The following is a 114,127-nucleotide window of genomic DNA, read 5'->3' on the forward strand; positions in this document are numbered from 1 at the left end:
AGCTTGATGCCGAGCGCAATGTCGCCCTCGGCATGGGCCCTTTCATCGATTGCGATGCGCTGGGCAGCTCCGGCGGCCTCTCGCCAACCGTGCACCTCTACTGCCACGACGGCGGCCGGCCGCATTGGAATGAAGCGAAGCTGGCGTTCGTCGTGCCGGCAACGGGGCGGGCAAAATCCGGCATTTATTGCGTCGGCGCGGTCACGGGCGAATTCGGCTTGCAGGAGCCGCTCGAGCAGACGCAGCAGACAATGCGCGATCTGTTGTCATCATTCGGCAAGACCGCGACCATCGATGCAGTGGATGTGCAGACCGGCGAGCCGCCAGCCATTCTGGCGCGCCGCGTCTTCCGCATTCCCGACGGCAAGCGCGAAGGGCGCGGCAAGAAGGCCTTCGTCGATTTTCAGAACGACGTGTCCGCCGCCGACATCCATCTCGCCGTGCGCGAGAACTATCGATCCATCGAGCACATCAAACGCTACACCGCGCTGGGATTAGGTACGGATCAGGGCAAGCTGTCCAACGTCAACGGCTTTGCCATCGCCGCCGATGCGTTGGGCAAAAGCATCCCGGAAGTCGGCACGACCACGTATCGGCCGGCCTATTCGCCGGTCACGTTCGGCACGCTTGCGGGCGCGCATGCGGACGACACGTTCGAGCCGCGGCGGTATTCGCCGATGCACGAAGCGCACGTTGCGCGCGGCGCGGAGTTCGAGCCGGTCGGCCAATGGCTGCGGCCCTGGTATTTCCCGCAAGCAGGCGAGGACATGCACGCCGCCGTGCGCCGGGAGTGCCTGGCCGCGCGGCGCGGCGTTGCCATCATGGATGCTTCGACGCTGGGCAAGATCGATCTGCGCGGCAAGGACGTCCGCGAATTACTGGAGCGCGTCTACGCCAACGCCTGGAAGAAGCTCGCGCCAGGCAAGTGCCGCTACGGCCTGATGCTCGATGAGAACGGCATGGTGATGGACGACGGCGTCACCGCCTGCATCGCCGACGATCACTTCGTCATGACGACGACGACCGGCGGTGCCGCCCGCGTGCTGACCTGGCTCGAGAAATGGCATCAGACCGAATGGCCCGAACTCGACGTCTACATGACGTCCGTCACCGATCACTGGGCGACGGCTGCCATCGTCGGACCCAAGAGCCGCGACGTGCTGGCGAAGCTGTGTACTGACATCGACCTCTCGCCCTCTGCATTCAAGTTCATGGACTGGCGGGAAGGCGCGGTTGCCGGTGTTCCTGCGCGCGTCTTCCGCATCAGCTTTTCCGGCGAACTCGCCTTCGAGATCAACGTAGATGCCAACTACGGCCATCACGTTTGGGAAGCGCTGATGGACGCCGGCCGCGAATTCGGCATCACGCCCTACGGCACCGAGACGATGCACGTGCTGCGCGCGGAGAAAGGCTTCATTATTGTCGGCCAGGACACGGATGGCTCGATGACACCGTTCGATCTCGATATGGCCTGGGCCGTCAGCATGAAGAAGCCGTTCAGCTTCATCGGCAAGCGTTCGCTGGCGCGGAGCGATACGGCCGGGCCCAACCGCAAGCAGCTCGTCGGATTGTTGACGGACGATCCCGATACCGTTCTCCCCGAAGGCGCGCAGATTATCGAGAGTTCGGATGCCGCACCGCCCGTTCCAATGCTGGGTCATGTCACGTCGAGCTACTACAGCGCCGAACTCGGCCGCTCGATCGCACTCGCCGTGGTTCGCGATGGGATCAAGCGGCGAAGCACAGAAGGCCGCAACAGTCTTTATGCCTACGCTCGCGGCAAAGCGCACAAGGTCAAGCTCGTCTCTCCCGTCTTCGTCGATGCGCAGGGAGAACGGCAGAATGTCTGAGCCCGTCATGCGCTCGCCGCTCTGCGCGCATCACCTGGAAGGCCAAGCGCGCCCGATCGACGGCAGTTGCGGCGTCTGGGCGAACGAGCTCCCGCACCAGGGCTACATCAGCCTGCGCGGAAATTCGAATGACCAAGCTTTCGTCAACGCCGCATCGGCCGCGCTCGGGCTGTCGCTTCCCGTCGAGCCTTGCACCTTCATCGCATCGCATGGCGTGACCGTACTGTGGCTGTCGCCCGACGAATGGATGATCATCGCCTCGCGAGACCAAACATCCCCACTGCTTGCGAGCTTGCGGAACGCTCTGCAAGAGGTCCGCAGTCAAGTCGTCGATAATTCCGGCGGCTATACGCAACTCGTCCTCAAAGGCGCGCATGCGCTCGATGTCCTGCAGCACGTCAGCGTCTATGACTTCGCAAGCCTGCAGCCGGGCCGCGTCGTCGGCACGACCGTTGGCAAATCCTCTGCCTACGCGTTCCGTAAGGGCGACGGCTTCCGGCTCATCGTCAGGCGCAGTTTCGCCGATTACATCTGGCGCTTTCTCGCGCGCGCTGCCGCGCCTTACGGATTGGGCATTGCCGAAACCCGTGAGGCCAGCGAGACAGCCTCCGGCGCCCTCTCAATCAACCTGGCACTGGGCTGAGGAGCAGGCGATGCGCTACCCGCACATCTTCACGCCCCTGAAGCTCAATCAGCTGACGCTGCCCAATCGCATCTACTCCACAGCACACGCCGAAGCGTATGCGGACGCTGGCGGCATGCCGGGCGATCGCTACATCCGCTATTACGAAGAGAAGGCCAAGGGCGGCCTCGGCATGGCGATCTGCGGCGGCTCGAGCCCCGTCTCGATCGACGTTCCGCAAGGTGCGTGGCGTCCGGTCAATCTCACGACAGACCGCGTGATCGAACCGATGGCGCGGCTTGCCGAGACGGTCCATCGCCACGGCATGAAGATCATGATCCAGGCGACGCATATGGGCCGGCGCTCGGCCTATGCCGGCGATCCCTGGCCGCATCTCGTCTCGCCCTCGGGCGTGCGGGAGTTCGTGCACCGCGGCAACGCCAAGGCCATTGAGATCGAGGAGATCCATCGCATCATCGGCGACTTCGCAGCGGCCGCCAAACGGGTGCAAGCCTCGGGCTTCGACGGTATCGAACTCTCCGCCGCGCATCAGCAGTTGATCGATCAGTTCTGGTCGCCGCGCACCAACATGCGCACCGACGAGTGGGGCGGCAGCCTCGAGAACCGCATGCGCTTCGGCCTTGAAGTGCTGAAAGCCGTGCGCGAATCGGTCGGGCGCGACTTCTGCGTCGGGCTGCGCATGTGCGCCGACGAATTCCACGACGACGGTCTCGATCACGAGGTGCTGAAGGACATAGCGCAGCGCATGTCCGAGACTGGCATGCTTGATTTCATCAGCGTGATTGGCTCAGGCGCGGATACGCACAACACGCTCGCGAACTGCATGCCGCCGATGGCATTGCCGCCCGAGCCGTTCGTGCATCTCGCAAGCGGTATCAAGTCCGTCGTCAGCGTGCCGGTACTTCATGCGCAAGGCATCCGCGATATCTCGCAGGCCGAGCGCATCCTCGCGAACGGGCTCGTCGATATGGTCGGCATGACCCGCGCGCACATCGCCGATCCGCACATCATGAACAAGGTGCGCGAGGGCCGCGAAGATCAGATCCGCCAATGCGTCGGCGCGAACTACTGCATCGATCGTATGTATTCGGGCTCCGATACGCTCTGCATCCAGAATGCGGCGACCTCGCGCGAAGCGACGATGCCTCACATCATCACCAAGACGAAAGGCGCAAAGAAGCGTGTCGTTGTCGTCGGCGGAGGCCCCGCAGGTCTCGAAGCCGCGCGCGTATCGCGGTCGCGGGGGCACGATGTCATTTTGTTTGAGCGCAACCCAGGTGTCGGCGGCCAAATCAATCTCGCGGCCAAGGCACCGCAACGCGAGCAGATGGCCGGCATCGTTCGCTGGTTTGACCTTGAGACAAAACGTTTGGGCGTGGATCGCCGGCTGGAAACCGAAGCGACGCCCGATATCGTGCTCAGCGAGGAGCCGGACATCGTCGTGCTCGCAACAGGGGGGCGCAGCTTCACCGATCAAGTCGCGAACTGGGGCGCGAACGAGGGACTTTCCATCAGTTCCTGGGACATCCTCTCTGAGAAGGTCGCGCCGGCCGAGAACGTTCTCGTCTATGACGGCATCAGCGCGCACGCGGGCTTCGGCACCGCGGATTTCCTGGCGAGCCGCGGCTGCACCGTCGAGATCGTCACGCCCGATACGAAAGTCTCCGAAGATGTCGGCGGCACGACGTTCCCGATTTTCTATCGCCGCCTTTATGCGCAAGGCATCATTCCGACACCGAACCATTGGCTGGATCGCGTCTACGCTGAGGGTAACAAGAAGGTCGCCGTGTTGCGCAATGAATATACCGATGAATTAGAAGAGCGCGTCGTCGATCAGGTCATCATCGAAAACGGCATCGCGCCCAACACCGAGCTTTATACCTCGCTGAAGGGGCGCTCGATCAATCGCGGCCAGACGGATCTCAAATCGCTTTTTGCTGCCGAGCCGCAGCCGGCGCTGCAAGAGGCGACGGGCGATGGACGCTTTCTCCTCTTCCGCGTCGGGGATTGCGTGTCGATGCACAACATTCACGCCGCCATCTACGACTCGCTCCGGCTGTGTAAGGATTTTTGATCGTGTCGATCGCGGCAGCCGTGACAGCGCTGTTTTGGGTCTCGATCGCGACACTCGCGATAGGCCTCGCACGGCGCGCGGCTCTATGGCGAGCGGGCAGGGAAGCGCCGATCGAATGGGCCGGGCTCTGGAGCCTGCCGAAACGCTACTTCGTCGATCTGCATCACGTCGTCGCCCGCGATCCCTATATCGCCAATACGCATATCGCGACCGCGGGTGGCGCCTTCGCCGCGCTGCTGCTCGTGGCGATCAACTACGGCTTTGGCCTTTATCTGCCCCTGCTGGATTGGGGTATTCTCTGCGCCGCGGCCGTCATGCTGACGGGTGTCTTCTTCGTTTGGCTCCGGCGGCGCAATCCGCCAGCACGCCTCTCGGGCGGCGCTTGGAATCGGCTGCCCTATACACTCGCGGCCTTCGCCATCGGCCTCGCGCTCGTGTCGATGAGCCCGCCTCAAACGGTGTCGCTCACAATCGCAACAATAGCGCTGCTTCTCCTTCTCGCCGGTTCCGCAGAGCTTGCGCTTGGCATCGGCACCGGCTCGCCGATGAAGCATGCGGTCGCCGGGTTGCTGCATCTGGCTTTCCATCCAAGATCCGAGCGCTTCGCAGGTAAGCGGTCGACCGCGCTGGCGCCATTGGCATTGAGCAATCATGACTACGGCGTGGAGAAGCCGTCGGACTTCCTCTGGACCGAGCTGTTGAGTTTTGATGCGTGTGTCGAATGCGGAAAGTGCGAGCAATCCTGTCCCGCCTTCGCCGCAGGCCAGCCCCTCAATCCGAAGAAGCTCATCCAGGACCTCGTCGCCGGATTCTCGCACCGAAGCGATGCAGCATACGCCGGAAGGTCCTATCCCGGCATTCCAGCAGGTTCGCATCGCGGCGCGCCGGGCGACGCCATCGTACCCCGGCTGATTGAAGCGGAGACCATCTGGTCCTGCACGACGTGCCGCGCGTGCGTCGAAGAATGCCCGATGCTGATCGAGCACGTGGACGCCATCGTCGGCATGCGCCGCAACCTCAACCTCACACAAGGCGACGTGCCGGGAACCGCGCCAGACGTGCTCGCCAACTTGCGCGAAACGCAAACGCAGGGCGGATATATAAAAGCTGTGCGATACAACTGGGCCATCGATCTCGATGTGCCGGTCGCCGAGCCCGGCAAGCCCGTCGATCTGTTGCTCTTCGCAGGCGAGGGCGCATTCGACATGCGCTATCAGCGAACGCTGCGCGCGCTCGTCAAAACCCTGAAGGCCGCGCGCGCGGATTTCGCGATCCTCGGTGATCGGGAAGGCGACACCGGTGACACAGCGCGGCGTCTCGGCGACGAGGCGACGTTCCAGACATTAGCCAAGCAGAACATTGCCAGGTTGGCGGCGCTCGACTTCAAGCGCATCGTGACCGCCGATCCGCATGTGCTGCACAGCTTGCGCAATGAATATCCGGCATTCGGCGGCAACTACACCGTCATCCATCACACGGCGCTCCTGGCGCAACTCGTGTCGCAAGGCAAACTGCAACTCACAACAACATCCGAGAAGCGGCCGCTCACGTACCACGACCCCTGCTATCTCGCGCGCTACAATGGCGAGACGGAAGCACCGCGCAATCTCTTGCGCAGGCTCGGCATCAACGTACGCGAAATGCAGCGCTCCGGCATGCGCGGCAGATGCTGCGGCGGTGGTGGCGGTGCGCCGCTGACGGATGTTCCGGGCAAACAGCGCATTCCCGACATCCGCATGGCTGACGCGCGCGAAGCCGGCGCCGAAGTCATCGCCGTCGCATGCCCGCAATGCACCGCCATGCTCGAAGGCGTCGCAGGCTCGCTCGCGGAAGTCTTGGACATTGCCGAACTGGTCGCGTCATCTCTGGAAGCGCAGCCATGAGCACGGTGAAGCGCGTCGACCCGCGCCGCCCTTATCGCCTTTCGCCGTCGGGGCTGCGCCGCATTGTGCTCGGGGAAAAAGCAGAGAACGGCCAGCCTATCGGTGCATTCGCGCGCACAAATGAAAAGTCCAGGCCACTTCGTACGCAAGAGCCCGCCAAACGCTGGCACATGGCCATCGCCCATTCGAACCGCGGCCGGCTTGACGACCATGCGCGCGACGCGATCGCCGCGGCGGCCATCCTTGCGACGCCCGGTACAGGCGTCGTGGCCGTCATCCTCGGCGAAGTGCATGAGGACTTGGCGGCATTGGGCGCCGATAAGGTCATCGTCCTTCCCGACTTGGACGCGGCGAAATTCCAGCCACACCGAGAAGAGGCCGTTATCTCAGCACTGCTGAATGCCTACCAGCCCGTCCATGTTTTCATGCCCGACAACATGTCGGGCGACGGCGATCTTGGCCGCCGCCTGATCGCCAAACACGAAAGCCCTCATGCCGCGACGAATGTCGTGGAGCTGACTCCTCGCCACGCAGCGATCCGCTGGTCTGGCGGCAGCGCCCTGGCCGATGCGCCACTTCCGCGCTTCGTCCTTCTCGCGCCCGGAGGGGTCGACACCGAGCTTCCGTTCGTTGGAGCCGGGGAGGAGGTACCGCCGCCGCAAGTACCGGATGTCCGCGAGGTGTTCCGCGATCTGGGACTCGAGCAGACCGGGACGTCGGAACTAGCACTCGAAGAAGCAGACATCATCGTCGCCGCCGGTAATGGCGTCCGCAATGTCGAAACCATCGGCGCGCTCGCCGCCGTGCTCGGCGCAGCCGTGGGCGCAAGCCGCGTGGCGGTCGATGAAGGCAAGTTCCCGCGCAACAAGCAGATCGGCGCCTCCGGCAAAACCGTGAGCGCGACGACCTACTTCGCAATCGGAATTTCCGGAGCGGTTCAGCATCTGCAAGGCATCAAGAGTTGCCGCCATGTCATCGCCATCAATCGCGATCCCGGCGCGGCGATCGTCAAGCGCGCGGACCTGACTGTCATCGGCGATGCCGAGGAACTCATGCAGGCGCTGATGACGCGCATCTCGCAGGCGCGCAATCAGGCAGAAGTTTCTGGGGCCGAAGGATGAGCAAACCGTTCACCGTCGCCGCTCTGATTTCATCTGGCCGTCATCCCGTCAGCGGCGCGCCGCGCGCCTGCCGTGGCGATGCCATTGCAATGGCGGTGGGCAGGCAGATTGCGGGTGATGCACTTCGCGTCGTGCACGCAGGCTCGCCGGAAGACGCCGCGCTGCAGGACTATCTGGCGCTTGGCGCCAAAGCGATCGAGGTTCTGCTCGTCGAAGCGGATAGAAATATCATCCCCGCGCTCGCAGAGGCTTTGCAGCACGTAGATATCATTCTAACGGGCAGCAACACCGAGCTGGGTGCGGGAAGCGGGCTCCTGCCATACGTGCTGGCCCACGCACTCGCACGTCCGGTCATCGCAGGCGTGCTCGATGTGCGTGTAACGACCAGAGAAAGTGAAGTCGAGGTCCGCCAGTTTCTGCCGAGGGGACAGCGCCGCCGCATTGCGTGTCCGTTGCCGCTCGTAATGAGCGTTCATCCACGCGCACCGGTTGAACTCAGATATGCCTACGCCCGGCGGCTCTCGGGCAAAATCGCAGCACTGCCGCAAGCGAATGCTGCGGCGCCTGCCGATCCCCAGAACTGGACGGTCGAGCCAGCGCCACGCCCTCCCGTGAAGCTCAAGGCGCAAGATCGCAAATCAGCCCACGCTCGAATGCAATCCGCCGTCGTCTCAGAGGCCAAAGGCGGCATTGTCGCTTTTGAGGGGACAACCGTCGATAAAGCACAAGTGGTGCTGAACTATCTGAGAGAACATCGGCTCGTCGATTTTTAGCCGGCCGCGAAGGGAGTGGTCACATGCAAATTTCCAGCGAATTGCGAGCGATGATCGCACGCCGCCGGCCAGGCTACAGCCTTGAAGCGCCTTTCTACCGGGCGAAGGAAATCTTCGATCTCGATATGGACGTCGTCTTTGGGCGGCACTGGATTTTCGTCGGTGTCGAGCCGGACATTCCCGAGCCCGGAGATTATTTCACCGTGCCGCTCGCGCGTGCTTCGATCGTTGTCGTGCGCGACGACGACATGGCGATCCGCGCCTTTCACAACGTCTGCCGCCATCGCGGTGCACGCCTTTGCGATGGCGACAAGGGGAGTGTCGGCAACGTCGTCTGTCCCTATCATCAGTGGACATACGATCTGACGGGCAAGCTCATCCATACCGAGCATATGGGCGACGAGTTCGATCGCAGCCAATTCGGGTTGAAGATGGTGCACGTCGGCAATATCGCGGGCCTCATCTTTATCTGCCTTGCCGACGAGCCGCCCACGGACTTCGAGCAGATGCGCCAGGAGATGGAGCCCTACATCCTCCCGCATCGCATCAGCGACTGCAAAGTCGCCTACGAGGAAGACCTCATCGAGAACGGCAATTGGAAGTTCACGATGGAGAACAATCGTGAGTGCTATCATTGCAAGGCGAACCATCCGGAGCTCACCGTCTCACTCTACGAATTCGGCTTCGGCTATCAGCCCTCACCCGAGAACGCGGAGGAGGTGCAGGCCTTTCGTGATCTCATCGTTCGCGAGCACGCGAGATGGGAATCCTGCGGCCTGCCGTCTGTCGAGCGCGAATTTCTCGATAGTCGCGTCACGGCCTATCGTACGGAGCGACTGCCGCTCGATAAAGCCGGTGAGTCGCAGACGATGAACAGCAAGGTCGCCTGTCAGAAGCTGCTAGGCGATCTCACGCAGCGAAATCTCGGCGGCCTCTCGTTCTGGACGCAGCCCAATTCCTGGCATCATTTCATGAGCGACCACATCGTCACCTTTAGCGTCCTGCCAATCGATCCCGAGCGCACGCTGCTGAGGACGAAATGGCTCGTGCATAAGGATGCCGTCGAAGGCAAGGACTACGATCCCAAGGAACTGAGCGAAGTCTGGCACGCAACGAACAAGCAGGACGGCGCACTCGTCGAGCGTACGCAGATTGGCTCGCAGAGCGCCGCCTATGAGCCGGGCCCTTACTCACCCTACACGGAGGAGTTGGTGGAAAAATTCATGTCCTGGTACTTCAAGCGGCTGCGCGCGGCGACCGGGCACGAAACCGCGAACGCCAGCTCATTCGCGGCGAGTGCTTGACGCGCCATGAGTGATACAACACGGATGAGTCGTCTGGGCCCGGCACTTTGGGATGTGACGCCGGGCAAGTGGAACGCCGACGAGGACGATACGCTGATCTGCGTGCACGTGCGCGAAGAGACGCACGACGTCAAAAGCTTCCTCTTTCGAACCGAGACGCCGCGGCTTTTCCGCTTCAGGCCGGGACAGTTCATCACCCTCGAGCTGGAGATCAGCGGCCAAGTCGTCAATCGCTGCTACACCATATCTTCGCCGCCGACGCGCCCCGACACGCTGTCGATCACGGTGAAGCGCCACCCGGGCGGCACAGTTTCGCACTGGCTGCACGACAACATGAAGCCCGGCGCCAAGATCAAAGCGCTCGGCCCCGCCGGTGAGTTCAGCTGCACGCTGCACGCTGCACCCAAGTACCTGTTCCTGTCCGGCGGCTCGGGCGTGACGCCGCTGATGTCGATGGCGCGCACGCTTTACGAACTGGGCGAAGATCACGACATCGTCTTCGTGCACAGCGCACGTTCGCCCCGCGATATTATCTTCCGTCACGAACTCGGGATGATGGCGCACGGCGCAAGCAACTTCCGCACGGCATTCGTGTGCGAGAAGACTGGCGACGCCCGCGATTGGGCCGCTCCCACGGGCTACCTCACGCTGCCGCTCCTGAAGGCCATCGTACCGGATCTCGAGAGCCGCGAAATCTTCTGCTGTGGGCCGGAAGCCTACATGGCGTGCGTCCGTGGGATGCTCAAGGAAGCCGCCTTCGACACGGCGCACTATCACGAGGAGAGCTTCTCGTTCGAACGTCAAAGCGTGTCGTTAGCTGAAGCGCACGCTGAGCCCGCTTCGGCCGCTGCCCCGGCAGAAGCTTTCAAGATCGAATTCACGAAATCCAGCCGCACGATCGAGTGCCGACCCGATCAGTCCATTCTGGACGCCGCGCGCACCGCCGGAATGCGGCTTCCGTTCTCGTGCAGCAAGGGCGTGTGCGGAACCTGCAAGAGCAAGAAGCTTTCAGGCGACGTTGAGATGAAACACGGCGGTGGCATCCGTCAGCGCGAGATCGACGCCGGGATGATCCTGATATGCTGCAGCAAGCCGCTCGGGAACGTCGTCATCGAGAAATAACGCGAGCGGCGATCAATCCTTGCGCCGCAGGATCGCCTGCAGCACGTCGCGGATGCCGATCGCGCCGACGAAACGGTCGTCGTCGTCGAAGAGCGCGACCGGCGCGGTGCCGGACTTGTGCATGGCGAGAATGACGGTCTTGAGGCTGGTGCCGGGGCGCGCCCAATAGACGGGTGACGAATCTTCGCCAACGTGCTTCTCGCATTCCCCGCACGTCACCCACGCGGCTTGGCGTCCGTTGCATTCGGCTGCTGCAACCTTACCCGCGCCGTCGATCTGGAATCGCGTCGTGCGGCGGCGGTCGAGCCAGATCCAGTCGTCTTCCGCGCGCTCCAAATCGCGCATGTCGCGCATCACGTTCCACGCCGTCAAAACCGACAGCGGATTGACGTTGGCGATGAAGTCGCGCACGTAATCGTTGGCGGGCTCCAGCACGATCTCCTCCGGCGCGCCCGATTGTACAATGCGGCCGCCCTCCATGATCGTGATGCGATTGCCGATCTTCAGCGCCTCTTCGAGATCATGGCTGACGAAAATGATCGTCTTCTTGATCGACGTCTGCAGCTGCAAAAGCTCGTCTTGAAGTTTCGTCCGAATGAGCGGATCGAGCGCCGAGAACGGCTCGTCCATCAAGAGAATGGGCGCATCCGTTGCGAACGCGCGCGCAAGACCGACGCGCTGCTGCATGCCGCCGGATAGCTCATGCACGTGCTTTTCGGCCCAGGCGTCGAGCCCGACAAGCGTGAGCTGCCGGTCGACGCGCTCTTTCAGTTCTGCGTGTGGAACGCCGGCGAGTTCCAGCCCGAGCCCGACGTTCTCGCGAACCGTGCGCCACGGCAGCAGGGCGAACTGCTGGAAGACCATGGCCACCTGTTTCTGGCGCATATGGCGGAGCGTCGCCGCATCGCACGAAGCGATGTCGACCATGCGGTCGCCGTCCTTCACCAGCACCGCGCCGCGCGACACCTTGTTGAGGCCGTTGACCGCGCGGAGCAGCGTCGATTTTCCCGAGCCGGAAAGTCCCATGAGCACGGAAATCTCGCCTTCGTTGACGGTGAGATTGGCGCCCGCTGCACCAAGAACCGCGCCGGTCTTGGCGAGAATCTGCGCCCGCGTCGCGCCTGCATCGATGAGCGCCAGCGTCTTAGCGATGTCTTTGCCGAAAACGATATCGACGTTCTGGAAATCGACCGCGACCGTCATTTGCGAACTCCCGCCTGCACAGACAGCGCGCGATCGAGAATGATGGCGAGAATGACAAGGGCGAGGCCCGCTTCGATCCCGAGCGGAATGTTGCGGTTGGCGAGCGCCTTATTGACGGGATTGCCAAGGCTCGGCGCGCCGATCAGCGTCGCGAAGACCACCATCGACAACGACAGCATGATGCACTGCGTGAGCCCCGCCATGATCGAGGGAAGCGCCGCCGGCAGTTCCACCTTCCACAACAGTTGCCGCTTCGTCGCGCCGAAACTCTCGCCCGCCTCCAGCATCGGCTTCGGGATGGACGTGAGCCCGAGATAAGTCATGCGCACGGGCGCGGGCATGGCGAAGATGATGGTCACGATCAGAGCGGGCGCCGCGCCGAGACCGAAGAGAATGAGAATGGGAATGAGATAGACGAACGTCGGCATCGTCTGCATCAGATCGAGCAGCGGCTGCGCCACGCGCCAGACGCGGGGCTTATGGGCCGCCCATATGCCGAGGGGAACGCCGATCGACATCGAAAGTGCGGTCGCCGCGAGCACCAGAACCAGCGTCTGCACCGTCTCTTTCCAAAGGCCCTGATTGAGAATGAAAAGGAATCCTATCAGAACGCCAACGGCCAGTGCCTTGGAGCGCCTCAGCCAATAGGCACATCCCGCAAGAACGACCGCAAGAACGATCGGCGGCACCTGCAGGAGTAGAGCCGACGTGCCCTCGACGATCGTTCCAAGCACGTTGGAGATGGCGTCGAATAGCCACTGAAAATAGTCAGTCACGAAATCGAAGACCGATTTGCCGAACTGGCCCACTGGAATTTTCCAGGCGGCTATCAGCTTCGATAGGGGATCCATCTGGCGCGTTCCCTCGCGTGATGCTCGTTTCCGAAGCGGGCGGCCACACGGTTGCGGCCGTCCGCTTGGGAGTAGCGTTGTGGCGAACTACTTCGCGAGGGCAGCGTTGACGGCAGCCGTCGCATCGCCGCCATCGAAGGTCGTCACGCCCTCAAGCCACGGTTTGGCGGCGTCAGGATTGGCTTTGAGCCACGTGAGAGCCGTCGCTTTGGGATCAGCGCCGCTCTTCAAAACGGGCTCCATCATCGCGCCTTCCATGGCGAGATTGAATTTCAGGTTGCTCAGGAACTTGCCGACGTTCGGGCATTCTTGCGTGTAACCGGCGCGAACGTTGGTGCTGACCGTCGCCGCGCCGAAGCCGGAATCGCCCATGCCGTCGAGATAAGCGATCTTCATTTCGCCCATGATCGGATGCGGCGTCCAGCCGAGGAACACGATCCAGTCTTTCTTCTTCATCGCCTTCTCGGCCTGGGTCAGCATGCCCGCTTCCGAACTCTCGACAAGCTCGAAGCCTTCCAGCTTATTCTCGGGCTTCGCGATCATGCTGCTGATGATGCGGTTGCCGTCATTGCCCGCTTCGATGCCATAGATCTTGCCGCCGAATTTGTCCTTATGCGCGCCGAGATCGGTGAGGCTCTTCACGCCCGCATCTGCAACATACTGCGGCACGACGAGGCCATAACCCGCATCGCTCAAGTTGACGCCGATCGTCTCGACCGACTTGTCGTCCGTATAGGGCTTGATGTCGGCCGTCATGCTCGGCATCCAGTTGCCGAGGAACACATCGATGTCCTTATTCTTCAAGGATGCGTAGGTGACAGGAACCGAGAGCGTCTTGATCTCCGGCTCATAGCCGAGCGCTTCGAGAAGGTTCTGCGCGGTCGCGGTTGTGACTTGAATATCGGTCCAGCCGACATCGGCGAAGCGGACCTTCTTGCAGCTCGCACTTTCTGCGTGGGCCGTCGTTGCAGCCAGACAAAGGGCAAGGGCGACCCCCATCGCGATGCGTGTCATGACAACTCCTGTTGTTGGCCGTACCTCGTGTGAGCGACAACAGTCCGCCTGATGAGATGCTCGCATGCGCGATGATCCTGATGTGCCGGCAGTCCCGTTGATGTGTTACCCGGCCGGATAACCCCTTCAGCTAATCACGGCGGTCAGCCGCCGATTTCTCAATTGCGACGCTAATCTGCGTTTACGCGCCGGACACGCGTACTCCTTTCACTTTCCAGGCTGTTTCGAATTTGCGGCTCATCGCGATGCCAGCCCCCCTCGGCCGCTCACGCTAGATTGACGGCAGCCTTTCGCGGCTCGTATCGCGCCGCAGCGAAGGCGATGCGGTGAACACGGGCTCGGCCTCACTAGGCTGGCGCTCGCTGCGTGGCGTCCGCCCGTAAAGCGCGCGATAGGACTTGCTGAAGTGGCACGTCGATTGAAAACCGCAGGAGACTGAAATCTGCGTGATCGACATTTGCGATTGCAAAAGCAGTTCCCGCGCGCGGCGCAGGCGAAGCTGCAGGTAATATTTCGTCGGCGTCGTATTGAGCGTGTCGCGAAACATGCGCTGAACCTGGCGCAACGACAGCCCGGCAAGGTTCGCAAGCTCCACCGCGGTCAGCGGCTCTTCGAAGTTCGCCTCCATCAACGCGGCGATCTCGACGAGCGCACCCTGGCTGAAGCCCAAGCGAGCGGCGAGCGGAATATGCTGCCGGTCATAGCCATCGCGCACGCGCTCGAGAATGAATTGATTGGAGATTTCCGCAACCAACGTCTTGCCGAAGCTGCTGCGCACGAGGGTCAGCATCATGTCGATCGGCGCGATCCCGCCCGTGCACGTCACCCGGTCGCGATCGATCACGAACAGTTCTTCCTGAAACTCCACGCGCCCGTGGAATTCGCGAAGGCCGGCCATGTTTTCCCAATGAATGGTGCACTTATAGCCGTCGAGGAGCCCCGACTTCACAAGCGCATAGGTCCCCGTGCACAGCCCACCGAGCACGACGCCGTCCCGCGCGATGCGGCGCAGAAGATGAATGACCTTTTCACCGACGAAGTTCGCGACGTTGGTGCCGCCGCAGACGAGCACCATGTCGAGATCGCCGGCATCATCGTAGGTCGTCGCGGCCGCATACGACATGCCGTTGCTGGACGGCACCGGCTTTCCGTCAAGCGTCAGAATGGTCCAGGAATAATGGGTTTGGCCGCTCAAGCGGTTGGCCATGCGAAGAACTTCGATCGCGCTCGAAACCGCGATCATCGTGTACTCGTCGAGCGTCAGGAAACCGATCCTGCGGATCCCACTCAGCTTCGTCGCAACTTCGTTCACGCCGCAAAAGCTCCCATAGGGAACGGGAAGGCCAGAAACGCAAGGCTAGAGAGATCGTGATCGGTACTCAGAAATAGTATCACCAAGTCGTATTTTGACAAGTTGAGATTGTGCAAGTCCGGGGCCATTTCGTGGAAGCCGTTGAGTTCGCTTCCACTGTCGTTGCGGACGCCATTTGTGTCGTATCTGGGACAGCCGGAAAAAGGCGACAAAGGCATAGGATGAACGGGCTTGAGTTCGCGACCGCCAGCTTGGAGTGGCGAATGATCCTCGCCCAGCGTGAAGGGCTTCTCTCGCCGCTTTGCTAGGCAATCTGAGTGATCATGGTGCAAGCGTTGCGGATGAGGATTGGGGGATCGGTCCACAGATGAGCACGAGCACTGCGCAGGAGTACGACTACATCATCGTCGGCGCGGGGTCCGCCGGATGCGTGCTCGCCAATCGCCTGACCGAAGACGCGGACACCCGCGTGCTAGTCCTGGAAGCGGGGCCCCAGGACTACAGCATCTTCATCCATATGCCGTCCGCGTTCGCTTATCCGCTCGCCGGCACGAAATACAACTGGTGGTACGAGTCCGAGCCAGAGCCGTTTCTCGATAACCGCAAGATGTACTGTCCGCGTGGCCGCGTGGTCGGCGGATCGTCGTCCATCAACGGCATGATCTACATTCGCGGGCACGCGTTTGATTATGACGCCTGGGCGCGCCAGCAGGGGCTGCAAGGCTGGAGCTACTTCCACTGCCTTCCATATTTCAAGAAGTCTGAAACGCGTCTGAAGGGCGGTGACGCCTACCGGGGCAACTCGGGTCCGCTGCTCGTCACCACGGCGCGCTGCACCAATCCGCTCTACGACACCTTCATCGAGGCGGGCCGCCAAGCCGGCTACCCTGTCACCGAGGACATGAACGGCCACCAGCAGGAAGGCCTAGGCCGCATGGACATGACCGTCTACAAGGGACGGCGATGGAGTGCGGCGCAGGCTTACCTGCGTCCCGCACAAAAGCGGGGAGGGGTGGATCTCAAACCGAAGTCGCTCGTCACGCGCCTCCTGTTCGAAGGCAAGCGTGCCATCGGCGTCGAATACGCGCGTGGTGGCCGCCTGCAATCGGCACGCGCCGCGCGCGAGGTGATCGTCAGCGGCGGCGCGATCAACTCGCCGCAAATCCTCATGCTGTCGGGCATCGGCAACGCTGACGAATTGAAGAAGCTTGGGCTCCCCGTCGTACAGCACCTCCCGGGGGTCGGCGAAAACCTGCAGGACCACATCGAAGCCTACGTGCAGTACGAATGCAAAGAGCCGGTTTCGATCTACAGCGCCAACAATCCGCTCGCGAAATTGAAAATCGGCATCGAGTGGATCCTGACGGGCAAGGGCCTCGGCGCCACCAACCATTTTGAATCGGGCGGCTTCATCCGCAGCGAGGCCGGCGTGCTGCATCCCGACCTGCAGTATCACTTCTTTCCGATGGCCATCAGCTACGACGGCTCATCCGCCGCGAAGGGACATGGCTTTCAGGCGCACATCGGCCCGATGCGGCCGACGAGCCGCGGCTACGTCAAGCTGAAGTCGGCGGACCCGCGACAGTATCCGCGCGTCCTCTTCAACTACATGCAGACGGAGCAGGATCGCAAAGAGATGCGCGCCGGCATCCGGCTGACGCGCGAGATATTCTCGCAGAAGGCTTTTGATCGCTATCGGGGGGCCGAGCTGGCGCCAGGGCCGGCAGACCAGAGAGATGCCGCCATCGATGCGTTCATCCGGGCCAAGGCCGAGAGCGCCTACCACCCATCCTGCTCCTGCCGCATGGGAACGGACGAGATGTCAGTCGTCGACGGGGAGGGGCGGGTGCATGGCGTGGACGGCCTGCGCGTCGTCGATGCCTCGATCATGCCCGATGTCGTCAGCGGCAATCTGAACGTTCCCACCATCATGATGGCCGAGAAGATTGCCGACGCCATCCGCGGGCGGCCACCCCTGCCGCCCGAGCAGGTCCCGGTGTGGGTCAATCCCAACTACACGACGAGCCAGCGCTAAACGGGGCGCATGCTGAACAAAGCCCTGGCAACGCGCCGTTAACTTTCTGGTCTTGGGAGCGAAGCTTGGCCAATCGGTTGCCCCCCGGGAACCCGCCCCTATGGCGGTGCGTTTTCGCAGGTCGCGACGCGTGCCGCACGAACGCTTAGCGTCCGAAATCCTTCGTGCTAATCTACATTCGAGTAATGCGTTCCCGAGGAGCTTGACGATGGCAACTGCGCGGTCCTTCTGGAAAGGGCACCTGCGCCTGGCGCTCGTTACCATTCCCATCCGGCTGGTTAGTGCGACCGCGTCGGAAGACAAGATTGCGCTGCATCAGGTCGACAAGAAATCGAAGCAGCGCATTCGTTATCAGAAGGTAGCTGGCGAAAGCGGCAAGGTCGTGCCGCAGTCGGACATCGTCCAAGGCTATGAGCTCGACAATGGCAACTACGTTCTCTTCGAACCGGACGAGCTGGACAAGCTGAAGCTCACGACGCGGCACACTGTCGAGCTGACGGAATTCGTGGAAGCCTGCTCCATCGATCCGCTCTACTTCGCGAACCCTTACTACGTCCTTCCCGACGGTGATGTCGCCGAGGAAGGCTATCGCATCATCCGCGATGCGCTGCGCGCAACGAAGAAGTACGGCGTCGGCCAGCTGACGATCCGCGGCCGCGAAAACCTCATCGCAATGAAGCCGAGCGGCGACGGGCTGATGATCGAAACGCTGCGCTACGCCAGCGAAGTCCGCGATGCCGACGAGATCTTTGAAGGCATCGGCAATGAGAAGCTGCGGCCCGAACTCGTGGATATGGCGAAGCAGCTCATCGAAGAGCGCACAACGAAATTCAATCCGGCAGACTTCAAAAACCACTACGCTGACGCGCTGCGCAGCCTCGTGAAGGAGAAGGTCGAAGGCGGCCTCTCGACCGAAGTCGCGGGTGGCGACGAGCCGCCGTCGGGTGGCACGGTGATCGACTTCATGGAAGCGCTGCGCCGTTCGACGCAGAAGTCACCGCCGTCGAAATCGGAAACCACCAAAACGAAGACAGCGGCCTCCCGTCAAAAGCGCGAACCTGTGAAGCGCGGCGCCGCGAAGCCGACAAAACGAAAATCGAAGGCGCGCGGATAAAACCGCGTTCGCACCGCGAGACTCGTGCTAGTCTTGCTGCATCGCGAGATTTTATAACGCGCGCTCGTATTTCAAAGCGCTTCGTCACTACCCGTTCGAGCAATGCTCTTGCACGTTTGTAGCCTGATTGCGTTTGGCAATTTCAGGAGAAACTTCATGCACCCAATTTTTGCTCTTTGGATGTGGATGATGATCATTCCACATTTTGCACAGCAGCTATTTCTGCCGTTTTGAACTCTATTCGCCTTCAGGCGCTGATGACTTTCGTGGTGGGGCGACGCACGTCTTTCGCGGGTTTGTCCTCGCGCAATCCCTTGAACGCGGCGTGCCGCAACAGGCCATCGGCTGTCCACGCGCGATATTCGATTTGCGCAACGAGCGTGGGCTCCACCCATGTCACATCGCGGCGCTGGAGATTTGTCAGGCCAGACGCAAGGGCTGGCGTGTCGATGCGCATCGGCTTCAAGGTGCGCATCAAGCTGCTGGCGGTCTTGTTCGTAAATCCAGTCCCGACGCGCCCGGCATAGACGAGCTGCTTTTTATCGTAATAGCCGACGACGAGTGCACCGACGGCATTCGGCGCTGCCTTGCCTTTGAGGTAGCCGAGGATGACGAACTCATCGACCTGCACGCATTTCGATTTCAGCCAGTCATCGTGACGGCCGGAGTGGTAGGGCCGGTCGACGCGCTTTGATATGATGCCTTCAAGCCCGAGGCGGCACGCTTCAGCCAGCATGCGCGCGCCATCCGTTGCGAGATGCGAGCTGTAGCGAATGGGGCCGTCCTTGGGCTTGCCGGCAAACATCGCTTCGAGAGCCGCCTTGCGATCGCCAAGCCGGGCTTCGACGAGGCTCATTCCGTCGAGATAGAGCAGATCGAAGCAATGGAGGACGAAGCGCTCCGCGTGCCCGCTTTTGAGCGCATCGGCCAGCGCCGAAAAGCTTGAATGACCTTCCGCATCGTCGACGACGAGTTCCCCGTCGATGATCGCCGTGCCCTTGTGAAAGGCCGAGAGAAACTGCGGAAGCTTGCCGAAGCGTTCGGTCCAGTCGAGACCATTACGCGTGAGAAGACGGACCACGCCCTTATTGATGTGCGCCTGAATACGGTAGCCGTCGAACTTGATTTCATGCACCCAATCGTCGCTCACGGGCGGCTTGGCAACAAGCGTCGCAAGACACGGTTCGATAAAGGGCGGCATGGGCGCCTTTTCGGCACCCGGAATTTTCAATGGCTTGGTGGCTGAGCGGCGCTTTTCGGCCATGGCTGCGCCCGCGGCATTCGATGCGCTCCGCGCCATGTGAGCTTTTGCCCGCACGCTCAAGAACCCAGCAGCTTCTTGATCGCGCTCTTCAGCGACCGCTCGGAGGCAGCGTATTCCTCCCAGGCCTTCGTCTTCTTCAGAAGGGCAGGGACCGTGTGCACCGTGAAGCGCTGGGGATCGAGCCCCTTTTTGACCTGGGACCACGTCAGCGGCATCGATACGGTGGCGTTGGGCCGTGCCCGCGGCGACAGCGGGGCAACGGCGGTCGCCATGCGGTCGTTTCGGAAGTAGTCCAGGAAGATCCGGCCCGTGCGCAGCTTCTTCGTCATCTTTATAAGATAGTCGTTCGGGCTGTCGGTGGCCATTTGCTGGCACACGGCTCCGGCGAATGACTTGCCCTCATCCCAGCCGATCGTTTCACCGCGCGATGTCTTGATAGGCGTGACAACGTGAAGGCCCTTACCGCCGGTCGTCTTGCAGAAGGCGACCAGGCCAAGCTTCTCAAGCCGTTCACGCAGCTCGTTTGCGGCCTTCACCACGCGGTCGAATTCGACGTCCGGCGCCGGATCGAGATCGAAAATGAGGCGGCCGACCGAATTGGGATCGCGCTCGGCGCAATTCCAGGGATGAAACTCGAGCGAGCCGATCTGCCCAAGCCCGATTAATGCCTCGACCGAGTTGGCCTCGATGTAGGGTTCGCGATCGCCCGAAACACGCACGACGTCGATCTCGGGCGACATACCCTTCATCGCGTGGCGCTGGAAGAACATCTCGCCGTTGATGCCGTCGGGCGCCCGAATGACGGAGCAGGGGCGGCCCGTGACATGCTTCACCATCCAGTCGCCGACGTCTTCGAGATAATGCGCAAGATCGATCTTCGTCACGGCCGCGCGCTCACCGGCGGGCCACATCACCTTATCGGGATGCGAGATGCGAATGCCCATCACGGAAGCCGATGAACCGTTCTGCGCAGCGGGTTTTGATTTCGCAGCCTTGGAAGCCTTGTGCACGAGCGTGCGTTTCATTGGCTTCGCTGGCGCGGCCGCTGGAGCAGGATCCGGGTCGTCCGCATAGCCTTCGGCTTTGTTGGATTGCCAGACGGCGTCGGGTTTTGCGGCTGCGCGGCGCCGCGTGATGAATGGCTCAGGCCCTTTGCCTTGACCCGCCGCAATCTGCGCCATCGTACGTTTGGAAGCGACCGAGCGATCCTTCTCGAGAATGGCGTCGCCATCGTCCGCATGGGCACCTTCGTCCCGATGTTTGATCAAAAGCCAATTGGTGCGCTTGCCCCCGGTTCGGTCATGCTTGAGCTTCACGAGCACCCAGCTGCCCTTGAGCTTGTCGCCCACGAGCATGAATTTCAGCTCGCCCTTACGGAGCTGCTCTTCCGGACTGAGGTTTCCGACCGGCTGCCAGAAGCCGCGGTCCCACAACATCACCGTGCCGCCGCCGTACTGACCTTTGGGAATGGTGCCTTCGAAATCCCCGTAATCGAGGGGATGATCTTCGACTTCGACTGCAAGACGTTTGTCCTTGGGATCGACGGAGGGCCCCTTGGTCACGGCCCACGATTTGAAAACGCCGTCGAGTTCGAGACGCAGATCGTAATGGAGGCGCGTCGCATCGTGTTTCTGTATGACGAACCGCAGATACTTCGCCGGGCGGATCTCCGCAGCTCCGCTGGGCTCGGCCGTCTTCGTAAAATCCCGCTTGGCGCGATACTCGGAGAGCTTCTTCTTCTGTGCCATGCGATGCGTTCCGTCCCCTAGTCAAAGCAAAGCCGCCGGGAGCGCGAAGCTCCCCAGCGGCCTGGGCACCTGATTAAAGGCGCCTGACGCACGCTGGTGCATGCGTCTCACATCAAAAACGGCTCTGGAAACAGTTTTGTTCCGCTTCAACGCTGGCCCACCCCCATCCCGTCGTATCGGCTTCGAGCAAGCGGCTTTTGAGATAACCGGGGTCGAGATCGTCGCTGTGGATCGAGGCCAGAACTTGCTTGGCGAGCCACTCCCGGCAATCGGACCCGTGAGGCCCGCACCTTACCCCGTCGGGAAGTGAGGCCCAGACCTCGTCTAAGACACTCTCAGCCAGCGCGAGATCTTCCGGCCCAAAAACATTGTGAGCAACATACATGGCGAGCAATTCCTGTTCCTGAAAAAAACAGTGTGCGCTTGTTCCGCCTCTTTGTTAATCCCCCAACTGCGGTGAGCGCGGCTCCGCCACGAAGTCACCTACTGATATAATAAACGCTTTATTGGCAGATTGAGTAAGAGCGGGGGACGTTTACCGATCCGCCGGGCCTAGCACTCGTCTGCTGCCGCTGCCAGCACGACAAGGCAACCCGTCACCGCACGCGCGCCGGGCGCACAAGCTGGTTTTTTTTGGATTGCTGCACCACACTCTCCGCACCTTTCTGTTTTAGAATGAGTGCTCCGCAAGCCTTCATTAGCGTTAGCCGGAACTGCAGCATTTAGCTGCCTGTTGTTTCTAATGGGTGCCATCTACGGTTCCCCGTGAGAGAGACCAAGGAGCGTCAAAAAATGAAAACAAGGATTATTACGACGCTGGGAGCGATCGTGCTTCTGGCGACGGGAGGCGCTATCGCCGAAGCAAGACAAGGCGGTGGCGGTCATGGAGGCGGCGGCGCGCATTTCGGGGGTGGCGGTGGTCACGGCGGTGGCGGTGCCCGCTTCGGCGGCGGTGGCGGCGGTCCACGCTTTGGAGGCGGCGGTGGTGGCCCTCGCTTTGGTGGCGGTGGTGGCCGGCACTTCCAAGGCGGTAATTTTGGTTCACGCGGGCCCCGCGGAGGCTTTAACGGCGGCGTCCGCCACGCGGGACGCGGACACGGCCATGGGCATCATCACCATCGCGGTGGACGCCGCTGGGGAGGATACCCCTACTACTACTCCGGCTATTACTACGGCGGTTCGTACGGCTACGACTGCGATTGGCTCTACAGCCGGGCGATTGCTACCGGCAGCCGGTACTGGTGGCGCCGCTATGAGGACTGCGCATTCTGAGGCCTGAAATGAAAATGGCGAAGGTTCTTGGAACCTTCGCCTTTTTCAAATGGTCGTCGCTAGTTGTCTCAGGGGCTAGAGGTTCCCGTGCCCGGGGGCGAGGTCGGGACTCGGGCGCCTGGGTTGGAGCCCGCGGCCGGATCGTTGGGCGTGGAGGTGGAGGGGCCGGGCTGAACGTTCTCGTTCGTGGTCGGATCTGCCGGGATGCCGGCCGGGCTCGAAACACCCGCGTCACCCGCGCTGCTGCCGGTCGACGGAGACGGCGCCAAGGTCTGGGGCCGTGAACCCGGCGTCATCGGCTCGCCGCTGTTCGGGCTCTGGGCCATCGCGCCTGCCGCGCTGGCGGCGAGCAGGCCGAAACTTACAACTGCGCTTGTAAGAACTTTCATCCATATCTCCTTTTCTTGTGGACGTTCCCCATCGCAAACGGCCGCTCGTCGCCGTTGGTTCCGTGCGCTGAGCGGCCGCGCTGCACGCGCGATGGGGTGCATCGACGATCAAAAAAGGAGCTGAACGGACCAATTCGCGGCTTCGCGCAGTCCGTGCCCGTACTACGCGCTCAAACGAGTGACGCGCGCGAAGATTTCTTGCTGCAAGTGTGCTTCGCGCCGCAACTTGGCGATAAGATCGCGGGCCATCGGCAGAGGATTTGCCGCCACTGATGGCAGCCGGGCCGCTTTCTCGCGAAGCATTGGCGCGTGCTGCCGGTAGACCGCTGCGCTGCGATGCGCAACCGCCTTCAACAACAGGATCAACGCTGATGCTGTCGGCTGCGGCTCTGGCTCAGAACCGCTCACGTAATGCAGGATCTCAGCCCGCACGCGATGTTGCCAGTCTTTGAAGTCAGGAACTCGGGATTGCAGGGAACGAATTTGGCGTTGGCAGAATTGCTCGATCAAAGCCATGACTGCGATTTGGTCTCCCCGTGAAAGTCTGCAGATTCCCCGCTGCTAACGGCCTTTCGGCCCGTCTGGTTCCATTTAGTGTTGCATTTTATCACTTCCTGAATCGCGTGATCATTGAGCTAGTCTCTCTTCTCAATGTGTCGTCAACGCGGCGCACAAAATTCGGATGGAAGCTATCGTTCGGATGGAAGCTATCGTGGAGAGGCCTTTCGCCGCCGCGAGGAGCGCATCGCCGAGGTCCCGTGGCTCAATGGATAGAGCGTCGGAATTCGACTCCGAAGTTGCAGGTTCGAGCCCTGCCGGGATCGCCAACTCGCTCCCAGCCGACGCTGGAACAAAATCATGGGCTGTCGAGATTCCAACTTTGATCCGACACCAACGTTTAACTTTGGACCGCATTTCCGAAACGAACTCTAGCGGGAAGTCGAGACTGCATTAGGCTGCGGTCGAGGGAGTGTGGAAAGAGAGTAGAGTGTAGTCTCGATGAACCTGTCTCTCCGTTCCGGCATCCGCTCCGTATACGCAGCGATTGTCATTGGCGTCGGACTCGTGGGCGCGGCGGCCGTGCCGTCCTTTCCGCGCGCTCAGGATGCGCCGCCGTCTAACCCTGATCCATCGTCCCCGCCGCAGGCCCAGATGCCGGATGCCCAGACGGCGCCGGATGGCCAGGCACCGGACGGCCAGAATCCAGACGGAACGCCAAGCGTGGCGCCGAGCGGCACCTCGTCCGAGGCGGCTCCCGCTGTTCCTGCTCCCGAGGCGGCTGCCGAGACACCGCCGCCGGAGTTGACGGGAACGCCGGCGGCCATCTGCGCCAAGCTCGCAGCCAAGGATACGCCCGGCATCGAGGAGCGGGATCGCGAAGCCATTTCGAAGTTCTACCAAGGCCGCGCATGCCGTCCGCTTTGGGTCGACGAGCAGGGCCCCACCCGCGCAGCATCACTCGCCATCAAGGAAATTGCCCAAGCCGCGGATTGGGGCCTCGACGCTTCGGGCTTTGACCTCAAGGCGGCAAAGCAGCCGATAACATCGGGCAGCTGGACGCCCGAAGAGACGGCTGCCGCCGATCTCGAAATCACTGCCGCAGTCCTCCGCTACGCCTACCAGGCCGAGGGGGGCCGGATTCCGGATCCGGATAAACGTCTATCCGCCTACCTCGACCGCACCCCCGCCATCACAGACCCGGTCACTGTTCTGACGCGCGTGTCGGGTGCGCCAGACGCCGGAGACGCGCTGCGCGCCTTTCAGCCCACGCATGATCAGTTCCTGAAGCTGAAGGCCCTGCTCGCGCGCATGCGCGCTGGGCCGCCTCCAGAGCTGAAGCGCTTTGAGATCCCGCGGCGCGGCGAGCTTCTTCTCGTCGGTGTGCGTAACCCCGACGTTGCGATCTTGAAGCAGCGGTTCGGCATTGCCTCAGCTCCGGGATCCGAACAGCTTTTCGATGATGCGCTCGCCGGGGCCATCAAGAAATTCCAGGAGTCGAAATCGCTCCGGCCCGACGGTATCGTCGGCTCTTCGACCCGCGCAAAGCTTTCGGGTGAAGATCTCAAGGCGTCGCCAGAAAAAATTTCAGCTGTCCTCGCCAATATGGAGGAGTGGCGTTGGATGCCGCGTTCGCTCGGAGATCCTCACGTCTTCGTCAATGTCCCATCGTTTTCCATCGTGCTGATGGAAAACAATAAGCCCGTGTTCAACGAACGCGTCATCGTCGGAAAGGCAAGCACGCAGACGCCGATCTTCTCCAAGGAGATGACGAAGATCGTTCTACGCCCGCGGTGGAACCTGCCCGACTCCATTAAGGCGACGACGCTTCGCGCGGGCCGCTCTCTCGAGGGCCAGGGCTACGTGGTCATGCGCAACGGCCGCATCATCAACAGCAGCCGCATCAATTGGGGAAGAGCCAAGCTCAGCGAATATACGGTTTATCAGCCAGCCGGGGACGACAATGCGCTCGGCTCCGTCAAAATGCTTTTTCCGAATAAACATTCGGTCTACCTCCACGACACCCCGTCGCGATCACTTTTCAATAGTTCGGTTCGACTGTTCAGCCACGGCTGTATGCGAGTGCGAAATCCGCAGACGCTTGCGCAATTGGTTTTCAATATCGATCAGAAAAATCAGACGCCGAACGTTGCCCACCTCGTCAACAAAGGCCCGAGGGACAATCAGATTAGCTTAAATAAGCCGATTCCCGTCCACGTCGGATACTTTACTGTGTGGATTGGCGACGATGGCTCGCCGCAGTTCTTCGATGACCATTATGGTCATCAGAAGCGCATCACGCTGGCGCTTGCGGGGAAGTGGAAAGATATCGATTACACGCGCGAGCGCATTACTCCCGAGACGGCCGATATCGCGCCCACGAGAAAATACCGCGTGAGCAGCCGCAGAGGTCGAGATGACGGCGACGACGACGATGATGCCGGCCGCGGCTCTCGCGGTTATGCGGCGAGGCGTGGGGAGGAGGGGCGGTCGCGCGGAGGCATGGGCCTGTCGCGATCCGGCCGCTCCTATTCGGGCGGCAGCACGGTCGGCGATATGGTCCGCCGCTCGCTGGGCTTCTGATTGTGCGCGCAGCGAACGCAAAACTCAGCTCGCCGCTTTGAGGCGCGCGAAACCCTGCGTGAGATCCTCGATCAGATCCTCGACGGCCTCGAGACCAATGTGGAAGCGAAGCGCCGGTCCCGGCCCCTGCCAGCGGGTCGCGGTCCGGTAGGACGTCGGATCGAACGGAATGACGAGGCTTTCATACCCGCCCCAAGAGTAGCCCATGCCGAAGAGCTTCAGCCCGTCGAGAAACGCTGCGAGCGCTTTCTCCGGCACTGGCTTCAACACGGCTCCGAAGAGCCCGCACGCGCCGTTGAAATCCCGCTTCCAGAGCGCATGACCCGGATCGCTGGATAGAGCCGGATGCATGACACGGTCGACCTCCGGGCGGCTCGCGAGCCACTCCGCAACCGCAATGCCTGAGCGCTGATGCCGTTCGAGACGAACCGCAAGGGTCCTGAGGCCACGCAGCGCGAGATAGGTCTCTTCCGAGCCCGGGCACGTGCCGAGCGTCTCCTTCGCGAGGTCGAGATACTTCGCCGCGCGCGCGTTGCCGGTGACGGCGCCCATCATCGCGTCGGCATGTCCTACGATATATTTGGTCGCGGCCTCGATCGAAACGTCCGCGCCAAGCGACAGCGGCTTGCAGTAAAGCGGGGTCGCCCAAGTGTTGTCGGCGAGAACCCAGATGTTCTTTGCGCGCGCAGCCGCAGCGATCGCGGGAATATCCGGCATCTCGAACGTCTGCGATCCTGGGCCCTCGACGAGCACCAGCTTCGTGTTCGGCCGGAAGAGTTCGGCGATGCCGGCGCCGATGAGCGGATCGTAATAGGTCGTCTCGACGCCGAGCTTGCGCAGCATCTTGTCCGCGAACATGCGGCCCGGCTGATAGACGTTGTCGGGGATGAGAATGTGATCGCCGCTTTCGGCAAACGCCAGAATTGCGGTTGAGATCGCCGCGAGGCCCGAGGATGTCAGCACTGTCTGCGCGCCGCCTTCGAGGTGCGCGATGGCCTCTTCGAGAGCCTGCGTCGTCGGTGTCGCGCGGCGGCCGTACGTGAAGGGCTGCTTGCGCTTGTTGATCGCATCGAGCGTGGGATAGAGAACCGTCGACCCGCGATAGACCGGCGTGTTGACGAATCCATGCTGCTCGAACGGCCTGCGCCCAAGGTGCACAACCTCGGTTTCCGGCTGCTCGCTGCGCTCGGAACTCTCGTCTTTTTTCGCCATTATCAACATCTCCGGGGGCGGGTCGCGTCCTGGTGGCGCAAGTTTGCTTCACGGTCAAGGTCTTGACCATTCCGCGCTGGCGCGGGATGTCTGGCAGACGCGCGAGTTCGGGGCGCCCGCGCCGGAGGCCTTGCTTTCGTCTGCCCAGGGAAATGAAGTGACTTCATTGAAGCATTGGCCGGAAATGTGCAGATGAGCAGCGTGTGGAAGTTTTGCGCGGCAGCGCTTTTGCTTCTCGCCTCAAATATAGCAACGTCTTGGGACGCATCGAGCGGCGCCTCGAGCACCCTCGATACCGTTCGCGCGCGCGGCAAGGTCATATGCGGCGTTGCCGACAATGAACCGGGCTTCAGCGACGTCAATTCGCGTGGCACATGGAGCGGACTGGACGTCGAGTTCTGTTCGGCGCTGGCAGCGGCGGTGCTCGGAAACCGGGACGCCGTCAAATATCTGAGCCTAAACCGCGGAGATCGCTTCAAGGCCCTCCAGGATGGCGAGGTCGACGTGTTGCTCGGCGCGACGGCCTGGACGCTCACGCGCGACACTGAGCTTGGCGCGCATTTTGCTGGCGTTCTCTATTATGATGGGCAGGGCTTCATCATCCCTCGCAATCATTCGATCGCAAGCGTGCTGGAGCTTTCCGGCGCCTCGATCTGCGTGCTGTCGGGTTCGAGCGATGAAGCGGCAATCTCCGACTTCTTCGGGGCGCGCAAAATGCGCTACCAGCTCGTCACCTCCGATCGCTGGGACGACCTCGTCAAGACGTACGCTAATGGCGGATGCACGGTCCTGACGGGGGACATGTCGTTGCTCGCTTATGAAAAAGGCCGGCTGCCGAACGCAGCGGAGCAGATGCTCCTGCCGGAAATGATAACCAAGGAGCCATACGGCCCTGCGGTGCGCATGGGCGACGAAAACTGGTTTGCCGTTGTCCGCTGGACGATGATGGCCCTGATCGCGGCCGAAGAGATGAACATCTCCAGCGCTAACGTCGAAGCCTCCAAGGGCTCGCCCACACACGAGTCGCGCCGCTTTCTGGGCCTCGATGCTGATTTGGGAGCGCGGCTCGGCCTCTCCCGCGACTGGGCCTATCAAATCGTGAAGCAGACCGGCAATTACGGCGAGATCTTCGAGCGCACGCTTGGCCAGAACTCGCCGCTGAAGCTCGAGCGCGGCCCCAACAATATCTGGAGCAAGGGCGGCCTGATGTACGCGCCGCCATTCCGCTGATACGGTTCGAGGTGCCAAGACTGCGGCGCGGCTCGTGAGCGGCAAAGGTTAGTCATGGGCGATAGGGCAACGATAGAAACACTCTTGAGCGCCGCCGTTTTCCTGATCCCGGTCGCGGTTCTTCTCACATTGTTCGCACTCTTTTTGCGGCGGAAGCCGAAGCTTCCGCGCGAGACCTCGAGCAAGCAGCAGCCGGCGCCGCCATCGCCAACGCCGTCACCCGCGCCATCGCCGCTGGCCGCGGGGCTGGACGTCGCGCCGCCGCAACCCGAGCCGCCCATCGAAGATGTAGAAACGCTGAACAGGAAAATCGAATTGGCGCTGGGTCGTGGCGACAAGACCGCGCTTTCGGGCCTCTATTACGATCTGGCAGCAAGTCATGAGCGCATGGGCAACACGGATGCGCGCATGGCGGCGCTGCGCTCAGCTGCCGGATACGGCGCGCTGCACGGCCCTGAAACGGCCCACGCAGCAGCCCGCGTCGCGCTCGCAGAAGCCGCGCAACGCGCCGGCGATCTGACGTCCGCCTGCGAACAGTGGCAAATGGCGCGAACGGCATATCTCAAAGCCGGAGACACTGACCGGCACGACAGCATTGAAAAGCGAATGCGCGACAACGGCTGCCCGACAGATTGGGTGCTGACCGACTTCTGAAGAGACAGCGATCAGTTCTGATCGGGCTCGGTCGGCATGATCGTGGTCGCGCCGGGGGCGGAACGTTCGCTACGTTCGTCGCGCGCGGCCGCCATCATCACCTCGACGCTGACGTGGTCCCCGTCCTTGATCTGGAAGTCTTTCTGGAAAATGTGCCCGCCCGACGATGCCCTCACGACATAGTTGCCCGGCGCGAGCACGTGCGTGGGCAGCGCGCCGACGCTTTCCTTGACCATCTCGCCTTCGTCCGTCTGGATCGTCCAGCGCGTGTCAGGCATCGCTTCGCCGCCCGATCGCGTGACAAGCTTGAACGTCGCCTTGCCGCCGGTGTGCGTAACGGTCGTCTCCGTTAGCTTGCCGGCCTCAACCGTTACGTCCGTTTCGATCTTCGCGTTGGCGTCACCGTATTGCGAGACGATCCTATAGATGCCGGAGTTCAGCCGGATGATCAGGTTCGGCTTGGCAGCCGTAATCACGGCCGTCCTGTTCTCGAACTGATCGCGATCGTCCGCGTAAATCGAATAAGTCACGAATCCGGGCGGCGCCGGCTTGCCGTTGATGAGCGCCGAAAGCCGCAGACCTCCGGCGTTGAGAACGAACGCTTCGAACGGCGGGCCGTCCTCCGCCTTGACCGTGATCTTGCGCGTGAGGTTGGCTCGCCCGAATGCGGCGTTGACGGTGTATTCGCCGGGCTGCAGCTTGAGGAACGGGCTCGCCTCGTGCGACTCCATCAAGAGCCTCGATTTCCGGGCCTGCCCGCTCGTCTGGAACACGCGCCACACAAGGCCCTGGTCGATCTGCTGACCATCGCCCGTGAGCAGCGCGACGACCTTGACGCCCGTCCCCTTGTTCTTGCCCCGCTCAACGACCGTGGTGTTCTTGCGCTTCTCGATCGTCGGTCCCCAGGGCCCCGCCGGTGGGCCATCGGGTACGGCATTGCGGTCCTGCGCAAGCGCAACCGTCGCTGCAAAGGCTGAGAGCAGCAGCACGGCGAGCGCTGAAGCGCGCAAACGAGCGAAGGCGCGTGCACGCCGCTCCAAAACGCGAAGCCGATGTCTCACTGCCGTGTCGATCATCCCGGTCCAATCTCGATTTTCTGGCTTTCGCCGGCGCGGACTTCGAAGGACGTCTGCTGGTGACGGCCCCGCGCTTCGCAGCGTACCGTGTAGCGGCCGGGTGCCAGCAGTGCCGTCGCCCGCATGCCAGTCGCCCGCCACCGCGGCATGCCGCTATCGTCTGAAACTTCCCAGAACAAATCGCCCGCGACAGCGGACCCATCGGAAGGTGGTGCGAAGTTCACTTCGCCCGCCGCAATATCGATGACGGCGTTGGCCGGCTTCCCGGCAACGACGTCGAACTCCTTCGTAGCCGATATATGTGAGACGGCGAGGGAAGCCGTGACGCGGTAGCGTCCAGGGGACAGGTCCAGAGAAAGTTCCGGCCCCATGGCACGAACGATTCCGGTCCGGTCGTCGTCGATGCGCTCGACGCGGTAGAAGATGTTCTGCCCCGCCTTCGCCGGTGCGCCCGCCACGAGCGCCGACACCTTGAGCGGCACGAGAACGAGAGTGAGCTTTTCCGAGACCGTTTGTCCTGCGCCAACCGCGATGCGCTTTCGAACGTCGCCGCTGCGCGAGCGGGCGCTGACGTAATACGTGCCCTCCGGCAGCGTGAAGCTCGCCTGCGGACTGCGCGATCGCGCGACCTCGCGGCGGCCGTCCGGACTTTCCGGATCGTCGGCCGACACCGCAAACAGCACGTCCTGGACTTCACCACCATCCGCCGCCACCGCTGAAAGATCGACACGGCCGGTTCCGAGGTAGATGTCGAGTGGCTTGTCGTCTCCGGCGGCGAGCTGCAGGGTCTGCGAAGTTCGCGCTGCTCCGTCGGCGGCGGTCAGCGTGTAGGTCTCGGGCGGGAGGTAAAGATCGACCGCGCCGTTGCTCGCGATCGTCACCGGCTTGTCGCCGCGTGAAACGGTCAAGACAGCCGTTTCAGACCGGGCGCCGCCCTTGCTGGCGCTCACCCTGGCGCGAAGATGCGCGGCGTTGAAAGCCAAAATGATGCTCGGCTTATCGCCGTCCTTGATCGTGATCTCCTCGCGCGCCGTCAGCGCTCCGAGTTCGGCCGTGACCTCATAGCTGCCGGCGGGAAGTTTGGCGGTGATGTCGTGCCCTTCGGCTTTCGCCAGCGGAGCCGCATCGCCGACTTTGGAAATGCGCCACTTGATGAGCGGTCCCGTGAGGAGCGGGCCCGTCTCGGCGAGCGACGCCGATGCCCTGAGCGTAGCTCCCTCCGGCGGCGGCGGCGCAACGGGTTTGCCGTCGGGTCCAATGCCACCGGCGACAGAAGCACCGGGAGACAAGATCGCAAGCTCCGTTGCTTCGTTGATTGCGGCCGCTAGCCCCTCGGGATTGACGACATCATAGAAACGCCCGCCCGTCGATTGCGCGATGCACGCCATCCGCGGCCGCTCCTTGGCGGAAACCCCAATGCCGATCACCTGCACGGCAACGCCAGGAAAGCTCTTTGCGAGATTGCCGGCGACGGCGCAGGTGTCCTGCTGGCAATTGTCGGCGCCATCGCCAATGAATACGACCTGTGCCGGACGCGATTGGCCGATCGCGCCCATCGCGACCTTGAGCGCGGCAGTGAGGGGGCCGGGACCACGGGGATTGAGCTTGGCAATGGGATCGAGAACGGCTTGCCGCGGACTGTCGGGAGGGGCGATCAATTCCACATCGTTGCAGTCGCCGCGGCGGCGATGGCCGAAGGAGACGAGGCCGAGCCGCGTCGAATTCGGTTGAGACAGAAGAGCGCCAAGTCTCTCGCGCACGATGTCGATTTTGGCTCGGTTATCGGGCGGAAGGCGCGCCCACATCGAACCCGATCCGTCGAGCACGATCATGGCCGTTGGCGCATCCCCGCTGAGGGCGGGCTGCACGCCGCCCATCAGAAAAACCGCTACGATCACGGCCGCGACATAATTCATAAAATGCCCGCGCATCTTATCTCCACGCCCGTTTTCCGCTCGATTTACGAATCTGCCACGAACGGCCCGCTTGTAACAGGCGGCACCGTCGTATAGCGAGACGTCACGAATAGTACGGAACATGACATGAATACCGAGATTTTTGAATTTCTTGCGGCGAGACGCTCGGTGAAGCCGGACCGGCTCGCAGAGCCCGGACCGAACGCGGACGAGCTGAACCGCATCCTCACGACGGGTTCGCGCGTTCCTGACCACAAAAAGCTTTCCCCTTGGCGCTTCATCGTTTTCGAGGGTGACGCCCGTAAGGCGGCCGGCGAAATCTTTGTGGAAGCCTGCAAGAAGGAAGACCGCCAGGAGCCCTCGCCGATTAGGCTCGAGACTGAGCGTAACCGCTTCTTGCGCTCGCCGACCGTGGTCGCCGTCGTGTCGTCTGTGAAGGCCCGGCCGGGCGCCCCGGAGTGGGAGCAGGTGCTCTCCGTTGGCGCGCTCTGCTTCAACATGTGCCTCGCGGCCAATGCGCTGGGCTTCGGCACGTCGTGGCTCAGCGAATGGATCGCCTATAGCCCGACCGTGCGCGAAGGGCTGGGGCTCGCCGAGCACGAGAAGATCGCGGGCTTCATCTACATCGGCACGCCGATGGAAAAGCCCGAAGAACGCGAACGCCCCAACATCGACGCGCTCGTTACCCGCTGGCCGGCCTGATCGCGAACCACTCCTGCGGCGTTAACGCTTTGTTAACCATGCGCAGGCAGGCTGTGGCAATGCGTGTTGCACAATGCGATTCGCGGCCGGGCGGTATCAGCATCGCCAGGTCCGGTCCGTAGCGCAGCACAAGACCAAATCATGGCCCTCCGCGCGTGCTCCTGAGCACCTGCAGGAGGGCCAGTCGGTTTTTAATACCTGAACTGCTCGGCGAGGACGCGCTCCTCCAGCCCATGTTCGCGATCGAACATCATGAAGAGTTCGATGGCGCGCGCCTGCTCGATCTCGACCTTCACCACATGCCGGGTCTCGAAGTGATCGGCAACAGCGCTGACCGGCCGCTTCTCTTCTTCCAGAACCGTGATCGTAATATGCACCCGGTTGGGAACGAGGGCGCCGCGCCAGCGCCTTGGCCGAAAGGGGCTGATGGGTGTCACGGCCAGAAGCTGCGATTTGATCGGCAGGATAGGGCCGTGCGCCGACAGGTTATAGGCCGTCGAGCCGGCAGGGGTCGAAACGAGCACGCCATCGCAGATCAGCTCTTCGAGCCGCACTTTGCCGTCGATGGCGATCTGCAACTTGGCGGCTTGGTAGCGCTGGCGGAAGAGAGAGATCTCGTTGATCGCTAAGCTCTTGTGCGCCTTCCCGGCCGCGTCCGTCGCGATCATCGACAGCGGATGGATGCGGCTGATCTCGGCGGCGGCGAGCCGCTCCATCAGGTCCTCTTCCCGGTAGTCGTTCATGAGGAAACCGACCGAGCCTCGGTTCATGCCGTAGATCGGAATCTTGTCGTTGATGAATCGGTGTAGCGTCTGCAACATGAAGCCGTCGCCGCCGAGCGCGACGATGGCATCGGCTTCGTGCGGTTCGGTTTCTCCGTAGCGCTTGATCAAGGAGGCTTGCGCTTCGATCGCTTCGGGAACCTCGCTCGCGACGAAAGCGATGCGTTCGAATTTTTGCTTTTCTTTTGGCATTCAGGCCCTTCGATTCATGAGGGGTCGCAGCAAGCAAGACAGGGAAGCTCGCTCAAGTGTCGATAAACGACAACCCCCCAACGCGGGATAGCGGAGAGCGCGTCACTGCGCCAGCCACCGATGTGGTGATGATTTACGCGACATGCCCCGACCGGCAGACGGCGTTGGCACTGGGGCGCGGCATGGTCGAGGAGGGCATAGCCGGCTGCATCAACGTGCTGCCCTCGATGACGTCCGTCTATGTTTGGGAAGGCGAGACGGAGACCGCCGAAGAAGCCGTTCTGATCGCCAAGCTCGCGCGCGAGGGCGCCGATCGCGCCACGGCTTACATCATCGCCAACCATCCCTACGAGACGCCCGCGGTTCTGGTGCTTCCGGTGGAAGGCGGAAGTGCCGAATATCTGCGCTGGGTCAGGGATGGCACGCGGCGGGCATGAGCCGGTCAATAGATGCCGCCGAGCGAAAGCATGAGGTTATATCGCGCTGTGCCGCGCCGGGGTTCGCCGCGCCGGCCGGAACGGGCGGCATACTTCCGTCTTGGCCGCTCGCCCGAATAACCGCGCCGCGGGGTGCGCTTCGCGGCGCTGCCATAGGGCTCCGCGAGCGGAAGCGGCACGGCGTTGGCTCCCGTGGAGAGATCATCCCAACCGCTGTCTTGGCCAAGCCCCGCAACAACCGTTGAAGACGGGGCGGCATCCGCAGCACGGGCCGCATCAGGAACGATCACTAGGGGCTTCCATTGGGAGGATGCGTTGGCGGGCGCTTCAGCAGGCAGCTCGGCAATCGGCGCGCCGACCGACATGCGCCCGGGAAGCGGCACAGGCGAAGCCTCGGCGCGGGTGGCGGGCGGAGCAGCCTCGACAACCTTCTCGTCCTGCAGCCATGGCAGCTTCTCAGGTTCGGCCGTCACAGCGGACTTGACGGTGCCGGCGTCATGCGCAGCAGCCAATCGGCGCTCATCGAGCCGCCTCATCTTCTTCTGCGTCTGAGCGACGACGGCGCGCGGCACGCAGCGGCCGTTCTCAGCGATTTGGCCCACCGGGCAGTCCGCCGAGCAGGCGACGTCCTGATGGCTCTGCACGAGTGCGAGCAGCACGTAGTCGGGATGGTCGAATGGCAGTGTGGCGTTGGCTCGATCCATGAAGGCGGCCATCGCCCGCCGGCTCGCCGCGTTCCACGTGCCGGTGATTTCGCCGCCGTAGCAGCCCACCCGCCTCAGCTCACGCTGCAGGTCGCTGGCCAACCCGGCACGGGTTTCGGGATCGGCAGGATCGGCAGATCTGAGAGGCGAGGCGATAGACTGATCTGCGGGTACGACACGCGACCAGCTGGCAGGCTTCGGCGACGGTGGCGCAGACAATCGCGCCGCGTCCTCAGAGATCACCTCATGGAACGCAGATGGCTTGGACGAGATCGCGCCAATCCCTGCCACGCCCGGCTGCGGGCGGTCAGGCGCGGCGGAAATACGGATGACTTCGTCGACGTCTGCGGTTTGATCGGCGGCAGGGAAGAGATAGCCATAGGCCACGGCTACGGCCGCAGCCGTCAGCAACAGCACTCCACCCAAGCGCGGCATGGCGCATACTCCACGAACTCAAGGCGCTTCTGGTCCATCTCACTGGAGGATGTGAGGCGCTTACGCATGCAGTCTGGAATGTAGCATCCGCTACAACTTGGTAAACGGCAAAGGTGCGCTTTTAGATCCCGCTTGCCGGTGGATGCCCTGAAATGTGGGGGAACTCGGGCGAAAGTGCCCGGCGGACACACTCAAATCGGACACAATTGCGCCGTGCATAACTCATCAGTCAGCGGTGCAAAACCTCGGGATAACTGGGGTTTTTCAACTGCCCACGGACGAGTGAGCAAAAGCGGCCGAAGGGGCGCGTCGTAAGGACCACGCCATACTACAAATCTGATTCTCCAACGAATTCGGATTCACACCCGAACACGACTCAGTTAGGCCTAAAGGCGAGGGGAGTTTAATTCGCGTAGTTTTCCACCCTCGCGCCGGCCTTGAGGGAAAAAGTTATCAACCTTCGATTTCTTGCGGCGAAATCGTGGCGATACTTTGAGGCGGCGCCGGGAGTGATAGCTCTTGGCTTGCTTGGTTGCGCGGGTGTCCGCGACGCTCGTCTGCCGGTGTCATGGGGATGACACCGGAGCTCACAGCCGATCGAAACAGACACCATGTCAGCCACGCCCGTTCCGCGTTCCGGAGCCTGATCGGCGTCTCCCTCGGGCGCACCGATCACAACGAAATGGCCGGTGTTGTCTCGCGTAACGGAACCGGCCCTCACAGGAGAGGGCACACGATGAGACACGTTTTAGGCGTGTTGGGCATTCTAGCAGCAGGCGTATTGCTCGCCGTATCAGCTGCTATGAACTGGCGTTTTGGCTTCAGTCTCGGAAGAACCGAGCTCGACGGTGAAATCTACGGCGCAGCTTCCGCGGCCGCAGACTGCTTGAAAGCACTGGTACCATTTTATTTCTTTGCCGCAGTTCGCAATAGGGTGTGGTCGCAGGCATCTGCGTCGGCGCTCGTCTGGGTGGTCGTGACGGCCTACTCCATGACGTCTGCGCTCGGCCACGCGGCGCTGAACCGGTTCGATACGGCCGGCCAGCGCGCTCAAGAGGCTCAGTCCTACCAGGATCTGAGAGCTGAACTGAAGCGGGCGGAAGAGCAGGCTGGCTGGATCCCTCAGCATCGTCCCTATGACGCGGTGCAGAGCCAGATCGACGGTCTGAAGATGCAGAAGGCTTGGCAGTGGTCCGACGGCTGTAAGAAGGTGAGCTCGAAAACCGAGCGGACGTTCTGCCAGCAGCTGACGGGTCTCGAGTCTGAACTCGCCTCCGCCAGCTCGGCCAAGGTGGCCGAAGCCCGTATCTCTGAGCTCAGAGCAAAGATCGAAGCAACTGCAGGTTCGCCTGCTCTCTCCGAAGCCGATCCGCAAGCGAAGGTTCTGACCGAGCTTGCGAACACGTTCTTCCCGGGCGTTAAGATGGAAGACGTGCAGATGGCGTTGACGATCTTCGTCGCGCTGCTGCTGGAAATCGGCTCTGGCTTTGGCATGTACATAGCCTTCAGCCAATGGCGGCTCTATGATCGCCAGCCCATGCCCGTCTCGCCGAGAATGGCGCGGACGGAGGAAAGCACCGCTGCGGCAGCGGTGGCGGTTCCGGTGCTCACACCGGTGGCCGTTGAAACTCAAAAGCCGCGTTCAGGCGCCAACGACAACCGGTCGATCGAGATCCCTCTCGAAGCACCCGTTGCCCCGGCGCGAGCAATCGAAGCTCAGCCCGCAGAAGTGCATCAGGCTGAGACGAAGGTTGCTGAAACCCGCAGCACGATGCCGGTCCGGCGTCTTGCCCCCGAGACCAATACCGAACGCTTCTACAAGGAGAACATCGAGGTCCGCGACGGATCGAGCCTCACGGCTACTGAACTCTACGAGGACTATTGTTCATGGTGTGAATCTAAGAACAAGGAGCCCGCAGCACTTCCGAGCTTTGCACGTGAATTTGCCGAGCTTGGCGTGAAGAAGGAAAAGGTAGCCGGCCGGGTGCGCTACATCGGTATCGCACTCAAGTCCGACACGGTTCTCGAGGAGGCTACGAAATCGCCTCTCTTTGGCACGGTCGCAGCCTAGCGCTGCTTCCAAACGTCAGGCCCGCTTCGGCGGGCCTATTTTCTTGCAAGTTTTAAGCTTCAGGCCCGCCTCGTGCGGGCTTTTTTTATGGGCCCCGGGCCATTCACATTTTCGAGTTTTGCCCAATTGTGATGGTGGGCCGCGAGATCCCTCCTGGCGCGAGTGTTGCCAGTGTGGAAATAATGGCAGCACACGCCGCATTTGAACTTGCGACGCGCCCTCTAACACGTGAGAGGTCTGCCATGGCCAAGGGCCAACAGCATTCAAACAAGGAAATCCGCAAGCCGAAGAAGGTCGCCGCCGCTGCCAAGCCGCAGCAGGCCCCAATGAGCGCAGCGGCTGCTCCGACATCTTCAAAGCCGGAAAAGTCCGGCGGTAAACGCTGACGCATCAAATGTCCCCTCATGAAAAGGGCTCGCGGTTCGCGGGCCCTTTTTTGCGTGAAAGAAAGCCCGGAGGGCCGGCGCCTCGGCCCTCCGGGCGCCCGCCAGCGCACTGGGGAAGCGATCTCATTCCACCGAAAAATTCAATCTGCCCAGGCAGTTGCTGCAATCTGCATGGCATTGCGCGCGAAGAGAGGATATCGAGCCACGAGCACGGTTGATGGCAGCCGAGGCAACGGCGGCGTTCGTCGATCGGCATAGTCAGGCAGTGGAGCAAAAAGGCAGCATGCGTGTTCACTCTCCCGAATTGACCGCAAAAGACGGTCTCGTAACATTGAGTGCACGCGTCAGCCTGGATCACGGCGGCCAGCAAGTTCCCGAGAGGCTGTGGTTCACGATCCCGCAGCGCTTCGAACATCTCTTTACGCAAAGCTTTGAGCCGTTCGTCGTCGCGCTGAGTGCGCTCGCCTCCGCCAGGAACGAGGCCGTGCACGTCGAAGGGCCATTCTCCGACCGTCTGAGCCTCGGGCTCGGTGAGTACTGGAAACTCATGACCCTATGGAAGCCAGCGGAGTTCACACACTTTCGCCTGATGGCGGCTCAGCTGATGCCAGAGACCGTCACACCGGGCCTTCCGGCAGCGGCAGCCTTTTCGGGCGGCGTCGATTCATTCTTCACGCAATTCCTGAATAAGGAGCGCCCCGAAAGCTTCCGCACGAAGTACGCAATGTTCGTTCACGGGCTCGATATTCCGCTGCAGGACGAGAAAATTTTTGAAGACGCGGCCGCGCAATACGAGCCGCTGCTGGCCGAAATGGGCGTCGAACTCATCAGGCTCACGAGCAATGTCCGCGCCTTCGTGTCCAAAGGAAAGTGGGAGATGGCCCACGGCAGCGTCTTGATCGGTACTGGGCTCGCGTTGTCGGCGGGCGTCAGTCGCTTCTATGTGCCGTCCTCAGCGAACTATGTCACGCTCAGGCAATGGGGGTCGAACCCTCTGCTCGATGTCCTTCTCTCGACGGACCGCATGCAGATCATCCACGATGGCGCGGCCTATTCCCGCTTCGAGAAACTGCAGGCGATGAAGGACTGGCAGCCTCTGCAGGCGGTGGCGAGAATTTGCTACGAGCACCCGGATGCGTTTCTAAATTGCGGCCATTGCAAGAGCTGCCGCAAGACGATGATGCTGCTGGCGTCGCTCGGCGTTCTGGAGAATTTCCCGACGTTTCCCAAGGTGCGCTCACCGCACCACTTCTTCGCCTGCAATTGGCAGAGCCCGCACCAGCTCTATTGCGCGGCCCAGGCGATCGCCGCGGCTGAGGAGCGCGGAGACAAAGCCCTGGCCTGGGCCGGAAGGGTCTCGCTGCAGACGAGCCGCGTACACAAATCCTTCAAGCGCCTGCGCATGCGCTCCCGGTCGCTCCGGAAGAAATACCTCCGCAACGACCAGCAGCCAGCAGTCTAAACTGGACCCAGAAATTCCTTGATGCGCTCGGTGATCTTCTCAAGTTCCCGTGTTTCACAATCCCAAAGAATGAGCACGCTCCAGCCCATGCTTCCAAGATTCGCCGCGTGGTCCTGATCGCGCTCAACATTGCGTTGCAGCTTTGGGTTCCAATACGCCTGGTTCGATTTAGGACGGCGCGCGTCAAGGCATTTTGACGATGGGTGCAGGTGCCAAAAACAGCCGTGAACAAAGATCACCTTTCGTCGGCGCCGGAACACAAGATCGGGCTTGCCAGGTAAATCTTTGCAATGAAGGCGGTAGCGGTATCCCAATCGATGGACTAGTCGCCGAACGATTAGCTCCGGCTGCGTGTGCGCCGACTTGATGGCAGCCATGTTAGCACTGCGGCGCGAACGCGAAAGCTTATCGGACATCCAGATCAGTAATGTTCAGGGTCAGTAATGTTCAGGTAAGGCAATCCATTCATCTGCGGAAAGTTTGCTGAAACCTTCCTTGGCACGAACGTCAGCCCAGGCGCCGCACCACAGCATGATACCATGTTCAGCCAACAACTCGCGCGCGCCCTTGTAACGGCCGTCGCCGCGCAATCGTCTCATATAATCCAACTGGTCGTGTAGTAGTGCTTGGAGAACTGAGCGATGCACAACGCGATTAAGATTCTCTTGGAAGAATAGTGCTGCCCGCTTATTACCACCGTTCAACCCGCGCAATTCTCTGAAGCGCACCATATCGATCCCCTCCCACCTGCTTTTGGGATAAGGCACACCCTTTACGAGCCACATAATGTGGCGCCTACCTTCTTCACTTACGGATCGCTTACCGTCGCGATTAGGTCGATTGAGGTAAGCGTCTCGCGCGACAAGCAATCCCAACCAACATCGTCCATCGAACTTTGCGGTAGCGATCAAGAGGCAAGGTTCCTCAGCCCGGTAAGTTTCGGGCGGGATCATCCAAGTTGATCCTATCGTGTTCTTGATATCGACTTCTATGCCGTCGATCATCATATCGCGGCGAAGACCGCGAGGTGCGCCGAGCAGGTCTCGAAGATAGTGCTCGATCTTCAACCCGATGAAAGTTTTTTCGACCCGATCGAGATCAGCGAGCTGCGTTCGGCCTGTTCTTACAGGATCGAGCACGAAATCAACTGCGTCTTTGATCAGGCCTGGAAGGGCCACGCCAAGATCTTGTCTGCCCGCAAGCCTGGAGATCACACCATGGCGAATTTGGCTCAGGATGCGATAATCGGGATGGCTTTCGGTTATTCTCGATCCATCAGAGCGCATTCATATTCCCGGTGAAGCTACACTATTAAATCATCGCGGGTTGCCACGACTTCGAACTCCTCCTTACCGCTGGCTTACTGGCGATAGCCTTCGATATTGCTGTTGCTACAGCAGATGCGACAGGTGGCGGAAAAGCGTTGCCGACCTGCCGATAAGACGCTGTCTTTTTACCCCAAAAACCCCAGGTGTCAGGAAAGCCTTGTACCCGGGCGACCATACGAACAGTGAGTCTGGGCATACCAACGAAGTCCTCGCCGGGGGGATGATCGGCGATGCCCAGTCCATCCACTCCGAGTGATGCCCATGCCTTCCGGGCCCGAGTAGGTCCGAGATCAGGCCCGCCGTGTTTCTTAGACCCGCCCACGACAGTCGGTGCGATGCCGTTTGCTCTCTTGCGCCACTCCTGGACTCCGCTCCACCCGCGAGAACCCATGAGATCGGCCAGTAAACGTCCAACGGTCGGAACTCTTCCTTCAGGACGTGGCCACTCAAACTCTGAAGCGTACTGCCGTTTTAGAGCTACAATGATGACTCTTGGCCGAAGTTGGGAAACTCCGTAATCGGCAGCATTCAGGAGCTTCCATTGTGTTATGTAACCCATTTTTGACAAGCGCTCGTCGATATGGGCGCGATAGCTTTCAAACGCAGGGGACAGAATACCCCGGACGTTTTCGATCATCACGGCTCTGGGCCGAATCTCGTCGACTATCCGCAGACCAGCGGGAAATAGATCGCGCTCATCATCAGGACCGAGCTGTTTGCCTGCGATGGAAAAAGGCGGGCATGGGAATCCGCCCGCCAAGAGATCGACACCCCTGTAGAGCCGTCCATCGAAGTGATTGAGGTCTTCTTCGTGAATGGTCCAGCTGGGCCTGTTTAGACGCAAGGTGTTGCACGCATGAGGATCGATCTCCACCAATCCCGCGTGTTCAAATCCCGCGCGTTCTAGGCCCAAGGCCTGCCCGCCAGCTCCTGCGCAGAGCTCGAGTGAATATCCAACCATGGCAGAGATTTCCCCCGATTCGCCGAATTCTCCCAGTGGTATGCGGAGTTTATACACGGCAGAACAAAAAGGGAACTAACTTTTTTGCCCGTCGGCCACCGTGATCGCGAAGGCGTAGTTGAAGGCGGTGTCCTTGAGGCCGTCGAAGCGGCCGGACGCGCCGCCGTGACCTGCGCCCATGTTGGTCTTGAGCAGCACCAGGTTATCGCTCGTGTTGAGCTTCCGGACCTTGGCAATCCACTTCGCCGGCTCCCAGTAGGTCACGCGCGGATCGGTGAGGCCGGCGAGCGCCAGGATGTGCGGGTAATTCTTCGCCTCGACGTTGTCGTAGGGTGAATAGCTGCGGATGTAGTCGAAGTCCTCTTTGCTCGCGAGAGGATTGCCCCACTCGGGCCATTCGGGCGGCGTCAACGGCAAATCCTTGTCGAGCATCGTGTTCAGCACATCGACGAACGGCACGTCCGCGATGATGCCTAGGAAGAGATCGGGCGCCATGTTGGCGATCGCGCCCATGAGCATTCCGCCCGCGGAGCCGCCGTTGGCGACGATGCGGCCGCGCTGCGTGAAGCCTTCCGTAATCAGATGCTCACCCGCGGCGATGAAATCGGTGAAGGTGTTTTTCTTCTTCTTCATCCGGCCGTCGGTGTACCAGCGATAGCCCTTGTCCTTACCGCCGCGAACGTGCGCGATCGCAAAGATGAAGCCGCGATCGACGAGCGACAATCGCCCGGTCGAGAACGACGCCGGCATTGCGATGCCATAGGCGCCGTAGCCGTAGAGAAAGAGCGGCGCCGAACCATTGAGCGGCGTCGTTTTTTTGTAGAGCAGGGTGACGGGCACGAGTTCGCCATCGGGAGCGGGCGCAAAGAGCCGCCGCGTGACGTAGTCGGATGGATTATGCCCGCTCGGGATCTCCTGCCGCTTGCGCAGCATGCGCTCGCGCGTCGCCATATCGTAGTCATAGGTCTCCGCCGGCGTCGTCATCGACGAATAGGTGAAGCGGATGCGGCTCGTGTCGAACTCGTAGCCGGAGCTGAGGCCGAGCGCATACGCCTCTTCGTCGAAGGCGATCGAATGCTCGCCCGCGAAATCGAGGAATTCATCGTCCTCAGGTTTCAGCGGCGTGACGACGATGCGCGGCAGGCTCTCTTCGCGCTCGAGCCGCGCCATGAAGTTCTGGAAGATGCTGACATCGAGGATGAGGCGGCCCGGCTTGTGCGAAATGATTTCGCGCCAGTTCTCCTCGCTAGGGTTTTCGACAGGCGCGGTGACGACGCGGAAATCTTCCGCACCTTGCGAGTTCGTCGCGATGACGAGGCGGTCGCCGTGATGCTCGACGCTGTACTGATGGCCGACGCGGCGCGGCGCGACGAGGCGGGGACCCGCTTCGGTGTTGTCCGCATCAATGAGACGGACTTCGCTCGTCTCGTGATCGTGAATGTCGATGAGGATGAACTTACGCGATTGCGTCGACGACAGGCCGACGAAGAAGCCGCTATCGGGCTCGGCATAGACGAGCTTGTCTTCCGAGACCGGCGTGCCGAGCACGTGGCTGTAGACGAACAGCGGCCGCTGATGTTCATCGACTTTGATGTAGAACAGAGTCCGGTTGTCGCTCGACCATTCGAGACCGCCGTGCGTATCGGGAATTTCGTCGGCAAGCTCGGTGCCGGTCGCCAGATCGCGGATGCGCACCGTGTAAAGCTCTGAGCCCTTGTCGTCCGTCGCATAGGCGAGCAGCTTGTGGTCGCCCGAGTGTGCAGTCGCGCCGAGGTCCCAGTAAGCTTTGCCTTCGGCCTCCTTGTTGCCGTCGAGAAGAACCTCAGCCTCGTCCACCGAGCCGCCGAGCGGGATGCGGCAGAGCTGAGCATACTGGCCGCCTTTGACGTAGCGTGGGAAGTATTCGAAGGGGCCGTGCGGCTGCGGAACTTGCCGGTCGTCTTCCTTGAGGCGGGCCTTCATCTCTGCAAAGAGTTTTTCCTGCAGCTCTTCCGTGCCGGCGAGCATTGCCTTCGTGTAGGCGTTCTCGGCTTCGAGATGGCTGCGGATGTTGGCAGCCAGCGTGTCGGGCTTGCGCATGACCTCCTGCCAGTTCTCAGCGCGCAGCCAGCCATAGTCATCGCGGATTTCTTCGCCGTGATAGACCGCGGCCGCCGGACGCGCCTCTGCCACGGGCGGCTGCGGCCGATCCGCAGCTTCTTTTGCAATCGCAGACGTCTTCGTTTGGCCGGACATGCAGATGCGGAGCCTTCCTGGATGGAGCAAATTCTGGGCTGTTCTCGGCCGCCACGGCGCTGACGTCAACGCGCCACCATGACCGAGTAATGACCAAATGAAGAAGAGGGAGCGCTAAGCATTAGCGATGTCGTAATCTAAACAGGAGGCGAGATTGACAAGGAAGTCGCCTTGTAGTCAAAGCTTTCGCAAGTGAAGTCGAGTTGATCTCCTTGTCTATTACGCAGGTTTTGGGATCCGCGACGAGCCTTGTCGGCAGACTATGCAAGGGCGGGATGTAGATATGGATGTGCGATCGGCGGCGGGCGCGCGCCCGCAAGAGGATGGGGAAGACCGGCGGATGGACACGGCAGCTGCTCCCGAGCTCGTGACGATCACGGCCACGATTGTCGCGGCCTACGTCAGCAACAACTCGATCTCCTCGACCGAACTGCCGGGCTTGATCGCTGACACCCACGCCGCGCTGAGCCGCGCCGCGGGCCGCACCGCGCCGGTGGAGCGGGAGGAGTCGAAGCCCAAGGTCGCGGTGAAGAAATCCGTTATGCCGGATTTCATCATCTGCCTGGAAGACGGCAAGAAGTTCAAGTCGCTGAAGCGCCACTTGCGGACGCACTACAACCTGTCGCCCGAAGAGTATCGCGAGAAGTGGGGTCTGCCGCCGGACTATCCGATGGTCGCGCCGAACTACGCCAACGCGCGCTCGCAGCTGGCGAAGAAAATGGGCCTTGGCACCCGCCGCGAAAAAGAGTGATCGCGGCCGCGCGTTTCACTGAGAAGGTGAGCAGATCTTAACGCGGCCTCCGGCCAGTCCGGCCGAGCGATGCCTTCCGAACAGGGAAAGCTCGAACGCCGTGAGCGACTGCCGTTCCTCTTTCAACAAACGAACGAGCTTGGCGTGCCGCACCAGATCGTAGGCCGCGTGGCCTGCGATGCCGCGCCGCCGCTCCTTTCGAAGCTCCCGCTCGATGATGGCGAGGAGCTTTTTCCTGCCCTCCAAAGTTCGATCGCCAAGTTCGCGGGGCCACAGCGGTAAGAGGTCCAGGCCAGTGCGCGAAGAACTGGCCCCTGAATTGCGACCCGTTCCGCGCCACTCATTCGTGGGCGCTCGGGTGTCTCGTATCGAAACGCGTTTTTGCATGCCGCCGAGACTGCGGCCCGCGTGAGAGACGGGGATATCTTTCGCGCAATCGCACTGCCGTTAGGGTGAATGACACCCGTTCAAAAAAACTTATCCCCGGGGTCTTGAGCGCCCGTATCCTTCATCGGCATGTCACAGAGCCAGTCGTCAGCTTTGACCGAGAATGCCGCTAGCGAAGCCGGCGCCGTCCGTCCGCGCTGCAAGCCAGACCTTCGCCTCGTGGCACGGAGTGAGGCCTCTCCATTAGAGATGCGCCGCCGCAGCGGCCAGCGTTCCGCCGCGCGCGAAGGAATGCACCACTGCCGGGCGCGGCTCGCCATCGACATCGCAATCTCGAATGTGTTCGGCATCGGCTCCGAAGGCCTCTGGCATGGCAAGCGCGGCGTCAGAGACGTGGCGGAAGCCCGGCAGGTGGCGATGTATCTCGCGCACGTGTGCTGCCGCATGACGCTGACGGATGTGGGCCTGATGTTCGGCCGCGACCGCACCACGGTCGCGCACGCCTGCCTCAAAGTCGAATACCGCCGCGACGACCCATCCTTCGATCGCGCGCTCGACGTCTTGGGCTGGGCGCTGCCGACGCTGGTGATGCGCGAGCGGGGCCCGGCCGGCGAGCCAACGTCATCCAACGACACCGGCAATCAGTAACGCATACGGGGATCAGCAATGACAGGAAGACCAGCTCGTACTGCACGGCGCGTGGATGTCGGGGATAGGAACGTGCCGCAGCGCAATCTCGCCGAAAGCCCGCTCGCCTGGCTGGCACGGCGTAAAGACAAGGACGGCCGCCCCATGCTGAGCGAGGAGGAATTCGAAGCCGGCGAAAAGCTGCGCGCCGACTTCTGGTTCGCGCAGATGACGCCGCGCGTCACCGCCAACTGGTCGCTGCTGCTGAGCGGAGGTGGCGGCAGCAGAGGCGCGCCCGACATCGGGCCGGACGTCCGCGACTCCGTCATAGCCGCCCACGAGCGCGTGAAGCGGGCACTCGCAGCGGTCGGTCCCGATCTCGCAGGCGTCCTGATCGACGTGTGCTGCCATCTGAAGGGTCTGGAAGCGAGCGAGAAGGCGTGTGGCTGGCCGCAACGCTCCGGCAAGATCATTCTGCAAATCGCGCTGCGTCAGCTGGCCCGCCATTACGGAATGCTGCCGCAACCCGCGCAGGCCAATGACGCGCGGCCGGTGCGGGTCAGGCATTGGGGCGCGAGCGATTATCGCCCGCACATCGATGCCGGTCAGGTCTGAGAATATTCGGTGAGGATTACGCCGTGAGCATCTCGGCGGCGTCCGAGCGGATGCGCTTCACCATGGAGGCGAGGCCGTTCGAGCGCTGGGGCGTCAGATGCTCTTTGAGACCGAGGCTCGCAAAGATCCCTTCGGCATCCGTCTTCAGGATTTCGTCGAGCGACTTGCCCTCGTAGACGATGAACAGCAACGCGATGAGACCCTGCACGATGTGGGCATCGCTCATGCCCAGCATCTCGAGTCTGTCGCCAGGGCCGGGCGCGCTCGCCGAACTGACCCGTTTCGTTGCCAGCCAAACCTGGCTCGCGCAGCCGCGAACCTTGTTGGCGTCCGTGCGAAGCTGTTCCGGGAAGGGGGGAAGCGCGCGGCCGAGCTCAATCACATAGCGATAGCGGTCCTCCCAATCGTCGAGGAGCTCGAAGTCGGCGCGGATGTCGTCGAGCGTCATGTGAAGGTCCAGCCTCAGGCCCGTTAAATGGAAGTAACCACACCACACACATAGGTGCGAGGGCGGGCCAAGGGCAAGGGCGGAGGCGGCCGTGGGGCCGCCAGTCGCGCAAATGTGCGATCAGATGCCGTTTTTGTCGTGATGTTTGCCGCGCCAGTCAGGCTCTTTGTCGAGCGGCGTCAGAGTGCCGCTCTCGCGTTCGAGGAGCGCAGGCGCAACTTTGCCTTTGCTCTCCTCCACCTTCAGGCTGGACGTCGCGAGGTTCGATCCTTCGTGCTCGCGCATCAGATCATAGGCGAGCTTGGCACCGAACTCGGCCTTGGCGAGAAATTGCGACCACAACTCGGAGCCCTTGGTGCACGTGTAGGCGTTCCGGTCGCAGAAGGTGATGACCCATTCGGCCGTCGCCCCGGCACGCTCATAGAGACGCTGCTGCTGCTCGCGGTCAGACGGAAGCAGCGCGACGGCCACTGCGGCAAACGTAGCAATACGCAACAAACCCATAGTTCAAACCTTGGTCATGCGGCGAGATCCAAAGATCAGCCGTGGAAACGAAGTGGTGCGAGGCATTTCCCTCAAGCAACGGATAACAGCTCCGCTTCAAAGTCACGCTACGTTGTGCAGCGCAATTCGAAGCTCTTTTGTTTCAAGTTTTAGATAAATTGCGCGGAAGTTTTGGGACCGCGCCAGGGGGCAGTAAGCCGACAGTTAAGCAGTGATTAACGGCTGACTCGCCATAGTCCGCATTTGGGGAGCCGAGCAACGGGCGAGAGTATGACCGAGAGGGATATAAAGCTCGCAGCGGTGATTTCACTGCTGGCCACGACGAGCGTGGGGTTGAACATGTTCCTGTTCCAGAACAGGACCGCGGGCAGCGCCATCGAAACCGGCGGCATCGTCACCGATCGGACATCGTGGGTCGATGGTCCGGGCATTACGCTGGGACCCGCGTCGCCCGGCCCGGCAGCCGAAGCCACGGCAGCAGAGGAGGGCGTGTTGCCGCCCGCGCCGCTCAGCCAGATCGATGATGCGACCCGCGCGGAACTCACGAAGGGCATACAACGCGAACTCGCCAACAATAATTACGACCCGGGCCAGGCCGACGGCGTGTTGGGAATGGTCACGCGCGCCTCGATCTTCGCCTACGAGTACGACAACGGCCTGATCTTGACGGGCCAGCCGAGCGAGCAGCTTCTGAGCCAGCTGATCCTGGGCTCGTCCTCCATGACGCCGGCGGCAGCGCGTCCGGGCAAGACGATGACGGCCGATGGCGAAAGCCTCGTGCGCACCGTCAAGCAGCAGCTCGCAGCACTCGGCTATCAGACGGGCGTGCCGGGATCAGCCATGACGCCCGAATTCGCACGCGCCATCCGCGAGTTTGAAACCGACCAGAAGCTGAAGATCTCCGGCCGCATCTCGGGCCCGTTGATGAGCCGGCTCATTCGTCTGCAGGGCGAACCCAAGGCGCGGCGCGAAGCGATTGCCAAAGCAGCCAAGCACTAGCAATTCGCGATTGGCTCGCAGATAACGACGCGGATGCGCCTCAAATCTGAAATCTGGGTCAAAGCATATCTGCGCCGCTGTCAGGTCAACGGCGCATCAGGCGTCGTCGTGCGTCACGGCGACGACGATGCCGGCGCCATCTTCATCAAGATCATTCGCGCCGATCGGATGGCGGCGGTTTTCTCGCCGGCGCCCGCAGGACTCGATGATGCCGATATCGACCGGCGCTGGGTGAGCCGCTTCAAGCAGGGCTTTGTGCCGGAAGCTGACGCCGAAACGCTTTTGAAACGCGAGGCCGAGTTCGACAGCGACATCTGGGTGGTCGAGATCGAAGATCGCGAGGGGCGAAATTTTCTCGGCGACGAATTGATGGATTAGAAACGGAACCGCCGACTCCCGATTTTCGTTTTACTTGCCGTTAAGCACTCCCGGACACTACTTCATCGATTGCGATGATTCTGGCGGCCGCAGCGCATTCACGCCACATAGTCAGTCAGCGTCCCAGTATCGTGGCGGGAGCCTCTAGAGGCGGGAGTGCCGCATGAAGTGGCGGGCAAGTGCCTGCACTTTCGGGGGACCACGCATGGCGAATATCATCGCATTCAAGGCGGCGCCGAAGCCAACGCAGGCGTCCGTGCTCGCATCCTACGGCTCAAAGCCATCGGCTGAGATCGTGTTTTTTCCGGGCGTGCGCTATGAGCGGCAGGCGGACGATCCGCCCGACATGAAGCCGAAAAAACCGCGCCACCGCCGCGACCGGATCGATATCGACGGCAAGAAGACGCGCTAAGTCGTCAGCTGCCCGAGCCGCAGGACGCTTTGGCGAGGACTGCTTTTTCATCGCCGCGATAGGGCTCGCCCTTGTCGGGAGCACGCACGACGACAAGCCCCTTCTGAGCCGCAATCGAGTTCTGATGATCGATCGGCGGCAGCGTGGAGCCCGGGAGCGCAACGGCCTGCGGAAGGCCAAGAAACCGGTCGTCGGCGGGCACAATCGAGAGATCGATGGTTGTCTCGCGCTCGGCGGAAGCGGCGGCGAAATAAAGATTCTGCCCATCGGGCGCGTAGATGCCAATGGTCCAGCCCAGATCAGGAAGCAGCGCCCGCACGCGTATGGGCGTGTCGGTCGTATCGAAAAGGCAGAACGCAAAGCGCGCATCGGGAGCGAGGAATGGCAGCGGCTGGTGATTGGGAGCGATCGGGTCCGTGATCACCATCGTGTTCTGCGGCAAGGAGTGGGCGAGACGCGCGTAAGCCGAGGCCCGCGTATCGTTGACCGTGAGGAACGTTGCGCCAATATGCACAATTCCCGCAACCAGCAGGAAAATCGCGAGCAGCCGGAAGTCGAAGCGCTGCAAGAGCTTCATGAGCATCCCTCGCGCTTGATGATGGGCAGATGTTTGTTGCGTTCGGCGCGCTCTTCGCTGGAAAGCCCTGTCGCCGGATCGAGCACCGTCAGCACGAGCACAAGGCGTCCCGCGCCGCCCGTCGGCAGCCAGTTGCCCGGACGGGCATCGCGTCCGAGGGTGACGACGAAGGACCCGTTGGGGTTGGGAGCAATCGTGTCGGCCGTGAATTCATACCGGTCGGCATCGTTGGAAATGAGCTTGCCGCGCGAGTCGAAGACGGCAAGGCTCCACCACAGGCCGCGCATGTTTGCGCCTTCGACGACGTAATTGCACGACGAGTGCAGCCGCGCGCCCTGGGAGTCGGTGCGGGCTTCGAAGATGCCCGCGCTGGCCGATGAGATCCGCAGCTTGCCCGTCGTGGACACATGCGCCTTCGTGTAAGGATCAGCGCTATCGCGGCCGACGTCGCGCCAGTGCTGCCAGGGCCCGTACATGTCGGTCGACAGCGGCGAGCCGCGCGAAATCATGTAGCGGCTCGACCAGACCCCGACCGTGACCGCGAGCGCGATCGTCAGCAGCAGGCTCAACATGCGAATGAGGCTGCCGAAGATCTCGCGCAAGAGACGGCCGCGCGACGACGGCGGCGTAGCGGGTGATAAGGCGGGCTCGAGTTCGACCGATGCCAAGTGCGAGGCTTCCTGTTTCAACGCGAAAGTTTAAGGCCGCGCCGGGGTGTGTGGGGACGGCACGCCGGGCGCTGCGCCACGCGCAGCGGTCGCCGGCATCGAGAGATCGTCGTGCGACGTGTCGAAGAGCGTTGCGCGCCGGTCGGCCTTCGCCGGCTCCGGCCGGATCGCCGGCTCGGGCGCGGCTTTCGGATCGGCCGGCGACGGAGGCGAAGACGGGCCTGCAGGCGCGGCGGCGGGTGCGGCTTCCGCGTGGCCGTTCGCCTTACGCAGCGCCGAGACGAGAACCTTCAAAGCCTCGCGCGTTTTCGCCGGCATCATGGCGAGTGACTTCGCAGACTCCGTTGCGGGCACGGGTACGAGTCCGGCCGCTACTTGCTGTGCTTTGATCTCGGCGAGACGCAGCTGCTCCATCTTCTGGCGCGGATGCGGCGCAAGGCCCGGAATGGTCGGAATGTTCATGTCGGTATGCGCAACCGTCATCAGATCGCGCCAGATCGGCGCCGCCTGATGGCCGCCGGTGACGCCGGCGCGCATCGGCCGGTTGTCGTCGTTGCCGAGCCAGACGCCGGCGACATACTTGCCGGTGAAGCCCATGAACCACGCGTCCTTGGGGCCCGTCGATGTGCCCGTTTTGCCCGCAGCGTTCGTGAAGTCGAGGTTGGCCATGTTGCCAGTGCCCTCGGTCACGACGCGGTTGAGCATGACGTTCATCTCTTCGGCGACCTTCCGCGAGACGACCTGTGGCGCCGGCGGCTCGTCGCGCTCGCGCGAGTAGAGCAGATCGCCCTTCGATGTCGTGATGTCGAGAATGCCGTAGGGCCGGGCGAGCTTGCCGCCGTTGGCAAAGGTCGCGACGCCGCCGGTATGCTCCAAGACCGTCATGCCGCCATCGCCGAGCGCCATCGAGCAGGTTTTCTTGACGCCCTCGATGCCGAGCCGCTTCGTCATCTCGATGACCTTCTCGCGGCCGACGGCGAACGACAGTTCCGCAGCGACCGTGTTCAGCGATTTCGCGAGCGCCAGCCACAGCGGGATGCGCGCACCCGAGCCGCCGCCGCCGCCATAGTTCGACGGCGACCAGTTTCCGCACGAGCGCGAGGCATCGCGTACGCTTGTCTGCGGTGTGTAGCCGTTTTCAAGCGCCGTCGCGTAGACGTAGATCTTGAACGACGAGCCCGGCTGGCGCCGCGCGTGCGTCGCACGATTGAACTGGCTCTCGCCGTAATCGGGGCCGCCGACGATGGCGCGGACTTTGCCGTCGGTCTCCGTGAGGACGATGGCGCCGGAGGTGAAATGCAGGCCGCGGCCTTCCTTGCGCAGGGCGGCGTTGAGAGCTTCCTCCGCCTGCCGCTGCAACGTGAGATCGACCGTCGTCCGCGCCGTCAGCACGTATTGGTTCCGCCCTTCGGCGAGCCGCTGAACTTCTTCAAAGGCCCAGTCGAGGAACCAGTCGGGGCTCGTCGTCGACCGCGCCTCGACGATCTTGGCCGGGTTCATGCGCGCCGCGTGGACTTGGCCCGCGGTGTAGTAGCCGGCCTCGACGAGGTTATCGAGAACCTGATTGGTGCGCGCGCGCGAAGCGGCAAGATCGACGAGCGGCGAATACTTGGACGGCGCCTTGAAGAGACCGGCGAGGAGCGCCGCTTCCGGCATCGTGATGTCGCGAACGGATTTGCCGAAGTAGTATTGCGACGAGGCTTCCACGCCGAACGTGCCGCCGCCCATGTAGGCGCGGTCGAAGTAGAGCTTCAGGATATCGCGCTTCGAGTAGCGGCTCTCGAGAAGGAACGCGAGAAACAGCTCCTTGATCTTTCGCTGCAGCGAGCGCTCGGACGACAGGAACAGGTTCTTGGCGAGCTGCTGCGTCAGCGTCGAGCCGCCCTGCACGACTTCGTTCGCCTGCACGTTGGTGACGAGCGCGCGCATCGTGCCGAGAACGTCGATGCCGTAATGATCGAAGAAGCGGCGGTCTTCCGTCGCAAGCGTCGCCTTGATGAGGACGTCGGGTATTTCCTCGAGCGGCACGGCGTCATTGTGCAGAATGCCGCGGCGGCCGATCTCATTGCCGTTGACGTCGAGGAAGCGGACGGCGTACCGGCCGGTCAGGAACTTGCTCTCGTCGAACTCTTCGAAGGCGGGAAGGGCAAGCCCATAGAGCACGACGAAGCCGCCGAGCAGCATCGTCAGGCCTTCGGAGGCGAATTCATTGAGAAGCCGGCGCCAGCCCACGAGCTGGAAGCGGGCAAAGTAGCTGGAACCGGCGTTCCAGTAGTCTTTGACGCGCGACCAAGCTTCACCTATCGCGGAATTGATCTGCGAATCGAGCCTCAGCCAGTCGATGAAGCGGTCGCGGCCGCCCTGTCTGTGAAACCAGTCGTTCAAGAAACCGCCATCCTAGCGACGTCGCACTTGTCACGCGTGAGACGGGAGCTTAAGCCCTCACCAGCGAGAGTCTCTCTTGCAACACGAATTGCGACGCCTTCCCATGGGACGCGCCGCTTGAACAGATTAGCCGACGTTACACGGCGCAAGTCGACGAAATTGTGGTTATCGTGACTGACCCGGCAATGGAAGAGCAAGCATTGATGTTGGACGGCAACGATCCACCATTCTGGCAGACCAAAACGCTGGAAGAGATGAGCCGCGAGGAGTGGGAGGCGCTCTGCGACGGCTGCGGCCGCTGCTGCCTCGTCAAGCTCGAGGACGAGGACACGGCGCAGATCTACACGACGCGGCTGTCCTGCGGCATGCTCGACACGCGGACCTGCCGCTGCCGGGACTATCCCAATCGTTTCAGCAAGATGCCTGATTGTCTTGAGATCGACATTGCGCGCGCACGCGAGCTGACGTGGCTGCCGCAGACGTGTGCCTACCGTCTCGTCGGCGAAGGGCGTGGCCTGATGTGGTGGCACCCGCTGGTGTCGGGCTCGCCCGACACGGTGCACGAGGCCGGCATCTCCGTCCGCAGCTTCGCGATGAACGAACGTCGCGTCAAACAAGAGAATTATTGGAAGTACATCATTCCGGACGAGGGACCGGAAGAGCCCGAGCCAACGACTCCCCGGCAGAAGCGCCGCCGCCGCGACGCTGTGCCGGTGCCGTCAGAACCTGCGGAGTAGCGCCGCGAAAGTTTCGCGAGTTCTCTGATCCAATTTGCCATCATCACGCTGAAAGCGCGTAACGCTTTCGGCGCCTGCTGCGCGTTCGGAGCGGACAGCGGCTTTCGTTGTACTGATGCTTGTCGCGGGTGCCGGCCTCCGCCGGCATGACGGAGGTGGGAGAGTTCGGCGCATCTCTCGGACTGTCATCCTCGGGCTTGGCCCGAGGATCCATTGTGCAGCGGGCGCCACCGGCATCATGGGGCCCGGGTCTCGCAAGATGGCTCGCCCGGGATGACAATCATAGAAGCGATTGCCGCCATCATCTTTCGTCCCGGCCGCAGCGAAGCGAAGAGCCGGGCCCATATGCGTACACCGTCAATGCGGACCGATGGATCCTCGGGCCAAGCCCGAGGATGACATTGTGTACTGGCCCGCGCGCCCTCTCCATCCGTCATCCCGGCGAAGGCCGGGATCCACGACAAGCTTCAGCGAGCGTTCTTGCGCGGGCAGCACCAAGTGCGCAGCACATCCCGTCGCCCTAAAAAATGTGGAAGCAAACTTATCCCCGGTCTGCAGGACGGATTTATAATCGGAAAGTTTGCGTGCTAATCGGCGGGAATGCCTTGCAAAATCAGAGACTTATTGAATTTTGTCCGTTGACAGCGTGACGCTTCTCAGGTAGGTTTTCTGTATAACGCGAAAAGTGTGAGAGGCCGCTGAGGCGGCCGGTCCTGCAATATCCGCACGTCGCGCTCCAATCTATATTTCCAAAAGGTCAGTGTGCATGGCAGCGGCTTCGACGGCGCGGCGAACGGCGACGCGTGTCCGCAGCGCGACGAAAGCAGCGAAGCCCAAGCCGAGCAAACCGAGCAAAGCGGCAAATCCGAAGAAGCCGATCAAAACTGAAGCAGACGACGAAGCTCCGAAGTCTGAACACGTGGCGGATCCTGCAGCGAAGCCGACGGCATCGTCGGCGAAGCCCGCAGCCGCATCGCGCGCGCGGGCAACGGCCGCCTCTCCCGCGAAGCGAACGCGCACCAAACCCGATGTGCTCGTGCAGCGCGTCTACAACACGATCGACGGCGAGCTGACGAAGCTCGAGAAGCAAAAGGGGCTGACGTCGCAGGATCGCGAGCGCGCCTCCCGCGCCCTGTCGCAGATGGTCAACGCACTGGAGAAAGCAGTTGAGATGCAACGCGTGATGACGAAGCGGAAGCCGACGGGCGGAGATGCCAAGAGCAAGGAGGCGCTAGCCCATGCGGAAGACCTACGCCGCGAAATTGCGGAACGTCTTGAACGCCTCAATCGCAAGCGGCCGCCTCAGCGAAGTGCTGAATGAGCTGAGCGCGGACGAACTCGCATTCATCGCGCACGACTGGGAGCTGTGGGCCCGCGACGATCAGCTGGCACCTGTATTGATGGGCGCTTCCGACTCGCGTTCCGCGAGCCGGCCGGAAGCGCCGGTCTCGTTGGGCGAGCATATCGCAACATCAAGCGCACCCGGCGGCCGGCTCCCCGCAGGGGGGTCGCCAGGGGCAATCAAAGAATTGTCGGAAGCGCCAATCAAACAATGGCGCGTATGGATGCTGCTCGGCGGCCGCGGATCTGGAAAGACGCGCGCGGGCGCTGAGTGGGTGCGGTCGCTTGCACTATCTGACCCGACGGAAGAATCAACAAACCCGCGCCCGGCGGCCGGCTCCCCGCAGGGGAGTCGCCGGGCGCAAACAGAAGAACCAGCGCGCATAGCGCTGGTCGGCAAGACTCTAGGCGATGTCCGCAACGTGATGATCGAAGGCCAGTCAGGTTTGCTCGCGATTCATCCCACACATGAGCGGCCAGAGTTCGAGCCATCGAAACGGCGGCTTACATGGCCGAACGGCGCAATCGCGGAACTGTTCTCGGCCGACGAAGCCGAGGCGCTGCGCGGTCCGCAGTTCACGGCCGCCTGGTGCGATGAACTCGCGAAGTGGCGCGGCGCGGAACGCGCATGGGACATGCTGCAGTTCGCGTTGCGTCTCGGCAAAGCGCCGCGCGTGTGCGTGACGACGACGCCGCGCGCGACGAAGCTGTTGAAACAGATCATTGCGGATGAAGCGACCGTGACCGTCAACCTCGCGACCGCCGACAACGCGACGAACCTCGCGCCGACGTTCCTTGCCGAGATGACGCGCCGCTACGCCGGCTCCGCCATCGGCCGGCAGGAGTTGCTGGGCGAGATCGTGGAAGACGCGAGCGACGGCCTGTGGCGGCGGCATTGGATCGAAGAGGCGCGCGTCGAAAACGCGCCAGAGATGCAGCGCATCGTCGTGGCACTCGATCCCCCGGTGACGGCGACGGCATCGTCGGATGCGTGCGGGATCGTGGTCGCGGGTTTGGGCGTCGACAAACGCGCGTATGTCTTGGCGGATCGCACCGTACAGGGACGAACGCCGGAACTCTGGGCGCGCGCCGCACTCGGCGCTTACGATGATTTTGAAGCTGATCGCATGGTGGCGGAAGTCAACCAGGGCGGCGACCTCGTGATCTCGGTCCTGCAGCAGTTTCGCGAGAATTTCCCCGTCGTCAAAGTCAGAGCGACGCGGGGGAAATGGGTTCGTGCCGAGCCGGTCGCCGCGCTCTATGCGGAGGGCCGGGTCGCGCATGTGGGGCGCTTCGATGCGCTGGAAGATCAGATGTGCGTGTTCGGATCCGACGGCACGGTCAAAGGCCGCAGCCCCGACCGCGCCGACGCGCTCGTCTGGGCGATCACGGATTTGCTCCTGAGCGACACGGCGAAGCCGTCGGTCAGGATGCTTTGACGCCCGACGCCTCGCAAGTTGTCCGCAAGCCACATACTACAGGATGGGCATGGGGGTTGTGGGTAGCAAGGATCAGTTGCATTATCTGCAACAACAAATGTGAGTCGGAAGAATCCGACCTGCTAAGGAGGAGGCGATGGTCGGCCATAACGGCGGGATTAACCGCTCTTAAAGCAAATCAGTTCGATTGTGGCTTGAGCATAGCAGTCCAATAAGAGACAGAGATTTCAACGGAGGGTGATGGGCAGCAGCGGCAATGCCGCGTTGTCAGCGTAACGCTCTGTGCAAATAAGAAAATGGCGACCGGTGCGGTAACACCAGTCGCCGCTAGGTGAAGCCTTACGGTTCAACCTAGTTAGAGGACAAGGAGAAGAACGGTCACAGCGGCAACATAAGTTGCTGTGGCCAGCGCCTCCAGTGAGAGCAGACACTCTCGTGTCGCCCAAGCCTGAAGCGCGTATAGGCCCGCACGTGAACAGTCTTATCCCTCTTCCAGGGTACTGCGATCTTCATAGTGATTTTCCTTCTGCAAACGACGCCCCTTTGGCGTCGCCGTAACCCGCCAAGGTGGTCGCGTCAGAAGGTCACTTTGAATGCAGTAACCCGGACAGCACGCTAGGGCGATTCGAGCCGATCGTCATACAGAATCTGCCGTCTTTCCGCCAAAATCTGGCAGTGCTCACGGTCGACTGCCAGGACGAAGCAGCGCGCCGACGCTCTCGTCTGGGCCATCACCGATCTGCTCTTGAATGACACGGCGAAGCCGTCGGTGCGGATGCTCTGACGGACACCGTCATCCCGGCGAAGGCCGGGATCCACGACAAGCTTCAACGAGTCTTCTGAACGCGTCGGGTTCGGAACGTTCCGCCTAGATCCGATGCGCTGCGCTTCGGCCGGGATGACAAGGGACGACGGCACATTTGTCGTCCTCGGGCTTGGCCCGAGGATCCATCGTGCAGCCGCGTCGTGGCTGACGGCAATAAACATCCGCTAAATCACAAGGACAGTTCATGTCGCTGATCTCGGAAGCGCTGACGCGCTGGCTGCCGGTGCACGGTCGTGTGCGCAACAACCCCGCGCCCGGCGGCCGGCTCCCCGGAGGGGAGTCGCCGGGCGCAAACAAAAAAGGCACCTCAACAGGCCCGCTCATCGCCTACCAGAATCTCGGGCAACCCGTCTGGGCGCCGCGCGACTATGCAGCGTTCGCGCGCGAAGGCTTCATGCAGAACGCCATCGTCTATCGCTCCGTGCGCATGATCGCGGAAGCGGCCGCCTCGATCCCGCTGCTGCTCTATGAGGGCGCAAACGAGATCGAGGATCATCCGCTGCTCGATCTCATCCGGCGGCCGAGCCTCGATCACACAGGCACGGATTTCCTCGAAGCCTGGTACGGCTTCCTGCTCGTCGCGGGCAATGCGTACGTGGAGGCGGTCGCGCTCGACGGCGAAATCCGCGAACTGCACGTCCTGCGCCCCGACCGCATGAAGGTCATCCCCGGGCTCGACGGCTGGCCCGAAGGCTACGAGTACACCGTCTCCGGACGTTCCGTGCGCTTCATCGATGATGTGGCGCCACGCGTGCGGCCGATCCTGCACGTGCGGCTCTTCCATCCCGCGAACGACCACTACGGCATGAGCCCGATCGAAGCGGCGGCCAGCGCGATCGACATTCACAATACCGCATCGGCCTGGAACAAAGCGCTGCTCGACAACTCCGCCAGGCCCTCGGGCGCGCTCGTCTACGCGGCGGCGAATGGCCAGATGACGGAGGAGCAGTTCACGCGCCTCAAAAGCGAACTCGAGACGAACTTCCAAGGCGCGCGCGCAGCCGGACGTCCGCTGCTGCTCGAAGGCGGCCTCGATTGGAAGCCGCTGTCGCTATCGCCGAAGGACATGGACTTCATCGAGGCGAAGAACGCCGCGGCGCGCGAAATTGCACTCGCCATCGGCGTGCCGCCGATGCTGCTTGGCATTCCGGGCGACAATACGTACGCGAACTATCAGGAAGCGCAGCGCGCCTTCTGGCGTCAGACCGTGCTGCCGCTGGTGAACCGCACGGCGCGCGCTCTCTCGAGCTGGCTGACACCGGCGTTTGCAACAGGGTCTTTGTTTGTGCCCGACGACTCCGCTGCGCGGAGCCGGCCGCGTGGCACGGGCGTGATGCTAGAACTTCGTCCTGATCTCGATCAGATCGAGGCGCTGTCATCCGAACGCGATGCACTGTGGAGGCGCCTCGAAGGCGTCTCGTTCCTCACCGGCGACGAAAAGCGCGCCGCGGCTGGCTATGGGGTGAAGCCCGAAAGCGAGAGAGCGCTCAAATACAATCCTGATCAGCCCCGCGTCCCGGCAGGAAATGGCGACATCAGCGGGGAGTGGACGAATGGAAGCGGAGGCGGAGGTCGCACGGACGACGGCCGCGTGCGTGTCGCGCAGGCTCGCGGCGGCCGAGGAAGATCGCCGATCTCCGGCCGCTTTCCTGAAGCAACCCCTGCGCAGCAGACGCGCTTGGACCAATCTGAATTGTTGGCGCAACGGGCAATCCAACGCGTTCGCAAGCTCGAGCCGAATTGGCGGCCCCAGGAGCAGGCGTATGAAACTATTGAAGGTCAAATCAGTGCAAATGCAGCTATGGCTCGCCAGGCTGAGGCAAGGCTCAGCGAACTTAGCCGTGTACCGAACACAAACCCGGAATGGGGGCTTAATAGACTACGGAAGGAACTGAACGGGAAGGGTTTTCGCTTTTCCAAGCCAACAGACGCAGAAGGCTATCTCTACCGCAACGATTCAAATGCCGAAGTTAGAATTATGCGGCGCCCCGAAAATCGTTACCGGGATGACCCACTTCAGAAACATGAGAACGAATATTATTATAGGTATAAGCCAAGCCCCGGCAAGGGTTGGGGTCAACACATCACAATCCCGGATAAACCGCTCATCAAGAAAGATCTCGAGGAAATTTTCGATGAATGAACTTACCGAATTGGCCTCGAGAATTCTTGCTCAACTCGAGGAGGCTCACGCCGAGGAGATTACATCGACGATCAACACGGTGACCCCCATGTCGGGCGCCGCGGAAGAGGTCACCCAAGCTCAGTCTGCCCTTATTGAGCTTATTAATTTCGAATACGTACGTATCGCGCGAGATAACGAAAGCGGAAGGCTGGTCCCACTCTCGAAAGATCAATCCATCCTTGCGGTAGGCACAATTGTCCATCGGCTACATTTCAGTCCTTCCGAAGACGCCTGGGAATGGAACCGAAACTTCCCCATGATGGAAATTCTTGCCACGTCTGCGGGATTGGCCAAGGCGCGTGAGCTTCTGAATGAACGCGGATATGAATGGTGGTGGCGTCAGAACTAAGCTCCCCCCACTGTTGAGGCGCCGCTTCCTTTATGGAGGTGAGCGACCCTTCCTTTGCCGAGCCGGCCGCTCGCCGCCTCGAAGGCGGCCTCGATTGGAGGCGCCTCGAAGGCGTCTCGTTCCTCACCGGCGACGAAAAGCGCGCTGCAGCTGGATATGGGGTGAAGCAAGATGCGGGTGATACCAAGTTCAATTCATATCACGATGAGCTTGGTCTTTTCACGACACCGGATCGTGCCCGGAAGCCGCGGTGAAGGCGGAGGCCGCAGCACCGACGACGAGCTCATCCGCATTGCGCAAGCTCGCGGCGGCCGAGGAAGATCGCCGATCTCCGGCCGCTTTCCTGAAGCAACCCTGAGCAGGAGGCACGCTGGGCAGTTTTGAACCAATGGGCGAGAGACGCAATTGCGCGAGTTCGTCAGCTGGATCCGAATTGGCCCGACGCCACAGTATTCTGAAAGCATCGAAGGCCAGATTGGCGCTAGATCAAGGCTGGGGGCAGCATACCACTATCCCAGATAAGTTGAACGAGCGCAAAGCCGTCGCGGAGGAATAAAATGATACAACTTTCAGAGCTGGCATCGAGAATTCTGGCCCACCTTGAAGAGGCGCACGCGGAGAACGTCTCGTCAACGATAAACACTGTCGAATCTGTTCGTGGGAACATCGAAGAGATATCGCATGCGCAATCGGCTTTACTTCAGCTGACGAATTTAGATCTCGTGAGAATCGCTTACGAAGATGCAAAAACGGGTAAGTTCATTCCTATATCGAAGGATCAGTCAATCGTCGACATCAGTACGATCAATGATCGACTTCGGTTTAGCGACGCCGAGCGCATCTGGCGGTGGGATCAAAACTTTCCCATGATGGAAATCCTGGCGACGCCCGCGGGGTTGGCGAAGTCGCGCGAGATTCTCGCGAAGCGTGGCTATGAGTGGTGGCGGCACCAAGAATAAGCTTTTAATCGCCTCGAAGGCGTCTCGTTTCTCACTGTGAACAATGCCGCCAGCAGGCTTCGTGACGCTGTGCGGGACATCGCATCAGTAAAAGATAAGTGATGCTGACTATGCTGGTGCTGGCAGAAGGCCCGACAGGGAGACTGAGACAGCTATCGGGAGTTGAATGATCGATCCCCTTTGCCCAGGCGGCGTGAAATGCACGAAATAGCGATCCCGGTCGAATTCAAGCATATGGTTCGGCAGGTAGATTACGATACTTTCGTACGAGTGAGGTCGCTGGATGAACTCGTTCCCTGTGCCTTGATTGGAGTTGATCATCGGCAGGCTGCAGCCGTGCGCCCGTTCCTTAGATCCTTGCTGGCAATGAGCCTATCGGATGAGGAAATGGCCGATTTCTGGTCCTCGACGCCGTCGGGAATTTATTTCACGGAAGGCGAACGTGTGCGGACGTTTCTTTCTGCACTGCTCAGAAGACTGGAGGAGGAGCCGTATCTCACTGGCCTAGTCGATATTCCCGAGTTCGTTATCAGCATTTACTGCAATGGTTTGGTTGGAGGTTTTCCATGCCGCGGCCAACAAGCATATCTCGAAGACCGGGACTTTCTCGATAAATTGACGGGCCGAGAGTATCAGAATGATGAGAGACCCGTGCCTGATCCTAGCCAGGATACGTACGTGTTAGACGATCAGCAGTATGACGCTTACTTGGATTTTCGGAAGAGGAGGAGAGAGCGAGATCAGACGAAACACTGATCCGCTCGGCCGCTGAGTTCGGCGCCTCGGCCTGCAACACGGCATTCGAAGTAAGAGGGCGGCGGCTTCAATTGGAGAACAGTCGATTGGCTGATGGAAATCGAGCCAAGTTTCATTTCTATAACGACACAACCGGTGTCCAACTAACGCTGAAGGTGGAAGGCAAAGATCGTATAGTGGCGGTCGAAAGCTTCTTGGGAAAGTGGCGCGTCTCGGTGTCCAATTCCGGTCGCCGGCGTCCGGACATCCGCTTTTATGTCATGACCGATGAACAGCTTGAAGAGTTCAGCAAGTTTATGAAGCAGATCGACGCTAAGGCCGCAGAAAACTAAGGCCCTCGATCCCGCGAAATTCCGCAAACGAATTGTCAAAACCGACGGAGTGCAAATGCACGCGACCGAACGATTTTTGCTGCCCGCTTCGTTCTCGAAACGGAGCCGCCCGTTGCCGCTCGGGGCGAAGTCTCTCGGTGACGGCGTGTTCGAAGGCTATGCCAGCCTCTTCAACCGCGAGGATTTGGGCCACGACGTCATCGCGCCGGGCGCATTCCGCGAAAGCCTGCGCAATCGCGGCGCGGCGCGCATCAAGATGCTGTTCCAGCACGATCCGGCCGAGCCGATCGGCGTGTGGGATGAAATTCGCGAGGATGCGCGCGGCCTGTTCGTACGCGGACGCTTGATGACGGCCGTTTCTAAGGCGCGCGAAGTTTTGGAGCTGATGCGGGCCGGCGCGCTCGATGGCCTGTCGATTGGCTTCAAGGCGGTGAAGGCGAGACGCGATGCCGCGACGGGCGTACGCCGCCTCGAGAAGATCGATCTTTGGGAAATTTCGGTGGTCACGTTTCCGATGCTGCCCGGCGCGCGCGTCGAAAGCGTGAAGACGCGGCCCTTCGTTGCCGGCGCGCCGACCGAACGTGAATTCGAGCGCTGGCTCACGCGGGATGCTGGGCTGACGCGGATGGAGGCGCGGGCGGTGCTCCGCTCGGGCTTCCACGGTCTCAAGGCTTTGCGGGATGCGGGCCGGACCTTCGGCGACGACGCCGTGCTCGCCTCGCGCTTCCGCGATGCCGCGCGGCTGATGCAGGCAACGTAATTCGTCATCCTCGGTCGAGCGTAAGCGAAGACCGGGGATCCAGCGCAAGTTCCGTCGAAGACGCAATATCGAGCCTTCGGCGCTTCTCACGCTGGATCCCCGAACGGGATTGCTATGCGCACCCGTTCGAGGATGACGGGTAGGTATTCACAACAGGACATCACATGACCGACACGACTTCCCTCGAAACCAAGGGGGCGGGCGGAGAAACCGCGCGCGCCTTCGAAGAATTCCTCGAAGCTTTCGAAGCCTTCAAGGAAACAAACGATCAGCGCCTCGCCGAGATCGAGCAACGCGGAACGACAGATACGCTCGTCGCCGAGAAGCTCGCGCGCATCGAGGAAACCCTCGATTCAACGAAGCGGGTCGCCGATAACCTGGCGCTCAAATCAGCGCGTCCGCATCTCGCAGGCGGCGCGGCGTCAACGCACGATCTCGCGCACAAGGCGGCCTTCGATGGTTACGTGCGCCGCGGCGATGCACAGCGTCTCGCCCGCCTCGAAGAGAAAGCATTGTCGGCAGGCACCGGCGCCGACGGCGGCTATCTCGTCCCGGCTGAAACGGAAGCGGCCGTCAATCGCGCGCTGAAAGCCATCTCGCCGATGCGCGCGATCTCCGGCATCCGCCAGGTCTCGGGTTCGGTCTACAAGCGGCCGTTCGCGACCGGCGGCGCCGACACTGGTTGGGTCGCCGAAACCGCAAACCGTTCGCAGACAACCGCGCCCACGCTCGCCGAGCTGCAGTTCCCGACGATGGAGCTTTACGCGATGCCGGCCGCATCGCAGACGCTGCTCGATGACAGCATCGTCAACATTGACGAGTGGCTGGCGGAAGAAGTGCGCATTGCGTTTGCCGCGCAGGAAGGCACGGCCTTCGTCACAGGCGATGGCAGCAACAAGCCAAAGGGCCTCCTGAGCTACGACACCGTCGCCAACGGCTCGTGGACGTGGGGCAAGCTCGGCTTCATTGCCACCGGCGCGGCCGGTGCGTTCCCGACGAGCAATGCCGGCGACAAGCTGCTCGACCTCGTCTACGCCGCGAAGGCGCCCTATCGCGCCAACGGCACGTTCCTGATGAGCCGCTCAACCGTCTCCGCCGTGCGCAAGCTGAAGGACGGGCAGGGCAACTATCTCTGGCAGCCCGCAAGCGGGCCGGGCGAATGGCCCTCGCTGCTCGGCTATCCGGTGGCCGAAAGCGAAGACATGCCGTCGATCGGCGCCGATGCGTTGGGCATCGCGTTCGGTGATTTCTCGCGCGGCTATCTCATCGTCGACCGCGCCGGCATCCGCGTGCTGCGCGATCCCTACACGGCGAAACCCTACGTGCTCTTCTACACGACGAAGCGCGTCGGCGGCGGCGTGCAGGACTTCGACGCGATCAAGCTTCTGAAGTTCGCGGCTTGATCCTGGGCGTTCTTCGTCATCCTCGAACGGCTGATCGTTGCGACGCCGTTCGGGGATCCAGCGTGAGAAGCGACGTAGTCTCATAAGAGAGTCTCCGACGAGTCTTGCGCTGGATCCCCGGACTTCGACGCGGCTTTGCCGCGCTCGTCCGAGGATGACGAAAGTCCATTCCCGCGCGGGTTCCCCTCCCGCCCGCGCGGAAACCTGCGGGGCTGCTGCTCCCTCCGGCAGCCCCGCTTTTTTTGTTGGCGCTCGGCGACACGCGTTCCGCGCGCCGGCCGCCGAGCGGAATCAACAAAGGAATTCTCATGTCTCTCGTGATGACGATGCCGCCGGCGGTCGAGCCGGTGTCGGTAGCCGATGCGAAAGCCCATATGCGCATCGACGGCGACGACGAGGACGTGTTGATTGCAAGCCTGTTGCTGACGTCACGGCTGCACATCGAGGTGGCGCTCTCGCTCGCGCTCGTCACGCAGAAATGGAAGCTGACGCTCGACAGATGGCCGCGCGGGCGCGATGTCGAGCTGCCGCTGTCGCCGCTCCGATCGATTGACGAGATTCGCGTCAAGGATGCGGCAGGCGTCGCAAGCGTGGTGCCAGCTGAAAGCTATCTCGTCGATATCGCCTCGCGGCCACCGCGGCTTGTCTGGAACAACCAGGTGCCACCATCGCCGCAGGTTCGCGCCAACGGTATCGAGATCGAAATCACAGCCGGATTCGGAGCGAGTGCCGAAAGTGTGCCCGCGCCTTTGAAGCATGCGATCCTGATGCTGACCGCGCATTGGTACGAGCATCGCGATCCAGGCGAAGTCGGATCGAGCGACGCGCGCATTCCCGAAGCCGTTTCCGCCCTCATCAATCCATTCAGGACGATCCGGCTATGAGAGCGCCCGTGAACGCCGGTGATCTCCGCCATCGCGTGACACTCGAAAAGCCGGTGCGCTCGAGCGACGGCGCGGGCGGCGCGACCGTCGAATGGCAGAGCGTGGCTGATGTATGGGCCGCGATCTGGCCGCGAGCGGCGGGCGAGCATTTTGCGAGCGACCGCCTCACCGGCACGGCGACGCACGACATCTGGATTCGTCATCGCAAGGACGTGACGCCGGACATGCGGGTGCGCCAAGGCAATCGCATCTTCGCAATTCTCGGCGCGATCGATTTCGAGGATCGCAGCCGCTGGCTCAAATGCCCATCGGAGGAGCGCGATTTATGAAGGTGAATTCGTCGTTGAGCGGCAATGGAGCGACGCCGCGCGAACGGGCATTGATGATCCTGCGCCAGGCGATTGCGAAGCGTGAAACAGAACTTGCAGCGATGCAGCCGATGAAGCCGCCGGCGCATGTAACGGGCGCCACGCGGCACCCGGCTTCGCAAGGAGGCAAATGATGACGAGCGCAGCTTTCGCTCTTCAGCAGGCAATCTTTGCAAAGCTCTCAGGCGATGCCGCAACGACGTCGGCGCTCGGCGGACCAAGGATCTATGACGATGTTCCCGCCCGTGCCGAATTTCCTTTCATGACGTTCGGGCATTCAACCGAACGCGATTGGTCGACCGGCACGGACCAGGGATGCGAGCACGTCATCACGCTGCACGTCTGGTCACGCGCGCGGGGCCGCAAGGAAACTCAGGCGGTGATCGCCGCAGCACGTGATGCATTGCATGACCAGGAGCTACCGCTCGAAGGTCACCGGCTCGTGAATTTGCGGCACGAATATTCCGAAGCGCGTCGCGATAGTGATGGCGAAACCTTCCACGGCATCGCGCGATTTCGCGCCATCACCGAGCCGAGCTGACGTCAACTAACAATCACAACTCTCTAACCAACCCCGTGCCCGGCGGCCGGCTCCCCGAAGGGGAGTCGCCGGGTACCAACCAAAGAGTCCATTCTTATGCCAGCACAAAAAGGCAAGGACCTTCTCCTGAAGGTCGATACGACAGGCGCGGGCGTCTTCGTGACGGTCGCAGGGCTTCGCGCGCGCGGACTGTCGATCAGCGCCGAGACGGTCGAGATTACGAACACTGAGAGCGCGGGGCAGTGGCGCGAGCTGCTGACGGGCGCCGGTGTAAAGTCGGCGCGCATCACAGGCTCCGGTGTGTTCAAGGACGGCCCATCCGATACGACGATCCGCGAATACGCGTTCAACGGAGCGGTGCGCGACTGGCAGGTGATCGTGCCCGATTTCGGCACCATCGCTGGCGCGTTCCAGATCACGTCACTCGAATTCAGCGGCCGTCACGATGCGGAGCTGACGTTCGACATCGCGCTGGAAAGCGCCGGCATGCTGACGTTCACGGCAGCTGCCTAGTGCACGCGTTTCCTCGCTCGGCGGCCGGCTCGCGGAACGCGAGTCGCCGAGCGCAATCAAAAAGGACCACAAAAATGGCGAACAGGCACCGCGGCGAGATCGGGGCGATGCTCGACGGCCGCGCATATAAACTCGCGCTGACGCTTGGCGCACTTGCCGAATTGGAAAGCGCCTTCGGCGACGACGACATGCTGGCGCTCGCCGCGAGGTTCGAGAAGGGGCGTCTCTCCGCGCGTGACTGCGTGAAGATCATCGCGGCGGGTCTGCGCGGGGCGGGTTGTGCTGTGACCGATGAGGAAGTCGCGCTGATGCGCGCGGACGGCGGCGCGGCGCAGTATGTGGACATCGTTGCCCGGCTTTTGAATGCAACGTTCGGCAGTGATGAGACGCAGGCGGAGCAAATGCCGAAAGTGGAGGCAGGCGAAGACGCGCGAGCCCCTTTCGCTGGCGGCGCGTGATGGAGCTCGGCCTCGGCGCGCTCGGCATGATGCCGGCCGCGTTCTGGGCGCTGACACCGCGCGAGCTGCAGGCGGCACTCGCCGGCAAGTTCGGGAGCGCGGGCGAAACCGCAGCATTCACGCGCGGCGATCTCGATACGCTGATGCAACGCTTCCCCGATGGAGGTTCGACGCATGCCAATGAATGACGAGCAAATCGAGACCTGGAACGTCAAGGTCACGGCCGACACGAGCGATCTGGAAAGCAAGATCCAGTCGACGACGCGAACGGGAAGGCAGTTCGCCAACACGTTGGTGTCGGCGTTCGACGATATCGCGATGAAAGGCAAGAACGTCGGCGACGTTTTCAAGTCGCTGGCGCTGAATATCTCGCAGCTGGCGTTGAAGACGGCGCTGCAGCCGCTGACGACTGGCCTCGCGTCGATGTTCCAAGGCGTCATCTCCGGCGCGATGCCGTTTGCAAAAGGCGGCGTCATTCAAAGCGGAACGCCGGTGCCCTTTGCGAACGGCGGTGTGATCGCGAGCCCGATCACGTTTCCTCTGGCCGGAGGCGCAACGGGCCTCGCGGGCGAGCGCGGACCGGAAGCCATCATGCCACTGACGCGAGGATCCGACGGCCGCCTCGGTGTGGCGATGCCGGGAGGTGGTGGCGGACAGCAGATCACGATCAATATTTCGACGCCCGACGTGCAGAGCTTCGGCCGCTCGCAATCGCAGATCGCCGCGATGATCGCGCGAGCTGCAGCTGCAGGTCAGCGCAACCTCTGAACTTGCAACCGGCACCGCCAACACGCCTCGTCACAAAAGCGAAACCGATATGACGTTTCACGACGTACGATTTCCAACCGCAATCTCGCGAAATGCGCAGGGCGGACCAGAAAGGCGCACCGACGTCGTCGTGCTGGGCTCGGGCTTTGAAGAACGCAACAGCCGCTGGGCCGACAGCCGCCGCAGCTACAACGCAGGCTACGGCGTGAAATCGCTGGCCGACCTCGCCGAGATCATCGCGTTCTTCGAAGAACGGCGCGGGCGCCTGCACGCGTTTCGCTGGCGGGATCCAATGGATTGGAAATCCTGCGCGCCGAACGCAACGCCTACGGCGCTCGACCAAGTCATTGGGACGGGCACCGGCACACAAGCCGCATTCCAATTGAAGAAAGTCTACGGCAGCGCCTTCGCGCCGTGGACGCGCGCGATCAAGAAGCCGGTTGCAGGCTCGGTGAAGATCGCAGTCGGGGGCACGGTGCAGACGGCCGGCACGCATTTCGCGGTCGATGCGTCGACGGGCGTCGTGACGTTTCTTAGCGGACAGATACCGGCGAGCGGCGAGACGATCACGGCGGGTTTCGAATTCGATGTGCCCGTGCGCTTCGATACCGACAAGCTCGAGATCAATCTGTCGGGCTTCACGTCGGGCGCCATTCCCAACATTCCGATCGTCGAGGTGCGCCTATGAAAACGCTGTCGCCGGAATTGGCCGCGCACCTTGCATCGGGGACTACGACCCTGTGCTGGTGCTGGCGCATCGAGCGCCGCGACGGAACGGTCCTGGGCTTCACCGATCACGACAACGCCCTCACTTTCGACGATACAACGTATGAAGCGGCCGCGGGCTTCACCGCGAGTGACATCAACGATGGCCTGGGCCTGTCGGTCGATAACCTCGAAGTCACCGGCGCGCTGTCGTCGGCAACGCTGACCGATGACGATCTGGCGGCGGGACGCTACGACGATGCGCGCATCGCGATCTATCGCGTCAACTGGGCGAACCCGAGCCAGCGCGTGTTGATGCGATCGGGCAGCATCGGCGAGGTGAGGCGCACAGGCGCGAGCTTCACCGCGGAACTGCGTGGGCTCGCGCACTATTTGCAGCAGCCGTCGGGACGCCTTCTACAGCGGACGTGCGATGCAGATCTTGGAGACGCCCGCTGCGGTATTGATTTGAACGCGTCTGCGTATCGCGCCACCGGGACGATCTTGGCCGTCAGCTCCGCGCGCCGATTCCGAGTTTCGGGTCTCGACGCATTCGAGACGCGGTTTTTCTCGCGCGGGCTTTTCGCGTTTACGTCCGGCGCATCCTCTGGCCTGAAGATCGAAGTCAAATCGCACGCGAAGTTCGCAACGGCCGTCGAAATCGAGCTGTGGGCCGATGCCGAAGGGCCGCCCGGAATAGGCGATACCTTCATCGTGACCGCGGGATGCGACAAGCGCTTCGAGACGTGCAAGGCGCGCTTCGCCAACACGATCAATTTCCGCGGCTTCCCCGCGATACCAGGTAACAGATTTCTGACGCAGATCGGACGCGCGGGCTGAAGATGCAGCGAGTCACGCGAGAGCGAATTGTCGAAGCCGCGCGCGGCTGGATCGGCACACCCTATCATCATCAGGCGAGCCTCCGTCATGCCGGCACCGATTGCTTAGGGCTCGTGCGCGGCGTTTGGCGAGAGCTCTACGAGAGTGAAGCGGAACAGCCGCCTGCCTATAGCCGCGATTGGGCCGAGGCGAGTGGTGATGAAGCGATGCTTGATGCAGCACAGCGCCATCTCGTGCCGAAGCCTATTGCGGCAATAGAGGCGGGAGACGTCGTCATCTTCAGGCTGCGTCCGGGCTTCGTCGCCAAGCATACAGCGATCGTCACCGCGCCGGCGCGCATGGTGCATGCGATGGAAGGCGCGCCCGCTGCCGAAGTGGCGCTGACGAACTGGTGGCGGCGCCGCATTGCAGGCGCGTTTCAATTTCCAGGACTATCGGAAGGTATCTGAACATGGCGACGCTTGCTCTCGCCGCAGCCGGTGCCGCCATCGGTGCCAGCGCGATGCCCGCCGGCTTCGGCCTGCTCGGCATGACGATCTCAGGGGCGACGATCGGATCGCAGATCGGCGCGTTGGCGGGATCGTATGTCGATAACGCGCTGTTCGCGCCCTCGGGGCAGGCGCGCGCCGTCGAAGGCCCAAGGCTGTCGGACTTGCGCATAACGTCTTCGACCGAAGGCGCGCCGCTACCGAAAATCTACGGACGCGCGCGCGTCGGCGGCCAGATCATCTGGGCGACCGATCTCGAAGAAGAGATCACGACGACGACACAGGCTGTGGGCAGCGGCAAAGGCGGCGGCTCGGGCGCGAAAGCCAAGACGACGCAATACGGCTACTACGCCAATTTCGCGGTCGCGCTTGCCGAAGGCGTGGTGACACGCATCGGCCGCATCTGGGCCGACGAGCAGGAACTCGATCGCGCGCGCACGACCTTCCGCCTGCACACCGGCACGGAGACGCAGGAGCCCGATAGCCTCATCGCGGCCCGCGAAGGCGCGGATAATGCGCCGGCTTATCGCGGCGTCGCTTACGTCGTGTTCGAACACTTTGCGCTCGCCGATTATGGCAACCGCGTGCCGCAACTGACGTTTGAAGTTTTCCGCAGCGTCGGCGGCGCGGATCAGGATGTGCGCGGCGTCGTTATGATCCCGGGTTCGGGCGAGTTCGTCTACGCGACACAGCCCGTACATCAAACGTTCGAAGATGGGGTATCGCAATCAGAGAACGTGCACCAGCTTCTGGGCCCGACCGATTGGGAGGTTTCGCTCGATCAGCTCGAAGAATCGCTGCCGAACGCGAAGTCTGTGTCGCTCGTCGTCAGCTGGTTCGGCACCGATTTGCGCGCCGGCGAATGCAAGATCAGGCCGGGCGTCGAGACGCGGCACAAGTCAACCGCGCCGCTGAATTGGTCGGTCGCGGGGACGACGCGCAGCAACGCGTATCTGATCAGCACGCGCGATGGCAACGCCGCTTACGGCGGCACGCCGTCAGATCAGACTGTCGTGGCCGCGATCAACGACATGAATGCGCGCGGGCTGAGCGTGACGCTGACACCTTTCATTCTCATGGACGTGCCCGCCAGCAATAGTCTCGCCGATCCCTACGGCGGCGGGAGCCAGCCTGCGTACCCCTGGCGCGGACGGATTACCTGCCATCCCGCACCTGGCCAGTCCGGAACGCCGGACAAAACCACCGCCGCTGCGTCTCAGATCGCGAGCTTCGTCGGCACCGCAGCGCGCACGCATTTCACGATCTCAGGCACGAGCGTTCTTTACAGCGGGCCCGACGAGTGGTCGTACCGGCGCATGATTTTGCATCAGGCGTATCTTGCGAAAGCGGCAGGCGGCGTCGATGCGTTCGTCATCGGCACGGAGCTTCGTGGGCTGACGTGGGTGCGTTCGAATGCCAACACATATCCCTTCGTCACTGCATTGATTGCACTCGCCGCTGACGTGAAAGCGATCCTGGGGCCGAGCACGAAAGTGCTCTACGCCGCCGACTGGACGGAATACTTCGGCCATCAGCCGGGCGATGGCTCGGGCGATGTCTATTTTCATCTCGACCCGCTATGGGCGTCATCGAACATCGATGCGATCGGCATCGATGTCTATTGGCCTCTCGCCGATTGGCGCGAAGGCCGGGATCATCTCGATGCGTTGGCGGGTGCGACGTCGATCTACGATCCGGCGTATTTGCGCGCGAACGTGCACGGCGGCGAAGGCTTCGACTGGTATTATGCCTCGGACGCCGATCGCGACGCGCAGATCCGCACGCCGATAACGGACGGAGCCGGCAAGCCGTGGGTGTACCGCTACAAGGATATCCGATCCTGGTGGAGCAACGCGCACTACAATCGCCCGGGCGGCGTTGAAAACACGACGCCGACCGCCTGGGTGCCGGAATCAAAGCCGTTCTGGTTCATGGAGATCGGCTGCCCTGCGGTCGACAAAGGCGCAAACCAGCCGAACGTGTTTGTTGATCCGAAGAGTTCCGAGTCCGCGCTGCCCTATTATTCGCGCGGACTTCGCGATGACCTGATGCAGGCGCGCCATCGCCAAGCGATGTGCGATGCCTTCGATTGGACGAAGCCCGGCTACGTCGAAGGCGCAAATCCCGTCTCGGCGGTGACGGGCACGCGAATGGTCGATCTTAGTCGCATCCACGTCTACTGCTGGGATGCGCGGCCCTATCCCGCGTTCCCCGATGCAGCAACATATTGGGGTGACAGCGAAAACTGGGCGCAAGGCCATTGGATCAACGGCCGCCTCGGCGGCGCGGCCCTTGCAGACGTCGTGTCGGCCATTCTTCTCGAACGTGGCTTCACTGATTTCGACACGTCGAACCTGACAGGCACGGTGCCAGGCTACGTCATCGACCGCACGATGTCTGCCCGCGATGCGATCCAGCCGCTGGAACTCGCGTACTTCTTCGACAGCATCGAAAGCGAAGGTCGCATCGTGTTCCGCCATCGTGGCCGCGCCGCGCCCGCTGTCACGCTCGAGCCGGACGATCTGGTCGAAGAGAGCGCGGGCGATGCGCTCTACGAGCTGACGCGCGCGCAGGAAACCGATCTGCCGGCAAGCGCCAAAGTTCGCTACATCTCGGGGCTCGATGACTATCCCCAAGCCGTCGCCGAAGCGCGGCGCTTGACGGGCGCGAGCGGACGCTTGGCCGAAGCGACGCTGCCGATTGTGCTCGATGATGACTTGGCTGGCGCGATGGCCGAAAGCTGGCTCTACGAGACATGGGCATCACGCGAGTCCGCAGCATTCAAGCTGCCGCCGTCGGCGCTCGCGTTAGAGCCGGGCGATATCGTTGCAGCCAACATCGCGGGACGATCGCGGCTCTTGCGTTTGACGGATGTGTCCGAGCACGGCGTTCGCGACATGCGCGCGCTGAGCATCGATCCGGATGTGTACGATAAGATTGACGTCGTACCGCGCGCGGCGGTCGAGCCGGCGCCCGTTCAGGCAGGCGCACCCGCAGTCGCGTTGCTTGACCTGCCGCAGTGGAACGTCACGGCGGATGAAAGTGCGGGCTACGTGGCCGCGATGCAGAAGTCGTGGCCGGGCAGTGTTGCGATTTTTGCGTCACCGCAGGAGACCGGCTATCAGCTGAAGGCGATCGCCAGTGCGCCGGCGACCATCGGGGTCACGCTCGATGATCTGGGTGCAGGTCCCGAAGGACGGATCGATCACCGCGCGTCTGTCCGCGTCCGGGTGACGAACGGAACGTTATCGTCCGTCGATCAGATCGCGATGCTCGCAGGCGCAAACTTGGCAGCGCTTCGCGGCCCGGGCGGCGATTGCGAAATCTTTCAGTTTCAGACGGCCGAACTCGTCGACGCGCAAACGTACCGGCTGAGCGGACTGTTGCGCGGTCAGTTCGGAACCGAAGACGCGATGGCTCACATACTGCCAGCAGGCGCGCAATTCGTTCTTCTCGACGGAGCGGTGGCATCCGTGCCGTTGCGCGAGAGCGAGCGCAAGGTTGAACTCAACTGGCGGTGCGGCCCGGGCAATCGCGACATCGGAGATGAGTCGTATGTGACGGTGCCGTTCGCTTATCAGGCGCTTGGACTTCGTCCGTTGTCGCCAGTCCACGTGAAGGCAACGCGTGCAGCAGGCGATATCGAGATCAGTTGGGCCCGGCGCACGCGCAGCGGCGGTGATAGCTGGGAAGCACCCGAGGTGCCGCTCGCTGAAGAGAGCGAAAGCTACGAAGTCGACATCCTCGACGGCGCGACCGTGAAGCGCACGCTGACGTCGTCATCGCCGAGTGTCATTTACGCGAGCGCCGATCAGATCTCCGATTTCGGCAGCGAGCAGTCGAGCGTCTCGATCAAAGTCTATCAGACGAACGTCATCTTCGGCCGGAGCGCGCCCCGCGCGGCGATCGTTTAGCAAGAGAGAATAGAGCATGGATCAACCAGCGTGGCTTGCTGCCGCGTGGGCCGAATTCGGCGTGCGCGAGATTCCGGGCAAGGAGAATTCCGCCGAGATCCTCCGCTACTTTCGGGAAGCGGGCGACGCGAGCATCGAGAGCGAAGAGACACCCTGGTGCGCAGCGTTTTTAGGCGCGATGCTGAAGCGCGCGGGCTGCCAGGGGACCGGATCGCTTCTGGCAAGATCGTATCTCGATTGGGGCATTCCGCTGACTGAGCCGCGCCTGGGCGCTGTCGCGGTGCTGACGCGCGGCAATGACCCGTCAGCCGGGCATGTCGGCTTTTTGCTCGGGACGGCAGACGAAAAGCTCTTTCTTCTCGGTGGCAATCAGAGCGACGCCGTAACGGTCTCAGCGTTCGATGCTTCGCGGCTCCTGGGCTTCAGGTGGCCGAGCGCGGATGAGGATGCGGAACATACACACGCAAGTAACAGCATCTTTGCGCAGTTGCTCGCTCATGTTCTCGAAATGGAGGGCGGCTATTCGAACGATCCGTACGATCCTGGCGGCCCCACAAATCGCGGCGTGACGCTCCAAGTCTTTGCGGACTTCAAAGGGCAAACGATCGATGCCGCATCGCGCCCAAGGCTCATTTCCGAATTGAAGTCGATCCCGGATGTGACGATCGAGGCGATCTATCGCCGCCGCTACTACGACCCTGCGCAATGCAATCTGTTCACGGCGCCGCTCGCACTCATGCATTTCGATGCAGCGGTGAACCACGGCGTCGGCGCCGCGATACGGATGCTGCAGCAGGCCGTCGGCGTCACCGTCGATGGTGAGATTGGCCCTGAGACGCTCGCCGCCATCGGCGGCCGCAGCGTGATCGATCTTGTCGACGACTACGCGGAGATCCGGCGCACGCGATACCGGGCCCTCCCGCATTTCTGGCGCTTCGGGCGCGGCTGGCTGAAGCGCGTGGATGCGACGGCCGCGCGCGCCAAGTCGTGGGCAAGAACGGAAGCCACGACCCGGCCGCTTCTGGAACCGGAGCAAATTGCAAAAGGAGAATCGAACATGAGCAATCAGACGAAAACGAACACGGCGGCGGATGATGCCAAGTGGTGGGGCCAATCGCGGACCCTTTGGGGCACGCTCATCACGGCCGCAGCGACCGTGCTGCCCGTGCTGGCACCGGCCGTCGGCGTGAGCCTGCCCGCCGATGTCATCCAGACATTCGGAGATCAGGTGGTGATCGCCGTTCAGGCTCTGGCCGGTGTTTTCGGTACGGCGCTTGCTATCTACGGGCGATTCAAGGCTTCTTCGGCCTTGAGCCTGCGCAAATCCTAAGCAGAAATCGGGACCGCCTGCTCCGTATTCATCGGCCGTTCAAGGCGCTAAGATTATGGGGTCGGTTTTCCGAAAAGAGCACGGATGGTCGATTTGAGAAGAGTGGTGACGGGCGCGGCTGCGGCAGTACTCCTGCCGTGCGCGGCTCCGCGCGCCGACAATTGCGTAACGGATTGGGGGATGGCGGGCCAGATTGTCCGCCGTGAAAACCTGTTAACCGTAGAGGAAATGTCGCGTTCGCTTGCTGCAGATGGTATCGGCAAGCTGGTCAAGACGACGCTGTGCCGTTCGGCGGCCGGGTATTTCTACCGCCTGGTCATCAAAAGTCCGACGGGACAGCTCAGAACGACCGTTATGACGGCGAAGAGCCGCTAGCCGGCTCATCGTTGCGGGGTGGGAAAGGCCTGTCGGCGTTTTCCATGAACCGCAAGCCGTGAAGAGGGGAGACGGACTGCCGTGCGAGCGCTTGTCGTTGAAGATGATAAGGACCTCAATCGCCAATTGATGGCGGCGCTGGATGATGCAGGCTTTGCCGTCGATACCGCGGCGGACGGCGAGGAGGGCTACTTCCTCGGCGATACGGAACCCTACGACATCGTCATCCTCGACGTCGGGCTACCCAAAATGGACGGCATTTCGGTTCTCGAGCAGTGGCGGCGCAGCGACCGCAAGATGCCCGTTATCCTGCTCACGGCGCGTGATCGGTGGAGCGACAAGGTCGCCGGGATGGACGCCGGCGCCGACGATTATCTGGCGAAGCCCTTCCACATGGAAGAGTTGCTGGCGCGCGTTCGCGCCCAGGTGCGGCGGGCATCCGGCCACGCCAAATCCGAAATCGAATGCGGTCCGGTGCGCCTCGACACGAAGTCGGCGCGCGTCACCTGCGATGGCCTGCCGGTGAAGCTGACCTCGCATGAATTCCGGCTGCTGGCCTATCTGATGCACCACAATGGCCGCGTCGTTTCCCGCACCGAGCTGGTCGAACATCTTTACGATCAGGATTTTGATCGCGATTCGAACACGATCGAAGTATTTATCGGCCGGCTGCGGAAGAAGATCCCGGGAGACGTGATCCAGACGGTCCGCGGTCTTGGATACCGCATGAGCCAAGGACCGGATGAGGCTTAACTCACTTGCGTTGCGCCTCTTTGCGACTTCGGCAGCATGGACGCTTCTGGCGCTGCCGCTCGCAGGTTACATCATTTATGCGCTCTACCGGGACGACGTCCAGCTGAGCTTCGATGCTCAGTTGAAGAAACTGCTGACGCAGATCACGATCGACAGCATGAGCACGATGGGCGATGAGCCCGTCAATCCGCCGAACCTCTACGAGCCGCTTTTCGAAGTCACGCAGTCGGGCTGGTACTGGCAGATCCGCCCGATCGACGGCGCGCCCGGGCGCACGCTCGTCTCTCCCTCGCTGGCAACCGCCATTCTGCCGTCTCCCTATGACCGGAAGTTTCCAACGGACGATACCGGCACACGCTGGATGAACGTGCCGGGCCCGACGGGCACGACGATCCGCATCCTCGAATTTATCGATTCACCCGGTCACGATCCCGAAAAGACGAAGTACTCGATTATCGTTGCCGGTCCGATGGACTGGTTCGAGGAAACCGTCGCCAAATTTCGCGCACGGTTGACGAGCGCGCTTGCCCTGGTCGGACTTGGCCTGTTGGCTGTGACGGTCTTTCAGGTGCGCTTTGGCCTGTTACCGCTGCGCAGAATCGAGCGGGGACTGGCGAGCATTCGCTCAGGACAAGTCGAACGGCTGGAAGGGCAGCTCCCTGCCGAGATCGAGCCCCTGCAGACCGAGCTTAACGCGCTGATCGAATCCAATCAGGACATCATCGATCGCGCGCGAACTCAGGTCGGCAATCTTGCGCACGCTTTGAAAACGCCGCTCGCCGTCATCACGAACGAAGCGCGCGAGGACAAGAGCGCGTTCGGCGCCAAGGTCACCGAGCAGGCGCATCTCATGCGCGATCAGATCACCCATTATCTTGATCGTGCGCGGATCGCGGCGAGGACCAACACCATTGGCCGCGTGACGCCGGTTGAAGCCATCACCGAGCCGCTGGTCAGGGCGATCGAACGCATTCACCGGGAAAAAGGCATCTCGATTGAATACACGGTTCAGCCGGGCGCCAAGTTTCAAGGCGAGAAGCAGGACCTCGAGGAGATGCTGGGCAACCTGCTGGACAACGCCTGCAAGTGGGGACAGTCGCGTGTCTACCTGACCGCAACCGTGACCAGTCCGGACACGACGGCGCGGCGCAAACTCAAGATTACCGTTGAAGACGACGGGCCCGGCCTTTCGGCCGAACAGCGGGCCAAGATCGGCAAACGCGGGCTTAGGCTCGATGAGACGAAGCCCGGATCGGGTCTTGGCCTCTCGATCGTTTCGGATTTGGCGGCGTCCTATCGGGGACGTCTCAGGCTCGACGCTTCAGAGCGCGGCGGCCTCAAAGCCATCATCGAATTGCCGGCCGCCTGAAGGCGATCGGGCCACTACCGCACTGCAACAGCCGCGTGGATCGGGCCACGGATGGGGATTGTGGTCTATTTCCGCCTTGTCGAAGGCACAATCTCGGTCTAGCCAATACCCCTCGGGGACTGCACTGCCGCGCTCGATGGCGGTGCAAGGGGGATGACCACATGGGGTTTACCATGCGCACCGCGCGCCTTTCGCTGCCTGTCATGGCAGCCGCCTTGCTCTGTGCTTGCAGCAACGGCCAAGGGGGAGTGGACAATACCGGCACCGGATTGGTCCTCGGCAGCATCGCCGGCGGGGTCATCGGCAACCAGTTCGGTAAAGGCAGCGGTAATGTCGCCGCCACCGTCGCCGGGGCTGTCGTCGGCGGTATCGTGGGCAGCCAGATTGGTAAGAGCCTCGACGAGCGCGATCGCCGCCTGGCTGAAGAAGCGGAGTACGATGCGCTCGAGCGCGGCCAGTCCGGCAGCCCGCGCCAGTGGCGCGATCCCGAAACCGGCCACTACGGAGAGATCGTCCCGAGTAAGCCCTATAAGCGGGGCGTTGCCGACTGCCGCGACTACACCCATACGGTGTACATCGACGGACGTCCGCAAAAGGTCCACGGCACGGCATGCCGGAGTTCGGACGGAACTTGGCAGAGCGTCGGTTGATGCGCTGCAACGCGAGAACGAAGTCTTTCACGAAGTTCATATAGTCCGCGACAGATCGGCAGGCCCGGGCTTTGTCTGCTTGCCTAGGCAGACCCGCGATCCTATTCCCTGCAGCGAAGCTTGAGGATCGCGCCGCGATGGTTTTTTGGATTCTAGTGGCCGGATTGGTGGCAGCCGTGACGCTCGCCATTACACTGCCGCTGACGCGTCCCTCGTCAGCGCCAGCCGAGGCCGCCGACGCCGACATCGCGGTCTACAAGGATCAGCTCAAAGAAATAGCCGCTGATGAAGCGCGCGGAACGCTCGCAAAGGCGGACGCCGAAAGCGCACGTGCCGAAATCGGGCGCCGCATCTTGCGTGCGACCGAGGGCGCTTCTCAGTCCAGCCATCGCTCGGGAGCGAATGGTTCAAGCCGCGTCATCAAAGCCGTCTCGATTGCCACGACGCTGGCTTTGCCCGTTGCAAGCCTCGCGCTCTATCTCGCCTACGGCGCACCCGGCTTGCCCGGACAGCCCTTGAGCGAGCGTCTCGCTGCAGCCGCCCAGTCCAACAAGCCGAATGATCTCATCGCCAAGGTCGAAGAGCGGCTGCGCGAGCATCCGGAAGACGGCACGGGCTGGGATGTGATCGCGCCGGTCTATTATGCAACTGGACGATACGAAGACGCGGCTACCGCCTACCGGAACGCCATCCGCCTGATCGGGCCAACGCCCCGGCGTCTGCAGGGCTTCGCCAACGCGCGCATTCATCTTGAAAACGGTATCGTTCCTGAAGATGCGCGCAAGGCCCTCGAGCAAATCCTGACGACCGAACCCAATGCAACGGAGCCGCGCATTTGGCTGGCGCTCGCCAAGGAACAGGACGGACGGCTGACGGAAGCGGCCGCCGATTATCGCAAACTCATCGACGAAGCACCCGAACATGCGCCTTGGCGCAAGGCGCTTGAAGATCGCTTAGCCAACCTCGGCAAAGGGCCGGGCAGCGCAAAGCCTGACAAGCAGGCAACGGCAGCGCCGGCCGCCCCAACGCCCACCGCGCAGCCAAATAATCCCGACGCTGCGGCCATCATGAATATGCCGCCCGAGGAACGCCAAGCCGTCGTCACCCGTATGGTCGACAGCTTGGCCGCCCGCCTAAAGTCCAATGGCAGCGACGCGGAAGGCTGGGTAAGATTGATCCGCGCCTATCAGATCTTGGGCCGCCGTGATGATGCGGTCAAAGCCTTGACCGATGCCCGCGCCAATCTCAAAGGCAATCAGGTGGGCTTGGCCGAGGTTGAAAATCTCGCACGCCAGCTAGGCCTTGGAAGCTGACGCACAGAGGTCGAGCAATGACACGAAAACAGAAGCGCGCAGTTCTGATCGGTGGCGGAGTGGGAACGCTCGCCGTCGCGCTCATCCTGGTGCTCTTTGCTTTGCAGGACAGCATCGTCTTCTTCCATACGCCAAGCGACATCGTAGAGAAGGGTGTTCAGCCCGGCCAGCGCATCCGCTTGGGCGGTTTGGTGGAGGCGGGCTCCGTCGTGCGTGGGCAGGGGACAACGATTACGTTCAAAGTAACCGATACGCTGAAAGAAATTCCGGTTAGCTTTACCGGCGTGCTGCCCGACCTGTTCAGGGAAGGGCAAGGCGTCGTCGCCGAAGGCGTGCTCAAGCCTGACGGGCAATTCAAAGCCGATAGCGTGCTGGCCAAGCACGATGAAAACTACATGCCGCGCGAAGTCGCCAAGTCGCTCGAAAGCAAGGGTGTGAAGCTCGGCGAGAGCGCCCATCCCGGCCAAGTCAAGGCGCAGATGCCTTAGAAGGATATGCCGTGATCGTAGAACTCGGACATTTCGCGCTGATCCTCGCCTTGCTGGTTGCCGTTGTGCAGGTCGTCATTCCTGCGATCGGCGCGTCCATCAAGGATGAGCGCATGATGCGCGTGGCCGACCCGGCCGCGGTGTCTCAGCTCTTCCTCACGGCCATCGCCTTCTTCGCGTTGATGCATGCCTACGCGACCTCGGACTTCTCGGTTCTGAACGTCGCGCAGAACTCGCACTCGACGAAGCCGATGCTTTACAAGTTGGCCGGCGTCTGGGGCAATCACGAAGGCTCGATGCTGCTGTGGGTGCTGATCCTCGCGCTCTTTGGTGCGGCCGTTGCGGTTTTCGGCAACAATCTTCCGGCGAGCCTGAAGGCTCGCGTTCTTTCCGTGCAGGCCTCGATTGCCGTCGCGTTCCTGCTCTTCTCGCTGCTGACGTCCAATCCCTTCACGCGCCTCGATCCGGCGCCATCCGATGGGAACGGTTTGAACCCGATCCTGCAGGATCCGGCGCTCGCCTTCCATCCGCCATTCCTCTACATGGGCTACGTCGGCTTCTCGATTGCATTCTCCTTCGCGATCGCCGCGCTGATCGAGGGACGCATTGATGCCGCCTGGGCGCGCTGGGTGCGGCCGTGGACGCTCGCAGCCTGGATGTTCCTGACCATCGGCATCGCGATGGGCTCCTGGTGGGCCTATTACGAACTTGGCTGGGGCGGCTGGTGGTTCTGGGATCCGGTCGAGAACGCATCCTTCATGCCGTGGCTCGCGGGAACGGCGCTTCTCCATTCCGCGCTCGTAATGGAAAAGCGCGAAGCGTTGAAGATCTGGACCGTGCTGCTCGCGATCCTGACGTTCTCGCTGTCGCTGATGGGCACGTTCATCGTCCGCTCCGGCGTGCTGACGTCGGTCCATTCCTTCGCCGTCGATCCGGCGCGCGGCGTCTTCATTCTGGCCATTCTGGTGCTCTTTACCGGGGGCGGACTGGCGCTCTTCGCGCTGCGCGCCAAGGACATGCAGGCGGGCGGGCTCTTCCAGCCGATCAGCCGCGAAGGCAGCCTCGTCCTCAACAATCTCCTTTTGGTGACGGGCGCGGCGACGGTGCTCGTCGGCACGCTCTATCCGATGGCGCTCGAAGGCCTCACGGGCGAAAAGATTTCGGTCGGGCCGCCGTTCTTCGACATGACGTTCGGGCCGCTGATGATACCGCTCCTCATCGCGCTGCCCGTGGGACCGATGCTGGCGTGGAAACGCGGCGATTTCGCTGGCGCGATGCAACGTCTGGCGTTCGCCTTCGGCGCAGCGCTGGTGGCCGTCGTCGCGGTCTTCGCTGTCGAGCATCGCGGGCCTTGGCTCGCGCCCTTCGGCATCGCGCTGGGTGTCTACGTGATGGCCGGCGCCATCGCCGAATGGGCCCATCGCGTGAAGGTGGGCTCGGCCGGTTTTGATGAAGTCGTCCGCCGCGCAAGAAATCTGCCACGCTCCGCCTATGGAACGCTGCTGGCGCATTTCGGCATCGGCATGCTCGTCGTCGGCATCGTTGCCACGAGCGCCTATCGCGAGGAGCACATCCTGGCGATGAAACCCGGCGAGACGCTCGCCATCAACGGCTACGACGTGACCTTCAACCGGGTCGAGCGTGCGCGGGGACCGAACTATATCGATGACCTCGCCGAGTTCGACGTGAAGCGTGACGGTCAGACAATCACGCAGCTGACGCCCTCGAAGCGCCTCTACGACGCCCCGCCGCAATCGACGACCGAGTCCGGCATTCACGCGTCTTGGCGCGGCGATCTTTATCTCGTCATCGGCGACGCCCAGCCCGGCGGGGGCTATGCGGTGAGAGCCTATTTCAACCCACTCGTGCGGTTCATCTGGCTCGGCGCCTTGATCATGTTCATCGGCGGCGGGTTCTCGCTGTCCGACCGGCGCCTGCGCGTCGGCGCCCCGGCGAAATCACGCCAGCCAATAGCGGTGCCAGCGGAATGAGATCTCGGTGGCGCTACTGCGCAATGGCATTTCTGACGGCGTGGACGCTCATGGCGGCCGCACCGCTCGCTGTAGCCGTTCAGCCCGGAGAAATGCTCGCCGATCCGGCCCTCGAACAGCGGGCCCGAACCATCTCGGCCGAGCTGCGCTGCCTCGTCTGCCAGAACGAATCGATCGACGACAGCGACGCCCCCTTGGCGGCCGACCTGCGCCGGCTCGTGCGCGAGCGCCTGCTCGCCAAGGATTCCGACGAGCAGGTCCTCGACTACATCGTCGCCCGCTACGGCAAATTCGTTCTCTTGAAGCCGCCGCTCGAGACCTCGACCCTCCTGCTCTGGCTGACGCCATTGCTGGTTTTGATCGCCGGTATCGTATTCATGCTGCGGTCCGGACGGCGGGTGCAACCGGCCGCCGGTGCGCCCTTGACCGAGCAGGAAAAAGCCAAGCTCGACGCCATTTTGAGCCGCGACCGCAGCTAGGCAAAACCCCCGCTTCGGGGCACTAGATTACCAACAGTTAACGTCCCTGACATGCTGCCGTAATCCCGCCTTCGCTACGCCTCGTAGGAAGGCTGACCAAGCCCGCATTTATCTTGGAGATCATTGGGATGCGATTGCCCCACCGGACGTCGACGACTTCACCTTTCAAGCTAGCATCAAGAATCGCACCGGCCTCGCTCGCGATGGCTGCCGCTGCCGTGGTGGGTATTGGCCTTTTCACGCCGTCTTATCCCGTTCGCGCCGATAACGCCGCGCAGACGATCCAGACGCCGTTCGGCACCGCTCCGATTTCGTTCGCCGACATCGTCGAGAAGGTCAAACCGGCCGTTGTCTCCGTCGCGGTCGTCAACGACGGTGGCGCTTCGAAGCTCGCCTCCAACGAGAAGGGCAAGAAGGGCGACAAGAATTTCGCGCTTCCCGACCTGCCGCCGGATCACCCGCTCCACGACTTCTTCAAGAACCTGCCGAAAGAATTCGGTCAGCAGGAGCAGCGCCCCAAGGTCGTCCAGGGCCAGGGCTCCGGCTTCGTCATTTCGCCTGACGGCTACGTCGTGACGAACAACCACGTCATCGACGGCGCGACGAAAATCCAGGTCACCTTCGACAATGACGAGACCAAGTACGATGCCAAGCTGATCGGCACCGACCAGCGTACCGACATCGCCGTCATCAAGATCGAAAGCAAGAAGACGTTCCCGACGCTCAAGCTCGCCGACAAGGAATCGCGCGTGGGTGACTGGGCATTGGCCGTCGGCAACCCCTTCGGTCTCGGCGGCACTGTCACGGCCGGCATTGTCTCCGCTCTGGCGCGCGACATCGGCTCTGGCCCCTACGATTACCTGCAGATCGACGCTGCCGTTAACCGCGGCAACTCGGGCGGTCCGACCGTCAACATCAACGGCGAAGTCATCGGCGTGAATACGGCGATCTTCTCTCCGTCGGGCGGCAACGTCGGCATTGCCTTCGCAGTGCCTGCAAAGACCGTGAAGGACGTCGTCGAGCAGCTGAAAGCCGGCGGCACCGTCAATCGCGGTTGGCTCGGCGTGAAGATCCAGAACGTTGATGAGGACACCGCCGCGAGCATCGGACTTCCCGAAGCGCACGGCGCTCTCGTCAGCGAAGTGACGCCGAACGGTCCGGCTGCGAAGTCCGGCATCAAGACCCAGGACGCCATCCTCCAGGTCAATGGTGATAAGATCGCCGACAGCCGCGACCTTGCGCGCAAGATCGCGGGCCTTGCACCCGAGACTCCGGTCGACGTCAAGGTTTGGCGCAACAACGCCGAGCAGACGCTCAAGGTGAAGCTCGGCCTGTTCCCCAAGAACGCCGAAGCAGCGATGAGCGGCGAGAACGATGAGGACAGCAACACGCCTGAGGACACGAAGCCTTCATCCGTTGAGCTGAGCCAGCTCGGTCTCACGTTGATGCCGGCACGCACCGGCAAAGAGGGCGAGGAAGGCGTTGCCATCGCCGAGGTCGATCCCTCTTCGGACGCAGCTCAGAAGGGTCTGAAGCCGGGCGACGTGATCCTTGAAGTTTCGGGCCAGACGGTTGCCTCTCCCGATGACGTTCTCTCGGGCATCAAAAAGGCCCAGGACCTGAAGCGTACGGCGGTTCTTCTGCACGTCAAATCGTCGGATCAGAAGCGCTTTGTCGCCGTTCAGTTGAGCTCCAAGAAAGGCTGAGGTTAACCAGCCATGAAAACTTCGGGCAGCCCCGTCATTTCCCTGGCGGGGCTGCCTCGACGTCTGATGCACAGCCCGCTAAACAGTGAGCGGAGAAAAGGCGAAGGTCGGATAGACATCATGCGCGTGCTCGTGATTGAAGACGATAAAGAAACCGCGCTTTTCCTTCAGAAATCTTTGAAAGAGAACGGCCACACGGCCGACCTTGCGCACGATGGCGAAGCCGGTTTGGCGCTGGCGACGGACGGCGCCTACGACGTTCTGATCGTCGACCGGATGCTGCCGCGCCTCGACGGATTGTCCCTCATCAAGTCGCTGCGGGTGGAGGGCAATCGCACGCCCGTACTCATCCTCTCCGCGCTGGGCGAAGTCGATGATCGCGTCAAAGGCCTGCGCGCCGGTGGCGACGACTATTTGACGAAGCCCTATGCTTATTCAGAACTCCTGGCCCGTGTCGAAGCCCTGGGGCGCCGCACCGCTCCAGAAGAGCAGCAGACGCGTTACACCGTCGGCGATCTCGTGCTCGACCGTCTTTCGCACCGGGTCACGCGCGGCGGCGAGCACATTCTGCTGCAGCCGCGCGAATATCGCCTGCTCGAATATCTGATGCAGCATGCCGGTCAGGTCGTCACGCGCACGATGCTGCTGGAGCATGTCTGGGACTATCACTTCGACCCGCAAACGAACGTCATCGACGTTCACGTTTCGCGGCTTCGCGCCAAGATCGACAAGAACTTCGACCGGCAATTGCTGCACACGGTGAGGGGCGCAGGATATACAATTCGTGACGGCCCTGCTTGACCGCGTCGCGAAGGCGGCGTCGACCACAACATTCGGACTGAGCGCGCTAGCGGTAGCCTTTTTCCTTTTTACCGCCGCGGTCGTTGTCGGCGTCCTGTTCTGGCAGACGAACAACCTGCTGACCGATCAGGTGTTGACGACGCTCAACGCCGAAGCCCGCATTCTGTCATCCGAGATGAAGGTCGGCGGGCAAGGCAAGCTCACCGAAACGGTAACAGCGCTTTCCCGTCCCCAAGGCATCGGGCTTTATTATCTGGCTGACGCCAACGGCCGGAAGATCGCCGGAAACCTCAACCGCATTCCGCCCGAAGTCGAAGCCGAGGGCCACGGCGCCGTCTTCACCTATCAGCAACCGGCGGGCGGTGAAGACCAAACGCACCTCGCGGTCGCCATTCCTGTCGATGTCGGCGGAGGCCTGCATCTCATCATCGGACGGGACGTCGAAGATCAGCGCGCGTTTGCCGATCAGGTGCGGCTGACGTTTCTTCTGGGCTTCGGCGTGCTCTCGATCGTCGGCCTGCTTGGCGGTCTTGCCGTCAGCCGCCTCATCGTCAATCGCATGGACGAGATCACAGCCACGAGCCGGCAGATCATGGCGGGCGATCTTTCGCGCCGCATCCCGACGTCTGGCAGAGGCGGCGAACTCGATAGCTTGGCGACGAACCTCAACGAGATGCTCGAGCGCATCGAAAGCCTGATGAGCGGCCTTCGCGAGGTGTCCGACAACATCGCCCATGATCTCAAGACGCCGCTCAACCGCCTGCGCAATTCGGCCGAAGCCGCGCTGCGTGACCCGCGCGGCGGCGAAGCCTATCGCGAAGGTCTCGAAAGAACGATCGAGAAGGCGGACGAACTGATCAAGACGTTCAATGCGCTGCTTCTCATCGCTCGCCTCGAAGCCGGTCCCCTGGAGGAAAGCACCGAGACGTTCGATCTCGGCCGCTTCGCAGCCGATGTCAGCGAACTCTATGCCCCCGCAGCGGAAGAGGCGGGCTTTGCGCTGGCGATCGAAACCGAACAGGGGGTGTTCGTCTCCGGCAACCGCCAATTGATCGGTCAGGCGATTGCCAATCTCATCGACAACGCGATCAAGTATTCGCGTGGCGGCGAGCCCGGAAGCGCGATCACAGTTCGCGCGGGCTTGATCGACGGACGGCCGGCGATCTCCGTCGGCGACCACGGTCCAGGTATCGATGCCGCCGATCGGGAAAAAGTGCTGAAGCGCTTCGTTCGCCTCGAGGCGAGCCGCACGAAACCTGGCACCGGTCTTGGCCTCAGCCTCGTCGCCGCCGTCGCGCGCCTTCATCACGGCGAAGTTCGCCTCGAAGACAATCAGCCGGGGTTGCGCGTCGTGCTCCTGCTGTCCGAGAAATGCCTGATCGCAGCGCCGCAACAGCAAGGTGACACCGAGCCCGGTCTTGCGGCACAGTGAGGCCATGGATAGAACAGCCTCCGCCAGCCTCGCCGCGCAGATCGCCGAGTGGCCGCAAGCATTTCCCGAGGGCGTTGGCGCCTCACGCTTCAACACGCTGAAGGCGGAAGCCGAGAGCAGCTGCGCAGAGCTTACAAGTCTGCTGGGTGATCCGAACGTCGGAAGGCTGCTGACGGGCACGTTCGAAGGCTCGCCGTATCTGACGACACTTGCCAATCGCGACCTCGCGAGGCTGGCCCGCATCCTCGGCGATGATCCCGAGACGCGCTTTGCTGATGCCACGCAACAGCTGACCGCGGGAATGCGAGACGCGGCCGATCTCGTCGCGGCCAAACGCGTGCTTCGCATCTACAAGTCTGAGATTGCGTTACTGACGGCGCTCGCCGATCTCGGCGGTGTCTGGCCGGTGATGACGGTGACGCGGAAGCTCTCGGAATGCGCGGACGCAGCCGTTGCGACAGCGGTGCGCTTTTTGTTTCGCCTCGCCTCCGAACGTGGGCAGTGGCAGCCGCTCGATCCAGCAGAGCCAGAGCGGGAGTCGGGCTACTTCGTGCTCGCGATGGGCAAGCACGGCGCCTTCGAACTCAATTATTCGAGCGACATCGATCTCACGATTTTCTTCGACCGCGAGAAGTCCCGGCTCGTGGGCGACGGCGACCTGCAGTCGTTTTTCGTGCGCCTCACGCGCGATCTCGTATTGCTGCTCGATGAGCGGACGCCGGATGGTTACGTTTTTCGCACGGATCTGCGGCTGCGGCCCGACGCGGGCGCAACGCAAATCGCGCTCTCGACCGCCGCCGCCCACGGCTACTACGAAACAGTCGGCCAAAATTGGGAACGCTCCGCGATGATCAAGGCGCGGCCGGTCGCGGGGGATCTCGATGCCGGCGAGACGTTCCTGGCCGAACTCGCGCCCTTCATCTGGCGCAAGTATCTCGATTTCGCGGCGATCGCGGATATCCACGCGATGAAGCGTCAAATCCATGCGCACAAGGACATCGGCGAGATTTCCGTCGGCGGGCAAAATCTCAAGCTCGGCCGCGGCGGCATTCGCGAGATCGAGTTCTTCGCGCAAACCCAGCAGCTGATCGCAGGGGGCCGTCAGCCCGATCTGCGTGTCCGCGCCACGCTCGATGCCTTGGCGGCGCTCGAACGGCGCGGCTGGGTGAAAGCAGACGTGCGTGCAGACCTCGAGCAAGCCTACCGCTTTCTGCGCCGCCTCGAACATCGCCTGCAGATGATGGCCGACGAGCAGACGCATGAGGTGCCGATAAACCCGGCCGCAATCGAAACATTCGCGCGCTTCTCGGGCTACGCCGGTGCGCCCGAACTTTCCCACGACCTCCTGACGATGCTCGAGACCGTCGAGACCCACTACGATGGGCTCTTCGCCGAGGCGCCGCAGCTGACGCCCGCAGGGTCGAACCTCGTCTTCGCCGGCGCTGAAGATGACCCGCGTACGATCGAAACATTAAAGCGCTTCGGCTACTCGCAACCGGCGCAGGTGCTGGCCATCGTGCGCGGCTGGCACCACGGCCGCTCGCCGGCGGTGCGCTCAGCCCGTGCCCGCGAGCGCCTGACGGAAGTGCAGCCGCTGCTCATCGAAGCGCTCGCCGATACGGTCGACCCGGACGCGGCGATCGCAAGCTTCGATCGCTTCATCGCCGAGCTGCCCTCGGGTGTGCAGCTCTTCTCGCTGCTCAAGGCGCAGCCGCGGCTGATCCGGCTGTTTGCCGACATCATGGGCTCCGCGCCGCGCTTGGCACGCATTCTCTCCCGCCGCCGTCGTCTGCTCGATGCCGTTCTCGATCCGCAGCTGCATGGCGGCGACGTGACCGGAGCGGCCATCGACGAAATTGTGCTGAATGCATTCCGCATGGCGCACGCGACCGCGGTCGGCGACCCGATGCAGGAAATTCTCGACACCGCGCGCCGCATCGGCAGCGAGCAGGCATTCCTCGTCGGCGTCAAAATATTGAGAGGCAGCATATCGGCAGCCGATGCAGGCGCGGCCTATGCAACGATTGCCGAGCGGCTGATAGCGGCGCTCTTTGCCGAGGTCACCCGCGAGATGGAAGAGAGCCACGGCCGCGTGCCGGGCGGTTCCGCCGTCGTGGTCGCGATGGGCAAACTCGGCGGCCGCGAAATGACGGCCTCGTCCGACGTCGATCTCATCCTGATCTGCGATTTCGATGTCGAGGCCGAGCAGTCGGATGGCGAGAAGCCGCTATCCCCCTCGCATTATTACAGCCGCCTGACGCAGCGTCTGATCACGGCCATCTCGGCGCGCACGGCCGAAGGCGCACTTTACGACGTCGACATGCGGCTCCGGCCATCGGGTCAACAGGGCCCTGTCGCCACGCGCCTGTCGAGCTTTTCGAATTATCAGACGAACGAAGCCTGGACGTGGGAGCACATGGCGCTGACGCGAGCGCGCGTGATCGCGGGTTCACGCGAGCTGGGCTCGCGCGTTGAAGCCGAGATCCGCAAGGTCCTGACAGCCCGGCGCGACCCGGCGAAAATCACCGCCGACATTCTCGACATGCGCCAGCGCATCGCAGCCGAGAAGGCGACGTCCGACATCTGGGACTTGAAGCAGGTGAGGGGTGGGTTGGTCGATCTGGAGTTCATCACGCAGCATCTCCAACTCGTGCATGCCGCCGATCATCCGGGAATTCTGAGCCAGACCACTCTTGTCGCACTCGCGGCCGCAGCCGCGGAGGGCCTGATCAGCGAGGCCGACTACCGCCTGCTGTCGGAAGGCGGGCAGCTCCTGCATGACCTGACGCAGGTCCTGCGCCTGACGCTCGAAGGCCGCTTCGATCCGGCCCAAGCCCCTGAAGGACTTAAGGCTTTGCTGGTTCGCTCGGGCGAGACGGCATCATTTGCCGACCTTGAACTGAAGCTGCAACGGACGCTGAGTGATGTCCGGGAAGCCTTCGACCGCCTGATTTCGTAGGCCTTTGCACATCGGCGACGGATTGTGGCAGGTTATGCCGTTCTTGCGATGACCGGCACGGATCTCAAGGCCTTTCGGGGCCGCTCAAATCCGCGGCGTTGAGCGCGAGGCAGGCTAACAGGCATGTCGAGAGGATTAGTGGCGGCGACGAGGACCGATGGTGGCCAGGCTGCTCCGCGGCTGGCGGCCGAGAGCCGGACGGACGAAGCTGAGCTCGTTGCCGCGGTCGGCAGCGGCGACGGCGCCGCGTTCCGGCTGCTGATGGCCCGCCACCTCGGCAGCATCGTCGCCGTGGCGCGCCGCATGTTGCGGGATGACGCGGAGGCCGAAGACGCGGCGCAGGAGGCATTCTTGCGGCTATGGCGCTCGAGCGCGACGCTCGAAATCGGACCGGCGGGCATCCGGCCCTGGTTGCGCCGTGTCGTTTCGAACCTTTGCCTCGACCGCGTGCGCGGTCAGAGCCGGGTGAAGGTCGTTGATGAATTGCCCGAGGTTCCAGAGCCAGCCCGGCAGCTGGCCGGCCTCGAGAGCCAGGATACGCAGCGCCGGGTCGAACTGGCGATGCAGAAACTACCGGACCGGCAACGCCTGGCGTTGACCCTCTTCCACTTCGAGGGGCTGAGCCAGATCGAGATCGGCCAAGTAATGGGAGTTTCCGATGAAGCGGTCGAGTCGCTCCTGGGCCGGGCGCGGCGGCAGCTTAAAGCGGATTTGAGAGCGGATTGGGAGGCGCTGCGTAATGACAGCGGCCTCTGAGTGCGGGAGACGGCAGAACGATGTCACGCAATAGTCTAGGCCCCGTGGGGCTCGACAAGTTAGAAGCCGCGCTCGACGCCTATGGTGCAGACCGTACGCGTTGGCCGGCGCCGTTGCGTCTCGCTTTGTCAGGCTTGATCGCCAGCAGCAGCGAAGCGCAACGCATGTTGAGAGACGCAGAGGCTTTCGACCGGCTTCTCGATCAGGCGCCGCAATACGATCAGAGTCGGCTTGAAGGCTTGAGCCAGCGGATCATGGCGACGGCCGAACGTCAGCCGCGCGTCGTGGCGAACGGTTCACCCTCCGGTCCTCGCGCCACGGAGCGCGCCGCCGCGTGGGGCTGGCAGCGCCGTCACCACGGCTTTGCCGCCACCGCACTGGCAGCCTCGCTGGTGCTTGGCGTGTTTGCAGGCCAGCTGAATTTTCTGAACTCGAGCGCCGAGGTCATCCTCGGTGCGAGTGAAAACGCCAGCGCCACCCGGATCGCGCAATCGGACGACACGGACGTTTTGCTGGATGAGGACCTACTGTGACGGTTGAAGTGAATAATCTTGCGCCTACCCGCTCGCGATATCTCTATCCGGCATTCATCGCATCGCTCGCGCTGAACCTGGTGTTCGTCGGCTTGTTTGCCGCTGCAGCCTGGCATCATCATCAGAAGAGCTCGGCGACGATCGAGCCGGGCCTATTGGGGTTCGTGAAGCACCTTCCCTCTGATCGCCAGGTGGCTGTCAGGAACGAGATCACCGGCGCGCGCGAGGCGGTGAAGGACCTGCGGGCGGAGGTCAAACAGAACTGGCTCGCAGCCAACGCGCTGCTGACGCAAGAGCCCTTCGACAAGGCGAAGTTTGCAGAGGCGCTGGCGAAGCTCCGCGAGACGGAAAACGTTTACAAGACGGCGCTGAACAATGCGATGGCCGAGACAGCAGCAAACCTGACCCCCGAGGAACGGAAAATCCTGCAGTCATGGCGTGAGGCGCGGCGCGCGAGCCTGCTGAAGCCGCAAAGCGAAGCCTCCGCGAACGACGGCACCAAGCGGGACTGATAGCGCGTCACTAGCTGAACGCTTGCGCGCGCTACTTGATCATCCTCGGGAGATCCCGAGGGTGATCGCTAGTGCTTTTTCAGATCGCACGTGATCGGGCGATGACCGGGATCTGACGAAAGCTTCAGCGCTGGATGGGAAGGGCGGCTCCGGAGGGAAAGAAGCCTTGCCCTTAGGCGGCCGCCTGGAAGAGATCGTGCTGGGCGGCAGGCAGCAGGCGCACCGTCCACCGGCAGCAGCCGTCAGTCACCGAGGTCATGAGTTCGGCGCCCGAAAGTTCCGACAGGGTACGCGCCAGGATCATCCCGAAGCCATCGTCCTGCGCCGCACCCGTCTTGCAGGCGGGGATGGCGAGCGAAACATCGACTGCGCCGGGCCGGAAGTTTGTTTCGATCCGCAGCGATGCATCCGCCGCGCCCTTACGCACCGCTTCGCCGATGAGGTTGATCAGCAACTGGCGCATCGCCTGATGATCGCCAAGGATATCGCAGCCGGCGTTGTTATCTCTCACAACTGAAATCGAGCGGGCGGCGAGGTCGGGAGCTGAGAATGCGCAGGCTTCATCGAGGACGACTGCGAGGCGGCTTGTCTGACGCGCCTGGCTTGCGGGAGCCGTAAGCAGTGCCGTGATGGCGAGCGCATCTTCGGCGCGCTTGAGCAGAATGCGGCCGCTCGCGTGAATATCCCGGGCGTAAGGACCGTAGTTGGACCCGATCGGACCGAAAACCTCTTTGCTCATGATCTCTGAGAAACCGAGCACCGCATTCAGCGGTGTGCGGAGTTCGTGGCTCATGTGCGCGGTGAGCTTCGCCCAAGCGGCGCGGTCCAGCGACGCCTCGGCCGGTCCCGCCTGGAAGAGTTCAGGAAAGCGGACTTGCTGCCGCCCATCGAACGCAGACGGCGGGGAAGGGGGCTGCGGAGCGCGCGCGGGGCGGGGGCTCTCCTTCCGATTTCTGGAAGCGCGTGCGGGAAGGAAGACCACCGCTGCAGCAAGGCTCGCTCCGGCGGCGAGCAGCAGCGTGGAAAGCTGCTGAGTGTCGAGCTGCGGAACGATCGCGCCCGCTGTGGTCAGAACACCGGCGAACAGCAAGATAAACCCGCGGCGGGAGACGCCCGCACCGCTTCCGGCCTCTCCGGCAGCCTGTTGCCGCGCGCCATTGAGGCGGGCAAAGCTTTCCCGTTGAGGAGCGGACCACGTCCGAGCCATCTCGAATTCCCTTGCTGAGTTTTGTCTAAGAGCCCGGCCGTAAAAAGCGTTGGACGTTCATGTCCCAGGGCATGATTCGACAATCGCCGATTTGCGACTCACCTGTCGAGGGAGAAAAAATCGCGAGGGAATCAATTTTGTCGCCATGGACGGCGGACTGAGCATAACGGCCGCCGAGTGTGGCGGAAGTGCTCGATTAGTCCTCGAGCATCCGCGAGACGATCTCGTGGCAATCGCGCGAAATCGAGGCGGCAGCAACCCGTTTCAGGGCAGACTTAGCCAACCCTTTGCGAACCGGCTCGAGCGAGCGATAGCTGCGGAAGGCGCCGAGCATTCGCGCCGCCACCTGCGGATTGAACTGATCGATCTCGAGGACCTTATCGGCGAGGAAGTCATAACCGGCGCCATCGGGACGATTGAACTGCAGAGGATTGCCCAAGGCAAATGTGCCGATAAGCGCGCGAACTTTGTTTGGCGTCGTGATCTTGAAGAGTGGATGCCGGCACAGCGCCTTCACCTCATCGAGCACTTCCGGCCTTGGCGATTGCGCCTGCGCGGCAAACCACATGTCGATGACGAGGTGATCGTCCTTCCAGCGTTCGAAGAAGTCGTGAAGAATTGTCTCACGGCCGGGAGCGTCGACGCCCGCGATCAGGAACAGCGCGTGGCAGGCGTCGGTCATGTTCGAGGCTTTGCGATAATGAGCCTCGACCCGTTCGAAGTCGTCGCCGGTCTCGCGCGCGGTGAGAAGCGTCAGCGCGGCATTCCGCAACGCCCGCCGGCCAGCGCTCTTCGCGTCGGGTGAGAACTTCTTCTCCCGGGAACGTTCCGTGTAGAGATCCACGAGATCCTCGCCGAGCTTCTCGCCAACGCTGCGCGCAAAGAGGCGATGCGCATTGTAAATACTCGCATGATCGACGCGGCGCGCCTTCTCACGCGCGACATCCGCCACGGAAGGAAGCTTCAGCAACTCGGCTTTGTAGGCGTCGTCGAGTTCCCCATCCCGCAACGCGAAACGAAGGGCATCTGCAAGCTTTGCCGACTTGCCGCCGACAACTGACTTCGGCCGCTTGGAATCGAGCAGGCCGATAATGCTCCGTGTCGTATACGCGTTGCTTGCCTGCCAGCGATTGAAGAGGTCACTGTCGTGATGCATCAGGAATGCGAGATCCTGATCCGACAGCGACATCGTAACGGTCACGGGAGCCGAGAACCCGCGCAGCAGCGACGGAACGGGCCGCGACGTGACACCCTTGAATTTGAACGTCGTAGAGCGCTCGGTGACGGCCATGACGCCATCCCGGATCTTCGTACCGCCCGTCACCTCAAGGTCCATTTCTTTGCCGTTCTCACCCAGCAGTGCCATGCTGAGCGGGATGAGATAAGGCTGCTTTTTGGCCCGGCCAGGCGAGGGCTTCAGCACCTGATGGACAGTGAGCTCAGCCGACTTCCGGCGCTTGTCGTAGGTGAGATCGCACACGAGTTCCGGCGTTCCGGCCTGCGAATACCAGCGGTGGAACTGAGAAAAGTCCTGGCCGCTCACATCCGCGAAGCAGGCGATGAAATCCTCGATCGTCACAGCCTGTCCGTCATGGCGCTCGAAATAGAGATCCATGCCTTCGCGAAACTTTTTCGGACCGAGGATGGTCTCGATCATGCGAACGACTTCAGCGCCCTTCTCGTAGACAGTCGGTGTGTAGAAGTTGTTGATCTCGACGTAGCTCTCCGGCCGCACGGGATGCGCGAGCGGGCCCTGATCCTCGGGAAACTGCAGGGCTTTGAGCTGACGCACGTCGGAAATGCGCTGCACGGTGGCGCTGCGCAAGTCGGCGGAAAATTCCTGGTCGCGGTAAACGGTCAGGCCTTCTTTGAGGCAGAGCTGGAACCAATCGCGGCAGGTGATGCGGTTGCCGGTCCAGTTGTGGAAGTACTCGTGCGCGACGACGCTCTCGATCGATTCATAGTTTGAATCGGTGGCGGTTTCCGGAGAGGCGAGGATCAGCCGGTCGTTGAAGATGTTGAGGCCCTTGTTCTCCATCGCTCCCATGTTGAAATCGGAGACGGCGACAATGTTGAACACGTCGAGATCGTACTCGCGTCCGAAGCGCTGTTCGTCCCAACGCATGGCGCGCTTGAGGGATTCCATCGCCCAATGCGCGCGAGGCTCCTTGCCCCGCTCGACGTAAATGCGCAGGTCAACCTCGCGCCCCGACTTCGTCTTGAAGGTCGAGGCGACAGGCGAAAGATCGCCCCCGACGATTGCGAAGAGATACGATGGCTTCGGATGTGGATCGTGCCAGACCGCGTAATGGCGCTCGCCGCCCGCAAGCGTGCCGCGCTCCACGGGGTTGCCATTCGCCAAGAGAACGGGAGCCGTCTCAATATCGGCTTCGAGACGAACGGTATATTTGGCGAGAACGTCCGGCCGGTCGAGGAAATAGGTAATCCGCCGGAACCCTTGCGCTTCGCACTGTGAGCAGTAGACGCCGCGGGAGAGATAAATTCCCTGCAGCGCCGTATTGCCTTTGGGATTGACGACGGTCTCGATCTCGAGCGTGAACGGCTCCTTCGGCGGCGCCAGGATCGTCAGGCTCGTGTCGTCGACGCGATAGGCTGAAGGCTTGAGCTTCTTCCCGTCGAGCGCGATGCCTTCGAGCTTGAGATACTCACCGTCGAGCTTCAGCGGCGCTTTGCTGCCTGCATCGGAAGCCGGATTGCGCCTGATGGTGAGCTTCGAGGCGACGCGCGTCTTCGCCGGCGCGAGTGCGATGTCGAGATGAACCGTGTCGATCAGAAATTCCGGCGGACGATAGTCGGCAAGCAGGACTGGCTTGGGGTTCTCTGACTTCATGATATCCGCCGTGTTGATGATTGGCCGTCGTTGTTCAGCGCATCAGGGGCGCACGCACGCTACCTCTATTGTTATCCGAGGCGGCGGCGGAATTCATCGTAGCCGAATGACCGAAGTATCCGTGTTGACCCATCCTCCTCCAGAATGGCGAGATCGGGGAGGGGCACGCCATTGAACGTGTTATTTTTGACGAAGGAATACTGCATCATATCGGTAAAAATGATGCGATCGCCAACCTGCAGTGGCCGGTCGAAAGAGTATTCACCGATGATGTCCCCGGTCATGCACGTCTTCCCGCCCAGGATGTACGAGTGCGGTTTCTCGCCCGGCGCTGCGGCGCCGACCACCTCAGGGGTGTAGGGCACCTCGAGAACGTCGGGCATATGGGTCGACGCAGAGGCATCGAGGATCGCGATATCCTTTCCGTTGCGATGGATATCGAGAACACTGCCGACGAGATAGCCGGTGTTGACCACAAGACCCGCACCTGGCTCCAGAACGACATCGACGTTGAACGCGGTTTTGAACGCGTTGATCGCGGCGATCAGTTTGCCGATGTCGTAGCCCGGCTTATTGATGAAATGGCCGCCGCCGAAGTTCACGGTTTTGACGCGCCGGACGTAATCACCAAACGTCCGCCCAACGTGCTCGATGAGGCCGACCGATCCATCGTGGCCCGACTCGCAGAGCGCGTGCACATGAAGGATATCGACCTCATCCCACGGCACGCGATCAAGGCTGTCAGGCGTAGCGCCGAAGCGGGAGTTGGGCGCGCACGGATCGTAGAGCGCACCGCCAAGCGTGGCATTGGAATAGCCCGGATTGATACGGATGCCGATCTTCAGCTCCGGGTGCCGCCTTATGACGGGCAGGTTCTTTGCAATCTGCTCGGGCGAGTTAAAATAGATGTGCTGCGCGAGCTTGGTCAGCCGTTCGACTTCGCCGGGCGCATAGGCCGGCGAATAGACGTGCACTTCCTTGCCGAACTCCTCATGGCCGAGCCGCGCCTCGTATTCGCCGCTTGCAGTCGTCCCGTCGAGCACCTCCCGCATCAGCGGAAATGCGGCCGGGAGCGCAAAGGCCTTCGTCGCCAGCAGGATCTTTGCGCCGGTTTGGCGCTTGATTTCTGCAGCCCGCGCGAGGTTGCGCTTCAGCGCCGCAACGTCGAGAACGTATGAAGGCGTTGCGATCGATTGTGCCCAATCGAAGGACGGCAGCTTCAGTTTCGAAAGTTCTGACAAATCGGATCACCAGTCGGGTTGGCGGAAACGGTTCAAGGCGAGACGCGCACAGGCGCCGCCGTTGAGCCCGGCCGTCTGTACAAGAACGTCAGATAGGCGAGCGAGATATAGATGGCACCGAATGCCAAACTTCCAAGCAACGCCGATGCCTCATACAAGGTAAATCCGTGGAGCCATTCTGGCCGGGCGTTGCCAAAGCCGGGAATCTCGCTCGTGGGACCCGAAAGCTTGGACCACGCGCGGTCCGTGCCCATCAGAAGCTCGTTCAGGCCCAGCGTCAGCGCGCCCATGAAGGCCAGACCGCATGAGAGCAGGGCGAAGGCCAGCAAACGCAGCGAGACCGGGGCCTCCCTGAGGAAGAGCCAGAGCCCGGCGATGTAGGCCGAAATCATTCCGAAACTCACCGAGACGACGGAGACCACAAGGGCCGTCAACTCGTTGCGGATCGAAAGGATCTCGGCTTCGCTCATCAAGTCTCGACCGCGAATAGCTTCTTCTGATCGGACTTCTCGATTTCCTTCACGTGCCAGGGCAGGCCCTGCTCGGCGAGTTCCTCGAGGAAAGGCTCCGGCGGCAGCTGCTCGACGTTGAAGACGCCTTTGCCCTTCCAGATGCCCTTGAACATCATGATCGCGCCGGTGACCGCCGGAACGCCGGTGGTGTAGGAAACCGCCTGCGCGCCGACCTCTTTGTTGGTCTCGGCGTGGTCGCACACGTTCCAGATCATGTAACGCTTCTTCTTGCCGTTCTTCTCGCCCTTGAGGACGACGCCGATCGACGTTTTGCCGGTGTAGTTCTCGGCAAGGGAAGAGGGCTCGGGCAGCACGGCCTTCAGGAACTCCATCGGCACGACAGGCGTGCCCTTGTACATGACGGGATCAATGCGCGTCATGCCCACGTTCTGGAGCACTTCCAGGTGCTTGATGTAGTTGTCCGAGAAGGTCATCCAGAAGCGGATCTGCTTCAGGCCCTTGATGTTCTCGACGAGGCTCTCTTCCTCCTCATGATAGATGAGGTAGGATTTAACCGGGCCGACTTCCGGATAGTCGATCATCGTCGAAATGGACAACGGATCGATTTCGATCCATTCGCCGTCTTTCCAGTATTTGCCGCGCTGGGTCACCTCGCGGAGATTGATCTCCGGATTGAAGTTCGTAGCGAACGCCTTGCCGTGGCTGCCGGCGTTGCAGTCGATGATGTCGATCGTGTGGATCTCGTCATAAAGGTTCTCCTGCGCGTACGAGCAGAAGACGTTTGTGACGCCGGGATCAAAGCCGCAGCCGAGAACGGCCATCAGCCCCTTGGCCTTGAACTTGTCGTTATACGGCCACTGATATTTGTAGGTGAATTTCGCCTCGTCGCGCGGCTCATAGTTCGCCGTGTCCATGTAGTGGACACCCGCCTCCAGGCACGCGTCCATGATCGCGAGATCCTGATAGGGAAGCGCCATGTTGATCACGAGGTCGGGCTTGACCTTGTTCAGCAGCGCGACCGTGTCGGCGACGTTGTCGGCGTCGAGCTGCGAGATCTCGATCGGCGTCTTGCACTCCGCCTGGACTTTCTTGCAGCTTTCGATGCGGCGCGAGGCGAGATGGATTTTCTTGAACACATCGCGGTTCATCGCGCATTTCTTCGCAACGACCGAGCCTGCGGCGCCTGCCCCGATGATAAGTACGTTGTCCAACGAACGCTCCCAGAAAAGAAATGCCGGTGACGCCGGCTCCAGCAAGCGCGATTGAGGTGCGCCGGTGGCCCGAGATAGGGCAGGCGGGGCAATAATTCAATACTTACTAGAACTTGCCCTTTCCGTCCCACGGGAAGGCCAAGCAAATGCTGTATAATACGGATTTATGACAAACCCGGCGCCTCGTTCCAGACCGGTCTGGAGTTGGAGCAAGGCTCGCTGGCCGCGGCATCCCGGCGCGTCCGGGCCATGCCTAGTCGCAACGATGTGACATCACCTTGAAGCTCTGTTTCGCCGCTCCCGGGACTTTCCGGAAAGCTTGCCACCTTTGGCCTCGGCCACGACCCATAACGGCTCACCTGTTTGGGGCTGGCTGTCGCGCTTGACGCTGACATTGCGATGATCGCCATGTGCAGGATCGCCGACACGTTTCGGCAATGCCCGCAGCAGTCTTTATAGGCGGCACCATGCATGTCGGATTGTGGCCGTGCCGATGATTATTTGGAAGTGACACCCAGCATTGCAATGAGTGAGGAGCAGAAGATTTTAGCTCGCAAAAACTCACGCCAGAGATTTGCCCGCGCGGCCTAACCATGCACTTTCCATCGAAACGAGAACGGCCCAAAAGCGTATCGGAAATCTCAGCTAACAGAGGCAATTTCAATCTAACAGAAAAATTGAATTCTCGGATTTTTGCATAATCGCTTTTGCGTAACAGGCAATTTGCCATCCTGCAGTTTTGGCCGGTTCCGTATTGATCCGCACGCTGCACGCATAACAATCCTTCGACGGATTGATTCACGGGATGGTGATCATGAGGATATCTCGCGCGCTCGGAAGCATCGTGTGCAGCGGTGCAGCCTTGCTGGCCTTCATGTCATCTGCAGCGGCCAACGACGTGGGAGGCAATTGCTGCGCCGATCTCGAGGAGCGCATTGCAGAGCTCGAAGCGACCACGGCGCGCAAAGGCAATCGGAAAGTCAGCCTGACGATCTCGGGCTGGGTCAACGAAAACGTCATCATGTGGGATGATGGCACGGAGCAAAACGCCTACGTCGGCACCAACTCCGTTGAGCAGTCGCGTTTCAGGTTCGTTGGAGAGGCAAAGATCACGTCCGACTGGTCGGCCGGTTACACCCTGGAAATCGGCACGCAAGGCCATCCGTCAAATCAATGGAACCAGAATTCACCTGCTTCATCGAGCGCCAACCCCAATAACCAGGATAATCAGGTTCTCGTCCGCAAAAGCTTCTGGTTCGTCAGGAGCAAGGATTGGGGCCAGGTTGCTATCGGCCAGAATGGCACCGCAACATATCACCTCCTCGATGATGCCGATTTCACTTTGACTCGTAACGTCGACGACGCTGAAGGACCAGCGATCTACCTGTCGCAATTTCAGCTGAGGGCCAACGGCTTGCCCTTGGGCACGAACAGATGGACCGACATTCTGCGTGGCTTCAACAATTCCACGCCTGGCGATAGCGGCCGCCGCAATGTCGTTCGCTACGACTCCCCGACCATCGCGAACTTCACCGGCACCGCCGCATGGGGCGAGGACGATCTTTGGGATGTGGCCCTTGTGTACAAAAACGAAATTGGCGATTTCAGTGTCCTCGCGCGGGTGGGCTATGGTCAGAGCAACGACCCGGGCACCCAGTTTGGCAACTCCCTAGGCACGTACGTCGTGGGTGGAACTGCCTGCATATCGTCGAGCACGACCAGTGCATCCTCGCTGCCTCCACCTAATCAAAATTCTCACCAGGGCTTCGAATGCAGTTGGGGCGGCGCCGCCGCCACGATCATGCATACACCTACTGGAATCTTCGTGTATGGCGGTTGGGGTAAGCAGCACATCGAGACCGGCAACCCGGCGACGAACTCGCTGCTCGTCGAGCCTGACAGCCAGACATGGTTCATCCAGCCTGGCATCGAGTACAAGTGGATTCCGCTAGGCAAAACCAACATCTTCGGCATGTACCGTCACGATGATCCCGGCTCCAATCCCGGCAGGAGCGTTTCAGCGAGCGTCAATTTTTGGCATGGCGGCATCATCCAATATATCGACGCCGCTGAAATGAGCCTTTACGCCGTCTATGGGCACGCAGATGGCGACGTTATCGGCAGCGCCGGAACCGCGGCCAACGGAATTCCTGCCGGAAGAACATCTCTCGACGCGTTCCAGGAAGTCATCGTCGGCGCGAAAATCAATTTCTGAAGAGCACGGGACGCCCGCCGCCGCTCACTTTTTAACGTCGATCCAGACAAAGCCGTCGCGGTTCGGCATGCGCACGGCGCTCAGCGCTGCGGCATTCATCTCTTGGCTCTCTGGAATGATGCCGTTCGCGAAAAGCAAGTAGGCCGTCACCGCATACGTCTCGTCGGCGGAAAGCGAGCCGGGCGCTGCGGGCGGCATGCTGCGCCGGACGAAGTCGAAGATTGTCGGCGCGAATGGCCAGTAGGATCCGATAGCCTTGCTCGGATTGTCGGCCGATGGCGGCTTCGGTTCGTTGACGAGTTCTTCGGCTGTACCGCCTTCGCCGCGAACGCCATGGCAGCTCGCGCACTGCTGCGCGTAGATGATGCGGCCGTCTCTCGCTGTGCCACGCCCAGGTGGCAGCCCGCGCCCATCGGCGAAGATCGTCCGATCCCATTTCGCGACCTCGCCCGCGCTAAGCGGTGTCCCAAGGCGGGGAGCTTGGATAGCGGTATCGGCCGCAAGCGAGCCGGCAGCCAGCGTCACCCCGACAATGCTAATAGCAACTGTGGTGCCTCTAGGCATAGACATGGCTGATCGTACCATCTTCATCGACTGCCCAGCAGACAATGCCATTGAAGTGGAAGTAGCCCTCGCGCCCGCGCTCAGAGACCAGCACATCGCGTTCGGGCTGAACGTATCCGGTCTCGTCCGTCGCCCGGCTCTTGAGAAGCGCCGGCTTGCCGTCCCACTTCCACGCCGATCGAAACCGCGTGAAGCACTGCGACAGCACGGGCTCCTGCAGATGCGCTTCCGCCCACGATTTGCCGCCGTCTGCGGAAACGTCGACCTTGGCGATTCTTCCCCGTCCACTCCACGCGAGGCCACGAATTTCATAAACGTTCGCGCCATTCATTTTTTGGCCGGGCGAGGGCGACGTGATCAGTGATTTCGCGTCCATGACAAACGTGAACATGCGCGCTTTGCCGGACGGGAGAAGCTCGGTGTATTTCGCAGTCTCGTTGCGCGTCATTGCGGGAGCGTCAGTGACGTGCAGCCGCCTCAGCCATTTGACGTGCGTGATGCCTTCCCAGCCGGGCACGATGAGGCGCAGGGGATAGCCGTTCTCCGGCCGGACGCGCTCACCGTTTTCATAGAGCGCGACGAACGCATCCTCCTTCAGCTTCGCAAGCGGCAGGCTGACGTTGAGAAGGCCTGCATCTGCCCCTTCGGCAATCACCCAGGAAGCCTTCCCATCGACGCCTGCTTCATCGAGCAGGATGGACAGCGGCACGCCGGTCCATTCCGAGCAGGAAACGAGACCATGGAAGTCACCGACCGGCCGCTGTATCGGTTCCTCATGCCAGCCGGCATTGCTGTTGCCGCCGCATTCGATGAAGAGAAAGCGGGAGATCATTGGATAGCGAAGCAGGTCTGAGACCGTGAACTCCAGCGGCTGCTGAACGAGCCCGTGAATGACCAGCCGGTGCACATTGGGATCGATGTCGGGCACGCCATCATGATGGCGCTCGAAGTGGAGCCCGCTCGGCGTAACGATGCCTTCCAGCTCCTGCAAAGGCGTCCAGGAGACGCCATCGCCCGCAGGCGAGCGATTGCCCCCGGTGTTCCGAACGACACGCTTCTCGTAGCGCGAAGGGGTACCGTATCCGCTAAAAGGGAGTCCGGTCTGATGGAGCCAGGAGGGATCCGCAGGATCCTCAGTATGGGGCCGCGGGGCGTCCTCAGCCCGCAACGACGTTGCCGTCTGCGCCACCGCCAGAACGAGACCGCCGCCAAGAAAAAGGCGGCGATGCAAAAGCCCGCCGCCCGCGACTGGTATCAAATCGTCGTCTGTCAGCTTGCCGGCCATGCGGCCGTTCCCGCTGCCGCGGCGTCAGGATTGCCCCGGCGTCGAGCTGCCCTTGAACTCATTGCCTTTGGTGTCTTCAGCCATGACGCTCATCACATCTGCTGGATTACCTTGATAGGTGAAGCGGAAGTTCGGGTTTTCGCTGATCGAGATGCCGCCGGTCATCGTGAAGATGGTTTTGCCGCCGGTCGTCACGGCCACCTTTTCTACGAAGTGCGGCGGGATATAGAGACCCGTCAGCTGATCCTGTTGCAGGCCCGAATTGTTGGGATGCCGGATCATGACTTGCGCTTCCTGCAACGCGGCGTTCTCGGGATCCTTGAACGCGGTCGTTACCTTCATCTTGCCCAGGGTCTTGGCCGCTTCCTCAGGATCCTTGCCGGCAGGCGCCGAGCAGCCGCCCGAAGCCTTCACGAACTTCGTCGTCATGAAGAGCCGGCCGTCGTTCGTTTCGGCGATGGCGCGAACGTTCGAATATTGATCGATGCGAACCCGCGTGGCCAACACGCGCTCTCCGCTGCCCGCGGCTTCGCCGTAGTTGAAAGTCGCGACGACAGGCGAGGGGTTCTTATCGATCACAAGCGTCAGGGATTTCACATCCTTGGCGAATTCGGCTGGCAGGCGGACCGTCAGCGGAACGGTCGCTGCGTCTTCTGCGCGATAGGGCGCCTCGAGCGTCACCTTCCCGGCGCCATCCGCGACAACCCGAGTGCCGAAAACGTCGCGCCGGAGGCTATCCCACATCGCGTCCGTGTCGTCGGCCCGCGCGCCGGAGTAAACAGCCATCAGGCCGAGAACGGCTGCTATTCCGGCGGCGAAACCCGATCGAATAAAGCTGCTGCGCATCGTTTCCTCGCTTGCCGCGATAAGGCGGTCTCAAGGGCGTTCAAAACGTTCAACCCAAACAAAATACTACAGGAATGTCGGGCCGAGGTCATCAATGTTGCACACGCAGCGTTGCAAACGCCGACGGCTTCAACAGCAGGGCGTTTGCAACGTGATAGGAGGATTCTTGAGAAAAATCAGGCGACTGCGGTTCGGTTCAGCCAAGCCCGCCAGCCACCGAATTCGGTGATGTCCTCAGCGCCGGCGAGCGCGTGGCTCTCGCACAGGAAGCCTTTGACCTGCCTGCCATCGTCGAGGGTGAGCGTGCCGATCCCGAGAGGCGCTGGGATGAGGGCCACGAACGAGCCGAAGGCGGCTTCGCTCATCTCCCAGATTTCCACCTCGATTTTGCCCGGCCCGGTGCCTTCGAAAACGAGCCCCGGCTTCGGCGGTGTCGTTCCCGGCAAGGCGTAAAGGTGGTAGCCTTCAGCCGTACGGGCAGTCTCCAGATAGACGGCGTTGCGTTCGGTCAACTGGCCATTGAGCGGCTGCCCCCGCAGATGCGCGCCGACCACAGCAACCTGAACTGCCGGCTTCTTAAGGGGCTTCGCTGCCGCGGGAGCGGTTTGCGCCAACGCGGTTTCTGTCCCACCGAGCTTGGCGCCTTCGAGCGCGCGGTGAAGGACGTCCCCTAACGCGGCGAGCTTCCCGTCTTCAAACGCGCGCCCGATCAAGGTCACGCCAAAGGGAATGACATCCGCGCGGAAACCGGCAGGCACGGCGAGCGCTGACAGGTCGAGCAGATTGACGAAGTTCGTATAGGCGCCGAGGTTGGAATTGAGCTGAATGGGATCAGCGAGCATATCCGCGATCGTGTAGGTCGTGCCGGCCGTCGGCAGCACCATCACGTCCATGCGTTTCCATTCAGCCTCTGCCGCGCGGCGGAACTCTTCCAGGCGATAGAAGCTCTCGAATGCAGCAAGCGCCGTCTTGTCCTTACCGCCGCGCAGGATTGCGCCGACGACCGGATTGAGATCCTCATCCTTCAGATCGTCCGCCGCGAACAACCGTTCGGCGACCCACGGGCCGTCATAAAGCATCGCGGCCGTATCGCGGAAAGGCGCAAAGTTGAATGGCGTGATTTCGAAGCCGAGCGCCGCGAGACGATCGATCGTCTGATGATAAAGCCGCTGGTACTCGCTATCACCGAAGAACGACAGGGGTGCATTGGGAATGCCGACGCGCAGCGGCCGCGCGAACTCCTGAACCGCGAAGGGCGGCGCATCCGGCCGCGCGTAGCAGTCGTCCTTATCGAAAGCGGCGGCTGTTTCTGCAACCTTTGCAGCATCGCCGACGGTCAGCGCGAAGATCGAAACCGCGTCCTGGCTCTTGCACGCCGGCACGACGCCACGCGTCGAGATCATGCCCTTTGTCGGCTTCAGGCCAACGATGTTGTTGAACCCCGCCGGTACGCGTCCAGAACCAGCCGTATCCGTGCCAAGCGAGAACGAGACGAGCCCCGCCGCAACGACGACGGCCGAGCCCGAGCTCGATCCACCCGAGATGTAGTCCGCGTTGAAGACGTTCGCGGGAATGCCATAGGGCGAGCGGGTACCGTTCAAACCCGTCGCAAACTGATCGAGGTTCGTCTTGCCGATGAGGATCGCGCCTGCAGCCTCAAGCCGCTCGACGACCGTCGCCGAACGCTCTGGCGTATAAGCGAATGCCGGGCACGCGCACGTCGTCGGCAGGCCGGCGACGTCGATGTTGTCCTTCACGGCAAACGGAATGCCGTACAGCGGACCGCGCGACGCGCGCCGTACGCTCTCCAGAACGTCCGCCTTGTCGCGCAATGCGATCCAGTCGGGCGCAACGCCCTTGCCTGCGATCCGCGCGAAGACTTCCTCGATAACGGCTTCTGGCGTGATCTTTCCTTGCTCGTAGAGCGCGGAGAGATGGGCAATGTCGAGCGATAAGGTCACGCAGTTGCCTCCGCATGTTCTTTCAAAATGACAAGCGCTTGGCCCAGTGCCACAGGCCGGCCCTCAGCGCACCGCAACTCATGGACGATACCGCTTTGCGGTGCTGTCACGGCCATCTCCATCTTCATGGACTCGACGATAATCAGCGTCTCGCCTTCAGCAACCCGCGCTCCGGGCTCAACGAGGATCTTCCAGACGCTGCCCGGGACCGGGCTTTCGACAGCTGTCGCTCCCGGCGGCAGCGCCGCACTGGCATCGTCATCGTTGCCGGCTTCCGATGCGCTCGCAGCACCTTCCTGATCGACCTGCTGCCAGCGCGCCCGCTCAGCCTCGAATGCCGCCTGCTGACGGGTCTTGAACGCGCTGATCGTATCCGCGTTCGCTCTGAGAAATGCCTGATAATCCTTGAGGCGGAACGTTGTCTCCTCAATTTTGACGCCGCCCTGTCCTTCGAGGAACCCGTCGCGAAACTCCAGCAACGCTTCGCTCGAGACCGGATAGAACCTGATCTGGTCGAAGAACCGCAGAAGCCACGGCGAGCCCTTTTTGAAGGCTTCCGTTGTCCGGTACGTGTTCCAGACTTGGCACGTGCGCCCGAAGAGCTGATAGCCGCCCGGACCTTCCATGCCGTAGATGCACATGTAAGCGCCGCCAATGCCGACGACGTTATCTGGCGTCCACGTGCGCGCCGGATTGTACTTCGTCGTCACGAGCCGGTGACGAGGATCAACAGGCGTCGCCACCGGCGCGCCGAGATAGACGTCGCCGAGGCCGAGCACGAGATAGGTCGCGTCGAACACGATCCGCAGCACATCCTCGATGGAATCGAGACCGTTGATGCGCCGGATGAACTCGATGTTCGAAGGACACCACGGCGCGTCGGGTCTGACGCCCTGCATGTACTTGTCGATCGTCTTCTGCACCGCTGCATCGTTCCACGACAATGGCAGATGCACGATGCGCGAGGGCACCTCGATGTCGCTCAGGTCGCCGAGCGTGTCTTCGATCTGCGCCAACTCGGTGATGAGATCTTCAAGAGGCAGCACCGTGCTGTCGTAATGGACTTGGAGCGAGCGGATGCCGGGCGTGAGATCGATGATGCCGGCAAGCTTGCGGGCTTCGAGTGCCGCCATCAGCGCATGCGCGCGGAAGCGCAAGTTGAAGTCGAGGACGATCGGGCCGTACTCGATGAGCATGTAGGCATCGCCTGCGCGGCGGTAGACGACGCGAGGCTTGTCGCCGGATTCCTCGCGGCCGCCGACGATGCAGTCGTCCGCGCCCCACTTGGCGTGCGGGAACGAAGGCGCTGCGATCGGCTGCAGCGTCGCGACTTCCGCTTTCTGCTTTGCGAGCAGTGCGGCCGCATCAGCAGGTGTCAGCCGTTTGAAGCGAACCTTGTCGCCCGGCCGCAGCTGACCCATCTTCCACAGTTCCGCCTGCACGATGGTCGCCGGACAGACGAAGCCGCCGAGTGAGGGACCATCCGGACCGAGAATGACGGGCATATCGCCGGTGAAATCGATCGTTCCGATCGCATAGGCGTTGTCGTGAATGTTGCTCGGATGCAGCCCGGCCTCGCCGCCGTCCGTGCGCGCCCAAACGGGCTTCGGTCCGATCAGGCGTATGCCCGTCGGGTTCGAATTGTAATGAACCTCCCAGTCGCACGAGAAGAACGTGTCGATATATTCCGGCGCGAAGAAATCGGGCGCGCCATGCGGACCATAGAGAACGCCGATCTCCCACGTGTGGACGAGGGAAGGCTTGAGCTCATCGGGCAGGCGAGCGGAAGGAAAGCTCGTCGCCTCGCGGCCGATGTGCAGCACGTCACCCGTCATCAGCACGCGCCCGCCGTGACCGCCGAACTTGCCAAGGGTGAACGTCGATTTGCTGCCGAGATACGAGGGGACGTCGATGCCGCCGCGCACAGCGATGTAGGCGCGCACGCCAGGGCCTTTGACGCCGCCAATCTTCAGCACTTGGCCCGCTCTGACCTGAATGGCTTGCCAGTAGCTGACAGGCTCCCCGTCGAGCGTCGCCGCCAACTCCGCGCCGGCAAGGCAGATCACGGCATCGGTGTTGAACTTGAGCGAAGGCCCCGCGAGCGTCGTCTCGATGCCCGCAGCGCCTTCATCATTGCCGACGATGCGATTGGCGAGGCGGAACGACAGCGCGTCCATGGGCCCGGAGGGCGGAACGCCAACGGCCCAATAGCCAACGCGGCCCGGCCAGTCCTGGATCGTCGTCTGCGTGCCAGGCGATAGAACCTCGATCGTGTCGGCTTTGTACGCGAATGTTTGCAGCGTCCGCGTCAGCACGTCGCCGTTCGCAAAGACTTCAGATCCTGCGAGCTGCCGCAGATAATCGAGATTGGTCTCGAGCCCGCCGATGCGCGTATCCGCAAGCGCCCGCGAGAGCCGAGCCAGTGCATCCTTGCGTGACGAGCCCTTGACGATGATCTTCGCGATCATCGGATCGTAGAAGGGTGAAACCTCCGATCCGCCTTGCACCCACGTTTCGATGCGCGCGCCCGAGGGCCACGAAACCTCCGTCAGCCGGCCCGAGCTTGGCCGGAAATCGCGGCCAGGATCTTCCGCATAAAGCCGGACTTGGATCGACGCGCCCTGCGGCACGATCTTCGATTGATCGAGCGGCGGCAATTCACCCGCTGCCTGGCGCACCATCCATTCGACGAGGTCGGCGCCGACGACTTCTTCCGTGACGCCGTGCTCGACCTGCAGACGCGTGTTGACCTCGAGGAAATAGAACTCGTTGGTCTCGGCGTCGTAGAGATATTCGACAGTGCCGGCGCTTTCGTAATTGACGGACTGTCCGAGACGCCGCGCCGTTTCCCAAAGTGCTGCGCGTGTAGCCTCCGGGAGATTGGGTGCCGGCGTCTCCTCGATGACTTTCTGGTTGCGCCGCTGGGCCGAGCAATCGCGCTCGCCGAGCGAGACGACATTGCCCCGGCCGTCGCCGAAGATCTGCACCTCGATATGGCGGCCGCGCGCGACATACTTCTCGATGAAGATGCCCGCGTCCTTGAAGTTGTTGCGCGCCAGACGCTCGACGCGCTCGAACATCGGTCCCATCTCGTCCGCCGAGGAGACGAGCTGCAAGCCGATGCCGCCGCCGCCCGCCGTGCTCTTGATCATCACCGGGTAACCGATGCGCTGAGCCTCGCTCTTCGCATGCTCCACATCGCGGATGAGACCCGAGCCCGGCGCGAGTGGGACGCCCGCTTCAAGGGCGAGTTCACGCGCCTTGTGCTTCAGGCCGAACGCACGCATGTGCTGAGCTTTCGGACCGATGAAGGCGATGCCCGCCGCTTCGCAGGCTTCCGCGAAATCCGGATTTTCCGACAGGAAGCCGTAGCCCGGATGGATGGCCTCAGCGCCAGTGGCCTTCGCCGCCTCTAAGATCGCCTCGAACTTCAGATAGCTCTCAGCGGCAGGTGAGGGGCCGATGGCGACCGCCTCGCCAGCCTGCATCACGTGCATCGAATGCCGGTCGGCTTCCGAATAAACGGCAACGCTCGCAATGCCCATGCGATCGAGCGTTCGAATGATGCGGCACGCGATGGCGCCACGATTGGCAATCAAGACCTTGCGAAACATCAGTGTCAGACCCCTTCGCCCCAGATGAGTGCCTCGATGGGCGTTGGGTTGTAAGCGTTGCAGGGATTGTTGAGCTGCGGGCAGTTCGAGATGAGCACGATGACGTTCATGTGCGCCGTCATCTCGACGTATTTACCGGGCGCCGACAGGCCATCCTCGAACGTCAATCCGCCATCAGGCGTCACCGGCACATTCATGAAGAAGTTGATGTTGTGCCCGATGTCGCGCTTCGAAAGCCCGTATTGCTCGTTCTCGGCGATCGCGAGCAGGTAGCTGTCGCGGCACGCGTGCATCGACTTCTTCTCGAGCGCGTAGCGAACCGTGTTGCTCTCGGTCGCGCACGCGCCGCCAAGCGTATCGTGGCGCCCGACCGTGTCGGCCGTGATCGTCAGCATCGGACGGCAGATATCGGACATCAGCACTGTGCCCGCAGTCAGATAGATGTTGCCCTGTTCACGGATCGTGTCGGAAGCCGAGTAGCGCTCGGCCGGATCGTCGGCATTGAAGAACAGCGTGTCAGCCGCCTGGTTGCCTTCAAGGTCGAGGAGGCGCAGCGTCTGGCCCTTCTGGACGACATGCATCCAATAGGTGCCGGCGGGAATGACATGGCGATAGATCGCGTCGGCCTCGCGGAGGGTGCTTTCCTTGATCATTGGTGGTGATCTCCACAGCAGCCGGCCAGGAAGATGCGGTTGTTTTCGAAACCGCGCGCATTCTCCGGCGCCGAAAGGCGGGCAGGGTCATCGAGCGCCGCGGGAGGTCCCTCCAGGATCTCGAACTGCGCGGGCTTCCTTGGATAGGTGTTGGCAAAATTGAGCGGGTGCGGGCACGTGTGAAAGAGAACGAGCGTGTCCATCTCGAACCGGAGTTCGACCTGCGCGCCGGCCTTCGCGGCGGACGTGTCGAGCGACATCGCCCCATCAGCGGCGACAGCCACCTTGCTGAACCAGTTGACGTTCGCGGCGAGGTCGCGGCGCGTCAGGCCATACTTCGCGCCTTCGACGAGAAAGCTGTCGTGGCCGTTCTGCTGCCAGTCGTTGCGGGCAGCCTGATAGCTCTTCTCGCCCCACTTGCGCGCGACGATCGCCTTTGTCGTATTGCCCGAAACCGTGTCGTGCCAGCCGAAGCTGTCCGACACGATCGAGCAGAAGATGCGGCCCATGTCGGAATAGAGACAATGGCCCGCCGTGAGTTTGAAGGTGTGCTGACACTTGAGCGTGTCGGGCGCGTTGTAGCGCTCGAGCAGGTTTTGCGGATTGTAGAACAGCATGCCGATATTCGCGCCGCCCTCGACGTCCGTCAGACGCAGCCGCGTATTGCGGCGCATGAGCAGCGACCAGTGCTTACCGCCTGGCAGCGTATCGCTGTAGATCAGGTTTTCCATTCTCCACTCCCCACGCGAGATGCGTCCCTGGCAGACGCGGCTTGCGCGTTAGTCCGGGCCGTCCCGGGTTCGTGAATACCCGCCGAGGGTCGTCCCTCGGGGTAAGCTCGTGGTTCAAGACTGCGGAGCTGCATGCCCGTTAGGCTTGTGAACTCCTGGGCTTCCGGCAACTTTCTTCGGCCACACCTCGATGTCCCTTGTGATCGTAGCGCCCTTTGAAAGTTCCTGAGCGCTAGAAGGCGGCGTTGGAATGTCGGCCGATAGTCTTGCGCCGTAACGCTCGAGCTCCTCCGGCCTGTTGCGGGGCCGCTCGAAAGCGATGACGCGCGTGCCGAGTTCGAAGGCTTCGCTGAGGTCGTGCGTGACCATCACGACCGTCAGGGACGATTCATTCCAGATGCGGCGCATGAGAACGTGGATCTCCGACCGAATGCCGGGATCGAGCGCGCCGAAAGGTTCATCCAGCAGCAGCACCTTCGGACGTCGCATCAACGCTTGCGCCAACGCGAGCCGCTGCTGCATGCCGCCCGAGAGCGCCGCCGGATATTTCGCCTCGTGCCCGGTGAGGCCCACAGCTGAGAGAAGCTCGCGCGCTTCTTCCTCGGCCTGCCGGCGCGCACGTCCAAACAGACGGCCGAATGCGCGCGACTTCTCGAACTCGCGGCCGATGACGACGTTGCCGAGGACAGTCAGATGCGGAAAGACGGAATAGCGCTGAAAGACGACGCCGCGGTCCGCATCGGGTTCGGGCTTGAGCGGAACACCATCCACGATGATCTTCCCGCGCGTCGGCCGCTCCTCGCCGAGCAGCATGCGCAAAAACGTGGTCTTCCCACATCCAGATGGGCCGACGAGGGCGACGAACGAGCGCTCGGCGATCTCGAGATTGATCTGCTCGAGGACGATGTGATCGCCGTACTCTTTCCAGACTTTGTCGAAGACGATGGCGCTCATGCGGTCCTCGCTTCGGCAAACCAGGGGAACGCCTTCCGCTGCAGCAGCCGCAGGCTGAGATCCATGAGGAAGGCGAGCAGCGTGATCCAAATGACGTAGGGCAGGATGACATCCATCGAAAGATAGCGGCGCACGAGGAAGATGCGGTAGCCGAGGCCAGAGTCCGCCGCGATCGCCTCGGCGGCAATGAGAAACAGCCACGCCGGACCGATCTCGAACCGTACGGAATCGATCAAGCGCGGTAGAATTTGAGGTAGCACGATCCTGAGCGCGATCTGTGGCGTCGACGCACCAAGCGTCTGCGCCTTGATGAGCTGTTCGCGCGGAATGTCCGTCACACGCAGCGCGATGTCCCGAATGAGCTTCAGCGATGTGCCGACCACGATGAGCGTGATCTTTGAGGCTTCGCCAAGGCCCATGACGATGAAGAGAATGGGAAGCAAGGCGAGCGGCGGCACCATCGATAAGACCGACACCACCGGCCCGAGCGTCGCGCCCATGACCGGCAGCAGTCCGACAACGATGCCGAGAACGAGAGCGATGGCTGTCGAAATCCCAAGCCCGATGATGAGACGCGTCAGGCTCGAGTAGGTATCCTGCCAGAGGAGATAATTCCCCGTGCGCGTGTCGGGCTTGAAGGCGTAGGCGTCGATGGCTTCACCCATCTTGGCGAACGAAGGAAGAAGCTTGTCGTTCGGGTTCTCGCTGAGCCGGATATCGGAAGCGATGATGTAGGTGAGGAGAAGCAGTGCAAATGGCAGGAGGGCGAGAGCAAGGCGCCAGGATCTTCCCGGGCGGTAGTTTATAGCGCGCATTCAATCGCCTTCCTTGAGAGCCTAGTAGAAACGTTGCCTGTTAGAGCTTACCGTCAGCCGCTTCTTTCATGTACGTGGCATCATAGCGAAACTTGACGTTTCCTTTGTCGCCGAAGACCGACTTGTCTGGAAACTCGACGCCAATCGCGCCTGCTGATTTCGCATCCTTGCCGAGAAGCGACTTGTCGAAGAGAAACTTCGAGACGCGTTCCGTCGTCGTCTTCAAATCCGGGCCAGTGGTGAACGCCACGGCTTCTTTGGGATCCGAGAAAAGCTTTGTCGTCGCGAGCTGCTCATCGAAGCCTTTGAGATCTGTACCCGAAGCTTTGGCCATCGCTTCTTTGGAAGCCGTGCCATCCTTCATCGTCGCCAGCGTTTCGTACCAAATGCCGGCAAGCGCCTTTGCGAACTTCGGATTGTCTTTGATCACATCGGTGTTGGCGACCATGAGATCGATGATCTCACCAGGGATCTGCGAGCTGTCGAACACCTTCTTCGCATCTGGAGATTCAAGGATCGTCGAGAGGATCGGCTTCCACGTCACCACAGAGGTAACGTCCGGGGTCTTGTAGGCAGCCGCCATATCGGCATCGGACGTATTGACGACCTTGAGGTCTTTCTCCGCCAGACCCACGGTTTCGAGAGCACGCGCGAGCAGGTAATGCGAAACCGAGAACTCGACGAGGTTGACGGTCTGGCCCTTGATGTCGGCGAGCTTGTCTTTGTCCTTTAGAACGATGGCATCGTTGCCATTGGAGAAGTCACCGACGATGATGGCCGTCGTGTCGACGCCGCCGGCTGCCGGGATGGAAAGGGCGTCCATGTTGGTCACGCTGACCGCGTCGAACGCGCCGGCCGTATATTGGTTGATCGATTCAACGTAATCGTTGAACTGCTTGACCTCGATGTTGATGCCGTACTTGTCCGCCCACTTTTTCACGATGCCGGAATCGGCGGCATAACCCCAGGGCATCCAGCCGACGTAGATCGACCAGCCGACTTTGAAGTCCTTCTTCTCGGCGGCTTGTGCAGACGACAGGGCGAACCCTGTCACAGCCGCAAGACCAATAGTGGCCTTCAGAATTTGCTTGACGGTAGAGCGCATCGCCAACCCCTGTCCCTTTGCTGACCACAGTATCGGCCGCAAGAGCTTCAAATCAGGAGCGGAGGACCTCGATTGAGCGCGTTAGGGGTGCGCGGAAGGAGGCCTGTCCGTTCGAGCGCCGAAGCATCTCGCGGTGTAGGTCTCCCGGGCTTTTATCCCGCCGTGGCTCCGCCGCGCGCCAACGCGAGGCGGGAGTGCCTCTCTCGGACCAGACGCTGCGAAGCCGGAACCCTAGAGGCGTTATGCATGATGCATTGCACGCGCCATGCCAAATGCTCTACGTGACAAATGGCGGGGCCTTTAGATCACCTGTGGACACCGCAGTGCCAGCTGCTTGTGCTGAACGCCTAGAACTCAGGCAGCCTTCGGCCGCGATGCGAGAAGCCCGCGCAGCATTCCGACGACGCGCAACGCCGGTCCTTTTCCGCCGCACTGAATGCTGATGCGCGCGCCTTCGAAAAGAAGAAAGACTTCATCGGCGAGAAGATCAGGGTCGCGATATTGAGCAGCGCGGAAGAGCCCCACGAGCCTGTCGTGCTTGCGCTGCTTATAGGCTTCGATGACGGCGCGAGCCGGATGAGTGGCCTCGAGTTCCACCGCCGCGTTCGCCAGCGCGCACCCGCGCTCTCTCTTGTTCGTCAAAACGTCTTCAACGAAGTCGACCCAGGCGGCGATTTGCCTTTGAGGGCAGTCGGTATTCTCGGCGAGAATGCGATCGAGGACTTCATCACCCTCGTTGGCAAGCTGCTGGGCGTAGGCCACGATCAGATCGTCCTTCGATCTGAAATGCCGGTACAGCGTCATTTTGTTTGTGGAAGCGGTCTCGGCGATCGCCTCGACGCCGACGGCGTGAATGCCATGCCGGTAGAAGAGGTCGCGTGCCGCGAGCAGAATTCGCTCTCGTGGCGTCCTGTCGATAGGCGCACCCTCTGCAACCGCTGCTAATCCAACCGCACTGCGCAAATGTTTCCCCCGCGCAGCGCCAATGCGCTCTTGACGAGAATGTTACCGATCGGTAGCACTAGTGTTACCGGTCGGTAAGGCTAACATGACTCTGTCAATCCTGTCATTCGGTACTTGCGGCTTCGATCCAGCAGCATAGATGGACCGGAGAATTGACGCGGTGAGCGGAATTATCATTCGCCGCGATTAAACGTTAGGGATTCGGCCGCGCACAGAGCGTCGATCCTCAATATTTTAAATTACGTCGGAGATAGAACCCGTGCTCGAACGGTCCGCCTCATACGCTGCTGTTTTGCTTGCTTTGTCGATGGGTCTCTCCGCATGCAGTGAGGAGAAGTCGGCGGCCCAATCGGCTGCGCCGCCCCCGCCGCAGGTGACGGTGGCGAAGCCGACGAAGAAAGTCGTTGCGGATTATGACGAGTACGTCGGCCGCTTTGTGGCGGTCGATTCGGTGGAAGTCCGAGCCCGGGTCTCGGGCTATCTCGAGAAGATCCACTTTACCGACGGTCAACTGGTCAAGGTCGGCGACCCGCTCTTTACGATTGACCGCCGTCCGTTTCAGGCGGCGCTTGACCAAGCGAACGCTTCGATCGCGCAGGCGGAAGCCAATGTCGCGTTCGCCCAGTCGGATCTTCAGCGCGGCGAAAGCCTCGTGCGCGGCACGACGATCACCCAGCAGTCGCTCGACCAGCGCCTCCAGGCCAAGCGCGTCGCAGAAGCTAATCTGACGGCGCAGCAGGCCGCATCGCGCCAGATGGCGCTCGATCTCAACTTCACAGAGCTGTCGGCCCCGATTGCCGGCCGCATCGGTGACCGGCGCGTTTCAGTCGGCAACCTT

General features: G+C 62.0%; 107 protein-coding genes, 1 tRNA gene and 1 riboswitch (2 of these 109 only partly in view). Of the genes, 67 read left to right on the plus strand and 41 right to left on the minus strand.

What is annotated here, in order from left to right; genetic code table 11:
- The 8 genes in view from VFG26_RS15340 to VFG26_RS15375 are tightly spaced (at most 24 nt apart) and all read left to right on the plus strand, a layout consistent with a single transcriptional unit that may run on beyond the window.
- On the plus strand, positions 1–1,850 hold the 3' portion of the coding sequence (locus tag VFG26_RS15340; RefSeq protein WP_325026855.1) for a sarcosine oxidase subunit alpha family protein. 1,186 nt of this gene lie to the left of the window's left edge; the window shows 1,850 of its 3,036 coding nt (coding positions 1,187–3,036); its start codon lies off the left edge, out of view; the stop codon is at positions 1,848–1,850.
- Positions 1,843–2,493 (plus strand): sarcosine oxidase subunit gamma, encoded by a 651-nt coding sequence (locus VFG26_RS15345; RefSeq protein ID WP_325026857.1) that lies wholly within the window; start codon positions 1,843–1,845, stop codon positions 2,491–2,493. The genes VFG26_RS15340 and VFG26_RS15345 overlap by 8 nt, the downstream gene beginning before the upstream one ends.
- A gap of 10 nt (positions 2,494–2,503) precedes the next feature.
- Positions 2,504–4,567 carry an NADH:flavin oxidoreductase gene (locus VFG26_RS15350; RefSeq protein ID WP_325026859.1) on the plus strand — a complete coding sequence of 688 codons (2,064 nt, stop codon included), beginning with the start codon at positions 2,504–2,506 and terminating at the stop codon, positions 4,565–4,567.
- Positions 4,568–4,569: 2 nt separating this feature from the next.
- Positions 4,570–6,450: a (Fe-S)-binding protein gene (locus VFG26_RS15355; RefSeq protein ID WP_325026861.1), complete on the plus strand. Its 1,881-nt coding sequence runs from the start codon at positions 4,570–4,572 to the stop codon at positions 6,448–6,450.
- Positions 6,447–7,571, plus strand: coding sequence for an electron transfer flavoprotein subunit alpha/FixB family protein (locus tag VFG26_RS15360; protein ID WP_325026863.1), 1,125 nt, complete (start codon positions 6,447–6,449; stop codon positions 7,569–7,571). The genes VFG26_RS15355 and VFG26_RS15360 overlap by 4 nt, the downstream gene beginning before the upstream one ends.
- Entirely contained in the window at positions 7,568–8,344 is a 777-nt protein-coding gene (locus VFG26_RS15365) for a hypothetical protein (RefSeq protein ID WP_325026865.1), read from the plus strand. The genes VFG26_RS15360 and VFG26_RS15365 overlap by 4 nt, the downstream gene beginning before the upstream one ends.
- Positions 8,345–8,367: 23 nt before the next feature.
- Positions 8,368–9,648 carry an aromatic ring-hydroxylating dioxygenase subunit alpha gene (locus VFG26_RS15370; RefSeq protein WP_325026867.1) on the plus strand — a complete coding sequence of 427 codons (1,281 nt, stop codon included), beginning with the start codon at positions 8,368–8,370 and terminating at the stop codon, positions 9,646–9,648.
- Between the two features lie 24 nt (positions 9,649–9,672).
- The gene (locus VFG26_RS15375; RefSeq protein WP_325026869.1) at positions 9,673–10,770 is read left to right on the plus strand and encodes a 2Fe-2S iron-sulfur cluster-binding protein; all 1,098 of its coding nucleotides are present in this window, start codon (positions 9,673–9,675) and stop codon (positions 10,768–10,770) included.
- A 12-nt stretch (positions 10,771–10,782) separates the two neighbouring features.
- Here VFG26_RS15375 and choV read toward each other — a convergent pair whose 3' ends face one another.
- The 4 genes from choV to VFG26_RS15395 all read right to left on the minus strand — a co-directional run bounded on the left by choV (position 10,783) and on the right by VFG26_RS15395 (position 15,150).
- Entirely contained in the window at positions 10,783–11,973 is a 1,191-nt protein-coding gene (gene choV, locus VFG26_RS15380) for a choline ABC transporter ATP-binding protein (protein WP_325026870.1), read from the minus strand.
- The gene (gene choW / locus VFG26_RS15385; RefSeq protein ID WP_325026872.1) at positions 11,970–12,824 is read right to left on the minus strand and encodes a choline ABC transporter permease subunit; all 855 of its coding nucleotides are present in this window, start codon (positions 12,822–12,824) and stop codon (positions 11,970–11,972) included. Before choW ends, choV begins: the two co-directional genes overlap by 4 nt.
- Before the next feature lie 87 nt (positions 12,825–12,911).
- A complete protein-coding gene (choX, locus tag VFG26_RS15390) occupies positions 12,912–13,838 on the minus strand; it encodes a choline ABC transporter substrate-binding protein (RefSeq protein ID WP_325026874.1) in 927 nt (308 codons plus the stop codon).
- A 271-nt stretch (positions 13,839–14,109) separates the two neighbouring features.
- A complete protein-coding gene (locus tag VFG26_RS15395; RefSeq protein WP_325026876.1) occupies positions 14,110–15,150 on the minus strand; it encodes a GlxA family transcriptional regulator in 1,041 nt (346 codons plus the stop codon).
- Between the two features lie 367 nt (positions 15,151–15,517).
- Between VFG26_RS15395 and betA the strand changes: the two genes are divergently transcribed.
- Together betA and VFG26_RS15405 are read left to right on the plus strand one after the other, a co-directional pair.
- Positions 15,518–17,185 carry a choline dehydrogenase gene (gene betA / locus VFG26_RS15400; protein ID WP_325026878.1) on the plus strand — a complete coding sequence of 556 codons (1,668 nt, stop codon included), beginning with the start codon at positions 15,518–15,520 and terminating at the stop codon, positions 17,183–17,185.
- Positions 17,186–17,393: 208 nt separating this feature from the next.
- The gene (locus VFG26_RS15405) at positions 17,394–18,299 is read left to right on the plus strand and encodes a Ku protein (RefSeq protein WP_325026880.1); all 906 of its coding nucleotides are present in this window, start codon (positions 17,394–17,396) and stop codon (positions 18,297–18,299) included.
- A 247-nt stretch (positions 18,300–18,546) separates the two neighbouring features.
- Here VFG26_RS15405 and ligD (VFG26_RS15410) read toward each other — a convergent pair whose 3' ends face one another.
- The 3 genes from ligD (VFG26_RS15410) to VFG26_RS15420 all read right to left on the minus strand — a co-directional run bounded on the left by ligD (VFG26_RS15410) (position 18,547) and on the right by VFG26_RS15420 (position 21,696).
- Positions 18,547–19,599 carry a non-homologous end-joining DNA ligase gene (gene ligD, locus VFG26_RS15410; RefSeq protein ID WP_325026882.1) on the minus strand — a complete coding sequence of 351 codons (1,053 nt, stop codon included), beginning with the start codon at positions 19,597–19,599 and terminating at the stop codon, positions 18,547–18,549.
- 20 nt (positions 19,600–19,619) lie between these two features.
- Entirely contained in the window at positions 19,620–21,311 is a 1,692-nt protein-coding gene (ligD, locus tag VFG26_RS15415) for a non-homologous end-joining DNA ligase (RefSeq protein WP_325026884.1), read from the minus strand.
- Positions 21,312–21,423: 112 nt separating this feature from the next.
- Entirely contained in the window at positions 21,424–21,696 is a 273-nt protein-coding gene (locus VFG26_RS15420; RefSeq protein WP_325026886.1) for a hypothetical protein, read from the minus strand.
- A gap of 407 nt (positions 21,697–22,103) precedes the next feature.
- Here VFG26_RS15420 and VFG26_RS15425 point away from each other — a divergent pair, with 407 nt between their 5' ends.
- On the plus strand, positions 22,104–22,583 hold the full coding sequence (locus VFG26_RS15425; protein WP_325026888.1) for a hypothetical protein: 480 nt from the start codon (positions 22,104–22,106) through the stop codon (positions 22,581–22,583).
- A gap of 68 nt (positions 22,584–22,651) precedes the next feature.
- Here VFG26_RS15425 and VFG26_RS15430 read toward each other — a convergent pair whose 3' ends face one another.
- Positions 22,652–22,972, minus strand: coding sequence for a hypothetical protein (locus VFG26_RS15430; protein ID WP_325026889.1), 321 nt, complete (start codon positions 22,970–22,972; stop codon positions 22,652–22,654).
- 162 nt (positions 22,973–23,134) lie between these two features.
- A complete protein-coding gene (locus VFG26_RS15435; protein ID WP_325026891.1) occupies positions 23,135–23,380 on the minus strand; it encodes a hypothetical protein in 246 nt (81 codons plus the stop codon).
- Positions 23,381–23,724: 344 nt separating this feature from the next.
- Between VFG26_RS15435 and VFG26_RS15440 the strand changes: the two genes are divergently transcribed.
- A tRNA-Arg gene (locus tag VFG26_RS15440) sits at positions 23,725–23,799 on the plus strand.
- Positions 23,800–23,971: 172 nt separating this feature from the next.
- Positions 23,972–26,053 carry a L,D-transpeptidase family protein gene (locus VFG26_RS15445; RefSeq protein WP_325026893.1) on the plus strand — a complete coding sequence of 694 codons (2,082 nt, stop codon included), beginning with the start codon at positions 23,972–23,974 and terminating at the stop codon, positions 26,051–26,053.
- Between the two features lie 24 nt (positions 26,054–26,077).
- Here the strand turns inward: VFG26_RS15445 and metC are convergent, their stop codons facing one another.
- Positions 26,078–27,265: a cystathionine beta-lyase gene (gene metC / locus VFG26_RS15450; RefSeq protein WP_325026894.1), complete on the minus strand. Its 1,188-nt coding sequence runs from the start codon at positions 27,263–27,265 to the stop codon at positions 26,078–26,080.
- A gap of 192 nt (positions 27,266–27,457) precedes the next feature.
- Here metC and VFG26_RS15455 point away from each other — a divergent pair, with 192 nt between their 5' ends.
- Both VFG26_RS15455 and VFG26_RS15460 read left to right on the plus strand, forming a co-directional pair.
- Positions 27,458–28,495 (plus strand): amino acid ABC transporter substrate-binding protein, encoded by a 1,038-nt coding sequence (locus tag VFG26_RS15455; RefSeq protein ID WP_325026896.1) that lies wholly within the window; start codon positions 27,458–27,460, stop codon positions 28,493–28,495.
- 54 nt (positions 28,496–28,549) lie between these two features.
- The gene (locus VFG26_RS15460; RefSeq protein ID WP_325026897.1) at positions 28,550–29,149 is read left to right on the plus strand and encodes a hypothetical protein; all 600 of its coding nucleotides are present in this window, start codon (positions 28,550–28,552) and stop codon (positions 29,147–29,149) included.
- 11 nt (positions 29,150–29,160) lie between these two features.
- Here VFG26_RS15460 and VFG26_RS15465 read toward each other — a convergent pair whose 3' ends face one another.
- Both VFG26_RS15465 and VFG26_RS15470 read right to left on the minus strand, forming a co-directional pair.
- On the minus strand, positions 29,161–30,225 hold the full coding sequence (locus VFG26_RS15465; protein WP_325026899.1) for a hypothetical protein: 1,065 nt from the start codon (positions 30,223–30,225) through the stop codon (positions 29,161–29,163).
- Positions 30,222–32,156 (minus strand): vWA domain-containing protein, encoded by a 1,935-nt coding sequence (locus VFG26_RS15470; protein WP_325026901.1) that lies wholly within the window; start codon positions 32,154–32,156, stop codon positions 30,222–30,224. Before VFG26_RS15470 ends, VFG26_RS15465 begins: the two co-directional genes overlap by 4 nt.
- A gap of 111 nt (positions 32,157–32,267) precedes the next feature.
- Between VFG26_RS15470 and VFG26_RS15475 the strand changes: the two genes are divergently transcribed.
- Positions 32,268–32,843: a nitroreductase gene (locus tag VFG26_RS15475; protein WP_325026902.1), complete on the plus strand. Its 576-nt coding sequence runs from the start codon at positions 32,268–32,270 to the stop codon at positions 32,841–32,843.
- A gap of 191 nt (positions 32,844–33,034) precedes the next feature.
- On the opposite strand, the gene VFG26_RS15480 is transcribed toward VFG26_RS15475, so the two are convergent.
- On the minus strand, positions 33,035–33,817 hold the full coding sequence (locus tag VFG26_RS15480; protein WP_325026903.1) for an NAD kinase: 783 nt from the start codon (positions 33,815–33,817) through the stop codon (positions 33,035–33,037).
- 56 nt (positions 33,818–33,873) lie between these two features.
- Between VFG26_RS15480 and cutA the strand changes: the two genes are divergently transcribed.
- Positions 33,874–34,254: a divalent-cation tolerance protein CutA gene (gene cutA / locus VFG26_RS15485; RefSeq protein WP_325026905.1), complete on the plus strand. Its 381-nt coding sequence runs from the start codon at positions 33,874–33,876 to the stop codon at positions 34,252–34,254.
- A gap of 5 nt (positions 34,255–34,259) precedes the next feature.
- On the opposite strand, the gene VFG26_RS15490 is transcribed toward cutA, so the two are convergent.
- Positions 34,260–35,393 carry a hypothetical protein gene (locus VFG26_RS15490; protein WP_325026906.1) on the minus strand — a complete coding sequence of 378 codons (1,134 nt, stop codon included), beginning with the start codon at positions 35,391–35,393 and terminating at the stop codon, positions 34,260–34,262.
- Positions 35,394–36,129: 736 nt separating this feature from the next.
- On the opposite strand from VFG26_RS15490, the gene VFG26_RS15495 reads away from it, so the two are divergent.
- From VFG26_RS15495 to VFG26_RS15505, 3 genes are all read left to right on the plus strand, one after another.
- Positions 36,130–37,464: a hypothetical protein gene (locus VFG26_RS15495; RefSeq protein ID WP_325026908.1), complete on the plus strand. Its 1,335-nt coding sequence runs from the start codon at positions 36,130–36,132 to the stop codon at positions 37,462–37,464.
- Between the two features lie 242 nt (positions 37,465–37,706).
- Positions 37,707–37,850 (plus strand): hypothetical protein, encoded by a 144-nt coding sequence (locus VFG26_RS15500; protein ID WP_325026909.1) that lies wholly within the window; start codon positions 37,707–37,709, stop codon positions 37,848–37,850.
- A 217-nt stretch (positions 37,851–38,067) separates the two neighbouring features.
- Positions 38,068–39,312, plus strand: coding sequence for a hypothetical protein (locus VFG26_RS15505; protein WP_325026911.1), 1,245 nt, complete (start codon positions 38,068–38,070; stop codon positions 39,310–39,312).
- On the opposite strand, the gene VFG26_RS15510 is transcribed toward VFG26_RS15505, so the two are convergent.
- From VFG26_RS15510 to VFG26_RS15525, 4 genes are all read right to left on the minus strand, one after another.
- Positions 39,309–39,728, minus strand: coding sequence for a very short patch repair endonuclease (locus tag VFG26_RS15510; RefSeq protein ID WP_325026912.1), 420 nt, complete (start codon positions 39,726–39,728; stop codon positions 39,309–39,311). The genes VFG26_RS15505 and VFG26_RS15510 overlap by 4 nt on opposite strands.
- A gap of 21 nt (positions 39,729–39,749) precedes the next feature.
- Positions 39,750–40,598, minus strand: coding sequence for a NaeI family type II restriction endonuclease (locus VFG26_RS15515; RefSeq protein WP_325026914.1), 849 nt, complete (start codon positions 40,596–40,598; stop codon positions 39,750–39,752).
- A gap of 25 nt (positions 40,599–40,623) precedes the next feature.
- Positions 40,624–41,601, minus strand: a complete 978-nt coding sequence (locus VFG26_RS15520; RefSeq protein WP_325026916.1) for a DNA cytosine methyltransferase — start codon at positions 41,599–41,601, stop codon at positions 40,624–40,626.
- 75 nt (positions 41,602–41,676) lie between these two features.
- Positions 41,677–43,836, minus strand: a complete 2,160-nt coding sequence (locus VFG26_RS15525) for a S9 family peptidase (protein ID WP_325026918.1) — start codon at positions 43,834–43,836, stop codon at positions 41,677–41,679.
- 340 nt (positions 43,837–44,176) lie between these two features.
- On the opposite strand from VFG26_RS15525, the gene VFG26_RS15530 reads away from it, so the two are divergent.
- Entirely contained in the window at positions 44,177–44,587 is a 411-nt protein-coding gene (locus VFG26_RS15530; protein ID WP_325027037.1) for a MucR family transcriptional regulator, read from the plus strand.
- A gap of 15 nt (positions 44,588–44,602) precedes the next feature.
- Here VFG26_RS15530 and VFG26_RS15535 read toward each other — a convergent pair whose 3' ends face one another.
- A complete protein-coding gene (locus VFG26_RS15535) occupies positions 44,603–44,833 on the minus strand; it encodes a hypothetical protein (protein WP_325026920.1) in 231 nt (76 codons plus the stop codon).
- A gap of 390 nt (positions 44,834–45,223) precedes the next feature.
- Here VFG26_RS15535 and VFG26_RS15540 point away from each other — a divergent pair, with 390 nt between their 5' ends.
- Positions 45,224–45,622: a helix-turn-helix domain-containing protein gene (locus VFG26_RS15540; protein ID WP_325026922.1), complete on the plus strand. Its 399-nt coding sequence runs from the start codon at positions 45,224–45,226 to the stop codon at positions 45,620–45,622.
- Between the two features lie 18 nt (positions 45,623–45,640).
- Positions 45,641–46,216 carry a DUF6456 domain-containing protein gene (locus VFG26_RS15545; protein WP_325026924.1) on the plus strand — a complete coding sequence of 192 codons (576 nt, stop codon included), beginning with the start codon at positions 45,641–45,643 and terminating at the stop codon, positions 46,214–46,216.
- A gap of 16 nt (positions 46,217–46,232) precedes the next feature.
- Here the strand turns inward: VFG26_RS15545 and VFG26_RS15550 are convergent, their stop codons facing one another.
- Both VFG26_RS15550 and VFG26_RS15555 read right to left on the minus strand, forming a co-directional pair.
- Positions 46,233–46,664 carry a SufE family protein gene (locus VFG26_RS15550; protein ID WP_325026926.1) on the minus strand — a complete coding sequence of 144 codons (432 nt, stop codon included), beginning with the start codon at positions 46,662–46,664 and terminating at the stop codon, positions 46,233–46,235.
- A gap of 120 nt (positions 46,665–46,784) precedes the next feature.
- The gene (locus tag VFG26_RS15555; protein WP_325026928.1) at positions 46,785–47,168 is read right to left on the minus strand and encodes a DUF5330 domain-containing protein; all 384 of its coding nucleotides are present in this window, start codon (positions 47,166–47,168) and stop codon (positions 46,785–46,787) included.
- 270 nt (positions 47,169–47,438) lie between these two features.
- On the opposite strand from VFG26_RS15555, the gene VFG26_RS15560 reads away from it, so the two are divergent.
- The 3 genes from VFG26_RS15560 to VFG26_RS15570 all read left to right on the plus strand — a co-directional run bounded on the left by VFG26_RS15560 (position 47,439) and on the right by VFG26_RS15570 (position 48,957).
- Positions 47,439–48,167, plus strand: a complete 729-nt coding sequence (locus tag VFG26_RS15560) for a peptidoglycan-binding domain-containing protein (RefSeq protein WP_325026930.1) — start codon at positions 47,439–47,441, stop codon at positions 48,165–48,167.
- A gap of 33 nt (positions 48,168–48,200) precedes the next feature.
- Positions 48,201–48,545, plus strand: a complete 345-nt coding sequence (locus VFG26_RS15565) for a DUF1491 family protein (RefSeq protein WP_325026931.1) — start codon at positions 48,201–48,203, stop codon at positions 48,543–48,545.
- A gap of 205 nt (positions 48,546–48,750) precedes the next feature.
- Complete coding sequence (locus VFG26_RS15570) at positions 48,751–48,957, plus strand: hypothetical protein (protein ID WP_325026933.1); 207 nt, start codon at positions 48,751–48,753, stop codon at positions 48,955–48,957.
- Positions 48,958–48,961: 4 nt separating this feature from the next.
- Here the strand turns inward: VFG26_RS15570 and VFG26_RS15575 are convergent, their stop codons facing one another.
- Genes VFG26_RS15575 through VFG26_RS15585 form a run of 3 tightly spaced genes read right to left on the minus strand, consistent with a single transcriptional unit; the run spans position 48,962 to position 52,587 of the window.
- Positions 48,962–49,534, minus strand: a complete 573-nt coding sequence (locus VFG26_RS15575; RefSeq protein WP_325026935.1) for a hypothetical protein — start codon at positions 49,532–49,534, stop codon at positions 48,962–48,964.
- On the minus strand, positions 49,531–50,202 hold the full coding sequence (locus VFG26_RS15580) for a DUF1214 domain-containing protein (protein ID WP_325026937.1): 672 nt from the start codon (positions 50,200–50,202) through the stop codon (positions 49,531–49,533). Before VFG26_RS15580 ends, VFG26_RS15575 begins: the two co-directional genes overlap by 4 nt.
- A gap of 30 nt (positions 50,203–50,232) precedes the next feature.
- The gene (locus VFG26_RS15585) at positions 50,233–52,587 is read right to left on the minus strand and encodes a PBP1A family penicillin-binding protein (RefSeq protein WP_325026939.1); all 2,355 of its coding nucleotides are present in this window, start codon (positions 52,585–52,587) and stop codon (positions 50,233–50,235) included.
- Between the two features lie 203 nt (positions 52,588–52,790).
- Between VFG26_RS15585 and VFG26_RS15590 the strand changes: the two genes are divergently transcribed.
- The 3 genes from VFG26_RS15590 (at position 52,791) to VFG26_RS15600 (ending at position 56,104) form a co-directional block, all read left to right on the plus strand.
- Positions 52,791–53,324, plus strand: a complete 534-nt coding sequence (locus tag VFG26_RS15590; protein WP_325027038.1) for a YcgN family cysteine cluster protein — start codon at positions 52,791–52,793, stop codon at positions 53,322–53,324.
- 766 nt (positions 53,325–54,090) lie between these two features.
- Positions 54,091–54,645 (plus strand): hypothetical protein, encoded by a 555-nt coding sequence (locus VFG26_RS15595; protein WP_325026941.1) that lies wholly within the window; start codon positions 54,091–54,093, stop codon positions 54,643–54,645.
- Positions 54,563–56,104, plus strand: a complete 1,542-nt coding sequence (locus VFG26_RS15600) for a DNA-packaging protein (protein ID WP_325026944.1) — start codon at positions 54,563–54,565, stop codon at positions 56,102–56,104. The genes VFG26_RS15595 and VFG26_RS15600 overlap by 83 nt, the downstream gene beginning before the upstream one ends.
- Before the next feature lie 615 nt (positions 56,105–56,719).
- Here VFG26_RS15600 and VFG26_RS15605 read toward each other — a convergent pair.
- Complete coding sequence (locus tag VFG26_RS15605; protein ID WP_325026946.1) at positions 56,720–57,022, minus strand: hypothetical protein; 303 nt, start codon at positions 57,020–57,022, stop codon at positions 56,720–56,722.
- 92 nt (positions 57,023–57,114) lie between these two features.
- Here VFG26_RS15605 and VFG26_RS15610 point away from each other — a divergent pair, with 92 nt between their 5' ends.
- The 36 genes from VFG26_RS15610 to VFG26_RS15785 all read left to right on the plus strand — a co-directional run bounded on the left by VFG26_RS15610 (position 57,115) and on the right by VFG26_RS15785 (position 90,600).
- Positions 57,115–59,073: a phage portal protein gene (locus VFG26_RS15610; protein WP_325026948.1), complete on the plus strand. Its 1,959-nt coding sequence runs from the start codon at positions 57,115–57,117 to the stop codon at positions 59,071–59,073.
- A complete protein-coding gene (locus VFG26_RS15615; RefSeq protein WP_325026950.1) occupies positions 59,066–59,464 on the plus strand; it encodes a hypothetical protein in 399 nt (132 codons plus the stop codon). The genes VFG26_RS15610 and VFG26_RS15615 overlap by 8 nt, the downstream gene beginning before the upstream one ends.
- A 32-nt stretch (positions 59,465–59,496) precedes the next feature.
- Positions 59,497–59,718 (plus strand): hypothetical protein, encoded by a 222-nt coding sequence (locus VFG26_RS15620; RefSeq protein ID WP_325026951.1) that lies wholly within the window; start codon positions 59,497–59,499, stop codon positions 59,716–59,718.
- Positions 59,719–60,021: 303 nt separating this feature from the next.
- Entirely contained in the window at positions 60,022–60,423 is a 402-nt protein-coding gene (locus VFG26_RS15625) for a hypothetical protein (protein ID WP_325026952.1), read from the plus strand.
- 198 nt (positions 60,424–60,621) lie between these two features.
- A complete protein-coding gene (locus tag VFG26_RS15630) occupies positions 60,622–61,179 on the plus strand; it encodes a hypothetical protein (protein WP_325026953.1) in 558 nt (185 codons plus the stop codon).
- An 86-nt stretch (positions 61,180–61,265) separates the two neighbouring features.
- Complete coding sequence (locus VFG26_RS15635; RefSeq protein ID WP_325026954.1) at positions 61,266–61,511, plus strand: hypothetical protein; 246 nt, start codon at positions 61,266–61,268, stop codon at positions 61,509–61,511.
- Positions 61,512–61,566: 55 nt separating this feature from the next.
- Positions 61,567–62,271: an HK97 family phage prohead protease gene (locus tag VFG26_RS15640; protein ID WP_325026955.1), complete on the plus strand. Its 705-nt coding sequence runs from the start codon at positions 61,567–61,569 to the stop codon at positions 62,269–62,271.
- Between the two features lie 164 nt (positions 62,272–62,435).
- Positions 62,436–63,674 carry a phage major capsid protein gene (locus VFG26_RS15645; protein WP_325026956.1) on the plus strand — a complete coding sequence of 413 codons (1,239 nt, stop codon included), beginning with the start codon at positions 62,436–62,438 and terminating at the stop codon, positions 63,672–63,674.
- A 308-nt stretch (positions 63,675–63,982) separates the two neighbouring features.
- Positions 63,983–64,558 (plus strand): head-tail connector protein, encoded by a 576-nt coding sequence (locus VFG26_RS15650; protein WP_325026957.1) that lies wholly within the window; start codon positions 63,983–63,985, stop codon positions 64,556–64,558.
- Between the two features lie 8 nt (positions 64,559–64,566).
- Positions 64,567–64,887: a phage head closure protein gene (locus tag VFG26_RS15655; protein WP_325026958.1), complete on the plus strand. Its 321-nt coding sequence runs from the start codon at positions 64,567–64,569 to the stop codon at positions 64,885–64,887.
- Positions 64,884–65,060 carry a hypothetical protein gene (locus VFG26_RS15660; protein WP_325026959.1) on the plus strand — a complete coding sequence of 59 codons (177 nt, stop codon included), beginning with the start codon at positions 64,884–64,886 and terminating at the stop codon, positions 65,058–65,060. Before VFG26_RS15655 ends, VFG26_RS15660 begins: the two co-directional genes overlap by 4 nt.
- Complete coding sequence (locus VFG26_RS15665; protein ID WP_325026960.1) at positions 65,060–65,467, plus strand: DUF3168 domain-containing protein; 408 nt, start codon at positions 65,060–65,062, stop codon at positions 65,465–65,467. The genes VFG26_RS15660 and VFG26_RS15665 overlap by 1 nt, the downstream gene beginning before the upstream one ends.
- Before the next feature lie 96 nt (positions 65,468–65,563).
- Positions 65,564–65,980 (plus strand): phage major tail protein, TP901-1 family, encoded by a 417-nt coding sequence (locus VFG26_RS15670; protein WP_325026961.1) that lies wholly within the window; start codon positions 65,564–65,566, stop codon positions 65,978–65,980.
- A 74-nt stretch (positions 65,981–66,054) separates the two neighbouring features.
- On the plus strand, positions 66,055–66,438 hold the full coding sequence (locus VFG26_RS15675; protein ID WP_325026962.1) for a gene transfer agent family protein: 384 nt from the start codon (positions 66,055–66,057) through the stop codon (positions 66,436–66,438).
- Positions 66,438–66,626 (plus strand): phage tail assembly chaperone, encoded by a 189-nt coding sequence (locus VFG26_RS15680; protein WP_325026963.1) that lies wholly within the window; start codon positions 66,438–66,440, stop codon positions 66,624–66,626. Before VFG26_RS15675 ends, VFG26_RS15680 begins: the two co-directional genes overlap by 1 nt.
- Positions 66,619–67,206 (plus strand): phage tail tape measure protein, encoded by a 588-nt coding sequence (locus VFG26_RS15685; RefSeq protein WP_325026964.1) that lies wholly within the window; start codon positions 66,619–66,621, stop codon positions 67,204–67,206. Before VFG26_RS15680 ends, VFG26_RS15685 begins: the two co-directional genes overlap by 8 nt.
- A gap of 49 nt (positions 67,207–67,255) precedes the next feature.
- Positions 67,256–67,894 (plus strand): DUF2460 domain-containing protein, encoded by a 639-nt coding sequence (locus VFG26_RS15690; RefSeq protein WP_325026965.1) that lies wholly within the window; start codon positions 67,256–67,258, stop codon positions 67,892–67,894.
- The gene (locus VFG26_RS15695) at positions 67,891–68,751 is read left to right on the plus strand and encodes a DUF2163 domain-containing protein (protein WP_325026966.1); all 861 of its coding nucleotides are present in this window, start codon (positions 67,891–67,893) and stop codon (positions 68,749–68,751) included. Before VFG26_RS15690 ends, VFG26_RS15695 begins: the two co-directional genes overlap by 4 nt.
- 2 nt (positions 68,752–68,753) lie before the next feature.
- On the plus strand, positions 68,754–69,200 hold the full coding sequence (locus VFG26_RS15700) for an NlpC/P60 family protein (protein ID WP_325026967.1): 447 nt from the start codon (positions 68,754–68,756) through the stop codon (positions 69,198–69,200).
- A gap of 2 nt (positions 69,201–69,202) precedes the next feature.
- On the plus strand, positions 69,203–73,153 hold the full coding sequence (locus tag VFG26_RS15705) for a baseplate multidomain protein megatron (RefSeq protein WP_325026968.1): 3,951 nt from the start codon (positions 69,203–69,205) through the stop codon (positions 73,151–73,153).
- Positions 73,154–73,169: 16 nt separating this feature from the next.
- Positions 73,170–74,483, plus strand: a complete 1,314-nt coding sequence (locus tag VFG26_RS15710) for a TIGR02594 family protein (protein WP_325026969.1) — start codon at positions 73,170–73,172, stop codon at positions 74,481–74,483.
- A gap of 84 nt (positions 74,484–74,567) precedes the next feature.
- A complete protein-coding gene (locus tag VFG26_RS15715; protein ID WP_325026970.1) occupies positions 74,568–74,858 on the plus strand; it encodes a hypothetical protein in 291 nt (96 codons plus the stop codon).
- Between the two features lie 81 nt (positions 74,859–74,939).
- On the plus strand, positions 74,940–75,611 hold the full coding sequence (locus VFG26_RS15720; protein WP_325026971.1) for a response regulator transcription factor: 672 nt from the start codon (positions 74,940–74,942) through the stop codon (positions 75,609–75,611).
- On the plus strand, positions 75,601–76,980 hold the full coding sequence (locus VFG26_RS15725) for a sensor histidine kinase (protein ID WP_325026972.1): 1,380 nt from the start codon (positions 75,601–75,603) through the stop codon (positions 76,978–76,980). The genes VFG26_RS15720 and VFG26_RS15725 overlap by 11 nt, the downstream gene beginning before the upstream one ends.
- A gap of 161 nt (positions 76,981–77,141) precedes the next feature.
- A complete protein-coding gene (locus VFG26_RS15730; RefSeq protein WP_325026973.1) occupies positions 77,142–77,630 on the plus strand; it encodes an RT0821/Lpp0805 family surface protein in 489 nt (162 codons plus the stop codon).
- A 137-nt stretch (positions 77,631–77,767) separates the two neighbouring features.
- Positions 77,768–78,943 (plus strand): c-type cytochrome biogenesis protein CcmI, encoded by a 1,176-nt coding sequence (gene ccmI, locus VFG26_RS15735; RefSeq protein ID WP_325026974.1) that lies wholly within the window; start codon positions 77,768–77,770, stop codon positions 78,941–78,943.
- A gap of 17 nt (positions 78,944–78,960) precedes the next feature.
- Positions 78,961–79,431, plus strand: coding sequence for a cytochrome c maturation protein CcmE (ccmE, locus tag VFG26_RS15740; RefSeq protein WP_325026975.1), 471 nt, complete (start codon positions 78,961–78,963; stop codon positions 79,429–79,431).
- 11 nt (positions 79,432–79,442) lie between these two features.
- Positions 79,443–81,422: a heme lyase CcmF/NrfE family subunit gene (locus tag VFG26_RS15745; RefSeq protein WP_325026976.1), complete on the plus strand. Its 1,980-nt coding sequence runs from the start codon at positions 79,443–79,445 to the stop codon at positions 81,420–81,422.
- 50 nt (positions 81,423–81,472) lie between these two features.
- Positions 81,473–81,901 carry a cytochrome c-type biogenesis protein gene (locus VFG26_RS15750; protein WP_325026977.1) on the plus strand — a complete coding sequence of 143 codons (429 nt, stop codon included), beginning with the start codon at positions 81,473–81,475 and terminating at the stop codon, positions 81,899–81,901.
- A 128-nt stretch (positions 81,902–82,029) separates the two neighbouring features.
- On the plus strand, positions 82,030–83,607 hold the full coding sequence (locus VFG26_RS15755) for a Do family serine endopeptidase (RefSeq protein WP_325026978.1): 1,578 nt from the start codon (positions 82,030–82,032) through the stop codon (positions 83,605–83,607).
- 120 nt (positions 83,608–83,727) lie between these two features.
- Complete coding sequence (locus VFG26_RS15760; RefSeq protein ID WP_325026979.1) at positions 83,728–84,408, plus strand: response regulator transcription factor; 681 nt, start codon at positions 83,728–83,730, stop codon at positions 84,406–84,408.
- Positions 84,392–85,840: a HAMP domain-containing sensor histidine kinase gene (locus VFG26_RS15765; RefSeq protein WP_325026980.1), complete on the plus strand. Its 1,449-nt coding sequence runs from the start codon at positions 84,392–84,394 to the stop codon at positions 85,838–85,840. The genes VFG26_RS15760 and VFG26_RS15765 overlap by 17 nt, the downstream gene beginning before the upstream one ends.
- Before the next feature lie 4 nt (positions 85,841–85,844).
- Positions 85,845–88,799 carry a bifunctional [glutamine synthetase] adenylyltransferase/[glutamine synthetase]-adenylyl-L-tyrosine phosphorylase gene (locus VFG26_RS15770; protein WP_325026981.1) on the plus strand — a complete coding sequence of 985 codons (2,955 nt, stop codon included), beginning with the start codon at positions 85,845–85,847 and terminating at the stop codon, positions 88,797–88,799.
- 123 nt (positions 88,800–88,922) lie between these two features.
- Positions 88,923–89,555 carry a sigma-70 family RNA polymerase sigma factor gene (locus VFG26_RS15775; RefSeq protein WP_325026982.1) on the plus strand — a complete coding sequence of 211 codons (633 nt, stop codon included), beginning with the start codon at positions 88,923–88,925 and terminating at the stop codon, positions 89,553–89,555.
- Between the two features lie 20 nt (positions 89,556–89,575).
- Positions 89,576–90,088, plus strand: a complete 513-nt coding sequence (locus tag VFG26_RS15780) for a hypothetical protein (protein WP_325026983.1) — start codon at positions 89,576–89,578, stop codon at positions 90,086–90,088.
- Positions 90,085–90,600 carry a periplasmic heavy metal sensor gene (locus tag VFG26_RS15785; RefSeq protein ID WP_325026984.1) on the plus strand — a complete coding sequence of 172 codons (516 nt, stop codon included), beginning with the start codon at positions 90,085–90,087 and terminating at the stop codon, positions 90,598–90,600. The genes VFG26_RS15780 and VFG26_RS15785 overlap by 4 nt, the downstream gene beginning before the upstream one ends.
- Before the next feature lie 172 nt (positions 90,601–90,772).
- On the opposite strand, the gene VFG26_RS15790 is transcribed toward VFG26_RS15785, so the two are convergent.
- From VFG26_RS15790 to VFG26_RS15810, 5 genes are all read right to left on the minus strand, one after another.
- Positions 90,773–91,807, minus strand: coding sequence for a sensor histidine kinase (locus tag VFG26_RS15790; protein ID WP_325026985.1), 1,035 nt, complete (start codon positions 91,805–91,807; stop codon positions 90,773–90,775).
- 196 nt (positions 91,808–92,003) lie between these two features.
- The gene (gene pepN, locus VFG26_RS15795; protein WP_325026986.1) at positions 92,004–94,658 is read right to left on the minus strand and encodes an aminopeptidase N; all 2,655 of its coding nucleotides are present in this window, start codon (positions 94,656–94,658) and stop codon (positions 92,004–92,006) included.
- A 71-nt stretch (positions 94,659–94,729) separates the two neighbouring features.
- On the minus strand, positions 94,730–95,899 hold the full coding sequence (gene nspC, locus VFG26_RS15800; RefSeq protein WP_325026987.1) for a carboxynorspermidine decarboxylase: 1,170 nt from the start codon (positions 95,897–95,899) through the stop codon (positions 94,730–94,732).
- Positions 95,900–95,931: 32 nt separating this feature from the next.
- On the minus strand, positions 95,932–96,369 hold the full coding sequence (locus VFG26_RS15805; protein ID WP_325026988.1) for a hypothetical protein: 438 nt from the start codon (positions 96,367–96,369) through the stop codon (positions 95,932–95,934).
- Entirely contained in the window at positions 96,369–97,583 is a 1,215-nt protein-coding gene (locus tag VFG26_RS15810; protein WP_325026989.1) for a saccharopine dehydrogenase family protein, read from the minus strand. The genes VFG26_RS15805 and VFG26_RS15810 overlap by 1 nt, the downstream gene beginning before the upstream one ends.
- An 814-nt stretch (positions 97,584–98,397) precedes the next feature.
- Here VFG26_RS15810 and VFG26_RS15815 point away from each other — a divergent pair.
- Positions 98,398–99,798 (plus strand): porin, encoded by a 1,401-nt coding sequence (locus VFG26_RS15815; RefSeq protein WP_325026990.1) that lies wholly within the window; start codon positions 98,398–98,400, stop codon positions 99,796–99,798.
- A 24-nt stretch (positions 99,799–99,822) separates the two neighbouring features.
- On the opposite strand, the gene VFG26_RS15820 is transcribed toward VFG26_RS15815, so the two are convergent.
- The 11 genes from VFG26_RS15820 to VFG26_RS15870 all read right to left on the minus strand — a co-directional run bounded on the left by VFG26_RS15820 (position 99,823) and on the right by VFG26_RS15870 (position 113,289).
- On the minus strand, positions 99,823–100,368 hold the full coding sequence (locus VFG26_RS15820; RefSeq protein WP_325026991.1) for a cytochrome c: 546 nt from the start codon (positions 100,366–100,368) through the stop codon (positions 99,823–99,825).
- Positions 100,355–101,647, minus strand: coding sequence for a sulfite dehydrogenase (gene soxC / locus VFG26_RS15825; protein ID WP_325026992.1), 1,293 nt, complete (start codon positions 101,645–101,647; stop codon positions 100,355–100,357). The genes VFG26_RS15820 and soxC overlap by 14 nt, the downstream gene beginning before the upstream one ends.
- Positions 101,648–101,671: 24 nt before the next feature.
- Positions 101,672–102,493: a quinoprotein dehydrogenase-associated SoxYZ-like carrier gene (locus VFG26_RS15830; RefSeq protein WP_325026993.1), complete on the minus strand. Its 822-nt coding sequence runs from the start codon at positions 102,491–102,493 to the stop codon at positions 101,672–101,674.
- A 176-nt stretch (positions 102,494–102,669) separates the two neighbouring features.
- Entirely contained in the window at positions 102,670–104,454 is a 1,785-nt protein-coding gene (atzF, locus tag VFG26_RS15835; RefSeq protein ID WP_325026994.1) for an allophanate hydrolase, read from the minus strand.
- Entirely contained in the window at positions 104,451–108,068 is a 3,618-nt protein-coding gene (gene uca, locus VFG26_RS15840; protein WP_325026995.1) for an urea carboxylase, read from the minus strand. The genes atzF and uca overlap by 4 nt, the downstream gene beginning before the upstream one ends.
- 5 nt (positions 108,069–108,073) lie before the next feature.
- Entirely contained in the window at positions 108,074–108,721 is a 648-nt protein-coding gene (locus VFG26_RS15845) for an urea amidolyase associated protein UAAP2 (protein ID WP_325026996.1), read from the minus strand.
- Positions 108,718–109,452, minus strand: a complete 735-nt coding sequence (locus VFG26_RS15850) for an urea amidolyase associated protein UAAP1 (RefSeq protein ID WP_325026997.1) — start codon at positions 109,450–109,452, stop codon at positions 108,718–108,720. Before VFG26_RS15850 ends, VFG26_RS15845 begins: the two co-directional genes overlap by 4 nt.
- Before the next feature lie 114 nt (positions 109,453–109,566).
- A complete protein-coding gene (locus VFG26_RS15855; protein WP_325026998.1) occupies positions 109,567–110,406 on the minus strand; it encodes an ABC transporter ATP-binding protein in 840 nt (279 codons plus the stop codon).
- Positions 110,403–111,221, minus strand: coding sequence for an ABC transporter permease (locus tag VFG26_RS15860; RefSeq protein WP_325026999.1), 819 nt, complete (start codon positions 111,219–111,221; stop codon positions 110,403–110,405). The genes VFG26_RS15855 and VFG26_RS15860 overlap by 4 nt, the downstream gene beginning before the upstream one ends.
- A gap of 40 nt (positions 111,222–111,261) precedes the next feature.
- On the minus strand, positions 111,262–112,326 hold the full coding sequence (locus VFG26_RS15865; protein ID WP_325027000.1) for a putative urea ABC transporter substrate-binding protein: 1,065 nt from the start codon (positions 112,324–112,326) through the stop codon (positions 111,262–111,264).
- 139 nt (positions 112,327–112,465) lie between these two features.
- Positions 112,466–112,572: riboswitch (guanidine-I (ykkC/yxkD leader) on the minus strand.
- 108 nt (positions 112,573–112,680) lie between these two features.
- Positions 112,681–113,289 carry a TetR/AcrR family transcriptional regulator gene (locus VFG26_RS15870; RefSeq protein WP_325027001.1) on the minus strand — a complete coding sequence of 203 codons (609 nt, stop codon included), beginning with the start codon at positions 113,287–113,289 and terminating at the stop codon, positions 112,681–112,683.
- A gap of 259 nt (positions 113,290–113,548) precedes the next feature.
- Here VFG26_RS15870 and VFG26_RS15875 point away from each other — a divergent pair, with 259 nt between their 5' ends.
- Positions 113,549–114,127: the beginning of an efflux RND transporter periplasmic adaptor subunit gene (locus VFG26_RS15875; RefSeq protein ID WP_325027002.1), read on the plus strand. It continues 615 nt past the right edge of the window; only the first 579 of its 1,194 coding nucleotides appear in the window; it begins with the start codon at positions 113,549–113,551; its stop codon lies beyond the right edge, outside the window.

It is taken from the genome of Hyphomicrobium sp. (assembly GCF_035687085.1).
In the GTDB taxonomy this organism is placed as follows: Bacteria; Pseudomonadota; Alphaproteobacteria; order Rhizobiales; family Hyphomicrobiaceae; genus Hyphomicrobium_B.

Coding starts and splice junctions, on each gene's coding strand:
- VFG26_RS15815 (WP_325026990.1), top strand. CDS start 98,398: ATGAGGATATCTCGCGCGCTCGGAAGCATCGTGTGCAGCGGTGCAGCC.
- VFG26_RS15595 (WP_325026941.1), top strand. CDS start 54,091: ATGGCAGCGGCTTCGACGGCGCGGCGAACGGCGACGCGTGTCCGCAGC.
- VFG26_RS15865 (WP_325027000.1), bottom strand. CDS start 112,326: ATGCGCTCTACCGTCAAGCAAATTCTGAAGGCCACTATTGGTCTTGCG.
- VFG26_RS15480 (WP_325026903.1), bottom strand. CDS start 33,817: ATGCCAAAAGAAAAGCAAAAATTCGAACGCATCGCTTTCGTCGCGAGC.
- VFG26_RS15855 (WP_325026998.1), bottom strand. CDS start 110,406: ATGAGCGCCATCGTCTTCGACAAAGTCTGGAAAGAGTACGGCGATCAC.
- VFG26_RS15600 (WP_325026944.1), top strand. CDS start 54,563: ATGCGGAAGACCTACGCCGCGAAATTGCGGAACGTCTTGAACGCCTCA.
- VFG26_RS15665 (WP_325026960.1), top strand. CDS start 65,060: ATGACGAGCGCAGCTTTCGCTCTTCAGCAGGCAATCTTTGCAAAGCTC.
- VFG26_RS15555 (WP_325026928.1), bottom strand. CDS start 47,168: ATGGGTTTGTTGCGTATTGCTACGTTTGCCGCAGTGGCCGTCGCGCTG.
- VFG26_RS15650 (WP_325026957.1), top strand. CDS start 63,983: ATGTCTCTCGTGATGACGATGCCGCCGGCGGTCGAGCCGGTGTCGGTA.
- VFG26_RS15455 (WP_325026896.1), top strand. CDS start 27,458: ATGAGCAGCGTGTGGAAGTTTTGCGCGGCAGCGCTTTTGCTTCTCGCC.
- VFG26_RS15625 (WP_325026952.1), top strand. CDS start 60,022: ATGATACAACTTTCAGAGCTGGCATCGAGAATTCTGGCCCACCTTGAA.
- VFG26_RS15560 (WP_325026930.1), top strand. CDS start 47,439: ATGACCGAGAGGGATATAAAGCTCGCAGCGGTGATTTCACTGCTGGCC.
- VFG26_RS15690 (WP_325026965.1), top strand. CDS start 67,256: ATGACGTTTCACGACGTACGATTTCCAACCGCAATCTCGCGAAATGCG.
- VFG26_RS15365 (WP_325026865.1), top strand. CDS start 7,568: ATGAGCAAACCGTTCACCGTCGCCGCTCTGATTTCATCTGGCCGTCAT.
- VFG26_RS15350 (WP_325026859.1), top strand. CDS start 2,504: ATGCGCTACCCGCACATCTTCACGCCCCTGAAGCTCAATCAGCTGACG.
- VFG26_RS15420 (WP_325026886.1), bottom strand. CDS start 21,696: ATGTATGTTGCTCACAATGTTTTTGGGCCGGAAGATCTCGCGCTGGCT.
- VFG26_RS15770 (WP_325026981.1), top strand. CDS start 85,845: ATGGATAGAACAGCCTCCGCCAGCCTCGCCGCGCAGATCGCCGAGTGG.
- VFG26_RS15525 (WP_325026918.1), bottom strand. CDS start 43,836: ATGTCCGGCCAAACGAAGACGTCTGCGATTGCAAAAGAAGCTGCGGAT.
- VFG26_RS15670 (WP_325026961.1), top strand. CDS start 65,564: ATGCCAGCACAAAAAGGCAAGGACCTTCTCCTGAAGGTCGATACGACA.
- VFG26_RS15750 (WP_325026977.1), top strand. CDS start 81,473: ATGGCGGCCGCACCGCTCGCTGTAGCCGTTCAGCCCGGAGAAATGCTC.
- VFG26_RS15530 (WP_325027037.1), top strand. CDS start 44,177: ATGGACACGGCAGCTGCTCCCGAGCTCGTGACGATCACGGCCACGATT.
- VFG26_RS15755 (WP_325026978.1), top strand. CDS start 82,030: ATGCGATTGCCCCACCGGACGTCGACGACTTCACCTTTCAAGCTAGCA.
- VFG26_RS15465 (WP_325026899.1), bottom strand. CDS start 30,225: ATGATCGACACGGCAGTGAGACATCGGCTTCGCGTTTTGGAGCGGCGT.
- VFG26_RS15495 (WP_325026908.1), top strand. CDS start 36,130: ATGAGACACGTTTTAGGCGTGTTGGGCATTCTAGCAGCAGGCGTATTG.
- VFG26_RS15725 (WP_325026972.1), top strand. CDS start 75,601: ATGAGGCTTAACTCACTTGCGTTGCGCCTCTTTGCGACTTCGGCAGCA.
- VFG26_RS15695 (WP_325026966.1), top strand. CDS start 67,891: ATGAAAACGCTGTCGCCGGAATTGGCCGCGCACCTTGCATCGGGGACT.
- VFG26_RS15460 (WP_325026897.1), top strand. CDS start 28,550: ATGGGCGATAGGGCAACGATAGAAACACTCTTGAGCGCCGCCGTTTTC.
- VFG26_RS15575 (WP_325026935.1), bottom strand. CDS start 49,534: ATGAAGCTCTTGCAGCGCTTCGACTTCCGGCTGCTCGCGATTTTCCTG.
- VFG26_RS15620 (WP_325026951.1), top strand. CDS start 59,497: ATGGAGGTGAGCGACCCTTCCTTTGCCGAGCCGGCCGCTCGCCGCCTC.
- VFG26_RS15565 (WP_325026931.1), top strand. CDS start 48,201: ATGCGCCTCAAATCTGAAATCTGGGTCAAAGCATATCTGCGCCGCTGT.
- VFG26_RS15680 (WP_325026963.1), top strand. CDS start 66,438: ATGGAGCTCGGCCTCGGCGCGCTCGGCATGATGCCGGCCGCGTTCTGG.
- VFG26_RS15370 (WP_325026867.1), top strand. CDS start 8,368: ATGCAAATTTCCAGCGAATTGCGAGCGATGATCGCACGCCGCCGGCCA.
- ligD (WP_325026882.1), bottom strand. CDS start 19,599: ATGGCGCGGAGCGCATCGAATGCCGCGGGCGCAGCCATGGCCGAAAAG.
- VFG26_RS15780 (WP_325026983.1), top strand. CDS start 89,576: ATGTCACGCAATAGTCTAGGCCCCGTGGGGCTCGACAAGTTAGAAGCC.
- VFG26_RS15515 (WP_325026914.1), bottom strand. CDS start 40,598: ATGCGCTCTGATGGATCGAGAATAACCGAAAGCCATCCCGATTATCGC.
- VFG26_RS15545 (WP_325026924.1), top strand. CDS start 45,641: ATGACAGGAAGACCAGCTCGTACTGCACGGCGCGTGGATGTCGGGGAT.
- VFG26_RS15790 (WP_325026985.1), bottom strand. CDS start 91,807: ATGGCTCGGACGTGGTCCGCTCCTCAACGGGAAAGCTTTGCCCGCCTC.
- VFG26_RS15805 (WP_325026988.1), bottom strand. CDS start 96,369: ATGAGCGAAGCCGAGATCCTTTCGATCCGCAACGAGTTGACGGCCCTT.
- VFG26_RS15360 (WP_325026863.1), top strand. CDS start 6,447: ATGAGCACGGTGAAGCGCGTCGACCCGCGCCGCCCTTATCGCCTTTCG.
- VFG26_RS15615 (WP_325026950.1), top strand. CDS start 59,066: ATGAATGAACTTACCGAATTGGCCTCGAGAATTCTTGCTCAACTCGAG.
- VFG26_RS15490 (WP_325026906.1), bottom strand. CDS start 35,393: ATGCCGCGCTTGGGTGGAGTGCTGTTGCTGACGGCTGCGGCCGTAGCC.
- VFG26_RS15550 (WP_325026926.1), bottom strand. CDS start 46,664: ATGACGCTCGACGACATCCGCGCCGACTTCGAGCTCCTCGACGATTGG.
- VFG26_RS15475 (WP_325026902.1), top strand. CDS start 32,268: ATGAATACCGAGATTTTTGAATTTCTTGCGGCGAGACGCTCGGTGAAG.
- VFG26_RS15645 (WP_325026956.1), top strand. CDS start 62,436: ATGACCGACACGACTTCCCTCGAAACCAAGGGGGCGGGCGGAGAAACC.
- VFG26_RS15705 (WP_325026968.1), top strand. CDS start 69,203: ATGGCGACGCTTGCTCTCGCCGCAGCCGGTGCCGCCATCGGTGCCAGC.
- VFG26_RS15715 (WP_325026970.1), top strand. CDS start 74,568: ATGGTCGATTTGAGAAGAGTGGTGACGGGCGCGGCTGCGGCAGTACTC.
- choV (WP_325026870.1), bottom strand. CDS start 11,973: ATGACGGTCGCGGTCGATTTCCAGAACGTCGATATCGTTTTCGGCAAA.
- soxC (WP_325026992.1), bottom strand. CDS start 101,647: ATGGCCGGCAAGCTGACAGACGACGATTTGATACCAGTCGCGGGCGGC.
- VFG26_RS15830 (WP_325026993.1), bottom strand. CDS start 102,493: ATGCGCAGCAGCTTTATTCGATCGGGTTTCGCCGCCGGAATAGCAGCC.
- VFG26_RS15470 (WP_325026901.1), bottom strand. CDS start 32,156: ATGCGCGGGCATTTTATGAATTATGTCGCGGCCGTGATCGTAGCGGTT.
- VFG26_RS15430 (WP_325026889.1), bottom strand. CDS start 22,972: ATGAAAGTTCTTACAAGCGCAGTTGTAAGTTTCGGCCTGCTCGCCGCC.
- VFG26_RS15610 (WP_325026948.1), top strand. CDS start 57,115: ATGTCGCTGATCTCGGAAGCGCTGACGCGCTGGCTGCCGGTGCACGGT.
- VFG26_RS15590 (WP_325027038.1), top strand. CDS start 52,791: ATGTTGGACGGCAACGATCCACCATTCTGGCAGACCAAAACGCTGGAA.
- VFG26_RS15685 (WP_325026964.1), top strand. CDS start 66,619: ATGAATGACGAGCAAATCGAGACCTGGAACGTCAAGGTCACGGCCGAC.
- VFG26_RS15375 (WP_325026869.1), top strand. CDS start 9,673: ATGAGTCGTCTGGGCCCGGCACTTTGGGATGTGACGCCGGGCAAGTGG.
- VFG26_RS15500 (WP_325026909.1), top strand. CDS start 37,707: ATGGCCAAGGGCCAACAGCATTCAAACAAGGAAATCCGCAAGCCGAAG.
- VFG26_RS15345 (WP_325026857.1), top strand. CDS start 1,843: ATGTCTGAGCCCGTCATGCGCTCGCCGCTCTGCGCGCATCACCTGGAA.
- VFG26_RS15425 (WP_325026888.1), top strand. CDS start 22,104: ATGAAAACAAGGATTATTACGACGCTGGGAGCGATCGTGCTTCTGGCG.
- VFG26_RS15820 (WP_325026991.1), bottom strand. CDS start 100,368: ATGTCTATGCCTAGAGGCACCACAGTTGCTATTAGCATTGTCGGGGTG.
- VFG26_RS15520 (WP_325026916.1), bottom strand. CDS start 41,601: ATGGTTGGATATTCACTCGAGCTCTGCGCAGGAGCTGGCGGGCAGGCC.
- VFG26_RS15640 (WP_325026955.1), top strand. CDS start 61,567: ATGCACGCGACCGAACGATTTTTGCTGCCCGCTTCGTTCTCGAAACGG.
- ccmI (WP_325026974.1), top strand. CDS start 77,768: ATGGTTTTTTGGATTCTAGTGGCCGGATTGGTGGCAGCCGTGACGCTC.
- choW (WP_325026872.1), bottom strand. CDS start 12,824: ATGGATCCCCTATCGAAGCTGATAGCCGCCTGGAAAATTCCAGTGGGC.
- betA (WP_325026878.1), top strand. CDS start 15,518: ATGAGCACGAGCACTGCGCAGGAGTACGACTACATCATCGTCGGCGCG.
- VFG26_RS15510 (WP_325026912.1), bottom strand. CDS start 39,728: ATGTCCGATAAGCTTTCGCGTTCGCGCCGCAGTGCTAACATGGCTGCC.
- pepN (WP_325026986.1), bottom strand. CDS start 94,658: ATGAAGTCAGAGAACCCCAAGCCAGTCCTGCTTGCCGACTATCGTCCG.
- VFG26_RS15660 (WP_325026959.1), top strand. CDS start 64,884: ATGAAGGTGAATTCGTCGTTGAGCGGCAATGGAGCGACGCCGCGCGAA.
- VFG26_RS15845 (WP_325026996.1), bottom strand. CDS start 108,721: ATGATCAAGGAAAGCACCCTCCGCGAGGCCGACGCGATCTATCGCCAT.
- VFG26_RS15775 (WP_325026982.1), top strand. CDS start 88,923: ATGTCGAGAGGATTAGTGGCGGCGACGAGGACCGATGGTGGCCAGGCT.
- choX (WP_325026874.1), bottom strand. CDS start 13,838: ATGACACGCATCGCGATGGGGGTCGCCCTTGCCCTTTGTCTGGCTGCA.
- VFG26_RS15850 (WP_325026997.1), bottom strand. CDS start 109,452: ATGGAAAACCTGATCTACAGCGATACGCTGCCAGGCGGTAAGCACTGG.
- VFG26_RS15700 (WP_325026967.1), top strand. CDS start 68,754: ATGCAGCGAGTCACGCGAGAGCGAATTGTCGAAGCCGCGCGCGGCTGG.
- metC (WP_325026894.1), bottom strand. CDS start 27,265: ATGGCGAAAAAAGACGAGAGTTCCGAGCGCAGCGAGCAGCCGGAAACC.
- VFG26_RS15405 (WP_325026880.1), top strand. CDS start 17,394: ATGGCAACTGCGCGGTCCTTCTGGAAAGGGCACCTGCGCCTGGCGCTC.
- VFG26_RS15505 (WP_325026911.1), top strand. CDS start 38,068: ATGGCAGCCGAGGCAACGGCGGCGTTCGTCGATCGGCATAGTCAGGCA.
- VFG26_RS15570 (WP_325026933.1), top strand. CDS start 48,751: ATGGCGAATATCATCGCATTCAAGGCGGCGCCGAAGCCAACGCAGGCG.
- VFG26_RS15730 (WP_325026973.1), top strand. CDS start 77,142: ATGGGGTTTACCATGCGCACCGCGCGCCTTTCGCTGCCTGTCATGGCA.
- VFG26_RS15860 (WP_325026999.1), bottom strand. CDS start 111,221: ATGCGCGCTATAAACTACCGCCCGGGAAGATCCTGGCGCCTTGCTCTC.
- ligD (WP_325026884.1), bottom strand. CDS start 21,311: ATGGCACAGAAGAAGAAGCTCTCCGAGTATCGCGCCAAGCGGGATTTT.
- VFG26_RS15675 (WP_325026962.1), top strand. CDS start 66,055: ATGGCGAACAGGCACCGCGGCGAGATCGGGGCGATGCTCGACGGCCGC.
- VFG26_RS15540 (WP_325026922.1), top strand. CDS start 45,224: ATGCGCCGCCGCAGCGGCCAGCGTTCCGCCGCGCGCGAAGGAATGCAC.
- uca (WP_325026995.1), bottom strand. CDS start 108,068: ATGTTTCGCAAGGTCTTGATTGCCAATCGTGGCGCCATCGCGTGCCGC.
- ccmE (WP_325026975.1), top strand. CDS start 78,961: ATGACACGAAAACAGAAGCGCGCAGTTCTGATCGGTGGCGGAGTGGGA.
- VFG26_RS15445 (WP_325026893.1), top strand. CDS start 23,972: ATGAACCTGTCTCTCCGTTCCGGCATCCGCTCCGTATACGCAGCGATT.
- VFG26_RS15630 (WP_325026953.1), top strand. CDS start 60,622: ATGCACGAAATAGCGATCCCGGTCGAATTCAAGCATATGGTTCGGCAG.
- VFG26_RS15760 (WP_325026979.1), top strand. CDS start 83,728: ATGCGCGTGCTCGTGATTGAAGACGATAAAGAAACCGCGCTTTTCCTT.
- VFG26_RS15710 (WP_325026969.1), top strand. CDS start 73,170: ATGGATCAACCAGCGTGGCTTGCTGCCGCGTGGGCCGAATTCGGCGTG.